This window comes from Shewanella gaetbuli, from assembly GCF_023284065.1.
Classification (GTDB): domain Bacteria; phylum Pseudomonadota; class Gammaproteobacteria; order Enterobacterales; family Shewanellaceae; genus Shewanella; species Shewanella gaetbuli.
Genome location: NZ_JAKIKP010000006.1, coordinates 57,672 through 173,014, shown reverse-complemented (window position 1 = coordinate 173,014; position 115,343 = coordinate 57,672). Strand labels below are relative to the sequence as shown.

The window sequence follows — 115,343 nt, the reverse complement described above, 5'->3', positions numbered from 1 at the left end:
GTTACATTATTGATATCTTCACGCGCAACAAAACGAATATAACAGCCATGAAGCTAGAAAACTTAAATATTATCATTGCCGATGATCACCCATTGTTTCGAAATGCGTTAAGACAAGCATTAACCCCGACGTTTGCCAATACGCAATGGCATGAAGCCGACAGTGCTGAAGCACTTCAAAAACTAATGGATGACTCCAGTGTTGAGTTTGATCTGATATTACTTGACCTACAAATGCCTGGCTCTCATGGCTACTCAACCTTAATTCACTTGCGAAGTCATTATGCTGAAATACCCGTGGTGGTTATTTCAGCCCACGAAGACATCAATACAATCAGCAGAGCCATTCATTATGGCAGTAGCGGCTTTATTCCCAAGTCTTCTTCAATGGAAACCCTTGCTGAAGCATTGAATGCAGTTTTATACGGTGATATTTGGTTACCTCAAGGCACTCAAGTTGTGCCAGTACCAGAAGACACAACTGATCAAATGGCCAGCCGTTTATCTGATCTCACCCCACAACAATATAAAGTGTTGCAAATGTTTGCCGAAGGTTTGCTAAATAAGCAAATCGCTTATGATTTTGGTGTTTCAGAAGCAACGATTAAAGCCCATGCCACCGCGATTTTCCGCAAACTGGGGGTCAGAAATCGTACTCAAGCAGTTATTGCATTACAACAACTTGAAATGGAAAAGGTTGATTTGTCTTGAACCCGATAGCCAATTTGCCTTTTTCACAAGCATGTGAAAACAATAAACAGCCAATTCTAAATATTTTGCAAGCACAACTCAGCCACTGCCAATCGTTATTAGAGATAGGTAGTGGCACAGGACAGCACTGCTGTTTTTTTGCTCAAAAATTACCACATATTTATTGGCAAGCGACCGAGCAAATACATCATCTAAAAGATCTAAATCAAAGAATCAGCCACGCAAATCTTGCCAATCTCCCTATGGCAATACCTCTTGATATTGCACAACAATGGCCTGAGCATCAGTTTGATGCAGTTTTTACTGCAAATACCCTTCATATTATTAGTGAAACGCTAGTTTGCCAATTTTTTGAAGCACTAACACAGGTCTGTAAATCTGAGAGCCAATTGTTTATTTATGGGCCATTTAAATACCAGGGCCAATTTACCTCAGATAGTAATGCTGATTTTAATTTATGGTTACAATCACGTGATCCTCAAAGTGCAATAAGAGACGTTGAATGGATTTGCCAATTAGCATTAAATCAAGGTTTTGAGCTTATTAAAGATCACTCCATGCCGGCCAACAATCAGTTATTACATTTTATTAAACGCTAACTCAATATAGCGTAAGACACATTCATCACTGATACAATTTTTGAACCCAAGGAACAGTATTATGGCTTCAGTTACCACCCAAAAACATACCAATGGACTCGAGTTCGTTGAAGTGAAAACAGACTTGTGTGAAGCTCGAATTTTTATGCAAGGTGCTCAAATAGATCAGTTTATTCCAACGGGTAAACCGCCACTATTATGGGTTTCTTCTGCAGATGATTACCAAATCGGTAATGGTATTAGAGGGGGTATCCCAGTTTGCTGGCCTTGGTTTGGCATGAGTGAAGTTGAAGGTTTTCCTCAACATGGCTTTGCAAGAACCCGAATTTGGAATTTAGATTCCGTAAACATTGATGACCAAATTGTAAACCTGGTATTTAGCTTAGATATTGATGAACAAGATAGACAATACTGGCCTCATGATACTTCAGTGAAAGTGTTATTCACATTAAGCGAAACGTTAACTGTTAGTATTCAAAACACCAATAATGCCGATTACCAAATCAATTTAACGCAAGCTTTGCATACTTACTTCCCTATCACCGACATTCATCAACTTTCAGCCTCGGGTTTTACTGGGTCTAAATACATTGAATTTGGAGAAGGTCCTTATAAACAGCCTTCAGACACGGTCAATTTTAATAAAGAAACCGACCGAGTATATACCCAGTTAGCTGATGTGCAGCATTTGCACACCCCAAATGGCACCATTGAAGTCAGCCGAGAAAACAGTCAATCAGCGGTACTTTGGAACCCATGGATTGAAAAATCAGCAAGATTGTCGAGATTTAATGCTGACGATTACCTAACCATGGTGTGTTTAGAAGCCGCCAATGTGTTAGAAGATAACGTATCATTAGCCCCAGGTGAAACCCACACCCTCACAACGCATATTCGTTGGATTTAACGTCCAACGTAAGATATCGCAGCTATTTCACCCCTGCATTACTTTTTAAGCCAGAGTTTGTTACGCTGGCTTTTTTGTTAAAGTATAAAATGAAATGATTAACGGTTTTATCACCTTAAAACGAATACTTGTGGCTTTGGTATTCATTGTGGTTAGCACAATGGTATATCTCAATCATAATATCAAACCTATCAGCATTAAGGTGCTCAACCATATACTGTCTGACTACCGTATTACTGTGATTAATTTAGACTCCCAATGGGTTTCCATCAATCAGCTAAAAATCCCGCGGCTTATTCTTCAAATCGAAGACAGTTATGTGGCCGTTCAAGGATTTGAACTCACCTTAACCGACACCCTAGCAGTATTGCAAAAACAAAGCCTTTACACTGAAGATATCGTCAAACTGCAATCTAAAGAAGTATATATTGATTTAGGAGCAAGCTTTTTTGACCGCCAACAATCTTCGCAGAGCTCAGCTCGCTGGCAAGATATATTCAAACGTATTCCACAAGTTAAGTTAGAAAAAATACAAATTCGTTTACCCGCTCAAGCCGATACTCGCGCTGCTATGCGCCCTAGCTTATTAATTGACAGCTTTAGCATTAGTGAACAAGGAGAAGTCTCTTCAAAGTGGCTTTTCAATCAAAATGAATTATTCTCATTAACCGCTCAGATAACAGAGCAGCAACTCTCGCTTGAGACTGAATTAGACTTAACGCAGAGTATTAAAGGGCTTAATGCTCTTAGCAACTACTTAACGGACTCTGTTAGCACGTTAAATCAACTTAACAAGCCACTAAATGACTCTAGTGTGTTAGTTGAGTTACAGCAACAATTAGCTCAGACCATCACCACAGTCAATGACCTGCCTGTTAACATCAAAGGCCAATGGCACTCAAGCACCACAATAAACTTATTAAGCACTGAACTATATTCAAATAATCACTTCAAAAACTTCAGTCTTTTATGGCCAGAATTACCTGATATACCAATAGTATTGCCAGAGAGTTTTCAGATTGTTCTAGAGATAAAGCAGCACAAGATGCCCGTTTCGCTCAGTGGTGAAACAGCAACACGTTATGGGGCAAAAATTACAATTGATGAGCTTCAACAGCAAATAAGTATCAATAAAGCGCAACTGCAGCAGTTAACACAGCGATATTTATCCAAAGAGCAATCATTTAAAGTAAAAAAGTTGGTTACTGAGTTAACACCACCCTCGCATAATGTGACTCAAAGTGAGTTGGCCAAAATTTTAGACTTTACGTTGGTTTTACCGCAAAAATCGACCATATGGTATGAGATATCAAATGATGATAATGCCGCACCTGCGGCACTATTCACCCCACAAGTCATCGTTAAAGTTGCTGGGTTAAACCTTGAGCATAAAATTGTATTTGCAGACTTAAAAGCCAATCTTAGTGGTGAAATAAGATTTGATCATGTGAGTAAACTTAACGCGCAAAATCAACTCGACCTGTTACCTTTAATTCAATTTATTGAAGCCCCAAACCAAACTAGGCTAAATCGATTACAGTTGGAGCAATTCAACCTTGGTTTATCGACTCACTTTGAGCGTAGATATTTAGCAGAACACAACCAATTCGAACACCAGCTGACGATTAACCCAGGCAGCACCCTCACCATTATCGATTTACAGCTATCTCAATCGTATTTAGCTAACGCTAACCAAGAAGTACAACAGCAATTCAACGCTAAGGAAATAACTTTTTCTTTTGACCAACGCAGTAAAGTCAGCTTCACCAATACTGGTTTTAATACTCTTATCAGTCCATTTAATGTCGATTTTCGTCAAATTGAAGCCATTAACACCGTGAAATCTTCACAGCTTAAAGCGACTCAACAAACATTACGGATTGATCACTTACAGCATGCTTGGCAATCAGCCATTTCATTAGATTCTAGTACCCTTAATAAAATAGTCGATAGCGGGTTAATTACTGACGTTAGCGCCCAGATAGTGTCTCAAGCTAAAGACATTAAACTCACTAAAACCCAAAATAATTACCGCAAACAAACTCTGTTAAATTTGAATGATATTGTGTTAGAACAATCGGTAACCGCGACCAACGGCGTTATTCACTCAACTGATCAATGGCAAGTCAATAATATTGAGGCTAGCAGCCAGCACTTTATACAACCTTCAAGTAAAAGTGTCGCTGGACAATGGAAAATGAGTACCGATATCAGCTCCTTTTTACCCACATTAGCCAAAAACCAATCTGTACCACCTGAACTCATTATTGACGGTCACCTGGCCATTGAGTCTAGTTTTTCATTTTCAGAAGTTAACGGAAATCAGCAATTTGAACTGATTGCACAGCCTCAAATAACGCACGTTCAGCTTGAATTTAATGATAGTTTTATCCAAAACGCCCAGCTGCAAACTCAATGTAAATTCAATTGGAACCATCACCATAGCAAGACTTTATCAATCAGTAAGCTGGAATGCCCTGAAACGTTAATCAACATAGCTAAAGGCCGCGCCGGATTATTATTTAATGATTTAACCATTACATCAGATATCAAATTAGGCATGGATGACTCTAAACCATTGAATAGTTGGTTACAGAAACTGACTGGATTAAGTGACTCAGACGTGAAAATGACCTTACAGGGTGAAACTCTTGATGGACAGTTTTTAATCCCTGAATTTGTATTAAAACTGCATGAGAAATCACATGGGTATTTGTTATTACAAAAGCTCAGCGTAGCTGAATTACTCGCGCAATTACCGCCTTTAGGTGTATACGCCAATGGCTTGTTTGATGGGGTATTACCGGTAGAGTTTATTGATAAACAATTTACTATATCAGGTGGACAATTAGCGGCAAGAGCCCCAGGCGGTAAAATCAATGTACCCAATAACGAAGCCATAGAGCAACTTAAACAAACTCAACCATATCTTGAATTAGTTTTTGATGCTTTAGCACCGTTAAACTACCAACAGTTATCAGGAAACCTTGATATGCAAGCTAATGGAGATGCCCAAATTGATATTACGATTAAAGGTAAAAGCCCTAATGTCGAAAGACCCATTGAGCTGCATTACCAGCATCAAGAGAATTTAATTCAGTTATACCGCAGCACACAAATCGGCAATCAGTTACAATCAAACATTGAGCAATCAGTGCAATAAGGAATCATTGTGAAGCATTTTTCATTCAGCTCTAGCGCATTATTGATGTTATTTTCACAGCTCGTTATTGGCTGTACACCCACGGTAAAAATTGAGCCACCTGATGACCCTATTGTAATTAACTTAAATGTCAAAATTGAACATGATATAAACATCAAAGTAGATGAACCGCTTGATAAAGACCAAGTGTTTAAAAAAGCAGAGCAACCAATAAAATAACTAAAAATTACACTAACTCACCTTAAACAAAAAGCCCTATTTGAAAGTAAACAGATAGGGCTTTAACTGATAAGGCTTTAAATTAACCTAAGCTGCGGATGACAACTTAAACAGGATTGATAATATCAATAAAATGGTGCTCAATGCCAAATTTTTCGGCTAAGTGATCACCTAAAGCTTGTACGCCATATCGTTCAGTTGCATGATGCCCTGCAGCAAAGTAATGAATCCCCTGCTCCATTGCACTGTGGAATGTGCGCTCAGACACTTCGCCACTAATAAATGCATCCACCCCCATTTGCACAGCATAATCAATATAATCTTGTGCTCCGCCAGTACACCAAGCCACAGTGTGAATCGGCTTAGTGCTGTCACCAATATGCAAAGGCTCCCGACCTAATGCGGTAGCAATATTATTGGTAAACTCGCCAGCGTCTACGGGGTTAGGGAGATGACCATGCCAGAGTAAATCTTGTGCGACTTCTTCATAAATACACGGATTTAATATACCCAGTTGCGCCGCCAACTGGACGTTATTTCCCACACCGTGATGCGCATCTAAAGGTAAGTGATAGCCAAATAAGCTAATATCATTATCCATTAACGCTTTGATACGCTTATATTTCATACCCGTTAACACTTCAGGTTCATTTTTCCAAAAAAAGCCATGATGAACAATAATTGCATCGGCTTGTAACGCAATAGCTTGGTCAATAAGGGGCTGACAAGCCGTAACACCTGTCACAATAGTCTTGATGTTATTTTTACCCTGAACTTGTAATCCATTAGGGGCGTAATCTTTAAATTTTGTGACATTTAAAAACTCAGTTAAATATTGCGCCAGCGTCTGTTGTTCAACAATGTTAGTTCCATTATGGTTCATATATCTAGCCACTTTTTTGATTCATTATTAACACTGTAGTCTACAATAATTTGCATAAAAGCTTTACCTCAAGAGTAAGGTAATTGTTTTTTTATCTATCATTTAGTTAATATATTGAACGCTTGAACCAGTAAAAAACCGCTAAATTGGACATTTATGCTTGTTACCCGATAAAATTAGCGTCGACCAGAAAAAGAGTCTTGATAAAAATAGGTTAAATTATGACAGCACTATCAAAGGAAGCAGTTATCAGCACACTGCAAGCCGCATTAGAAAAGCAATCAGGTAAAGCAGTAACAATTGAACAATCTGGAAGTTGGTACAAAATTGATGGCGGCAAGTCTGTTCGCTTTAGTGAACTAGAATCAATGCTTGCTTCACTAACTGGTTCAGACGAACAAGCTAAACCTGCTAAAACCAGTGCAAAGCCCGCTAAAAAAACTGCCACTAAACAACCAACAAAGGCAGCAGTTAAAAAAACTGAAAGCGCAGCCAATGGCGGTTTAACACCTAAGCAACTATGGCGAGCAAAATTAGAAAAAGCTGCGGGTAAACAAACACTGCCTCGTGGTTTTTAATACGTTAAAAGTAAACCGTTTTAAAAACTAAGCTAACAATCAACAACGTAAGTTAGCTTACAAAAACCATTAATGGGTCCGGTATGCTGCAAACGCAGTATCACCGGGCTTATTTTCTGTCCTCAGCAAATTCCACAAAATAGCAAAAATCGTATTCACATTTGACTCTAATACAGAATCACATTTCAACATAACTCTATCCCCTCATCAAACTTAAGCTGGCAACTCACCCTGTCGCCATAAAGTAACTATCTACATCACAGCCACTTGAAAATGCTTATAAAACTCACATAAAGGCTGAATTGTCATAAAAATGTTAAATAATGAGAATTTTTTTACGCAGAACATAAAAATAGTGTCTACACTAAAATGCATGAAGGGAATCTAGCTTAATTATTAGTGGGGGCAGACTTGAATATAAAGGGATTTTTTTCAAAACCTATTTATCAATTATCATTTGGCTTAATAGTATCTCTATTAATTGGCCTATTGCTATTTCAATTTTTACCCAAAGAAGTTGTGTTAATTATCGTCATCGCTGCTTGTTATTTATCAGGCTACACAGCATTAAAAACGCATTCGGTAATGGACAGCACAGATACCCAAGATTTCAACCAAGATAACTCAGCAACCCCAGCTCACCCTCAGTTTGCAGATATTCAGTCTGTACAGAATCAATTGCTTCAGAGTTTTGTATCCACTTTATTTGAGTGTAAACAAAATATAGAAGAAGCGAATTCAGTGAAGTCTGATGCAATTAGCACATTATCTGAATCATTTACTCAACAAAAAGAGCTAGCTGAATTACAGCAAGAACGAGTTACTCACCTTTTAGCTGCAGATGACGAAGAGTCTTGGCTTGCTTGCGTTGCTAAAGAAACCAGCTTGACGCTAGAACAGATTGTTGCAACAACGGCTCACATGTCTGAGGAATCAATGGATATCCTCGAAAAAGTGGAAAAAATAAATAGCTCTGTACCGGATGTGCTTAAAGCGATGAAAGATATTGATCAAATTGCATCTCAAACGAACTTATTAGCGTTAAATGCCGCCATTGAAGCCGCCAGAGCAGGTGAAGCAGGACGTGGCTTTGCTGTTGTTGCTGATGAAGTTCGATCTCTTTCTACACGTTCTTCAGGCTTTAGCCATCAAATTCAAGCAAAGCTGCAAAATATGGCACAGCAAATTGAATCGTTAACTCAAGATATCAGTCAAGTTGCTTCTCAGGATGTGACTTATGTGTCTGAAGCTAAAAAGAACGTGCAGGACTCTATTCAAAAACTTATGTCAAATGCCACGGATAACAAAGAACATACCGCAGCGCTTGAGGAACATAACAGGACCTTACAACAGTCATTGTTTGATGCGATGCGTGGTTTGCAGTTTGGCGATATAACATCGCAAAGTTTAATTTATACCAATACCAAAATTGAAAAAATAAGCCAGTTGTTGGAAGAGTTAATGGAACCGCAAGCTATAGTCAATAAAGAAAAATTACAACAACTTATCAATGAACTTAGCACGTTTAATGAAGCTGGTCATAACCCCGTATCCGCTACATCGATGCAAAGTGGCGATATCGATTTATTTTAGGGGTAAACAATAGTTTTAAGCTGAATAAATAAAAAGTATCTACAGTTTTTATCGCGCGATTTAGGCAAATTAAGGAGACTTAAAAGTATGACCAAACACGAAAACTTAACTTAAAAAACACATCCCAAAACAATTTAAAATAACCTTCTTTAAAGCCTTAAATAAGCAGTACTAATGGAATGAATAAACTATGAGTGAACATATTTTGGTTGTCGATGATTCAGCATCAATCCGTCAGATGGTAGAAGTAACACTAAAATCAGCTAATTACCAAGTGACTTTAGCATCAGACGGTCAGGAGGCATTTGACTTATGTAAAAGCAAAAGTTTTGATTTCGTATTAACGGATCAAAATATGCCACGAATGGACGGGCTAACGTTAATTAAATCATTGCGTGGGTTAGCTACCTATAGAACGAAACCCATAGTGGTGTTAACCACTGAAGCAACTGATGAAATGAAAGCTCGCGGAAAAGCTGCTGGGGCAACTGGTTGGATGATTAAACCCTTTGACCCAGCCAAACTACTGCAAGTCGCCTCAAAAGTATTGGGTTAATTTATCTAATTAAGAGTTGGTATTATTATGTCAATGGATATGACCCAATTTCATGGTGTCTTTATTGAAGAAAGCCAAGAACATCTTGATGAGATGGAGCATTTGTTACTCGCACTTGACCCAAAATCGCCAGATATTGAAGAATTGAATAGTATTTTTCGTGCTGCTCATTCAATAAAAGGCGGCAGTGGCATGTTTAGTTTTGATGCGCTTATTACTGTTACCCATGTTATGGAGAGCATTTTTGACAAAGCGCGCCAAGGTAATTTTAAATTATCCGCTCAGCTTATTGATGAGTTATTAATTGCCGTTGATGTACTGCGTAAATTATTAAAAAGCTATGCTGAAAATAGCGAAATAGACTGGGCGTTAGTGAATAGTACCACTGCCTCTTTAGAAGCTATTTTAGATCCCAACAGCCAATCTAAACCTCAAGAAGTTGATGATGACTTCGGATTTTTTGAACCCCTTACCTCTTCAGAGCCCCAACCATTAACCCACTCGTTAGCCAAAGACCAAGACATAGCAGAAGAGGACGATACATTTGGGTTGTTTGAACCCGATGTTGATACAAGTGACGCTAATTGTGAAGTCAGTACTGAGGGCGAAAATGTTCCTGTCAGCGATATAGATTTTGGATTTTTTGATGACACTGACGACTCCCCTGCAGATTCAAATACACCTGGGTCCGCAGCTTTAATGAATGTGAGTCCATCTGAAACCGTTCCCCCTTCGTCTTCTTCAAGACCTAATTTTGAAACAGAAGCTCATTCTGAAACAAGAACTAAGCAAAAAACTGACAGTAAGCCAAAACCTAAAGCTCAAACTAAATCTGAAAGCAAAAACAAAAATGAAGCAGCTGAAAGTAGTAGCATTAGAGTGGATATTGCCAAAATAGATAGTTTAGTGAATTTAGTTGGCGAACTCGTCATTACCCAATCAATGTTAAACCTCATCGGCGATGAGATTACAGGATTGGCAAACGAGAAACTACACACCGCTTTAGCAGAGCTTGAACGCAATACTAGAGAGCTTCAAGAAGGCATCATGTCCATTAGAATGTTGCCAATGTCTTTTGTATTCAACCGCTTCCCACGAGTAGTTAGAGATTTATCGAAAAGATTAGATAAAAAAATTGAATTATCCATCGTTGGCGGGCAAACCGAAATCGACAAAGGGTTAATTGAATTATTAGTTGATCCCCTCACCCACTTAGTTCGCAACAGTTTAGATCACGGTATTGAATTACCCGAAATCAGATTGGCAAACGGTAAGCCTGAAACCGGCATATTAACGCTTAAAGCAGAACAAAAGGGAGGCAATATCATCATCTCAGTATTAGATGATGGTGCGGGGCTAAATCGTGAACGTATTCTCGCTAAAGCCTATGAAAATAACCTTGATGTTCCTGAAAACCCAACCGATCAGCAAGTTTGGCAATTAATCATGTCCCCTGGTTTTTCAACCGCTGAACAAATCACAGATGTCTCTGGGCGCGGCGTAGGCATGGATGTGGTTAAACGCAATATTGAATCTATGGGCGGTCGCTTAGAAATCTTCTCAGCAAAAGGCGCTGGCTCCTGTTTCCAAATCCGCTTACCCCTCACATTGGCCATTCTTGATGGAATGTCGATTGCGGTTGGTGACCAAATATTTATTGTGCCATTAGTGAATGTTATCGAATCTGTTCAACCACAAAGCGCTCAATTGAAATTAATCGGTAATGAACAAGTTTTAGATTTAAGGGATGCCTACTGGCCCATCGTCAGCTTATATCAAGTCATGGATTTAGAACCTAAATCGATGCAAATAACCGACGGAATTTTAGTATTAGTTGAAACCAACAATACCCGCTTTGCATTACTGGTAGATGAGTTAATCGGACAGCAACAAGCGGTAATAAAAAGTTTAGAGCAACATTATCGCCGAGTTCAAGGCGTTGCTGGTGCAACTATTATGGGGGATGGCAGTGTCGCATTGATTTTAGATGCTGAATCATTGGCTTTGAAAATTAATGAATCTTTAAAGCAAAGGATTGAATATGAGAAATGAACAAACACAAGAGGTAGATAATCAAGACACCACAACACATGAATACCTAACCTTTATCTTAGGGGATGAGCATTATGGTTTAGATATTATGAATGTGTGTGAAATTAGAGGATATGAACCAGTAACTAAAATTGCCAATGCGCCTTCTTTTATCAAAGGGGTTTTAAACTTGCGCGGTGATATTGTTCCTATTGTTGATTTAAGACTTAAATTCGATGTAGGTCAGGCAACCTATAACGAATTTACTATTGTCATAATGCTCCATATTAATGATCGAATTGTTGGCATTGTAGTTGACGCGGTATCTGATGTTATAAACATGCAGACGTCAGATATTAAACCCCCACCAGAATTTGGTGTCGCTTTTGATAGTCAATACTTATTTGGTTTAGCACCCGTTAATGAGCAAATGATTATTTTACTTAACATTGAGAAATTAATTTCCAGCCAAGAGCTGGGGTTATTTGATTCTACTACATTGCAATCGGAGTCATAAATATGGGTATCGGATCTTGGTTTGGAAATAAAGGACAGCAACAACAATCTTTAACTCGTGCAAGCTTGGTTCTAGACAATAGCAGTACCTGCTTTATGATTGCTGACCCACAACGTGTCATCGTTTATGCAAATAAAGCCGTGCTTAATTTATTAACGGCGGCGCAAGAAGATATTCGCAAAGAATTACCGCAGTTTTCGGTTTCTTCTTTAATTGGCAGTAATATTGATGTTTTTCATAAGCAACCTCAGCATCAAAAAAATATCCTCTCGCAATTATCTCAAAGTCATACCGCTGAAATTAATGTCGGTGTCCGCTGCTTTAGATTAGTGCTTAACCCATTGCGAGATGAACAAGGGGTCTCATTAGGCACATCAGTTGAATGGCATGATATTACTCAACAGAAAAAGCACGAGTTACTGTCTTTAAGAGTCACATCAGCTTTAGAATCCACCTCATCAAATGTGATGGTTGCCGATACTGACCGCAACATTATATATATGAATCAAGCGGTTCAAGATATGCTTAGAGAAGCTGAAAGCGATCTCAGAAAAGCCCTTCCCCACTTTTCTGTAGATACTGTTATCGGCAGTAATATGGATATATTCCATAAAGACCCTTCCCACCAGCACAAATTATTAGCGGCATTAGAACAAACTTATGTGGGTAATATTGTGGTTGCGGGACGAAGCTTTAGATTAATTGCTAACCCTATTTTTGACAAAGATCGCAATCGATTAGGCTCAGTAGTTGAATGGGTTGACCGCACCAAAGAAGTGGCAGCAGAGCATGAATTAAGCCGGATTTTGGGCGCATTAGAAACAACCACAACCAATATTATGATTGCCGATGTTGACCGTAACATTACTTATATGAATAAGTCAGTGGAAAACATGCTACGCATCGCTGAATCTGATTTAAGAAAAGTACTACCCCACTTCTCGGTTGATAAAGTGGTGGGCAGTAATATGGATATTTTCCATCAAAATCCATCCCATCAAATGCACCTTCTTGAGAAACTAACCAAAGCCTATACCGCCAATATTATTGTCGGTAATCGCCATTTCCGTTTGGTCGCTAACCCTATTTTCGCCAAAGATGGCACTCGATTAGGCTCGGTTGTAGAGTGGTTAGACCGTACTCAAGAAGTGTTGATTGAATCTGAGTTTAATTCAGTGGTTGACGCTGCCGCCGCTGGCGATTTCACCAGCTTGATTTCGACCGAGGGCAAAAATGGTTTCTTCTTGAAATTATCAGAAGGGTTAAACTCCTTATTACGTATCACTGAAAGTGGCCTTAGCGACATTAACCGTGTGCTCAAGGCTATTTCAGAAGGTGACTTAACAGAACGTGTTACCGCAGACTATCAAGGCTCGTTTGAATTACTTAAAAATGGCTGTAATCAAACTGCGTTAAACCTATCACAAATGCTGGGAGAAATCCGCCAAGCAGCCGATACGATTAAAACAGCATCGACCGAAATATCACAAGGTAATACTGACTTATCAAGCCGTACAGAACAGCAAGCCTCAAGCCTTGAAGAAACCGCTTCAAGCATGGAAGAACTGACCGGCACCGTTCGTCAAAATGCAGATAATGCCAAGCAAGCCAATACGCTTTCAGCCAAAGCTTCTGAAGTGGCAATCAATGGCGGTCAGTTAATTGATCAAGTGGTTGATACCATGGCGTCAATTAATGAGTCATCACAAAAAATCTCAGACATTATTGGTGTCATTGATGGCATTGCATTCCAAACTAATATTCTGGCTTTAAATGCTGCAGTTGAAGCGGCTCGAGCTGGCGAGCAAGGCCGTGGCTTTGCGGTAGTGGCATCAGAAGTGAGAACACTAGCACAACGCTCTGCAAACGCTGCTAAAGATATCAAAGCATTGATATCTGACTCGGTTGGCAAAATTAATAACGGCAACGAGTTAGTAGGAAAATCAGGTGATACGATGAAAGAAATCGTCACTTCGATTAAACGGGTCAATGACATTATGGCTGAAATTGCCGCCGCGTCGAGTGAGCAAGCATCAAGCCTTGATGAAGTAGGCAAAGCCGTAACTCAAATGGATGAAATGACCCAACAAAATGCCGCTTTAGTTGAAGAAGCCGCAGCAGCAGCGGAAAGCTTACTATCGCAAGCCGGTCAAATGGCGACTAATGTTGCGCAGTTTAAATTGGACGATACTCACCAACATATTCAGCAAGCGGCGTTACAACATACCCCAACTCAAGCCCACAGAATATCCCACACCCCGGCCACACCGCCCAAAAGGAATGGCATCAAACCATCGAAACCACAAGATGACGAATGGGAGAGCTTTTAATCGCATAAGAATTGACTAACCTATGACACAGACCTTCACCTGATGGGTGAAGGTCTAACAGGGAAAAGCTAAGGAATATAATGATAAGTACGGATGACTTAAATAATAGAGAATTTAGCTTTGAACGAACCGACTTTGATTCTGTAAGAACACGATTATATCAATTAACAGGTATTCGTTTAGCTGATAGCAAAGACTCTATGGTTTATAGCCGTTTAGCAAGAAGGGTTAGAGCCTTGAGATTGCAAAGCTTTGCTGAATATCTGTCTCATCTTCAAACTCATCCTGATGAAGAACAGCACTTCATTAATGCACTCACAACCAACCTAACGTCGTTTTTTCGTGAACCGCATCATTTTGACATACTCAAAAAATACTTATTAGCTCACCCTCAAACAAAAACAATTTGGTGTACCGCGAGCAGTACTGGCGAAGAACCCTACTCTATTGCCATGGTGGTGGCAGAAACCTATGGTAGGTTTGACGTACCCATAAAAATTATTGCCTCTGATATTGATAGTCAGGTATTACAAAAAGCCCAAGCAGGCATTTACGCCATTGAAAAAATAAATTCTTTAGCTGAACAGCGTAAAAAACAATTTTTTTATAAAGGAAAAGGATCAGCAACTGGGCTGGTTAAAGTTGTACCAGAACTCCAGAAAATGGTTGAGTTTAGACAAATTAATCTGCTTAACGCTCAATGGCCACTGAGGGGGCCCATTGACATTATTTTTTGTCGAAATGTGATGATTTATTTTGACAAAGAGACTCAATTAACATTACTCGAAAGGATGGTTAAACTGCTGCCAGCAAAAGGGCTATACATCGCAGGCCATTCAGAAACCTTTAATCATGCTAGCCACCTGGTTAAGCCCGCGGGTCATACGACTTATTATCCAAATCATTCAGTGAGGTAAGCTTGTTTAACTTTGAGGTTAATAATTCCCACCTTGCTCCTAATCGATATTACGATAGGTACTTTGATTGTGAAGCCGTGAAAATATTGCCTGGCGAGTATTTTGCAACAACACAAAATACTCTCATTGTGACGGTTCTGGGCTCTTGTGTATCAGTGTGTTTGCGCGATCCTGTTCTCGGTATCGCCGGAATGAATCATTTTTTACTGCCAAGTGATAACTGTCATCAAGGTGGTGAAACTTCAGCGTCAGCACGTTACGGTGTTTATGCGATGGAAATACTAATTAACCACTTACTCAAACTTGGTGCTAACAAGAGCAGACTTGAGGCCAAGGTATTTGGCGGCGGTAACGTACTCGAAGGCTTTACCACCGTAAATGTAGGTGAACGAAATGCTGAGTTTGTCCAAGAGTATCTCACAATGGAACGTATCCCAATTATCGCAGCTGACCTACTGGATATTTATCCCCGTAAAGTCTATTTTTTCCCCGAAACTGGGAAAGTTCTGGTGAAGAAAATTAAGAAAATTAATAACACCACCATTTTCGACCGCGAAAGTGAGTATAAATTGAAGTTACGTTCACAAGATAATAGTGGTGATGTGGAGTTGTTTAATGAATAAACAAATAAAAGTATTAGTGGTTGATGATTCAGCTCTTATTCGCAGTTTATTAAGCGAAATCATCCGATCAGTGCCCGATTTTACCTTAGTGGGTTCTGCCCCCGATGCATTTGTGGCAAAAGATATGGTTAAGGCCTATAGCCCTGATGTGATTACCTTAGATGTTGAAATGCCGAAAGTAGATGGATTAACTTTTCTAGACCGTTTGATGAAAGCTAAACCTACGCCAGTGCTGATGGTTTCTAGCCTGACAGAAATAGGCGCTGACGTCACACTTAAAGCCTTAGAGATAGGTGCAGTTGATTTTTTCCCAAAACCTAAAATCGATATAACCAATTGCATAGAGACTTATCGCTCAGAGATCATTAGCAAGATACGAACGGTCTCTCAAGCTAAGGTTAGGTCTAAAAACACTACCATCAATGCTCCGCGCTCGGTCATTAAATTTAAAACTACAGAAAAAATAGTCGCGATAGGAGCCTCAACCGGTGGAACCGTCGCGCTGAAGACTGTACTGTCACAAATGCCCATTGATAGTCCTGCTATTGTGATGACTCAACATATGCCTCCCGGCTTTACTAAAACTTTTGCCAAAAATTTAGACAGCATTAGCGCTATAAAGGTAAAAGAAGCTGAAGATGGTGAGCGACTAATACCTGGCTGTGCTTATTTAGCGCCCGGTGATCACCATTTAGAAGTGGTACGTTGTGGCGCTGACTATCGCATCAAACTATCAACGGAAGAGCGTGTCAGTGGTCACCGACCATCTGTAGATGTTATGTTCCACTCTTTGGCTCAAATCGGTGGTAGTAATGTAATAGGCGTAATTTTAACTGGCATGGGTAAAGATGGTGCCGCAGGGATGTTGGAGTTACTGCATGCTGATGGCATCACCATCGCGCAAGATGAAGCCAGTTCGGTCATTTTTGGCATGCCCAAAGCGGCAATTGATTTAGGCGCTGCACAAATGGTGTTGGATGTGCAAGATATCCCTCATAAAATAGTTGAAGTTATCAACACGTTAGGAAAGGAATATAGGATTTAGTTCAATTTCAATGCTGTTTGATTCTGACCCTTCGTCAGTGACAATTATCTGTGTTTCAATACAGATAATTGCCAAAAAAAACTGACAGAGAACCATGTAAATGGGCTGTCAGTTGATTTTTAACATCATTTCTTAACAGGTTAGCTATTTATAATGGCAGCTTATTTCAATGACACGTCCACTAAATAATGTCCTTGCAACCAATTACGGCCAATCAGTAATTTATGACCCATTTTACTGCGGTCTTTTAAATTGACATCAACAAAAAACTCTTCTCCTGGTTCACCTACGGCCAGTCTTACCAAATAACGCACTTCAGAGCCTTGAGCATTGCGAATTAACGAGGTATCACGAATTTTAGTGCGCACATCAACTTTGTCACCTTTTTCGTTCATAGTCGTAAAAGTTAGCATTTTGCCGACATTATTCTCTTTATCTTGTTTATCTTCATTCTCAATGCGCATATTAACGGCATGTAGTGAGTTTTCTACCGCCCCAGTATCAATACGAGTGCTAAATAACAGGCCTGTTTCAACAATGCTAATTTTAGCTGTCGGGCCAATGGTTTTCTTTTCTGACACATCGACAATATAATCATGCTTTAAAAAATTACGGCCAATCAGAAGCTTGTAGTCCATGTGTGAACGGTTACGTAAATTCACTTCTACTTCTTTCAAACCATCAGCAAAACCAATTTCAAGTTTAACAATGTAACGAGTTTCAATGCCTTGAGAGTTTCTTACTGTTGAGGTACTGACAATTTTTGACTGTAAACGCTGCTTCTCACCTCGTTCATTTTCGGTGGTAAACTCAATCATTTTGCCGATGTTGTGCTGCATTTTTTCAGACTCACCGCCAATAATCTTCAAATCATAGGCGTGTAATGAGGACTTAGCTGCACCAGTATCAATTCGCGCTTCATACATCAAACCTGATTTAGAAACAGTCATGACTTCAACTTGCTTTAAAATTTGTTTATCTTCGGCGTGCGCTGTCGATATGCTTAAACATAAAACAACAGCGAAAATAATGCTTCTAAACATATTGGGGTCCTAAAGTGAAAATGAATTTAATAAATTATCGCAACATTGAATCAATTTCTTGATCAAACAGGTTTTTAATTAACCCTGAAAACTCGGTGATAAATACATCTTGCTCTGGTGTTGCTTTTTGATTGCCAACACTCGCTAGAATTTCTTCTAAATCATAAACAATGGCGTCAATCTCACGAATGATCATATTACGCTGGGCAAAAGATAATTGTGGGTTTTGACTACACACCATCATAATTTGAGCAGACAATTGCTCTTCAAATAAAGCGAGAACGGTTTCAGCATCCGACGCACTGGTATCAGGCGTTTCAAACAACCCAAGATGCTCAGTGAGATATTGGATTAAGTGCATGTAACCGTCTTTATCAGTAACCATTATTACTCCAGATTTTCGTCTTGAAGCCGTTTAGATAATTAAGGGAGGCAAATAATATTTGTCTCCCTATGTAAACTGGCAGCCGTTTAAGACAATATTCACACCAATATTACTGGTGTAAGCCTACCACAAATGATACTGGCACGGCTAAGCTAATACTTGATAAACCTGCAATAGCTCGCAATTTTTCCACCCCTGCCACTAGGCCAAAATCTTGTGCTTGAACAACCACTGGCGCAAGGCTGGTCACCATAAATTTTTTGTCAGAAAGCTTAGCAACAAGCACTTTAAATACTTTCTTTTGTTGCTGCCCGTGTAAATCTATTGTGGCTTCAATGTCAGCGACCGTAGTTGAGCCAACCGCTAAATCGTTAACCAGTTTTGGTGGCACACTGGCACTTAGCGTTAACGTTGGATACTGGGCAACTTCAAATAATAACCCTTGCATTCTTTCATCACGAATACTAATACCGGTATCAACACTGGCTAGATCAATTGTTAAGCTAAACTTTCCTTGCTCATCTAGGGTTCCTGAAACTTGTTTAAACTTATGAACCTCAGCAATATCACCTTTTTTGGTTGATATAAAACTCACTGAAGATAAATCATTATCTACCTGCCAATTGGCCGCAAATACCGGATGAGCTAGCACGCTTAATATTGATACGATTAACCATTTCTTCATGTTAAAAATCCTTTTATCAGTTGCTATAAACTTAAAGTTTATTCAATTTTAATGAATTAGAGAGTTACACCCTATTATAGTTCACTGTTGTCGAACCAACCATTTATCTAAAGACTGTGCAAAAGCATGTTTGTCAGCCTGAGAAAAGCTATTGGGTCCTTGAGTGTGAACCCCGCTACTTCGCATTTCTTCCATAAAGTCACGCATCGTTAAGGTCTGTTTGATATTTTCAGGGGTATAAACTTTCCCTCGAGGGTTAATGGCTAGCGCGCCTTTATCAATGGCATCTGATGCCAACGGAATATCAGCGGTGATCACTAAGTCACCTGCGTTTAGCTGTTCAACAATGTAGTTATCAGCTTCATCAAACCCTGAGCTTACCCTGATCATTTTTATAAATGGCGAAATAGGAATTTTAACCATTTGATTCGCCACTAATACCACATTAATTGATTTTCGCTCAGCGGCACGAAACAACATGTCTTTTACTGGGTTTGGACAAGCGTCTGCATCCACCCAAATTTTTGCTTGCATAATAACCTCTGATTTTATGGCGCTAATCGATCAATCTGCCATGTTGCATGGTCATCTTTAGTATATAAAAATCTGTCGTGTAGTCGATGTTCGCCACCCTGCCAAAATTCAATACTGTCGGCTTTCACCAAATAGCCACCCCAGAATTTAGGCAATGGCACATCGCCTTGGGCAAACTTAGCTTTCATTTCGGCAAACTTACCTTCTAACGCTTGGCGGGCTGATATTTTACTCGATTGCTTTGATACCCAAGCGGCTATTTGGCTTTCTTTAGGGCGACTCATAAAGTATTTGGCCACTTCCACCATAGATAAGGGTTCTGCAATACCGGTAACCGCAACTTGACGCTCCAGTGAATGCCAAGGGAATAATAGGTTAATACGCTTGTTTTGGCTTAAATGTGTGGCTTTTCGACTCTCTAGATTAGTAAAGAAAACAAAGCCGTTATCGTCAAATTTCTTAAGTAACACAATTCTTTGAAATGGCTGACCATTTTCATCAACCGTCGCGACACACATTGCAGTTGGATCAGTTAACTTTGCCTCTTTAGCTTGGGTTAACCACAGCTCGAACAACGACATTGGGTTAGCTGGTAAGTCGGCTCTGCGTAATCCACCTTGAGTATACTCTCGACGAATGTCACTTAAATCACTCATATCATTCCTTAATAAAAAGCCAACATAACGTTGGCTTTTAACTTATATAACGCGCTTATTATTTTTTAACTAAGCCTTTGCCTTCAGTCCAGGCATGTAGCATTTCTAAGCCCAGTGTTGCCCCAGCTAGTGCGGTGATATCTGCATGGTCATAAGATGGGGCCACTTCAACCACATCCATCCCAACAATATTCATACCACGTAAACCACGAATAATTTTCATGGCTTTGTCACTCGTTAACCCACCACAAACCGGTGTACCGGTACCTGGTGCAAATGCTGGATCTAGGCAGTCAATGTCAAAAGTAACATATAACGGTAAATCACCCACTCTTTTACGAATTTTCGCCACTATTTGATCAGCAGTTAACTCATTGGCCATAGCCGCATCAACCACCTCAAAGCCATGACCTTCTTTAGTGTACTCAGTACGAATACCCACTTGAATAGAATGGTCTACATCAATTAAGCCTTCTTTAGGGGCATGATAAAACATTGTGCCGTGGTCATACTTACTACCTTGGCTGTAGGTATCTGTATGTGCATCAAAATGGAGTAGCGCCATTTTGCCAAATTTTTTGTGGTGCGCGCGTAATAACGGCAAAGTAACAAAATGATCGCCACCAAAACTTAACAGAGCTTTGTCAGTTTCTAGCACTTTTGTAGCGAATGCTTCTGTGCGAGAAGTAAAATCTTCTTGGTCACCACAGTTAAACACTAAGTCACCTGCATCAACAATATTAATACTGTTGCTAAGGCTGAAATCCCATGGCCAACGTGTTTCTTCCCACGCTAGATTAACCGAGGCACGACGAATGGCATCAGGCCCCATACGTCCACCTGAACGCCCTGTTGTTGCCATATCAAAAGGCAAACCAATGACAACCACATCTGCATCAGATTCTAGTGGTTTAAAATTTAATGGCTGGCGGCAATAGCCAAATGCATTTGAATATAAAGAGTAATCAGGTTTTTCAGCGAAAGTAGTCATAGACTCTCCAAAGTTGGCAAATGCCAGTTTACATAAATTCAGGGGTCAGCACTTCTGAGCAAATCTGCTGATAGTGGCTGAACTGTATATTATAGCCTTGCTTTAGCGAATAAAAGCAATGACCTAAGCAAATATTTTCAGGAATTTCACCTGTTTGAATATCACTGTTAAATGCTTTAATGTCCCAGCTTTGAGGCTGTAATAACGCTAATAGCTTAGCGGTAATATTAATAGGTTGTAGATGGAGATCCACATTAGTCTCAATACTGACATAGGAGCTTTTTTCTTGCGGCGTAATGTGAATGGTAAAATATTCATCGCCTTTTATGCCATTCACGGAATATCCGCAGGGGTTAAACAAATGGGCATCTAATTGAAAACCGTTAAAAAGCTTATCTAACTGTAAAAGTTGAGCAATTTTTTCAATAGATTGATCTGCCGTTGTTAAATATTGCGCAATAGGGCCACTAATGTGGTACATCAGTAATTCATAACGATTATCTTGATAAGGTAAAGCAACAGAAGAATGGCTGGTAAAAATATAGTGATGGTGAGTGTCTAAATGACCTATTCGACATGCCGATCCCGGTACTTTTTGCCGTAACACCTGGATATCTTGTTCAAAGGTACTGTTTTGTAAATGAGCTAAATATTCATTTTTGCGTTGGTAAGTCACGCCTAAAATATTGGGGCTCCCTACTGTATCAATCAATGCACAAATTGAATCTATTAATGTGGATAAACCGCAAGTTAATATGACGACTTTATGCTGCCAAACAAATAAACTAGACTCGCTCAGTAAGTAAGCGGTGCAATGTTCATTGTCAATTGACGATAGAATATCTGCTTTAGCTAAGCCAACAATGTTTTCCCAAAAACTGACAGGCAGTTCAAGTAATGAGCCGAATGAGGGGTCAATAATTATTTCAGCTTTTTTTTCAGAACCTTCAAAGAACATATTGTAATGTGCTGCTCAAATAGTGGGAAAATTTAAGGCTTAGAAGTTATATCAACCTAATTGATATCTCTCTAAGCCTTAATTTTAGTTAATATCGATAAAGCCTGGTGACAAACCAGCTTAAAAGTCTTCTAGATAAGTGTAACCGTCAAGACCAACTTGTAATTCTTCTAGAATACTTTCACGCTCTGATTCAACAATATGCTGCTCTACTAACTCTTCAAATGTGCGCATAAATGCGTTGGCATCTAAGTTAACATATCGAAGCACATCGGCAACCGTATCACCTTGTAATACAGAATCTATATTGGTTAAACCTTCTTCATCAATACGAATAACCGCAGAGTTAGTATCGCCAAATAAGTTATGCATATCACCTAGAATTTCTTGATATGCCCCCACCATAAAGAAACCAATTAAGTATGGGCTTGCTGCGCTCCACGCTGGCACCGGTAAAGTCGTTTCAATACCTTGTCCATCTACATATTGGTCAACAATACCGTCTGAGTCACAGGTAATATCAAGCATTACCGCACGACGCTCAGGCGCTTTATCTAATCCAGATAGAGGCAACACAGGGAAAACCTGATCAATACCCCATGCGTCCGGCAAAGATTGGAATAATGAGAAGTTGACAAAGAACTTGTCTGCTAACTTTTCATTTAATTCATCAATAACAGGACGATGGTAACGGTTATTGTTGCTGAGTAAGCCTTTAACTTCATGACAAACCCGCAAATGGGTTTGTTCTGCCCAAGCGCGATGTGCAAGACTAAATTGCCCTACTGCAAACAAAGAGTGCGCTTCGGCAATATCACTTTGAGTGTCATGATAAATTTCAATAATTGCACGTTGATCTTGGCCACTTTTAATTTCTTCTAAAGAGCTCCACATATTATGTAAAAGCTGCGGTGCTTCATCTTCAGGTGGCGTTAACTCTTCTGGCATGTAGGCTTCAGTACCAATAACATCTGTAATTAATACAGCATGATGTGCAGTTAAATGACGTCCTGACTCAGAAATAATACGCGGCATAGGCTGGCCGTATTCATTACATAAGTCGGTCAATACATTGACAATGTTATTGGCATATTCATTAAGACCATAATTCATTGAGTTATTGCTTTGGCTGCGTGTGCCATCGTAGTCAACTGCTAGGCCACCACCTACGTCAAAACAGTTAATTTTGGCGCCTAACTCACGTAATTCACAATAAAAACGCCCTGCCTCACCCACACCTTGGCGAATATCGCGAATGTTGGCAATTTGTGAGCCTAAATGGAAATGCAATAGTTGTAACGACTCCAACATATTGGCCTGTTTTAACTGTTCAAGCACTTTTAATACTTGCGCAGCAGACAAACCAAACTTTGACTTTTCGCCACCACTCGCTTGCCACTTACCTTTACCCTGAAACGCTAGGCGAACACGTAAGCCTAAACGTGGTGTCACACCAAGCTTTTCAGCTTCTTCTAACACCATTTTAAGTTCAGACATTTTCTCTAAAACGATATACACTTTATGGCCAAGCTTTTCGCCAATCAGTGCTAAACGAATATATTCTTTATCTTTATAGCCATTACAGACAATCACAGAGCTGGCTTTTTGCGCCATAGCCAAAACCGCCATAAGTTCTGGTTTACTGCCCGCTTCTAAGCCAAGTTGCGGCACTTCTTTAGACGTTTGACTGGCTAAAATTTCTTCAACAACTGTTTGCTGTTGGTTTACTTTAATCGGGTAAACTAATAAATAGTCATTTTCATAGTCATACTTCTGAATGGCGTTATTGAACGCCTCACACAAACTTTCAACTCTGTGATGTAAAATCTGTGGAAAACGCACCAATACAGGTAACGATACACCCGTATTAACCATACTTTTGGCTAATTCATTCAATGCTATTCTATGATCAGGACGATAAGGATTAGGTGATACTGTCACCTCACCATCTTCACGAATACCATAAAACCCTTGACTCCAGTGAGTGACGTTATAGGTTGAGCGTGCATCTTCAATAGACCAATCAGACATAATTTTTTTCCGTATTTTTCTTATTGATGATGAAATAGGACTTCAATAAGACTTGTTAATAAAATCATCTTAATGCACAACCGCAGTCAAATGCACTAAAAGATGGGCACATATGCCTTGTTTCAAAAACAATGTTCAACCATTTTAGTTGAACAAATGCATTATACGTACTTTATCTGTAAATCAGCTTACCCTTAGAATTAGTTGAAATACAGTCACTATAAAAACTAAGTTTAACCACTTAAAATTTGAATATTTATAACTCAAAAACGCATAAAAACTTAGTTGAATGTTATTTGGCCAGAAAGAGTTATTTCTCAGTGTGTTAACGCTATTTTATGACCTTTAAAAAACGGCGCAATTAAACCTCGCATTGCACGCTAATGCAAGTAAAAAACATCAAAAAAGATGACATAATTTATAATCGCTCTGTTGGTTATTTGTCCCTGCTTATTGCGCCATATAATATCGAAATATGGTTAAAGCGTGTATACTGAACCCATTATGAATATCGATGATATTCGTCCTTATATTGTTCTAATTAATTGAGACACACATGATTCAAATCGGTAACCGCTATTCACTCGAAATTGTTAAAGAAGTCAGCTTTGGAGTTTACGTTAACGCTCAAGAACTTGGCCAAGTGTTAGTGCCGACAAAGTTGGCACCTAAAAATGCTCAAGTAGGCGATGTAATTGAAGTATTTTTATATATAGACTCAGATGACAAAGTGATTGGCACGACCCAGAAGCCTTATGCTCAAGTGGGTGAGTTCGCTTACCTTAAAGTTGCTGCTGTTAGCCAATACGGAGCTTTTTTAGATTGGGGATTAGATAAAGATTTGTTTCTACCCTTTGGTGAGCAACACAAAGAGGTTGAAGTCGGACGCTCTTATCTTGTTTATGTACATATCAACAAAGCAGATGAACGCATTGTTGCCTCATCAAAAGTGGATAAGTTTTTAGATAAAGCACCCGCTAATTATGTAGTGGGCCAAGAAGTTAATTTAATCATTGGCGGCACAACAGACTTAGGTTACAAGGCAATTGTTAATAACCAGCACTGGGGAGTCATTTATGAAAATGAAGTCTTTCAAAAATTACGTTTCGGTCAAAAGCTAACGGGATTTGTCAAAACGGTTCGAAGTGATGGCAAAATCGATTTAGTGTTACAACAAGGTTCTAAAAAAGAACTAGATAAATATTCAAGCTTAATTATGGATAAATTAGCCAAAGCTGATGGTTTTTTACCATTACATGATAAAACAGATGCTGACATCATCTATGCTCAGCTTGGCATGAGTAAAAAAGCCTTTAAGAAGTCAATTGGCGGCTTGTTTAAAGGCGGACAAATTACCATTAGTAAAGATGGTATTCGTCTAGTGTAAGCTCTTTTTATCGTAGTCACAGATTGACAAGGCACCTAATTAAGGTGCCTTTTTATTACCTGTTATTTAACGCGGGGCGTCAATAATTAAAAGGATTGTATGAAATTCATTCCATAAAGCACTCTAACGCTTTGGAAGATTGCAAAAACAACGCGGTTGGGTATATAACAACTACATCGTTTTAGTATTAAGGAACCTATAATGGAATTAAATGCATTAGAAGCTAGGGTTATTGGATGTTTAATGGAAAAGGAAGTTACCACCCCAGAGCAATACCCTTTATCTCTTAATTCTTTAACATTAGCCTGTAACCAAAAAAGTAGCCGAGATCCGGTTATGTCACTGACTGAATCTGAAGTGCAAGTTGTCATCGACGGCTTAAATAAAAAGCGCTTAATAAGTGAGCAATCAGGTTTTGGTAGCCGAGTAGTCAAATATAAACATCGATTTTGCAATACAGAATTTAGCGACCTAAAACTCAGCCCCGCTGAATACGCGCTGATATGTGTTCTACTACTTCGTGGTCCACAAACCCCTGGAGAGCTAAAAACGCGGACTAATCGGTTACATGAATTTAGGGATTCTGCACAAGTTGAAGCCTTATTACTCAGCCTAGCTAAACAAGAAAAGCCTTTTATTGCGCAATTAGCTCGAGAACCCGGTAAACGTGACTGCCGCTACATTGAGTTATTTTGTTTATCAACGGAACAATTTCAAGCCAATGCTGTCGAAAACCTTTCAATACCAGCTCAGACACAACAGCCCATTGCTGATAATGATAAGGTTACGTTATTAGAAGAAAAAGTGGCCAAACTTGAGGCTCGACTAGCCGCATTAGAAGAACTAATGTCTTAATGATGTCATTAAGACATTAACAAGGAACAATATGAATACTTCAGTAAACCAAATGCCATCAGCGCTAATACAAACATGGCAGCTAGGTAAATTTGAGCTTAGTAAACGGTTCAATAGTCGAAGTGGCTTAATTGCGTTAATCGCATTTGTATTAGTATGGAGCATTATCCTAATCTATCCGATTAAAGAAGCTTCAAATATTATAATGCATCCAAGCTTTAAAGACTTTATCGCATCAGTGTTTGGCCCATCGACATTAGATCAATTGTTTAAGTGGCAAGTTGCAGAATTCGCCATGTTTTGGGTTGCGGCTTTATATCTTTTTCCCCTATTCAGTATATTTATCTCAGCAGATCAATTTAGTTCAGACAAGCATAGAGGCACTTTACGCTTTATTAGTTTAAGAGTCAGTCGTAATAGTTTGTTTTTCGGTCGTTTTCTTGGCCAAGTTTTTATTCAATCTTTATTGGTGCTGATTACTATTTTAGCCACAATAATGTTAGTTATGAGCCGAGATACCAGTTTGTTATTACCTTCGCTCAGTAGTGGGTTAGTGGTGTTTATCCAACTGGTGATTATCGTGCTGCCTTACATCGCCACCATGTCTGTGCTATCTATTTTTGCCAATTCAGCCAGACAAGCCAGTATTTATGCCATCATATTGTGGGTTGTCGTTTCAATTATCATCTCCATCATGAATGTTCAGTTTCCAGGCTTTGAAATGGTTGGCTACCTATTACCGGGCTCTCAATTATCAAATATGGTCAATACTCATGGCCTAACCGCTTTTGCTTATGTGCCAATACCCTTAATACAAACCGTTATTATCCTTTCAATTGGTCGCATTATTATGCAAAGGACAGCGCTATGAATTTGATTGAATGTACTCAACTTAGCAAAAACTACAGCGGCAAAAATGTCCTTAATCAGGTTAACATTTCTTTAAAAGCGGGGGCTCCAATAGCCTTGGTAGGTCCTAATGGTGCAGGAAAAACAACTTTATTCAGTATTATTTGTGGATATATATCAGCCTCATCAGGCAGCGTTAAAATATTAGGTGAGTCGCCAAATAGTGCTAAGTTAAGAGGACGATTATCGGCGTTACCTCAAGATGCTCAATTAGACCCTGATATCACCATCATTAGCCAATTAATGCTATTCGCTCAGCTGCAAGGTTTATCAAAAGCAGCTGCAAAGCATGAAGCGATGCGAGTGCTAGAGTTAGTGGATTTAGCGCAAGTCGTCCATGAAAAACCTAAAAGTTTAAGTCACGGAATGGGTAAACGGGTGTCGATTGCTCAAGCACTGATTGGCACACCTGACGTGGTATTATTAGATGAACCCACTGCGGGGCTTGATCCTGCTAACGCCAAAAAAGTGAGAGAGATTGTTCGTCAACAATCAGCCAGTAGCACTTTTATCATCAGCTCACATAATTTGGACGAACTTGAAAAACTATGTGATCAGGTTATATATCTTGAAAATGGTAGCCTTAAACAGTCCCTTTCAATACAGTCAAAACAAAATGTTGAATATTTAACCCTCGTTATGACAGAAACCGACATGCAAGCTTTAACCAATGAAGTTTCATCATTTGAAGGGGTTATTAATGTTACCACCAGTACCGATAAACAAATGATTATTGAGTACAGCCACCAACACGGGTTTCAACTTGAAACACAGCTATTAACGTTATTTGCACAGCACCAATGGCAATATAAATCTATCCTCAAAGGTCGAACCTTAGAAGATACTTTGTTTTCATAAAAAAGATTTAAAAGAGCTATAGAGTATTAACGCATTCAATATACCAATCACGATATGTAAGTGATCATAATTAGCGTAGGAAAAATACTTGAGAACAAGGCAGATTTTTTCGATAAGTAGTTATTCTACAATCAAAAAATCTAACGCTGTTATCGAGCATTTTAACGAGCTAGGTTGAGCAATTATTTATCACGATTGGTATTATAAGCAACACATCTTGCCCTATTAAATAGAATAATGAGTGCGTTACATCATGGTCAAACAAAAGATTGTGATTGATACGCTTGGTGGTTTAGTGCTGACAATACTGTTAGGGAGGCTGATACTCCCCTAGCAGGAAACATCAATTCAATATTTATAGCTGCAGATATAAAGTAAAGTTTTCCTGCAATTGGTCAATGTAAATCAAATCATATCGGTGTGAAAATTAGACAAAAAAAAGCTGCGGCATTTGCCACAGCTTTATAATCCTATTGGTTATTCACTAAAGTGAATATTAACCAACTACTGAAACGTTCTCAGCTTGAGGACCTTTTTGACCTTGAGTTACGGTGAAAGAAACTTTTTGACCTTCGTCTAAAGTTTTGAAACCGTCAGAGTTGATTGCACGGAAGTGAACAAATACGTCTGGACCAGACTCTTGCTCGATGAATCCGAAACCTTTGTCAGAGTTGAACCACTTAACTACACCAGTTACTTGAGACATGATATAAATCCTGTATATATATAAATAAAGCCAAAACGGCGGTAAAGCTGGAAAATGCCGGTATTACTTATGTTAACAGGACGAAACTGGTCGTATTGAAACACAAAAAATAAGCCCAACCTTCAAGCTTTGAAGACTATAACCCATTCTCAGGATATGTCAACAAACATCATGGCAAGGTTCATAATTATTTCATATTTATCAATATCAGGTTTATCTAGAGCCATCAATAAGTTATTGGTGTAATTACTCAATTATTTGGCCTATTATTTACGCCTATGCAGTTCAATTTTAAAGTCTAACTCGCAATTTAGTCCTTCCTCTGCCATCAACTGTTTTTGTGTTGCAGATAATTTCCAAGCATACGGTGTCATATTCAGCAGGTGCTCAATATCATTTTTATCTTTTAACTCAAGAAGATATTCTAATTTATGCTGTGAAACATACTCAAACCCTGCTAACTCTGAAGGCTCGTCAGGGTGTAACCTTGGGTGTTGGTAAATTTTTTGCTTAATGGCAAAGTGATGTTTAGGCCCGGGAGAAACAGTGATTAACATTCCACCAGACTTTATCACTCGCTGTAACTCTTCAACTTTAGACGGTGCATATATGCGTATCGCTAGATCAAAGCTATTGTCAGCAAATGGCATTTCAAACACACTCGCGACACAAAATTGCATATGAGGATAACGTTTGGCCGCGTATTTAATCGCGGTTTTAGAAATATCTAACCCCCACAATTGGCAAGGCTTTTCAGGTTGATTTATTTGCTCAAATAGTCGATGACTATAGTAGCCCTCTCCACATCCAATATCTAAAATGTTGCTGACATTTTGTTGGTACTGGTTCGCGAGCTCGTTCACCTTATCACTTAATTTTTGATAATAACCTTTATTCAGGAACTCACGCCTAGCTAGCATCATTTCTTTATTGTCACCCGGATCTTTAGACTTTTTCTTCTGCACCGGTAACAAATTCACATAGCCTTCTTTGGCTGCATCAAACTGATGATTATTTACACAAGACCATGATTTTGACTGTTGCTTTTCCAACGGTTGCTGACAAATTGGACAAATATAGGACATGAATGCTTCTTATTAAATAAAATTAGATGAAAGTAAAAATTAAAGCTCATCACTGAGAAGTTGATTAACCAACTCAGTTACATCAGAGGGCGCCAAAACATTGTAGCATGCCAATTTTTGCTCAAGCTTTTCAATATCCATAGTGGGCTCATTGGAAGCGTTAGATAAATTTGGTCGCTCTAAAGATTGATGATAACTGCGTAATAGCCATTGATGCTTATTTTGCAGTAAATGGTCCAGTTTTAATAGTTCTGTTGAAACACCAGGGTGAATCTTTCCTGACTCACCACGCATATACTCACGTATATCTCGCCTAACCTGTTCTATTTCGCTTATTTGAATGGCGAGCATGGCTGAAGATTGTTCAAAAGCAGATGTGTGACCTAAAATACTTTTAGCAATCACTAACACTTCTGGCTCACTCAATAAACGTAAATCAAGCTCTAAAGGAATGAGCTCATGACGTTTGCTAGCATCACAACTTAAAAAGACTTGTTTGTCGGCTTGTACCAAAATATCGATCCCTTGCCTCAATTGTTCGATACACAATCGAGGGGCAACCGCCATTCGAGAATATAAACGCACCCCCTGCCCTTCCGTGCGACATACATCATAGTGTTCTGCCAGCACAATTGTCTGCTCATACTCAATATCAATAAAAGGTTGTTGGCGGATAAGCAGTGTCGTTGTCGAACCTTCAATTTGGCTGATCAACAGTTCAAATAATGGATTACTCAAACAAGCCAGTATGAGTAAGTCATCGACATTTTCCGCAAGACGAACTTTCATTAAAGTCGGTTTCGATATTTGTATCACCTGAGGATGATTGAAAATGTGCTGATGCATTAAGGCAAGTCCTTTAACCAAATACTTTATAACAGTATGAATTGAAATATTGTTTTTTCCAACTTTTATTAATAATAATTATTTAAAAAATTAATAAAATAAAATATTGATTATTGAGCTAGTTTTGCGATTAGCTCAATCGAATTATAAGCGTTGCTTTGAAATAACAAACTCCATAGTGTTGATAAAAAAATAATCAACTTCAGAGTTAAATATGAAAATTCATTATATTATTGGCCACATATTAACACTCGCGCTTATTGTCTGCGCATCTATTTCAGAACTATCAGCGCAAAAGTTAGATAACAAACAAATAACGTCAACAATAAAACTAACAAAAGAACAAATTAAATCCATTCAGAAAATAGCTTTAGAATACTTTCAACCATTACCCAATAATATGCCAGGCAGTCAAAATGACACTGACAATAAAATTACCTTGGGTAAAAAACTTTATTTTGAAACAGCGCTTTCACTCAATAACAGCCAATCATGTAATAGCTGTCATAATATTTTAAATAATGGTTCCGGTGCCGATGGTTTAGTGGTTTCTGTAGGTGCTCTAGGCCATAAAGGCACTAGAAATAGCCCCACAACTTGGAACGCAGGTTTTCAATTTACTCAATTTTGGGATGGCAAAGTTAACACATTAGCTGAACAAGCAAAATTTCCTATTCTGAATCAAATTGAAATGGCGATGCCTTCAACAGAAGAAGTTATTTCAAGGCTAAAAGAAAAAGGCTACCCCGCATTATTTCAACAAGCTTACCCAGATGTTGCTAACCCGCTCTCCTTGGGCAACGTTACTGATTCACTGGCGGCGTTTCAAAGAACCTTAATCACTGAAGATAGGTTAGATCGATTCCTAAATGGCAATCTACTGGCGCTCACTGACCAAGAAATAAAAGGCCTAGAATCGTTCATTATTGTGGGTTGTGCCGGCTGTCATAATGGCCCTTTATTAGGAGGACATATGTATTCTCGTATGGGAGTCGTCAACCCTTATCCCAATAAAAATGACAAAGGCAGAGCCAATATTTCTAAAAATCCAGCAGATAATTTTGTATTTAAAGTACCAACTTTGCGAAATGTTTCTAAAACAGCACCCTATTTTCATGATGGAGCCGTTGACAATTTAACACAAGCGGTTAAAGACACAGCATTTCATCAATTAGGCAAGAGTTTATCGGAGGAGGAAACTAATAGTATCACCCAATTTTTAACCAGCATGGAAAATACCAAAACAAGTATAAAGCAATAATTAACCATCAAATAATTTTACACCCATTAATTAAAATTTTTATTTTATTTTTATAAGGCGGATATATGTTTAAAAAAACTATATTATCGATTTTTATCACCACCAGCTTAATTACATCAATATCTATTAATGCAAACGAACAGCCAAAGTCTAATCAATTTTGGTGGCCAGAACATCTAGATTTATCGCCATTAAGAGATCACAGTATTGAATCAAATCCACTTAATCCCGAGTTTGATTATGCTGCTGAGTTCGAAAAACTCGATTTAAACATGCTAAAAACTGATATCAGCACATTATTAACAGATTCACAAGATTGGTGGCCCGCAGACTACGGCCATTATGGGCCATTTTTCATCCGACTTGCATGGCATGCAGCAGGAACATACAGAGTAGCCGATGGCAGAGGCGGTGCAGGTGGTGGCCAACAGCGATTTAATCCACTGAACAGTTGGCCTGACAATGTCAGTTTAGACAAAGCCAGAAGACTACTGTGGCCGATTAAACAAAAATATGGCAAAAGCATTTCTTGGGCTGATCTCATTGCATTAACAGGTAATGTTGCACTTGAGTCTATGGGCTTCAAAACCTATGGCTATGCCGGTGGAAGACAAGACGACTGGGAACCTGATTTAGTCTACTGGGGGCCTGAAAGCCAATTCTTAACCGATGAACGACGTGACAAAAAAGGAAAGTTAAAAGGCCCATTAGCCGCAGTTGAAATGGGCTTGATTTACGTCAACCCAGAAGGACCTCATGGCAACCCTGACCCGCTATTAGCAGCCAAAGATATTAGAATGTCCTTTGGCCGCATGGCAATGAATGATGAAGAAATTGTCGCACTTATTGCCGGAGGTCACACCTTTGGCAAAGCTCATGGAGCGGGTAAACCTAGTGAATGTGTTGGCGCAGCGCCCGCAGAAGCAGGGCTAGAAGAACAAGGTTTAGGCTGGAAAAACACTTGTGGAACAGGTAAAGGGGCTGACACGATAACAAGTGGTCTAGAAGGTGCTTGGACTATCACCCCAACTCAATGGACAAGCAACTATTTAGATAACTTATTTAATTTCACTTGGGTAAAAACCAAAAGCCCAGCAGGTGCAACACAATGGATACCTGACACCAAAGCGGCTTCAAAGCTTGTTCCGGATGCCCATGACCCTTTAAAGCGCCATGCCCCTATCATGTTCACTACAGACATTGCGTTAAAAAAAGATCCTGTATTTAAAAAAATTGCTGAAAGCTTCAGAAAAGACCCGAGTAAATATGAAATGGCTTTCGCTAAAGCTTGGTTCAAACTGAATCATCGAGACTTAGGCCCAAGATCACGTTATCTCGGCGCGGAAGTCCCTAAAGAATTGCTGACTTGGCAAGACCCTATACCGGAAATAAACCATGCCTTAGTGAATGACCAACAAATAACAGCATTAAAATCACAAATATTAAAATCGGGTTTAACCCCACAGCAGCTTATTTTAACCGCGTGGTCATCCGCTGCAACTTATCGAAACACCGATATGAGAGGCGGAGCTAATGGTGCACGAATTAGGTTATCCCCTCAAAAGGACTGGCGGGTCAATAATCCTAAACAACTTAATAAAATACTTAAAAAGCTTCAAAAAATTACCGATGATTTTAATTCCTCACCTGTAAAAAGTAAGATTTCTGTTGCTGACACGATTGTTTTAGCCGGTTATGCCGCGATTGAACAAGCCGCTCTTAAAGCCGGGTACAACAAGTCAATTAAATTTTACCCAGGGAGAATGGATGCATCTCAAGCAATGACAGACGTTCGCTCATTTGCAGTCTTAGAACCTAAAGCTGATGCCTTTATTAATTATTATTCAAATGATAATCAAAAATCTCCCGCGGAAATGCTGGTTGAAAAAGCAGACTTACTTGGCCTAACTGTACCAGAAACCGTGGTGTTGATTGGTGGGATGCGAGCACTTAACGCCAATTACGATCATTCAGCTAATGGCATTTTAACCACACAGCCAGGTAAGCTTACCAATGACTTTTTTGTCAACCTGTTAAGCATGTCTACCAAGTGGCGAAAATCAAGCCAAAACAGTGGACTATACCAAGGGTTCGACCGTAAAACTAACCAACTAACGTGGACTGCTACACCTGTTGACTTAGTGCTAGGCTCTAATACTGAGTTCAGAGCAGTCAGTGAATTTTATGCTTTTGCAGATTCAAGTGAAACATTTATTGATGACTTCATTAATACATGGCAAAAAGTCATGCTAAATGACAGATTTGATATTAAACGATAAGCCCAATATCATTATGTAAACCTAACCAATCCTTAAACATTTAGCTTGGTTAGGTTGTCAGTAACTAAAATCACTTCTTCGTTAAGCCAAACACAAATCCTCACTATGCCCCCCGCTTTCGGGCCAAAGATTGAACGACTGACATGGATAAACATCCTAAAATATTCATGTCATGGTATAGTGCTCTAACAATAATTTTTAATGACTCAATCATTGTGATATCAACCTTCTACAGGTTTGTTCCATTTTGGCTTTCTTGTTATCACTAAACTAGATAATAGTGTTAATCACAGATAATCACACTGACGAGCAGATAGACTAAACATACAACGTCAGTTGGCAAATAACCCACGTTTGTTAGCGGCGTTAGAGAAAAATTAATGAGTAAAAGTAACCCACAAGCCACCATTTTCTGGCACGACTATGAAACATTTGGTGCATCACCAGCCAAAGATCGCCCGTGTCAGTTTGCCGGTATTCGTACTGATTTGGACTTAAATATTATTGGCGAACCAGAAACATTCTATTGTCAAGTGGCTCCTGATTACCTGCCGTCACCTGAGGCTATTCTGATTACTGGTATTACTCCTCAACTTGCTAATAGCAAAGGTATGCCTGAATCTGAATTCATGTTGAAAATTAATCAACTATTCAGTGAGCCTAATACCTGCGTAGCCGGTTACAACTCATTAAGGTTTGATGATGAAGTCAGTCGTTATGGCTTTTACCGCAATTTCATTGACCCTTACGCCCGCGAATGGCAACAAGGTAATTCACGTTGGGATATTATTGATTTAGTACGAGCATGTTATGCATTTCGTCCTGATGGCATCAATTGGCCACTGAAAGAAGATGGCTCACCAAGTTTTAAGCTCGAACATCTGACGGTTGAAAATGGGTTAAGCCATGAAAAAGCCCATGATGCAATGAGCGATGTGTACGCCACCATTGCCATGGCGAAGTTAATTAAAGAAAAGCAGCCAAAACTGTATGATTACTATTTTAAGTTACGCCGGAAACAAGCAGTAAACGACCAAGTCGATGTACTTAAAATGTTACCTTTAGTCCATGTCAGTTCCAAAATTAGCGCAACAAATGGCTGTACAACGTTAATTGCACCGGTTGCATTTCATCCTACCAATAAAAACGCGGTAATTTGTGTCAATTTAGCAATGGATATTTCACCATTACTAACCTTGTCTGCAGAAGAAATTCACCAACGCATGTATACCCCTAAAAGCCAACTTTCTGCTAATGAACTCCCAATTCCGTTAAAACAAATTCATGTCAATAAATGCCCATTTATAGGTTCAGCCAAGTTATTATCTGATGAAGTGGCACAGCGATTAAACTTTGATAAAGAGTTCGCTCGTCAGCAATACAAACAGTTGAAGCAAGCAGCAGATATTCGGGAAAAATTAAATGCTGTATTTGAAATAGAGTCAGATAGAGAACCTATAACAGACCCTGACATGATGCTCTATAGTGGTGGTTTTTTCAGCCATGCGGATAAATCAAAAATAGATATAATTCGCCATACTCAACCGCAAAACTTAGCCGCGCTGGATTTACAGTTTGATGATCCTCGTATAAAGACTATGCTATTTCGATACAGAGCGAGAAACTACCCACATACTTTAAGCCATCAAGAAAGCATTAATTGGCGAGAATTTTGCCAACAACGGCTGATGGATGAAGATTATGTGATACGTCTTCAAAACTTAGTGGAAGAAACCAGCGAAAATGAACATAAACAAAAGCTATTAAAAGCCCTATACCAATATTTACAATCTCTATAACTTGATCAAACACCGATCAACTATATGCTTTTAAAGGACAAGGGACATGCAAAATCGATTTATAGACTGTATTAACCAACTGCCAAAACCCTTAGTGGATGAATTGATTCCATTACTGGGTGATGAGTTTTCTGGCCATATTACGGCTAAACAACTGTCAAGATTAATTAAAGCTAGCCAACTTGATGAGCAAGCCTTACTTTTAGCTTTATTACCCGTTGCTGCGGCTTTCTCAAGCCCTGGTATAAGCCAGTTTTTTGTCGGTGCAATAGCAAAAGCCAGTAGTGGTGACATTTATATGGGGGCTAACCTCGAGCTACCTGGAGAAGCGCTTTTTCACAGTGTTCATGCTGAACAAAGTGCCATTAGTCATGCATGGCTTTGTGGTGAAACACGCATTTTAGATATTGTAGTTAACTTTAGTCCATGCGGCCATTGCCGTCAGTTTATCAATGAATTAGTTGACGGTAGCCACATCAAGATCCATTTACCCGGCCAAGAATCAGCACCTCTTAGCCATTATCTCCCCTATGCCTTTGGACCAAAAGATTTAAATGTCACCGAGCCACTGTTGAGTAAAAATGACATCGAATTTGCTATTGAATCTAATGACCCTCTGATAATTGAAGCATTAAATCAAACAGGATTAAGTTATGCGCCTTACACGGCATGTCATGCAGCTGTAGTATTAGAAACTTATGATGGTGCAACGTTTAGTGGCCGCTATGCTGAAAATGCCGCATTCAACCCGTCAATGCAACCCATGCAAATGGCGTTATCAAACTTAATAAGACACAATAAAAGTTACAGTGACATAAAACGTGCGGTATTAGTTGAGTCTTCTAAAGGCCAAATTAGCTTAGTAGGCGCGGCTATGGACGCATTACACTCGGTAGCCGCAATTGAGCTGGAACATATCGTTGTTGAACCAAGCTTATAAACAGTTTTATTCCGCTGGGATACATTATGAATAACAAAGGACTGAATTCAGTCCTTTGTTAATTTATGAGCCTCTCTAAATCACGCTTGTTACGGAAATCGCTTAGTCTCGATTTCTTTCTAACCGAGCTAACAAACTTGAAGTATCCCAACGATTACCTTTCATTGCCTGTACATCTGCATAAAACTGATCAACTAATGCTGTAACAGGTAAAGTAGAACCGTTTTTACGAGCTTCATCTAACGCAATACCTAAATCTTTACGCATCCAGTCAATAGCAAAGCCAAAGTTGTATTCACCTTGCCACATGGTTTGATAACGATTTTCCATTTGCCAACTTTGAGCGGCGCCTTTACTGATGACTTCAACAACCTTAAGACCATCCAATCCAGCACTTTTCGCAAAATGTAGACCTTCAGCTAACCCCTGTACCACCCCTGCAATACATATTTGGTTAACCATTTTGGTTAATTGACCAGCACCCACTGGGCCTAATAATTCGGCACAACGACTGTATGCATCAATTACAGGTTTCACTTTTTCAAATGTTGTTTGCTCTCCGCCCATCATCACCGTAAGCACGCCATTTTCAGCACCAGCTTGGCCACCTGAAATCGGTGCGTCCATAAATGCGATACCTTGTGCAGAAAGCGCTTCATTGATTTCGCGTGCGACATCAGCTGAGGCTGTTGTATGGTCAACTAAAATACTGCCTGCTGACATTCCTTTAGCCGCACCTTGATCGCCTAACACAACTTGTCTAAGGTCGTCGTCATTACCCACGCAGGTGAAAACAATATCTTGGCCTTTTGCTGCTAATTCAGGGGTTTGGGCACTTTTGCCTTGATACTGCTCTACCCATTGTTGCGCTTTAGCTTGAGTGCGGTTATACACGGTGACTTGATGCCCATGTTTAACTAAATGACCGGCCATTGGAAAGCCCATCACCCCTAAACCCAAAAATGCCACTTTAGCCATACTACTCCCCTATCAATCTGGTTTGATTTGTTATTTTAATTTTTATTCGTGCTAACTTATTCAACAATCGGTTTAACATGTGCTTCCATTTCTGCACCAATACGTTTACGCATATCCATTAAGCGCAATGCTGAATCTCTTAACCTAATATCATCTTCTGTTTGTGGAATCCATTCTGGAACAGATGTCGGTTTCCCCTCATCATCCACCGCAACCATAATCACAATACAATGGGTGGTTAAATGACGTTCTGGATGTTTTGGATCACCGGCTTTAACATCAATCGCAACGTGCATTGAAGATGTCCCGGTATAAATAATTTTACCGGTTACTTCAACAATATTACCCACATGAATCGGCTTAACAAATCGAATACCACCGGCATAAGCAGTAATACAATATTTACCACTCCAACCAGCCGCTGCAGCATAAGCTGCTAAATCGATCCATTTCATTACCGCACCACCGTGCACTTTACCGCCAAAATTTACATCTGCAGGTTCTGCTAAAAACCGTAAAGTGAGCTCTCTGTCTATGCCAGCCATAATAAATCCTTAATCCATGAAATTAATTTCAGTTTACGCTAAAAAAGCTGATGGATGATAATGATAATTCATCATGATAACGTATTTATAAGTACTATTTAATCATGTGTATTCATTCATAATCTAACGGGATAAATTGGCTGATAAATAGCTTATCGAATAGAACGCAGCCAATAAAAAGGGAAGATAAATTATCTTCCCTTAATGCTACTCTTACCCTAACAACACGCTACAGTTTTTTAAATAATAATGAACCGTTAGTACCACCAAAACCAAATGAATTACACAGAGCATAATCAAATTGATGCAGGCGAGAAGTGTGTGGTACAAAATCTAAATCACAACCTTCATCTGGGTTATCTAAATTAATCGTTGGAGGAACGTGCTGATCTTTTAACGCCAACAACGTAATGATGGCCTCAACAGAACCTGCTGCACCTAAAAGATGTCCGGTCATTGATTTAGTTGAGCTCACTAATAAGTTATAAGCATGTTCACCAAATACAGATTTAACCGCGGCAGCTTCGGCTTTATCGCCAGCAGGAGTTGATGTGCCATGAGCATTAATATAACCCACGCTTTCTTTGGCGATACCGGCATCATTAATTGCATTTTCCATTGCTGCAGCGGCACCTGCACCGTCAGCTGGAGGCGATGTCATATGAAAAGCATCACCGCTCATGCCAAAACCCACTAATTCGCCATAAATTTTAGCGCCACGGGCTTTAGCATGCTCGTATTCTTCCATTACCATCACGCCAGCACCGTCGCCTATTACAAAGCCGTCACGGTCTTTATCCCATGGACGACTAGCTGCGGTTGGGTCGTCATTACGCGTCGACAAAGCTTTTGCTGAACCAAAGCCAGCAACGGCTAGCGGACAAGTTACATCTTCAGCACCACCGGCAATCATGACATCTGCATCGCCATAAGCAATAGTACGTGCTGCAAAACCAATATTGTGTACACCTGTGGTACAAGCGGTGGTTACCGCAAAGTTTGGCCCTGTCATACCATACATAATCGACAAGTGACCTGAAATCATATTAATAATAGTGCTAGGAACAAAAAATGGTGACACTTTACGAGGGCCGCCATTCATTAATGCTGTGTGGTTTTGTTCAATTAGGGGCATACCGCCCATTCCTGCACCAACCGCAGTACCTACTCGCTCTGGACGCTCTTGAGACATGTCTAAACCAGCGTCATTAATGGCTTGAATACCTGCAGCCATACCATACTGGATGAACAAATCCATTTTTCGCGCATCTTTTTTGGTGAGATATTGTTCAACATCAAAATCTTTAACTGAACCGCTGAAGCGAGTGCCGTATTCTGATGCATCAAACTTTGTGATTGGGGCAATACCCGTTTGTCCCGCTAATAATGCTTTCCATGATGATTCAACATCATTGCCTACAGGGGTAACTAAACCAATACCTGTAATAACAACACGACGTTTAGACATGATTTTCACCTTAGTTATACTATGCCTGAGGTCTAGCAACGGCGATTAACCGATAGGGGAATGTTGAAGACTGGTTAATCAACTAGATGAGGCGTTGACTCGATATTTATTGTACGTTGTCAGAAACAAAAACAGGCGACAATAAATGCCGCCTGTTTCTGTGAATTCTGGATTACTGATTCTTAGAAACGTAATCGATCGCTGCTTGAACAGTAGTGATCTTTTCAGCTTCTTCATCAGGGATCTCGGTATCAAACTCTTCTTCAAGAGCCATAACCAATTCAACGGTGTCTAGAGAATCGGCACCTAAATCGTCTACAAAAGAAGCAGCTGGTTTAACGTCTTCTTCTTTAACGCCTAGTTGCTCAATGATGATTTTCTTTACACGTTCTTCGATGTTGCTCATTAGTTCTCTTTCCTATTCAAATTACGCACTTGCGTAAGATTGCGAGTAGTTTATTCGATTTAGATAACATTGCAAGCTTAGATTCTGTGGTCTAACCACAAATTGATAAAATTACACTGTTTCAAAATCTGACTTAATTGAAGGTAGTTTCCTACCTATCGCCCTTAAACCATGTACATACCGCCATTCACATGCAATGTCTCGCCTGTGATGTAAGCGGCTGAATCTGAGGCCAAAAACAATACTGCGTTGGCAATTTCTTGCGCTTGTCCTAATCGTTCCATAGGAACTTGTGACATAATAGCTTGTTGTTGCTCTGGTGTCAGCTCATCTGTCATATCTGTTTGTATAAAACCTGGTGAAATTGCATTCACAGTGATTTGACGAGATGCGACTTCTCTTGCTAATGACTTAGTAAAGCCAATTAAACCCGCTTTTGCAGCTGAATAATTAACTTGACCAGCATTACCCATCGTACCGACAACAGAACCAATACTAATAATACGTCCGTGACGCTTTTTCATCATAGAACGCATCACTGGCTTAGACAATTTAAACAGTGAAGTCAGATTGGTGTCAATAATATCTTGCCACTCATCATCTTTCATTCGCATCATTAAATTATCACGAGTAATACCTGCATTATTCACGAGAATATCAACATCGCCAGCTTTTTCTTTAATTTGGGAATATAAATTCGCCACTGATTCACTATCTGTGACATTCAGCACAAGACCATAGCCTTTATCACCCAAATACTCTTGAATTGCTGCCGCGCCCTTCTCACTGGTTGCTGTACCAATAACAACGGCACCTGCTTTCACTAATGTTTCAGCAATTGCACGGCCAATACCACGGCTCGCACCAGTAACAAGCGCAACTTTTCCTTCTAAATTAAAGCTTATGCTCATTTTTATTTCCTTACTCAGTTAATGCAGCAAATGACGCAACATCATTGACTGCTTTAGCAGAAACAGATTTATTAATACGTTTTGTTAACCCGGTTAATACTTTACCAGGCCCTATTTCAACTAAGTGGTTTATGCCTTGTTCAGCCATCAATGTCACAGTTTCGCTCCAGCGAACAGGACAATATAATTGACGAACTAAAGCATCTTTAATGTCAGCAGCGTCTGTAGGCATTGCTACATCAACATTGTTGATAACATTAATTGTTGGTGCGTTAAAGGTCATCTCACTTAACGCTTGCGATAGTTTATCTGCAGCGGGTTTCATTAATGCACAATGTGAAGGTACGCTAACAGGTAATGCCACTGCCATCTTTGCACCCGCTTCTTTACATGCAGCTGCAGCACGCTCAACAGCATTCTTTTCACCCGCAATAACAACTTGTCCAGGGCTATTAAAGTTTACAGGGCTAACTACATCACCTTGTGCTGCACTTTCACATGCTTTTGCTATAGATTCATCGTCTAAACCAATAATGGCAAACATTGCACCTGTACCTGCTGGTACTGCTTGTTGCATTAATTGACCGCGAAGTTCAACTAATTTAACTGCATCCTTAAATGCAATTACGCCAGCACACACTAAAGCCGAATACTCGCCTAAGCTGTGACCCGCTAATAAAGTTGGCATTGCCTGACCAGACTGTTGGTAAGCACGCCAAATGGCAACACTTGCCGTTAATAAGGCGGGTTGAGTCTTATCGGTTTGGTTTAATGTTTCAACCGGACCCTCTTGAACCAAATCCCATAAGTCGTACCCAAGAACTTCACTTGCCTCAGCAAATGTTTGGGTAACAATTGGATGTTCTTGCGCTAAGTCAGCTAACATCCCTACCGCTTGTGAACCTTGACCTGGAAATACAAAAGCCACATTTTCCATTGTTATATACCTGTATTAAATATAAATAAAATTTAGAAGCGAACTAAGGCACTGCCCCAAGCAAAACCTGCTCCAAAGGCTTCTAAAAGTAATAATTGACCGCGTTGAATTCGGCCATCACGAACCGCTTCATCCAATGCAATTGGCACTGATGCCGCTGACGTATTGCCATGTTTAGCTAAGGTTAATACCACTTTATCTAAACTCATGCCGAGCTTTTTGGCTGTAGCATTAATAATTCTGAAGTTTGCCTGATGTGGGACAAGCCAGTCAATTTCAGACTTCTCAACATTATTAATACGTAATGTTTCAGTGACTACATTAGACAATTGTGTCACAGCAACTTTAAATACATCGTTGCCTTTCATGGTCATGTAACCCACGGCTTCAGATGACTCGTTTGCTCTAGGTGGGAATGAACATTTTAATAAGTCAGCTTGGCTGCCATCGGCATAAATATGGGTATTAATAATACCGGGTGTATCACTTGCGCCAATAACGGCAGCACCCGCACCATCACCAAATAAAATCACCGTGGTGCGATCATCTGGCTCACATAACCGCGATAAAACGTCAGCCCCAATAACCAATACTTTTTTTGCTGCACCGGTTTTAACAAATTGATCCGCAACAGACAGTGCATAAACAAAGCCTGAACATGCTGCAGCAATATCAAATGCAGGAATTTGTTTTATCCCTAACATGGCTTGAATTTCACATGCTGCAGCTGGAAACGCATTAGGAGCACTGGTGGTGCCGCAAACAATCATATCAAGATCGGATGCTTCTATTCCGGCCATTTCAATTGCTTTAAGTGCAGCCTGATAGCCCATGGTAGAAACCGATTCATCTGTTGCCGCAATTCGGCGCTCTGATATACCTGTCCGTTCAACAATCCATTGGTCACTGGTTTCGACCATTTTTTCTAAATCTTGATTGCTGCGTACTTGCACAGGCAGATAACTACCTGTTCCGAGAATTTTTGTATGCATATAATTAGGATCAGCTATTGATGTCTAAAAGAATCGACTCTAAACGATCATTGATCATTTCAGGAAGACGACGTTTCGCTTCAGTTGCTGCTAAGTTTATTGCTTGAAGATAGGCAGCTTCATCAGCGTTTCCATGACTCTTTACTACTATTCCGCGCAATCCTATCAGACTTGCACCATTATAGTGGTCGGGGTTCATCTTGCTGAGTACTGCTTGTATACGTGGAGAGATAAGTTTGGAGAGAAAACGCACAAAAAAACCACTGTTTAAACCGCGTTTTAACTGATGTACCAATAGTTTGGCAATGCCTTCAGAGGTTTTTAAGGTAATATTGCCGACAAAGCCATCACAAACAATAACATCAACATTACCGGTATAAATTTCGTCACCCTCGACAAAACCAATATAATTAAGTTGTTCGGTATGCTGTAAAATTTGCCCAGCTTGTTGGACTTGGTCATTACCCTTTATTTCTTCAATGCCCACATTCAATAAAGCCACTTTAGGAGTAGGATTTTTATTGATCGCTTCACAAAGCACTGAACCCATAACAGCAAATTGAAATAAGGTTTCAGAGTCACAAGCAACATTAGCTCCCAGGTCTAATAAATAAACCGGCTTACCACTAACGGTCGGTAAGCAAGAAACCAATGCAGGTCTGTCGATGCCAGGTAAGGTTTTAAGTAACACTTTAGACATGGCCATTAAGGCCCCGGTGTTACCCGCACTAATACAGGCAGCAGCTTTGCCATCGCGAACTTGTTCTAATGCTAAACGCATAGAACTATTTTTACGGGTTCTTAATGCATGTACGGGTCTATCGCCCATAGTCACAATTTCAGTCGTATGAATACGCTCGATACGATTTAAAACTGTTGAGTCAGCATGAGAAATTAAGGGATCTATATCAGCTTGATTGCCAATAAGAATAATCTTGAGAGAAGGATTAGATTTCAATGCCTGCAAGGCTGCAGGCACTGTGACGAGGGGACCATGATCGCCCCCCATCGCATCTAACGCGAGCGTCAGACTCGTCATTAGGTCGTCAACTAATTACTTGTTGATAACCTTTTTGCCACGGTAAAAACCATCAGCAGTCACGTTGTGACGTAGATGTAATTCACCGCTAGTAGCATCTACAGATAATTGAGCAGTGCTCAATGAATCATGTGAACGACGCATACCACGCTTTGAACGAGATTTTTTATTCTGTTGTACAGCCATTTGACTTGTCTCCTACGATTACTTGCTCTTCAGTTTTTCTAACACTGCAAACGGATTTGGACGCTCCTCATGAGCGGGGTCGATCTCGCCTACAACTATGTCTTTTGATCCCAAGTTGCAGTCTTTATCTGCGTGCATAGGGATAATCGGCATAGCGACTATCAATTCATCTTCAATCAATTGATGCAGACGTACTTCACCAATTTCATTACACTCAATTGGATCATACGCATCCGGGAGCTCATCGATTTCTGCCTCAGTCCTACAAGGGCTAAAACAAAAGTCGACCGTAACCTCAGTAGCAAATTGTGTCATGCAACGTTGACATAGCAGAGTGAGCTCCGTCACAGCCTTCCCGCGAAGGTAGACTATCCCCTGTAAGTCGACACCACATTCCAACGACACAACTACGTCGGAACAGTCGCCGGCACATAACTCATTTAATCGCTTATTTTGAACACCAGGAATGAAGCCTTCATAACGAAGACCGCTACTTGCTGCTCTGATAGGATCAATTGAAACCGGTATCTTTACTGTTTGCATAAGGCGCGCATATTATAGTTTGAAAACGCGATAGTCAAAGAAAATTTCTGCAAATTGCACTAAAGCCACTTATTAGTGTGTTTTAGCTCTCATTAACCATTCACGTCGAATTTGAATGATGGCAAATTTTACCCAAGCCCCCCATTAGACACAAGCTTTTACAGGCTAAAATTACTTCATTTAAACCAATAATGGTAAACTGATAACAAGTTTGTCTAATTATGATCCTAAATATGCCTGTAAAATTAGTTTTAGCTTCAACCTCCGTTTATCGCCAAGCCTTATTACAAAAGTTGAATTTGCCTTTTTCAACCGTCAGTCCTGATATTGATGAAACCCCTTTGGCTAACGAAGATGCAGTAGATTTAGTTGCCCGTTTAGCAGAACAAAAAGCCAAAACTGGCGGCCAACTTATTTCAGCAGATAGCCCTGACGAAAAATTACTGATTATTGGTTCAGATCAAGTGGCGGTAATTGATGAGCAAATTGTTGGCAAGCCGCATACGATTGAAAACGCCATAAAGCAATTAACCAACGCTTCAGGTAAATCAATCACTTTTTATACCGGATTAAGTGTTTATTGCCCACAAACACAAAAAGTCTCTACCTGTGTAGAGCCGTTTAACGTTCATTTTAAAAACTTAACCACAGAGCAAATCAAAGCCTATGTGCTTGCAGAACAACCATTATATTGTGCAGGTAGTTTTAAAAGTGAAGGGCTTGGTATTGCATTATTTGAAAAGCTTGAAGGAGATGACCCTAATACATTAATTGGTTTACCTTTGATAAAACTAATCAATTTACTAGGGCAACATGGCTTGTGCGTATTAAGTGCACAAAATGACTTTCTGATTAAAGATGAAACAGTAACTCGCTAACCTCATCAACAATTGCCAGCGGCTTAGCCTCATGGAGTTGTTCAACTAAATTAGCCCCATAACTCACACCAATGCCGGCTACTCCGGCATTATTCGCCATATTTAAATCATGAACCGAATCACCAATCATTACCGCGCGATCAACCGGAACATTAAATTGTTCTAATAAAGAGTTAATCATTAGTGGATGTGGCTTGCTTTCTGTTTCATCAGCACATCGGGTTGCAGCAAAGTAATGGCCCATCCCACTGGCATTAAGCACTCTTTCTAAACCATGTCGAGCCTTACCTGTTGCAATGGCCAAGGTATAACCGTTATCTTTTAACTGTTGAAGTAATGTCTCCGCACCATCGAATAACGGGCTTACAGTATTGGCAGATAAATAATGAAACCGATATCGCTCAACAACCTTTTCATGTAACTGTGTATCTGAACCAAATAAAATATGCATTATTTTTGGCAAAGATAAGCCAATTAAATCTCTTATGGCCCGCTCAGACGGTATATTAAGTGCTAAATCTCTAGCCGCTGATTGCATGCAAGCAACAATAGACCCAATTGAGTCCATTAAAGTGCCGTCCCAATCAAAAATAACTAAATCATATTTATTCTGCAAAGACATGTTTTAGTCCTTTAGGCTTTTTTCAATTTATCCAAAGTCTGTTGAAGTACGTCATCTAATGGCGCACTCACTTGCATAGTGGTGTCAGACTCTGGATGAGTGAACTTCAACTCCGCTGCGTGTAAAAATAATCTATTTAAGCCAATAGCACGCATACTATTGTCAAATTGTTGCTCACTGTATTTATCATCACACGCAATGGCATGTCCTGCATATTGACAATGAACCCGAATTTGATGAGTTCTACCCGTTACTGGACTTGCTTTTACCAGTGTACAGCCCTGATATCGTTGTACAATACGATAACGTGTCTCAGACTCTTTACCTTCAGTATTCACTCTGACAATACGCTCACCAGATTTTAAAGTAATTTTTAATAATGGGGCTTTAACTACTTTAACTTTGGCCTGCCATTCACCACGCACTAAGGCTAAATAGTCTTTTTGCATGGTTTTGCGACGCAACTGATCATGTAGGTGTTTTAACGCACTGCGCTTTTTGGCCACCAACAACACACCGGAAGTATCTTTATCTAAACGGTGTACCAACTCTAAAAATTTTTGTTGCGGGCGCAATGAGCGCAGGCCTTCAATCACCCCATAATCAACACCACTACCACCATGCACCGCAATACCCGCAGGTTTATTAAGTACAATTAGATGTTTATCTTCATGAATAATGCGGTCTTCTAGTTGTGACACGCGAGACAAATTAGCTGAAGGCGCAGTACGATGATCTTTTTCTGCCATACGAACAGGTGGAATCCTGACCACATCATCCATTTGTAATTTGTATTCAGGCTTAATGCGTTTTTTATTTACTCTAACTTCGCCTTTGCGCACAATTCGGTAAATCATGCTTTTAGGAACGCCTTTAAGTTTGGTGAGTAAAAAATTATCGATACGTTGTTCAACATTATCTTCGTCAATAGTAACGAGTTGAACTTGGGAAGTGGTTTCAGTTTTCATGATGCGCCAAATTGTGAGACAAATTGTATCTCGTTTAAATAAAACAGGGCTATCTTACAGCAAGTCATAGAATTTTGAAAAACTAATCACCCTCAGCCAATGAAACTTTATCGGCTTTTGATTGCTCAGATGCATTAATGTTGTTATATTTGCGCATTGGAAAAGGACAATCGGTGGATAAAGTGTTCACAACCTGCTCCATAAATGAAATTCAGTGCGTATTACACTTGACCTTTATCGATAGCAAGTCATTGATTTGCAAATTATAAATAATTCGAAACATTACAATGTATGACTTTATAATTAAATCGTAAGCGTCTTAAATAATCATGTAAGAACCACCCAATTTCATCGCCAAATTCGAACAATTTTTTAGCTTGTTATCAAACAACTCATTCGATTTAGGCATTACCGGATAAAATAAAATATTTATGGGGTTGGTTGCTCTGCAACGGATTCCTTGTTTTTGTAAACATTAGAAAATAAGCCATAAATTAGGTCGCGACACGTAGAGAAACGTCTAACAGAAGTTCTGCGCGCCTAACATGCCTGTACCAAGCCGTGAGGCTGCTATTGTATTCGCAGGCCCGTAATGCAAACGAATGTGTGTTTGATGACCATTTATAGAAGAATAATGTCATCATGAAACGTATGTTAATCAATGCAACTCAATCGGAAGAGTTGCGCGTTGCCCTAGTCGATGGGCAACAACTGTATGATCTGGATATTGAAAGCCCAGGTCACGAACAAAAAAAATCAAATATTTATAAAGGCAAAATTACCCGCGTAGAACCTTCATTAGAAGCTGCATTTGTTGATTATGGTGCAGAACGTCACGGTTTCCTTCCCCTTAAAGAAATTGCTCGCGAATACTTCCCTAAAGGCTATTCATTCCAAGGCCGCCCAAACATTAAAGAAGTGGTGTCAGAAGGACAAGAAGTTATTGTTCAAATTGACAAGGAAGAGCGTGGCAACAAAGGAGCTGCATTAACCACCTTTATCAGTCTTGCTGGTTCATATTTAGTGCTTATGCCAAATAATCCTCGTGCTGGCGGTATTTCTCGCCGTATTGAAGGTGATGAACGTACTGAATTGAAAGCGGCAATGTCAGAACTTGAAGTGCCGAATGGCATGGGATTAATTGTTCGTACTGCCGGTGTAGGTAAAGAAGCGGCTGAGCTTAAGTGGGACTTAAAGGTATTACAACACCATTGGGACGCCATTCAAGAAGCGGCACAAAGCAAGCCTGCTCCATTCTTAATTCATCAAGAAAGTAACGTTATTGTTCGCGCAATTCGTGACTATTTACGCCGTGATGTGGGTGAAATTTTAATTGACCATCCACGTATTTATGAAGATGCCAAACAGCATATTGGTCTAGTGCGTCCAGACTTTGTTGAACGTGTGAAAATGTACAAGTCTGAAGTACCTTTATTCACTCATTACCAGATTGAGTCACAAATTGAGTCGGCATTCCAGCGTGAAGTGCGCTTACCTTCAGGTGGTTCAATTGTTATCGACCCTACTGAAGCATTAACCTCAATTGATATTAACTCTGCCAGAGCAACAAAAGGCGGAGACATCGAAGAAACAGCCTTAAACACCAACCTAGAAGCCGCCGACGAAATTGCCCGCCAATTGCGTTTACGTGACTTAGGTGGCCTAGTCGTCATCGATTTTATTGACATGACGCCTGTACGTCATCAACGTGAAGTTGAAAACCGTATGCGTGATGCTGTTCACCACGACCGTGCACGTGTTCAATTAGGCCGTATTTCTCGTTTTGGCTTAATGGAAATGTCGCGTCAGCGCCTACGCCCTTCTTTAGAAGAGTCAGCAGCACACTTATGCCCTCGTTGTCATGGACAAGGTACTATTCGTAGTACTGAATCTTTAGCCTTATCTATTTTGCGTTTAATGGAAGAAGAAGCCATTAAAGAAAATACCACGCAAATTGAGGCCATTGTTCCTGTTGATGTTGCTGCATTCTTATTGAATGAAAAACGTAAAGCGATTCGCATTACAGAAGAACGCCATGATGTTGAAGTTTATGTGATCCCAGATTCACATATGCAAACACCTGATTACCGTGTTGTTCGTCGTAAAAATGACGACGAAGTTACTGAGTCAAGCTACAAACGTGTTGAAACTCCTGATGCTGAATTATACGAGCCACGTAAACTAGAACGTTCAGCAACACCAGAGCCTGCACTTAAAGGCTTTGCTGCACCGAAAAAAGCTCCTGAACCAACTAAAGTGGTTAACACCCCGGCGAAAGCGAAAACGGAAGCTAAACCAGGACTATTCAGCCGCATTGCAGCAGCAATTAGTGCTATGTTTAGCAGTGACGAAGAGCAAAAGCCAGCCGCTCCTCAGAAGAAGCCTGCGGACCAAGAGAAGTCTAACCAGCGTCGTCCTCGTCGTAACGACAACCGCAATGACAATCGTCGTAAGCGTGGTGAAAAAGACAATGCCCAGGCTGAAAACCGTAATTCTAAAGGGCGTAATAAACGTACTCGTGATCAACAAGACACGAATACGCCAACCAAAAATGACCCAGCGGCTAAGTCACAACGTGATGAAAAGAACACTACGCCAGACAAAACTGCTGAACGTCCGCCAAAACAAGAAGCGGCTCGCGAGCGTCGTCAACGTCGTAATATGCGTCGCAAAGTGCGCATTGAAAATGAGCAAAAACAAGACGAAGCAGCATTAGCTAATGCTTCTGAGACTAAAGCTGTTGCTCCTGTTGAAACAAAAGCGAAAGATGACAACAAGCCAGCGAAGCCAGTGCGCAAACGTCAACCTCGTAAAACTAAACCGGTTGAAAACAACGCTGAAGCTGCAAACGAAAATAAAGCAGTACAGTCGTCAGAAGTAAAAGCACCGAAAGCTGATACTAAACCGGCAGCTGAAGAAGTGGCAGTAAAAGTAACTGAAGTGACTAAGCAAGCTGATGTTGAAAATGATGCAACAAATAATGTTGAAGCTTCAACTGACACAACAACACAAAGTGCAAGCACTGAAAAGCCTGCTACAGAAGTTGAATCAACATCTGACAATGACAACCAAAGTGACACTGACAAAGCGGAAGCTAAAGATGGCCAACGTCGTAGCCGTAGAAGCCCTCGTCATTTACGTGCCGCTGGTCAACGTCGTCGTCGTGATGAAGACACTACTGAATCAGCTCCGGTGTTTACCCCTGTTGATGAGTTAGAGCGTCAGTTATCGGCTGAGTTAGCCCAAGCTAAGCAAGCTAAAAATACCGATGACTTAGATACTGCAGAAGCAGCCAAAACAGTTGAAGCTCCTGCTATTGAAGCTGAAACAGCTGAAAAGCCTGCTGCAGAAAAAACAGCACACGTTGAGCCTGTAGCCGTAGAAGCTGAAGTTGAAGTTAAAGTTAAAGCTGAAGTTAAAGCTGAAGTTGAAGCTGAAGTTGAAGCTGAAGTTGAAGCTAAACAGCCTGAAGCAGCGCAAGCCCCTGAAACTCCTGCGGTTGAAACTCCTGCTGTTGAAGTAACAGAAACAGCTAAAACAGTTGAAGTTGAAGTTGAAGTTGCTAAAACAACAGAAGCCCCAGTAGAGCCTCAAAAAGTTGAGCAACCAGAAGTAGAGCTACAGCAAGCAGAGCCAGAAGTGGTTGCTGAAATCGTAGAAGCCCCAGCTAAGGTAGAGCCAGAAGCAGCAGAAGAAACGGTTGCTACAGATGAAGTTGCACTGGAAACTCCCGTCACTCAAGTGGCAAAGGTGAGCCCAAGCACGGCTAATGCTCCAATGGCTAAACCAGCACCGATTGTTCGTAAAACTGCTGTTGCTCCAGTTGACACAGAAGTGAGCTCTGTTGAAGATAAAACCGAACAGAAGGTTAAAGTGGTCGCGACTGCATCAACAAGCCGTTTTGGTTCTATGGTCAGCTCGACAACAACTAAACCTACTGTTGAAGTTCGAGCTCAACAAACTGTTCCACAAGGCAAAACATATAGCAGTGCCGAAACGCAAACTGCACCTAAGTCGAGCTTTGTAAACAGTACATCATCTGGGATAACAAAACCTCTATAATAAGTTCTGCTATCACGCTGACTAAAAACCATGCCTCAGGGCATGGTTTTTTTATTTGCAAAGTAGACTGCTGTTTAATGCGCTCTAATTTAATGTGATTTTTGTTACCTAGGTCATATTTTGGTTTAGAAGTGGTATGAATTTTGTTAATATCACTCCCCTAAATCATCCACAAAAATTATCTTAATCGAGGCTAAATGTTCGATATTATTCGTCATAAAACTGCCAGTAGTAAGGCAGATATTTTATCAGGCTTAACCGTCGCTCTCGCACTCATCCCCGAAGCGGTTGCATTTGCTTTTGTTGCACATGTTGAACCTATGGTTGGGTTATATGCCGCATTTATTATGGGCTTAATTACTGCCGTTATCGGTGGCCGCCCAGGTATGATATCGGGCGCAACCGGTGCTATGGCTGTTGTCATGGTTTCGTTAGTGGTCGAACACGGCGTGCAATATTTATTTGCCGCGGTGGTGCTAGCAGGTGCGATTCAAATATTAGCTGGGGTATTTAAATTAGGAAAATTCATTCGAATTGTTCCGTATCCTGTGATGATTGGTTTCGTAAATGGTTTGGCTATTGTGATCTTTTTAGCGCAACTTGGACAGTTTAAAGTCAAAGATGCTGCAGGCAATATGGTTTGGATGGCTCAAGAGCCCATGATGATCATGTTGGGATTAGTGCTGTTAACCATGGCCATTATTCATTTTTTACCTAAAATCACTACCGCCGTCCCTTCTTCATTAGTGGCCATTCTAACTGTGACCGCATTGGTTGTTGGGCTAGATATGGATACGCGCAATGTTTTAGATTTTCTTAAAACCATGAGTGGCAATGAAGCTGCTACCATTGCGGGTAGCTTACCAACGTTTTCAATTCCAAGTGTGCCATTCAACTTTGAAACCTTATATATCATTCTCCCTTATGCCTGTATTTTGGCGGCTGTAGGATTAATTGAGTCATTGTTAACCCTAACGGTTATTGATGAAATGACCAATACTCGTGGCCGAGGTAATAAAGAATGTGTTGGTCAAGGTGTGGGCAATATCACCAGTGGTTTCTTCGGTGCTATGGGTGGTTGTGCCATGATTGGTCAATCTATGATTAATATCAATTCGGGTGGTCGTGGGCGTCTTTCTGGTATTACTGCTGCATTAGCATTACTGGCATTTATTCTATTTGGTGCTGCCTTTATTGAAATTATTCCACTAGCGGCGTTAGTCGGGGTAATGTTTATTGTGGTTTTAGGTACGTTTGAGTGGGCCAGCTTTAAAGTGATGCGTAAAGTCCCTAAGCATGATGCCTTTGTTATTGTACTGGTTACCACAGTGACGGTATTTACTGACTTAGCCTTTGCAGTATTTGTTGGGGTAATAGTATCGGCACTTGTGTTTGCTTGGGAGCATGCAAAACACATCAATGTTGAGATTTCAACCGACGAAAATGGCTGGAAGGTTTATCGTTTAAATGGGCCATTATTTTTTGGTTCAGCAGCGCACTTTTTAGAGTTATTTGACGCTCAGAACGATGGCGAAGATGTTATTGTAGATTTCCAGAACTCTCGCGTAGCGGATCACTCAGCACTAGATGCCATTGATACCCTAGCCGAGCGTTATACTAATGCAGGCAAGCGTTTACACTTACGTCATTTAAGCCAAGACTGTAAAGATTTACTGGCTAAAGCAGGTGATCTTGTTGAGGTTAACTTTATTGAAGACCCTCACTATAAGGTTGCCGATGACAAGTTAGATTCATAAAAATCTAACTCACCACCTTCAATAAAAAGGCCTCTGTTCTGCAGAGGCCTTTTTTATCATTTGCGGTTACTTAAGTTTATCTACAAATTGTGTTTTAAATTTTTCAAACTTAGGTTTTACGACCATTTGGCAATAAGGTTGCTCTCCGTGTTTAGCAAAATAGTCATCGTGATAACTTTCTGCTTCATAGAAAGTTTGAAACGCAGTAATTTCTGTCACAATCGGCTCAGGCCAAACATGAGCCTCATGCAACTTATTAATCATCTTATTTGCCTCAATCACTTGTTGATCGGTATGAGCAAAAATAACTGAACGATACTGAGGTCCAATATCATTGCCTTGTCTATTTAATGTGGTGGGATTATGGCTATTAAAAAAGACTTCAAGAATTTCACTAAAGCTGATCTCATCTTCATCGTATTCAATATGCACGACTTCTGCATGCCCTGTTCTGCCTGAACATACCGCATCATAATTTGCATGCCTAGCTTCGCCACCGCTATAGCCAGATTTCACTTTGTGTACGCCTTTAAGTGAATTAAAAATAGCTTCAACGCACCAAAAACACCCTGCGCCTAATGTGGCAAGTTGAAATTTTTCAACGGGGTCAGCGAGGTCTTTGTCATCATTCGCCTTAAAGGTTAATGATACCGAATTGACGCAATGGCGAATATTCTTATCTGTCAGAAGTTCACCCTCAAATACATGACCTAAATGACCGCCACACTGGTGGCAAGTAATTTCTGTTCGTTGTCCATCCGCATCTAATGTACGATCCACCGCGCCGGGAATTTCATCGTCAAAAGCAGGCCATCCGCAATGAGCGTTGAATTTGTGTTCACTCTTATACAATGGCGCTAAGCATTTTTTGCACAGGTACAAGCCTTGAGCATCATGATCAACATATTCACCAGAAAAAGGTCTTTCGGTTCCTTTTTGTTCAATCACATATTTTTCAAAGTCTGTTAATTGGGTCATTTTGGTATCCAAAGGTGGTATCTCGGTAAACAGTAATCATTCTACGATATATTGCTACAAATCGTTCAAAATATTAGACCGTTAATTCGATCAAAAAATTGCAGCCAGTTGTGACAAACGTTACCATTTAGCTGGGTCAAATAATGACATAACACCAAAAATAAGAAAATATAATGAAACTAGAAACCATCGATTATCAAGCACCCGACAGTGCAAAGCGTTTTGTGGAGTCACTTCATGAAACGGGCTTTGGCGTGTTATCAAACCATCCTATCCAACAGCAGCTTGTAGAAAAGATTTACCAGCAGTGGTACGACTTTTTTAATAGCGAGCAAAAACATGAATACCTTTATAAACCTGAAACCCAAGACGGCTTTTTCCCTGCGTCGGTCTCTGAAACGGCAAAAGGCCATACGGTCAAAGATATCAAAGAGTATTATCATGTTTATCCGTGGGGACGGATTCCTGAACAACTTAAGCAAGATATTCTTGCCTATTACCAGCAGGCTAATACGTTAGCGGCTGAGTTGTTAGCTTGGATTGAACAATACTCCCCTGAAGACGTTGCGCAAAAATATTCAATTGCTTTATCAAAGATGATTGAGAATAGCCAAAAGACCTTGCTTAGAATTCTGCATTACCCACCACTAAAGGGCGATGAAGAGTTAGGCGCAATACGTGCTGCAGCCCATGAAGATATTAATTTAATTACGATTTTACCTGCAGCTAATGAACCCGGTTTACAAGTTAAAACCAAACAAGGTGACTGGATTGATGTCCCAAGTGATTTTGGTAACTTGATTATTAATATTGGTGATATGTTGCAAGAAGCCTCTGACGGGTATTTTCCTTCAACTTCACACCGAGTCATCAATCCTCAGGGGACAGATAAAACAAAATCGCGTATTTCGCTGCCACTGTTTTTGCACCCTAACCCTGAAGTGGTGTTGTCTGAACGACACACTGCAGACAGTTATTTAATGGAAAGGTTAAGAGAATTAGGAGTGATTGATTAGCCGAATTGGTATTCAATGGCGATTATTGCAAAAATTTAGCTGTAGAAAATTAGCCGTTATTGAGTGACTAATTTAGTCATAGTCACAAATACATCTCAGAGAAAGCGCCACAAGGCGCTTTTTTTATGTTTTTCATTTAGGTTCAAGGTACAATATGCGCCTAGATTTCAAGAGTAAAAGGCAACAACATGGCAATTCAATGGTATCCCGGACATATGCACAAAGCACGCAAAGAGATCGAAGAGGTCATGCCTCAGGTCGACTTGGTTATAGAAGTGCTTGACGCGCGTATCCCTTATAGCAGTGAAAACCCAATGGTCGCGCAATTACGTGGCGATAAACCTTGTATCAAACTCTTGAACAAATCAGATTTAGCCGACCCAAAAGTCACTGAACAATGGATTGAATATCTTGAATTAGAGCAAGGTGTAAAAGCATCGGCAATTACGACCTTACAACCCGCTATGGTAAAAATGATCCCCGATCTTTGCCGTAAACTTGTGCCTCATCGTGACAAAGTTGAAAAAGATATCCGCACCATGATTATGGGGATACCTAATGTGGGTAAATCAACCATTATTAATACCTTAGCAGGTAGAACTCTAGCTAAAACCGGTAACGAGCCTGCAGTGACTAAAAGCCAGCAACGCATTAATTTGCGAAATGGCATCGTGTTATCTGACACCCCCGGTATTTTGTGGCCTAAAGTAGATAACGAGTCCAGCAGTTACCGTCTTGCGGTAACCGGTGCCATTAAAGATACTGCAATGGAATATGAAGACGTTGCCATGTTTGCAGCAGAGTACTTTTTACAGGCTTATCCTGAACTGATTTGCGAGCGCTATAAAATTGACCACTTACCTAATTCTGACTTTGAATTATTAGAAGAAATCGGTCGTAGGCGAGGTGCGTTAAGACCCGGCGGCCGAATTGATTTGCACAAGGCATCTGAACTGCTGCTGCATGAATTTAGATCTGGAAAAATTGGCCTATTAAGCTTAGAAACACCGGCAATGGCAGAAGTGGAAAAAGTGGAAGTGGCGCGTATATTGGAACAAAAAGAAGCCGAAAAACAAGCCAAACTTGAGCAAAATAAACTTAAGCGCGCAGGTAAACGTCATCAGGGCTAAACGAGTACAAATACAGTTAACAGCCCATGCTGTGCTGCTATTGACTCTTATTCAGTAACTTCATGGAAGTTATGTGTGGTAACACAAGAGCATTAAGCTAGCACACAATCACTGAGCCGAAAAATTATCTAACGGCTCAGTGGTTATCTCAATCTGTTCTATTGTCATTTAACAATTCTAACTCGCATCGGCCAAGTTTTTGGCTAACGCGGTCAAGCTATTTTCAAGCAAGTCAATCACCTCTTCAAAGCCTCTAGCACCTCCATAATATGGGTCAGGCACTTCTTCTACGCCGGTATCACCAAACTCAAGAATCATTTTTAATTTGTGCTGATGATGTTGTGGACAACGGGCTTTTAAATCACTCATATTAGCTTTGTCTGCTGCTAAGATGAGGTCAAAGTTGTCAAAGTCAGCATCGGTCACTTGTCTGGCAGTAATACCTGAAAAGTCAATTCCCCTTGCCTCACCCGCTTGACGACTTCTGGCATCAGGTAAGTTCCCTTGGTGGTAAGCAATAGTCCCCGCTGAATCAATATTAACTCTAAGCTTATATTGCTGTGCTTTTTGCCTAAATACCGCTTCAGCGGTTGGAGAGCGGCATATATTGCCCATACAAACAAATAAAACTGATTTAATATGTTGCATATTTTCCATATAGCCTAAAAGAAATAGAATATTTAGTTACTTTACTACAGTTTAAGTTTCAATATCTATTGTGAACTATATATACATAACTTAAATAGCTTACTGTTTAGTGCAATCTATAAACCGACGAAAAGTAATATAAACCGCCTAAAACTATTGGTAGTTTTTTCTTAATCGTAAAAAGCTGGCAAATCTGGGGATACCGTTTTTGGTAAACCCTAAATACTGATAGGTCACTACACTGCCAATTGGCGGAGGGTTCTGCCTTTCTTTGTCTGTAAAGCCAGTGCCAATCTCAAAAACTTTTTCATTGGGCATTTTTACTTTTAACGCCCCCATCATCCCCTTATATTTTCCCTTTCCTTCGCTATAACCAATAACAACAGCCTCAGCATCGTGTTTTTTCTTCAGCTTTAATATGTGATTGACTCGGCCCACTTGGTAAAGTGCATTTTTATGATGCAGCATTAACCCTTCACCGCCTAAGGCGACAACGTCGTCAAGCAACTGGTATAGCGCCTCAACGTTTTTGACCGTTTGTTGCTCAATAACCTCAAGGTAAACCGATTGGCTGGCAACGGTATTTAACTGCTGCAAACGTACACTAAATGGCTCTTTGGATGTTGGTAAATCAAACAGCATAAACTTAACTTTTCGCCAATCATTTTCATTCGGTTTATGTTGACGGACTAAACCAGAAACCCATTCAAATTGCCCTCTATCAATCCATAGCTCACCCTCTATCGGCATAGATGGAAAATCTTTGCTAAACCATGCTGGAGCGCGAATTACTATTCCGCTGCGAGTAAAAAGTTGAGTCCCATTCCAATAACCTCTCACACCATCATATTTTTCACTGACTAAATATTCAGCTAAATTAATATTTCCAGAGTAATGTTTAGCAAGTTGTATAGGCGGTTTATCGTTAGTCGCATGTAGCGGTTTAGATGAAAAAGCTGAGCCTAAAAATATGACTAAAGTCACGCCTAAAAGTATAACGTGTGGTGCTAGTGATTGATTTTTCATGAGCATTCCTTTGCTAGTTGGCATACATGTTAGTTAACAACTCCCACTATCAATGGCATAATTTGAAAATTCGGTCTATTACAAAATTGTGAGCGTAAATGAAGCCTCAGAATAATCATGGAATCAAGCGCGTAATACGTGCGACGGGTTTCTCTATCAAAGGACTTAAAGCGGCTTTTAGAGATGAAGCAGCATTCCGACAAGAGCTTGCTCTTGCCGTTATTATGTTGCCAATTGCAATACTAGTGAATGTTACTGTGGTCGAAAAACTACTGCTGGTTTTGAGTGTTTTTCTGGTATTAATTGTTGAATTATTAAACTCAGCGATTGAAGCTGTGGTTGACCGGTTTGGCGGTGAAATTCATCCATTGAGCGGTCAAGCTAAAGATATTGCTTCAGCAGCGGTATTGTTAAGTCTGCTATTTTGCGCCATTTGCTGGATTGCGATACTAGGGCCGCTATTAATATAACTTGCCCCTGATGCAAAAAAACGCTTCGATATTGGCTGAATAGCAATTCTATTTGCTAGCAGCCATCGTTGACTCACCCTGCAACAATGTAATCGCTTGCTCCACTTTAGCCATTCTTTCATTACCAGACCAAAATGCGGCGTAAACATGTCTATCAATCGTCTTTGCCCCAGCAACATAAAATAATTGGCCTGCCTCAATATAATGTTCAATTAATGGTTTAGGTAAAAATGCACAGCCACCATTATTTAAAATAAAGTCTAAACCAATTCTTGCCGAGCTAGTATGCAACACCGGAGTCGGCAACATCGCAAATTCTTGAGCATGGGTGATATTAAATGCCGTCCCCCAATCCACCTTGATATAGTTAACGTTATTGATATCAGACAAATCAATATCCGCCTGATGGCTAACCAAACACAAACTCACATCCAACAATTTTGTTACTGCAACTTCTTCAAGTTGTGGCGGGTCAAAGGTCACGGCTATATCTATGCTTCTTTCTAATAACTGACGGATCATTAACTGAGGCGAAATAATTTCAGTGCGTAAAGCGACACCGGACAGCCCTAAGTGAAGGGGTTGAAAAAAACGTTGTAAATAGGTATCCCAAATATTATGTGCCGCACCAATGGTTAATTGCGACGAGTGATTGTCGTTAATACTCACATCTTGCTTGGCCCTTTCCCATGCCATTAATACCGCATCAGCATGACCAATCATTCGCTCGCCAGCTGGCGTAGGCTGAATATTGTTTCTAAGCCGTTCAAATAATTCGACACCCAAAATCATTTCAAGTTGCTTAATTCGAAAGCTAACCGCACTTCTGGTCAGGAATAAGTTTTCTGCTGCTTTACCAAAGTGGCGCGTTTTCGAGACTTCTAAAAATGTTTTTAATAAATCCGTATCCATAAAAATTCTTCACCATAATGGTCAAAATATTTTGATTTCAAAAAACTAACTCTTAGCCAATACTCCAAATTTGAAATCTTCAATCACTTAATCTTATAGGTAAAGACTATGTCACAGCAATCATATAACAATGCCGCTGTTACTCTAAATGCTATTTCTAGTGGCGCAGCAAGTTTTGTCAGCACTAAGCGTTTTTTTGATGATGTTAATTTCCCTAAAGGCTTTAAACGGTGTGGGGATTTCACAAATAAAGAAGCTGAGCTGCTAGAACAACACGGGCATGCATTAAAAGCACTAATGGAAGGCACTCAGTTACCGGGTACACCTGATGAAGATCAGTTTGTCAAAGTATCACAAGGAGCACTGGCGCCAAGCACTACGCTAGAGCTACTTTGGGCAAAATACACCAAACTGGCAAAAGGTAAGCCATTTTATGCCGTTGTTGGCACGATACATACTCACAATAAGTCCGCTAGCGCGGCCATTGAAACAGACATTGATTTTGACGACATCGATGACGGTGAGGATATTGATGATAACGATGACAACGATGACAACGCAAAAGATTAATCGTTAAATACATTCCAATGGGACTATTTATGCTTAGGGTAAAAAGAGGCAAATAGTCCCACCTTACTCCTTTATCGCTTTCGCTCCGGTTAATAATATCACTTGTGGTTCTCTCTCCGCTTTCAATTACATTTTGGTTTAATCACACCAATAATCCCCCCTTTAAATCATCAGGTCGATGAATTTGATTAAGAAAAACCTTGATTTAGAACAAACAATAGCTACACAAATATTTACATTTAATCACAAAATGATAACATGACAGCGCTGGCATCGAGAGCTTGAAGTATCACTCCTTTTCGAGCATTCGAACGCTGCAACTTAATTCACTCATCTTTGCTGTATAACAATAATAAGCGCGGAGTCAGTATGTTCAAAAACCTGATGTCTTTTACTTTGCTACTGCTACCCTCGATAGCATTAGCGAATGTAGACAGCAGCATGGCACAAAGTTCCCTTGAGCAGTCTGTTACAAATGATAACCATGTGATGAGTGAGTTTTCATTCAATGTCGGTGGGTTTTACGCTAACTCTGATTCCTATATGGTGGTCACCAACCCTAAAAGTGGCGGTACATTTCCATTAGATTTTGAAGATGACCTTAATCTGAAAGAACAACAATTTTTACCTTTCTTCGAATTCACCTACTCATTTAATCAAAAACATAATGTGTATTTAGATTGGAAGTCACTGCATCGCACAGCACGCTCTCCTGCATTAGAAAAAGAATTTCAAATAACCATAGATGACACCGTTTATGATGTTCAAGCAGGTATTTCACTGCAATCGACGCTTGATATTGATATTTTACGCTTAGGTTATGGTTACGATTTTGCTGAAGGCAGTAATTACATTTTTGGTGTCTCTGTGGGTCTGCATACCATGTTTATTAAAACGGCATTTGAAGGTGATATTGGTATTTGCGTTCCCAATACAGAACTGGCAGCTTATTGCGATAAGACCATTACTAGCCCTAGGCTGGTTGATAATAGTGTTACAGCTCCCCTACCTGACATAGGGTTATACGGTACATATGAATTTTTAACTGATTGGGTATTTAAAGCCCACGCACAATATTTTGCGGTACAGTATGACAATGTTAAAGGTTCTTTGATTGATATTCGTGCGGTTGTTGAGGCTAAAATCAATGATAGCTGGTCCCTCACAGCAGGGTTTAATTACTATAAAGTCGATGTTGACTACGAGCAAACTCTTTCTGTTTTAGAACAAGATGTGAATATCGCTGATTATAATATTAATTATAGCTTCACAGGTCCCATGATTTCTGTCATGTATTCATTCTAAGTTAATAAACACCTATTTTTGGTAATGTTTTTTTATGGTGTAGATATTTTTCTGCTATATTTTTCAGAGTTACCTGTCTTTTATGGTCATTAGACCCTTCATCATTAGAGAGAACAGATGTCGAATTCGCTTATCAAAATTGCAGCTGCGAACCTCAAAAAAGCTGTACCATTAATGCTTAAACATCAAATTCCAACAACCCCAACCAATTATGCTCTTTGGTACGCTTATGTCGGTGAGCAAAATCCACAACTCAACGCCGAACTAGATGCAGCCATTGCCCAAAATCAAACCTGTTCTCCAGTCACCAGTGAAATACTGTACCGCAAACATGTTGCTGATCCCGTTGAGCTTAACGTAAGAGAATTAAAGCAGAATTTAGATGCCATGGTATGTGAGTTGTCGCAATCATTAAAAGACACCAATGCCGACACCAGTTCTTTTCAAGCACAAATTGATAAAGATTTTTCGCAGTTAACTGACATTGAAACAAAAGGATTTTCTTTAGAGCAAGTCATTGGCGTTGTTCGCAGTATTGTTAAAGAGTCAGAGAATATTCGCTCAAGCACGGTTAATTTCTCTAACCAGTTACAAAAAGCACAGTCTGAAATTGATGCCTTAAAAAACCAACTTGCCGCTTCTGAAAAAGACGTGTTATATGACGCCCTAACTAATGTATTTAACCGTCGGGCATTTGATGCAGACATTCAAGCGCAAATATCGCTTGAGCCAGAAGGGTGTTGTTTAATAATACTCGATATCGATCACTTTAAAGCGTTTAACGATAATTTTGGCCATCAATTAGGTGATTTAGTTCTAAAAACCGTCGCTAAACGTGTACAACAAGCCTGCCGAGATGGCAATAAACTCTACCGAATTGGCGGTGAAGAATTTGCGATTATTATTCCGTCAAGCCAAATTCGAGTCGCCAGACAACTTGCAGAAACCCTTCGCAGAGCGATTGAAAAACTTACAGTAAAAGACAGACGTAGTGATAAAGTGATTGACTCAATTACGGCATCATTTGGGGTGGCACAATGGCAACCCAAACAAGATTTCGCTGCGTTAATTGAAAACTCTGACCATCAACTTTATGAAGCTAAAAGACTGGGGCGTAACCGTGTTATGCCTATTTCAAATTAATGAACTGTTGCAAACAGATTGTAAGCATAAATAGTTACTGGTGGACGTGACTCACCATATAATGATTTATATTAAAAAACACCGAATAACCAGGTTATTCGGTGTTTGTAATAGTGGGTTAAATCATATTGGCTGTACTGGTTGCTTTCGCTTCAACAATATAGCGCTGGCTTGCATTCGCAGAAAGTTGTTCGAATGGATAACAGGTAATCAAGGTTAATCTGCTGTCATCAGAGGCGGCCATTTCTTCAATTTGATTTTCATTAACGACACGCAACTCAGTGACTTGATACTGACTATACACACCCTGAGTATTTTGAATTTCAATAACATCACCCACTTGCAAGTATTTAAGCTTCAAAAAATGACTATCTCTATGGCCGGCAATAACTGTATTACCTTGCTCACCAGCCCCCGCCCCGCCTAAATATAGCCCGGGACCAAAGGCCAATGTCCTGCCAGATAATCCAGCTAACACAAAAACATCGTCCTCTATCATTTGTTCATTTTGAGAAATAAAACGCATTTTAGCAACGGGATGAGTATCCGCCCATGACCAAGGTTTATGCGGTTGATGATCAACAAGTGTTTTCTCAAATGCTCTTTCAATTAAGTATTGTGCAAAGTGTGCTTTCGCTTGCATATATCCTCCTTTGAAAACCATCGCGAATGCCATTAAAAGCAATAACGCTAGCACCCAATATTGAAATTTTTGCTTGCCACTGGTTTTATTTTTGAAATGGCTCAACAACATAATTTATCCTTAAATATTAAATTGGCGCTGCCCTGGTAAAACCCCTTTAAACCATAACCAATACAATAAACAGAAAATTAATAAACTCCCGCCTGATAACAACCACAATCGGCTTGCTGTCGCTGTTTGTGGAAGTTTGTTAAAAGCCGAGTTCATTCTCCAACCTGCAGGCATTAGCCTTGCAACATTTTCTGATAAGGCTGTGGCGTTAATGTTTGCAGGCGTCACATCAACAGCAATTAGGCTGGTTTGACTGCTCACCAAATGATAATCAAGGGCAATTTTTTCAACCTGAGCCGCTGTTTTCTGTTTATTCATTGGCGTTTGGTAAAGCTCTAACTCGGTAATTTTTGCATTAGCCCACACAAGATCTAACCCTTGTGAAGACGTCCTCGATGAGAAATCTACTGTTTTTTGCCAGTATTGTCCTTGGATCTTTCCTGAAATCACAACCGCGGGCATTGATGGCTTATCGGTTTTAAAACTGATAACAACCGGCGTATGCTGATAAACATCTTTAATAGCGGATGGCCAATAATCGACCATAGTTCCATCTGCAAATTCAATTTGAACATCAGTTAACACTGGCTGAGATATTTTATCGAGCAGTTGAGTCATTTTCTCGACTACGTCTGAAACTTGACCAATATAGGTATAAGTCCCCTTACCCATTTCAGCCGCTCTTCGCATAAAGTGGCTATTGGGTGCAGAGCCTATACCTACTGTAAATAAGCGTGAATCATTTAATTGAAATGATATTTGCTCAAACAATTGAGCCTCATTTGATACTGAACCATCAGTAATAAATAATACCTGACGTAACCACTCAGTTGAACGATTAACATCAACACTCTCAGACAACGCAGCATTCAACGCTGGAGCAATCTCAGTACCGTTATCAGCCTCTAACGACTGAATAAAACGCTTTGCATGTGAAATATTTCTTGCGCTAGCGGGAACGGAATATTCAAATAACTGATTAACATAAGAGTCAAAGGCAATAATATTAAATTTATCAGCAACGTCTAATCCATTTAGCGCGACCTCTAATGCCTTTTTAGCCTGTACAATTGAGTCACCCATCATCGAACCTGAAGTATCAATAACCATCACCAACTCACGGTTAACTTTATGGGTAGATTTAATGGATTGATTTGGCGGCATTAGCATCGCCATAGCATAGCTAGACTCTACTTTTGAATCGTATAGATTACTTTGGTCACCATTGATAGCCAAAGGATGACTACGCTGACTAACTTTATCTTGATGGGTTTTACCTTGCTGATAAAAACCACTTGCGGCCACCTCATCACCCGAATGAGTCTGCCAAGACAACACAAAGTCACGATTCAGTGGCACGTTCCCCTGCACGCTGACATAAGATTTACGGCCATCGTTAACCTCTGTAACGGGGTGATAATGGCTAACAACATTGGTGACCTCAAAACCAGCATCAATCTCAACGTCCATTTGTACATGATGGCTGTTGTTATCCGCTAATTTAGCCGTAGCAGATTCGGCTAAAATAGGTGACTCTACCTGAGTTGATGGATGATAAGGCCCTTGGTGAGTTTTTGGGCGATAACGGGGGGCAACAGTAAGTGGAAAACGTAAACTAAATTGGCCGTCTTTATAGGATATTGTTTGTAGATAACTCATTTCTACAACCACTTTTTGTCGCGGAGCAATATTAGCTAATTCAGTGGTAAAAATATTTGTTTGTTGTTGGCTGACTAAGCTAGCTTGTTTACCCTGCTTTTTAGCTTGTTCAAACTGTTTTTTAGCCTGCTGTTTAGGAGAAATTTTCCCTTCAATAACCCGCTGACCAATGCGCAGACGCATATCATCAACGGCTGCATTTTCGGGTAACGGAAAAACATATTTGGCATTTACCCAGTTGTCTTCAGTATTGGTAAATTCCTGTTTAACTGTGACACGATTAATTAAACCTGACACTTTCATATTCACTTGGGTGTCTAACGCCAGCATTTGTTTAAGTTGGCCATTCACTTCATAACTCACCACGCCCTGAGTTATTTGATTTTCAGTCACTGAATCGGCGGCAATTGGTGGGGTATGTTCAATAGCAAAGGCATCATTTAAGTACGTTGCTAATAACCAACAACAAAGTGTTACGCTGGCCATAGACAACAATCGACAATTAATAGACATAAGATCTCCTAAAGGCATGCTTAACATGCCTTTAATACCGATAAAATAAGGTTAGTTGGCAGCTAGCTGGGCGCTTTCAGAAATTAACTTTAAGGTGACACGACGGTCAAAAAAGTCATTTTCAAAGTTTTGTTCTTCATGTAATGGCGCTGAAGCTCCGAATGCCTCACCGTGTAATCGAGATTCATCTACCCCTTGTGACGCTAAATAGTTAGTCACTTCTATTAACCTTTGCTCTGACAACGCTTGATTAAACACATCGTTACCGCGACGATCCGCATAGCCCATTAAATTTAAATTGAGCTCAGGCATAGCAGCCATCATATAAACCACATTGTCTAACTGCTGCTTGAAGATAGGCTCAATTTGACTACTGCCTGTTTTAAATTGCACATTCATGCCAACACTGAGTTCAGTTAAGGTTTTATCTTGATGTGATTGCAGTTTGGCGACTTCTGTTTGCAACTCTTGTAGCCTATGCTGTTGTTGCGCGTACTCAGATAACTTCTCCTCACGTTGCTGAAGCGTTGTCTGCTGTTCCGCTAATAAGGCTTGCTGGGCTTTAATTTCTGATTCATCACCCACCGATTTACCAATAAATGTTCCTGTTACCGCGCCAATAAAAGCACCAATGGGCCCACCAACAACAGCGCCTAAAACGATTCCTGAACTTAACCCAACTAATTCTTCTGTGTGCTCACGTTCTTGTTTAGCATTCACTGTATCGGCATAACTCATTTGGTTAACGAATAATGAAGAGATAACGGTAAGTGCAATAATTGGCTTTTTCATAATGTCATTCCTTGTAGGTTTCAAAATAATGAGTCACTGACTCGATGACGTTATTAAACAACAAGGAAATGGCTTTTTAAGGGTGTAAAAATGGCAATTTAGGGGTCAATTGTGGCAACAAAATGGCAATTGCTTTGACAGGCTTTAAAGCAAGATAAATTACTGTATAGTCTGCTTTGTAAATGTAAAACAGCTCAGGGGATTTAATGAAACGCATTGCCATTGTTGAAGACGAAGCCGCTATTCGTGACAATTATAAAGAAGTATTGCAACAGCAAGGTTACCATGTTCAAGCGTACTCTAATCGCCCCACCGCAATGCTGGCATTTAATGATCGTCTTCCCGATTTAGCGGTTATCGACATCGGTTTAGAAGATGAAATTGATGGTGGTTTTACGCTATGCCAATCTTTAAGAGCCATGTCGAGTAGTTTACCGATAATCTTTTTAACCGCGCGCGATAGTGATTTTGATACCGTGTGCGGGCTTCGCTTAGGTGCAGACGATTACTTAACCAAAGATGTGAGTTTTCCTCACTTACTGGCGCGTATTGCCGCCTTGTTTCGCCGTTCTGAACTAATAGGCTCAAGTAGTGTAAATGACAATCTTATGATCCGTGATCATTTGAGTATCGACGGTAATAGAATGCAAGTGCTGTGGAAACAAGCCCCTATTGAGCTTACGGTTACCGAGTTTTGGATGGTGCATGCACTGGCCAAACACCCCGGTCATGTGCGTAGTCGGCAAGATTTAATGCAAGAAGCAAAAATCTATGTGGATGACAGTACGATTACGTCACATGTAAAACGCATTCGCAAAAAGTTTATCGCAATGGACGCCGACTTCAACTGCATCGATACCGTATATGGCATGGGTTATCGTTGGGATAGTATGTAAGGACGTCACATGTATTTGCCTTTAGGCCTTAGAGCTAAAGTTATTTTCTTGTCGTTATTCTTACTCTGCCTACCTTGGCTTGGATATGAATATGTATGGGAAATGGAAAAATACCTTCGTTACGGCCAAGAAAAAACCCTAGAAGGCACGACTCAAGCACTGGCGACCGCATTGCATGAACGGCCTAAACTATTTGATAATCAAGCCAGTTTTTTAACTCAAGTCAAAAAAGGGCGAGATTTATATGCCTATCCATTACAAGGGCCGATTCAACTAGACGGCAAGTTGCAAGACTGGCAACAATATCGCCACCGAGTTTTACATTACGGTGAAGATCATGTTATTTATCAAAGTGATGAACAACAGGTTAAGCTTAACTTTAATCATATGGTGGGAAAATATGGCGGTTATCTGTATGGCTTTTTTGAGGTAAACGACCCAGCGGTTGTGTTTAGAGGTAAAAATAGCTTAAGGGTAGATAGAAATGATCATTTAGTTATTGCCACTCTCACCCCCAATAATCAATTTACTCGTTATGTCGTATCGAATACCCAAAGTGGCTGGTTAAGTGCCTATAAACTGCCAGATGATCCCAGCCAATCAATGCCGGTGATACCTGAAAATCGAATTCAAGGACAACTGCAACAAACCCCCAATGGCTATAACATTGAATTTAGAATTCCATTAGAAATGGTCGGCAGTAAACTTGGTTTTGCAATTCATAACGTCAATGACGCTACAGCACGGCAGTTAGTGAATATTGTAGGCACTTCAGCTACAGACTCTATTGCCTCATTAGGCACCGTTTTAGTTCCCTCCCCTGAAATTGAAAGTATTATTAAAGGCATGGGACATAATAGCTCTAGAATTTGGGTGGTAGATAACCATGGTCGAGTACTGGCTAAATCTGGCGATATTCGAACCTCCAGTAAAGCGTGGAATGCTGAAATAGACGATGCTCCAGCAGACAATATATGGACGCAATTTCATAAAAATTACTTGCTGCCTTTGTATTACAAAATCCTCACTCGCCCCCCTCAAGACTTCATTGACTCATTACAAGACTCAACAGAGTTGAGTGGTAGCCACGTAGAAAAAGCACTTAATGGTCAACAAGGTTCAACATGGCGGTTAACCCCAGATAATAAAGCTGTCGTTTTAGCTGCAGCCAGTCCAATCTGGATTGACGATAAAGTCATGGGGGTGGTTATTGCCGAAGAAACCACTCACGGCATTCGTAGCTTACGTAACCGAGCACTGGAAAAACTGTTTAATGTTATTCTGACCATTATGAGTATGGGCACATTAGCGCTGTTCATTTTTGCTTCAAGTATTTCAAGCCGCATAAGACGTTTAAGAGACCAAGCTGAGCTTGCCATTGATAGCCAAGGTAGAGTCAGACAACAAATAACGGCTTCAAAAAATCGTGATGAAATTGGCGATTTATCTAGAAGTTTTGCAAACATTGTCAGTCGCTTAAGCCAATATACTCATTATTTAGAAAACATGTCTTCTCGGTTATCCCATGAATTACGCACTCCCGTGGCGGTAGTGCGTAGCTCGTTAGAACATTTAAATAGCCAAACTCTCGACCCCAATAGCCAAAAATATGTCCAACGAGCTCAAGACGGAGTCAATCGACTGCATATCATTTTAAATAACCTGAGTGAGGCAACGCGTTTAGAAGCCAGTTTATTACAAGCGGAACGAATGCGTTTTCCATTAAGAAAAGTCATCAGCGGCTGTATGCAAGGTTATCAAATGACCTATACCACACAGAGCTTTAAAGTACATATTGAAGACAAAGACATGCTTTGTAACGGTGTGCCTGAATACATTGCTCAGCTAATGGATAAGTTAATTAATAATGCCATTGAATTTAGCCAGCCCGAGACGCCGGTTACTGTAAGCCTGACTCAATATCAAAAACAAGCGGTGCTTAAAGTGACCAATATTGGTAGCAGCTTACCTGATGATATGAGTGAACAAATTTTTGAGTCCATGGTGTCCATTAGGCCACAAAGTGCCACTACTAAACCCCATTTAGGGTTAGGACTATACATCGCTAGACTAGTAACGGATTTTCACAAGGGAACAATCAAAGCAAATAACGTGGTTATAAATGATGAAGTAAACAACACGAAAGTGAATGGTGTTGAAATATGTTTAACATTACCAATAACCGATACAGAATAACCCTTTCATTTGGCCGTATAGATGTTAGGATGGCTAAAAGCAAATTTTGGGAATGGATATGAGTAAAAATAGTCAGCAATCAACTCAAATAGTTAGCCTTGGTAGAGATAAAAAATACACCAAAGGCATTATTAATCCGCCGGTGTTTCGCGCATCGACTGTGGTATTTGACACCATGGATGACATGCGTTTTGCCATAAAAAATAAAACTAACGGTGAATTATTTTACGGTAGACGTGGTACGCCAACTCACTTCTCTTTTCAAGAAGCCATAGCCGAATTAGAAGGCGGCGCTGGCACGGCCTTGTATCCATCAGGCGCGGGCGCCATAAGTAGTGCATTGTTGTCGTTTTTAAAAAGCGGTGACCACTTATTAATGGTGGACAGCGCCTACGAGCCGACTCGTGATTTATGCGACAAAATGCTGGCTGGTTTTGGTATTGAAACCACTTACTACGACCCAATGATTGGTGAAGGGATACGCGATCTTATAAAACCCAACACTAAAGTGTTGTTTTTAGAGTCACCCGGTTCAATCACCATGGAAGTACAAGACGTACCGACCCTAAGCAAAATTGCCCACGAGCACAATATTATTGTGATGCTAGATAATACTTGGGCATCACCTATTAACTCTCGTCCGTTTGAGATGGGTGTCGATATTTCAATTCAAGCGGCAACAAAATATATTGTTGGCCATTCCGATGTCATGATGGGCACAGCCACCGCAACTGAAGCACACTGGCCAACATTAAGAGAAAACAGCTACCTAATGGGCCAAACCACTTCACCTGATGATGTATTTCTTGCTGCAAGAGGATTACGTACATTAGGGGTTAGAATGGCTCAGCATCATAAGAATGGTTTAGAAATTGCCAACTGGCTTAAAAACCGCCCTGAAGTAGACCATGTTCGCCATCCTGCATTTGAAACCTGTCCGGGGCATGAGTTTTTTAAACGTGACTTTACCAGCGCAAATGGACTATTTTCGTTTGTATTAAAACAAGGCAATTTAAAAAGTGTTACCGCCTTTGTTGAAAACATGCAGCACTTTAAAATGGGATTCTCGTGGGGCGGTTACGAAAGCTTAATTCTAGGGGTGTTTGGGATTGATAAAATCCGCACAGCAACCCAGTGGGACTCATCTAAACCGCTGATTAGGTTACATATTGGCTTAGAAGATACTCAAGACTTAATTGCTGATCTTGAGCAAGCGTTCGAACGATATAACGCGGTAAAATAACCCCCATAAAAACACAATACAAAAACGGCTGAATATTCAGCCGTTTTTTAGTTTACTGATTAATTGTCTAGCGTCTTAAGTGAATCCCACGCTTCAGTACCATACAAAGGCACAGTGGAAAGCGCATGTTTATGACTACCATTAGTTTCTTTGGTGGAATAAGACAAATAAAGTAAAGTTTGATTTTCTTTATCCAGAATTCGTCGAACCTTTAAGCTTTTAAATAAAATGCTTAAAGACTCTTTAAATACAATTTCGCCCCCCTTACTGGTATCGATATCAGCAAGATCATTAGCGGTAATCGGCCCTGTTTGACGGCAGCTGATGCTCATATCGGAAGGATCGGCAAAGTCTAAATCCGCTTTAATGCGACTGATATGACAAGTTACCCCAGGTATTTTAGGGTCGTGTTTAGCATCAATAACGACATCTTTAGTGGTAAACAACCCTAAACTCACCTTACCCACATCATCACTACAGCTTGCAAGTAAGCTGCTAAGCATCGCCACTGCAATTAATTGTTTATTGATTTTCATAAATTACCCTTTAAATGCCTGTTGTGCAGTCCGTGTTAACCCTGCCGTTACTGAACCAAAATGGTCCCCAACTACCACCGAGGCTTGAGGATACACTTTAGCAATTTGATTGTATATTGCAGGGCTTCTGGCTGTTCCACCGGTAATATACACAATGTCTGGAGTGGTTACTTGTTCAGATTGCGCCTGTGGGCTAGTCATTGCTTGTTGCATTAACTGACTCACTTTATCTAAAGAAGATTCAATGGCTTGTTCAAATTGCGGTTCAGTTACTTCAATCGTTAAACCCGCTTCAATAAAATCAATAGCAGCCTTGTGTGATGGTGCATCAGATAACGCCATTTTGGTTAATTCAGCTTGGCGTACTACCTGAAAACTCATTTGGTTAGCATGGAGAACTTGTAAACGTTTAATCAACTCAGGCTGTTTAGCATCTTTGATCAGCGCATCAATGAGTTTTTTGGTAGACAATTGGTAGAAATCACGTTGGGCACTAATGTCGTTAACCGCAACGGCATTCCAAAAAATATTTGATGGCATAGGTTTACCATCAAGCATATGACTTTGACTACCGAAGCTTGGCATAAAGCCGTGCATTGCCAGGGCAATATCTAAATCATTACCGCCAACACGCTGCCCGGTATGGCCGTAAAAATCTTGGCTGCGGTCTTGTTTGGTTTGTAAACTCGGACCCATTTTGACTAAAGAGCAATCGGTAGTACCGCCGCCCACGTCTACAACAAGTACGTTGGCATTTTCAGTTAAGGTTGCCTCAAAATCCATTCCCGCCGCAATGGGCTCAAATAAGAACTTCACCTCATCAAAACCGGCTCGTTTAGCCGCAACAGATAAAATAGCTTCCGCTTGTTGGTTACTTTGCTCACCACCAATGCCTTGAAAGTTTACCGGACGGCCGATCATTGCATGGGTCGCGGGCGATAAGCCTTTTTGTTGAAGTTGTGTATCCACAATTACTTTCACATGCTGCATCATCAAGGTGACAATATCTTCAAACAGTGCAACCTGTTCAGCACGCAGTCCTGATGCGCCTAAAAAAGATTTTGGCGAACGGACATAAAAACCTTCCTCGGGCATATCGAGGTAGGCTTCTATGGCCTTTTCTCCCACAAAAACCGCTTGTTCTGTGGCCGTTAAATCTAACTCATGGCGTACTTGAATTGCGCGAGCAAGCTGGGAACTTCTGAGTTTGGCATAATCGGCTTTAAGTGATTGAGGTAAACCAAAATAAACAGCTTGAGCGATGAGGTCACGATCATAAGCATATAAGGTTGACGGTAAATAATTTGAGTTTTTGCCTAACGCGAGCTGAACCACCTCACCTTCTAGCCATACACCAACAGCACAATTTGCACTGCCATAATCAAAACCGACAATCATTTTCTTTACCCAATAAAAAACTAAACGAGTAGATTAACATACTCAATCATTGAAAAGGTATATTGACTCCACTGGTTGAGCAGATTTGATACACAACTCATGCAAATACACATAAAAAACGCCATCAATAATGATGGCGTTTTTGTGCTAATACATTTTAACTACTTTTTAGCTTTTTTCTTGGTGCTTTTTGTGGACTCGCTTACCCACTTACCACCAATAAATTTAGCCGACCAACCCGTCGCTTTACCGTCAACCTCACTAGCAACATATTGCTCTTTGGTTTTACGGCTGAATTTAACGGACGTTTTATTGCCGTTATCATCGACCACGGGAGCGTCAGCTAAAAATGCGTATTTATCCCATAGCAAGTCACGGTATTTAACCAGTTCTTCCACCAGTGGCGCCCGCGTTTCACGAGACTTAGGGAATGTACTTGCCGCGAGGAAGATACCTGCTGCGCCATCTCGCAACACAAAATGCGCGTCTGACTTAGTACATTTTAAATCTGGTAAAAAGATAGGATCTTCTTTTGGTGGTGCCGCTTCGCCATTTTTAAGTAACTTGCGGGTATTTTTACATTCACTGTTAGTACAGCCAAAGTATTTACCAAAGCGGCCATTCTTAAGTTCCATATCATTGCCGCACTTATCGCACTCAATGATTGGGCCTTCATAGCCTTTGATCTTAAATTGACCTTTTTCAATCTCATAACCATCACAGCTAGGGTTATTACCACATACGTGTAATTTACGAGATTCGTCAATCAAATAACTATCCATTGCAGTGCCACATTTACCACAACGGTGTTTAGCACGCAGCGCGTCTGTTTCACCGTCTTCTGTGTCACTAATAGCTTCATCACCAGGTGTTAGGTTTACCGTGGTTTTACAACGCTCTTTTGGAGGCAATGCATACCCACTACACCCTAAGAACACCCCTGTAGTACCGGTTCTAATACCCATTTTACGTTGACACGTTGGGCATTCAATATCGGTTAACACTGGGTCGTTTGAGCGCATTCCGCCTTCATCTGGCGCAAGTTCAGCTAATAACAACTGTTTGGTGAAGTCACCGTAAAATCCATCAAGGACTTTTTTCCAATCTAGTTTGCCATGAGCAACATCATCTAATGTTTGCTCCATACTCGCGGTGAAGTCGTAGCTCATTAACTCTTTAAAGCTTTCAACTAAACGCTCACTGACAATTTCACCCATTTTTTCAGCGAAGAATCGACGATTATCAACGCGAACGTAACCACGGTCTTGAATGGTTGAAATAATCGTTGCATAAGTAGACGGTCTACCAATGCCTCTTTTCTCTAATTCTTTAACCAACGACGCTTCACTGTATCGCGCAGGTGGCTTGGTGAAGTGCTGTTTAGGCGTCAACTCAGCTAAGGTTAACTTGTCACCAATTTGTACCACAGGCAAAGTGCTGTCATCGTCATTTTTCTTGCTCATTGGTGGTTGCACACGAGTCCAACCATCAAAACGCAAGGTGCGACCACTGGCTTTTAACTCATACTCACCTGCGGTAACCGTTAAACGAGTGGCATCATATTTTGCAGGAGTCATCTGACACGCCACAAATTGACGCCAAATTAATTCATACAAACGCTGAGCGTCACGCTCCATATCCGTTAATGTGGCTGATTGCACAGCAACATTTGATGGTCGAATAGCTTCATGCGCTTCTTGTGCACCCTGCTTGCTACCATAACGGATAGGGTCAGCTGGAAGATACTTATCGCCAAACTCTTTACCAATCATGTCACGCACGGTGTCTAACGCTTCTTGACTCAAGTTAGTCGAGTCGGTACGCATATAAGTAATATGACCCGCTTCATACAGACGCTGAGCCATCATCATGGTTTTCTTTACGCCAAAGCCCAAACGGGTGCTCGCAGCCTGCTGGAGCGTAGAAGTGATAAACGGCGCAGAAGGTTTGCTCGATGTAGCTTTATCTTCACGGTTTGACACCGTAAACGTTGCCGACTGAAGCGCATCAACAGCGACCTGAGCTTGAGCTTCATTAATGGGTTCAAATGCTGATGATTGATATTTCATCACCTGCATTTTGAGCTTTTCAGCTTTACTGGTATTTAAATCAGCATGAATATCCCAGAACTCTTCAGGCACAAAGGCTTTAATTTCGCCTTCACGCTCAACCACTAATCGGGTTGCAACTGATTGAACTCGTCCCGCAGACAGTCCTCGAGCTACTTTTTTCCACAATAATGGCGACACCATAAAACCAACCACTCGGTCGAGGAAACGACGAGCTTGCTGCGCATTAACCATATTGGTATCTAGCGTTGCAGGTTTGCTGAAAGCGTCTTGAATCGCTGACTTAGTAATCTCATTAAATACCACTCGTTGATACCGTGAAGCATCACCACCGATAATTTCCTGCAAATGCCAGGCGATAGCTTCTCCTTCACGGTCCAAATCGGTTGCGAGATAGATTTGGTCAGCAGATTCAGCGAGTGTTTTTAATTCTTTAACGACCTTTTCTTTGCCAGGTAGAATGGCATATTTAGCGGCCCAACCTTTTTCAGGGTTAATCCCCATTCGGGAAACTAAGGCTTGTTTGTCTCTAGCTTGCTTATATTTAGCTTTTGCTTCAGGTGACATCTTACGGACTTCGGCAGCAGGTTTTGCTGGCACAGTGCCGTCAGAAGTAGAGGAAGTCGGGAGGTCACGGATGTGACCAACACTCGACTTAACGATAAATTCTTTACCAAGATATTTATTAATTGTCTTGGCTTTGGCCGGCGATTCGACAATAACTAGCGATTTACCCATAGTTTGATTTGCGCCAAATAGTCTCAAAAAGTAACAAAATTGATTCCATATATAGAGTGTTGCGGCCAGACTTTCAAGTAAATCTAGTTTTTATGTGCGTTAGTGAGCGATTTTTTAACCAAAATAAATAAATGTAAAAAATAATATGCATTCTTTAACAATATTCTCCTTAATTATCCATAAGTGACCAGAACCGCTAGGCATCGGGCTTACAGCGTGACCATGAGTATCCATCATTATTAAATAAAATGACCCCACAGTGACCCCAAGGGCAAAAAATGGGTTTCAAAACGGTCACAGGATGGACCCAAGAAAATTATCACTTTTAGATTAAAACTTGACCAACGAAAAAGGACGCTCAATGCGTCCTTTTATTTTTTATTAGGGTTTATTTTTAACCTAAAGCTTCTCGAACAGTCTGAACAATTTTATCGTCCAGTTTATTATCCGTCCTTTTTACGAAAGCTTCGAGTAGTGAAAGAATGACTTCTTTAACTACTTTCTCGGTCACTAATTTCAGTAGTAGTGTTTTTAGAATTTTTACGAGTACCGTTCCCATCGTACACCTCTTTTAGTTTTTGGATGTGCTGGATTAACCCCATCACATCACCGTCTGAAAAACCTGCGGCCTGCGCTATTTGGTCAATCGCACTTCGCATACCATTTGCGGTATCTTGTGCGTCAAGTAATCGGGCTTTAAGTAAAGTAATCTCGTCCATCGTTACCTCTTTGAAATTAGTTAGTCGTTACGATTGGTATTGCCTTGGTTTGGGTTCGAACAATACGTGCTGAGTCCACAATGGCCTCGACCGTTGTTTCAGCCACAGCTTCAAAATTCCCCGTACCATCATCACGAAAGAACAGGTTTGAGGAGTGAATGCGAATGCTTGGGTCTGGTGAATCCGTTTCGAAATTGACTAGCACCGTTGCTAGGTCAACGTTCAACTGATCTTGTAGCTGGGCAAATTCATCTAATGTCATAGCGCACCTATATAAGTTGATACTGGTCAAATATTATTAGTAATACTACTATTTAAAGGCGAAAAAGTCACGTTTACGGGTCACTTGGGGAGGCTACCACATAGTAAAGTTTAATCCCTGTCGCCTTACCTTGCCGCCCCATAAGCCAACTTCCAAGGTCGTTGATTCGTTGCACACCGTTAAGCTGTTCCGAAAAATGGAAGTATTTTTGATTACTTACACGGATTGCGTGGCTTACATAAACATCCCAAGATGTGCTGAACTCTTGAAATTGAACCTCTAAATAGGCTTTGTATCCTATGGGGAGATACCCACCATACACATCTACAAAAAAGCCAGATGGCCTGTTGTAGTAATCAGCGTTCAAGTAACAGGCATCGACAACCATTCCACCAAGCGTAGGTGGGCTTAATTGCCCACCATTTTGGCGAAAGTACCCTACTCCTTTATATGGGTATTGCCCTATCGGGTCGAAATAGTAAGGTATTAGCGTATGAGTTGTACTGCTAACCCCCGCCCAATCTCCTGAGTTATACATACCGCTTGGATAGCCAGCTAAATTTCTCACATCTGCATCGTTTGAATTGAAAGGTTGGATTGAACCTCTAGCCTCCTTGATAACATCAGCAGAGCTAAAATTAGTTAGTGGTATCGCCATATAGCCCTCCTTTTATTAGTCCCATCAATGAAGCCATTTGCCTTTTAAGTTCGCTGATTTCTTTATCGTGCTCGCGTTTCAATTGTTTGATTGCCCCAGCAAGTAACGCCTGAACCTCAAAACCACCGCCTTTTAATCGTTTCAGCCCATCACTACCAACACTGACAAAGCCCTCTAGCTCTTTCTCAACATCCTGTGCAATGAACCCGTACTCTCTTTTATAGGTTTTGTGGCTGTTGTTGGCATTGTCATATGTGTCAACCAGCTTGTCATAGCTACCAGTGCGCAATCGGCATACTGAGGCCAATGGGTCTTTAAACTCTTTAATATTGCGTTTTATGCGTTCATCTGAGGTATAGGCAAAGTAACAATGCCCATCGAGGTACAAGTTGCCGTTGCTGGGGTTAAACGTGATGCCTTTACTACTTGAGTTGTAGATATTGCCTCCACTTGCGAACAGCACTGGAAACTGCGAACTGGAAGAAGTGGAATTGATTTTGACCTTGTTGGCAGTGGCGCTTATCCCTAAATACTTGCTAGAAAGTGCCGTTCCACCCTCATAGACAACACCACTTGTCCAAATGTTGTCGCCCATAGCACATTTAGGTGTCCCGTTGGCACACCACACCATTTGGTGACCGCCTGCCATTGTGCCACCAGTAGTATTGTTAGTGTGTTTGTATGCAAGGCCATATAGGTTGCCAAAGGTCGCGCCACTATCATCAACCATGTAGGCCGTACCCATTGACCAGATATGGCCAACCTTATATGAGTCGTAAATACCGTACATGCCAGAACGTCTAGCACTACTACTCACTGGGGCAATTCGACCCGTTGTATCAAACATCAACCTACTATTGCATAAGTAGCCATGCTTGATTTTGGTAAACCCATCACTAGGTCTTACTGTCAGCCCTTGGTTTCCCGATGCGAAAAGCGTGTCGCCTGAGTGCCAGACAAGACCGTAAAACCCTGTTGAAGTTGAAGTGTTCACGTCAACCGTATCTGCCCAACTAGCGGTTGAAGCGTTGCCTGATAGTGAACCTGAGAAAGTTGGGGCACTCACTACACCGCTTGTTGAAATCGAAACGGTCTTTCTCGACCCCCAAGTCTGAGCATTAGTATAAAAATATATTGCACCATCAGACCCTAAGTGCAAGTCCTCCCCAGTGTTCCCCGAAGCTACAGCATTTGCCGCTGTTGACTCCCCCGAACCAATAACAACATTGCCTCCTGAGCCGATGATTAGGTTTGTTCCGTTAACCCCACCGTCTAATGCTGAAATAGAAGCCCCTGCATGTGACCCTTTTTTGAAAAGTAACGCCCCCGTCATCGTCCCACCGCTAAGTGGGACATAGCTATGGGTATGATTCCCTGCTGCGTAGTTAGTTGAGCCAGTGCCGATATTATTGTTCTTCGAGCTATATAAGACCCTCCAACTAGGGCTATAGCTACTGCCGTTATTGATGTAGACCCAATCGCGATGTGAATTAGCACCGCCTGATCCTGTCGTGGGGCAAGCAACCTTAATGGTGCAACCACTTCTACTTGTACCGATAACCTCAATAACGCTACCCGCAGTACCTATCTTACCAATACCTGTATCTACAACCACTTGATTTGCATATGACCACGCCCCTCGGCATACCCATATTTGTGTGGAGAATGCCCCTTTTGCCTCTAGCAAATCTAAAAATTCATCTGTGTCAATTGTCTGGTTTGACCCAAAATATAATTGCCCTGCGTCTTTTGGGACTTTCATCTCTTGATGTGACCATGACACGTTGGCAGAGCCATTTACTGACTTGCCAGATGAACCAATAGTTAACGTTCTTGGGCTTGTCCACGTATCTGCGTTAGGGTGATAGCCAGCATGAAATACCGTATTGCCGTTGTATATCAATCCCGTGTTTGAGCGCGTACCTGATGTGCTGACTAGCCTCAACTCATTTGAGCTAGTTGATGAAGCATTTGAGCCAGCCCGTAAATACAACGACTCCGAAGTGCCAGAACCATCATGGTCAGCGTGGATCAAAATATTCGCTGCACCTAAAAGTTCCGTTCGGGTTGACACTCCATTCACTGTACCCGTTACATAAGGTTTGTAGTTGTATGTTGAGGAGTAGCCAATATACTTTGTCGAGGCTAGAGAAATATTTCCCGTCATAGTCCCACCGCCAAGTGGCAAGTAGCTATGAGTATGATTACCTGCTGCGTAATTGGTGCTGCCCGTGCCGATATTACGGTTATTAGCTGAGTAAACTCGGCTGCCAGCGTCATAGACTTTACCCTGTGAGTCGGCAATCAGGTAGCCAAAGTTACCCATATAAAGATTGCCCAATACCACCGATGCACCAGAGCCAACGCCACCATCGTTTACTGTGAAATACTTGTCCCCTGCATATGCAAGGCTTTCTACAAGGACACCACCTGTACTGCTAACCGTTTCTGTGACAGTAGCACTAATATTACCGCCACTAATGATGTTGCCATTATCATCCGCAGCCCAAGAACCACTGACATTTGATATTTCAAACCAATACTCGTACTCATAACCCGCAGTTGGCGCGGGGCATAACACGTTGTTATCTATATCAATGCCTGAGTGGTGTTCTTCGGGTTCACCTGGGGCGGTGACGTTAGTTGCCCAGCCTGTATATGTACTTGAATCAATTGTTTCTGTTGAACCTCCCGCACGTTTCCGCTTCAAGGTGACTGTACATTTAGGGGCTGAGGTGTGGCTATTAGCCCCTTTATGCCCTCTAACGCCTCCTGAAACACTTAGGCTAATTGTCGTGTTAGCTCCACCAGAAAGAATGGGTTCATCGTAGTTAGCAGGTGTTCCGTCTAACTTAGCCATGTAGTACGTACCCGCCACAGCCGATGATGACTTACTGCGCGAGCCGCCAGTTAACGTAGCATCTGGGTCTGTAAGTACAATTCGGTCACGGTACTCAGGCGATAAATCTTTCCATTGGATCTGACCAGCCTTACCAAGATTCAACGCGCCCTCGATAAAGGTATTACCTAAGTGCGCTCGTTTAGAATTGGGGTCATCTACATTCTCGACATTAATGATCGTGCTTGCCTCAATAAGCGACACACGGGCATGGTCAATCCATACCTTATTGTCACGAATGCTGAAAGGCATAATATCTGTTGAGCCGTTGGTGAAACCGATTTGGTCAGCATTGAACAGAATTGCCGTCCCATCAGGGTTCGAAGTTAAACCGAAACCTGCCACCTTACCATCAGCCTGAATTTTCAACGAGTAAAATGCCTCATTCTCATTGGCGCTCATTCGCTGCTCAACTGCACTTACACTGTCCTTAGTCGCATAGGCCGTTAGCTCGGTACGCTGCGCATAATCAGCATTGGCAAGTTCAGTGGTGGTCACATAACTGCTCAAGGTTGTATCTAAGTCAGTTTCCAATACATATGCTGTTAAGTCAGTACGTGTAGCATAATCCGCATTGGCAAGCTCAGAGCTAGTGACATAACTACCTAAAGTAGTATCGAGGTCTACTTGCTTAACATAGGCTGTTAAATCACTTCGTTTCGCATAATCAGCACTGGCAAGCTCAGAACTGGTTACATAGCTACTTAGCGTTGTATCTAGGTCAGTTTCCAACACATATGCTGTTAAGTCAGTACGTGTAGCGTAGTCTGCGTTCGCAAGCTCGGTTGATGTGACATAGCTACCCAGCGTAGTATCGAGGTCTACTTGCTTAACATAGGCGGTTAACTCATTTCGCGTTGCATAGTCTGCCGCAGCCAATTCAGTTTGGGATACATATGAACCCTCAATATCTCCCACCTGACTGCTTAATGAATCTAGCTGTTGTTCAATAGAGCCTATTTGAGAACCAACCTCAGTGTAATTGTTCTCTAAGTCACCAATGCGTAGCTCCCAGCCTCCGTCAAAGGGCGCATCAATCTTACTGCTTAATGCTTGCTCAAGTGCTTCTTGGGTGATCCAACCTTTTCTCAAGTCGAGCGATTCAGTGGTTTTAGTTGTGTGTCCCGCAGAGTCAGACAGTGGTGACTTTTCACCTTTGGCGTTTACATGGCGCAGCCAGTAGATGTAATTTGTGTTTTGTTGCACGGTAACATCTAAAAACGTGCCTGATACCTGACCAATTGCAAAAGATTCGCTGAACCCGACTAAATTCTCTCCATCCCATGTCGTGCGGTAGATTTGGGTGTACCAATAGCCCTTAAAATCTGGCCTTTCCCAGCCAATTACAACCGCAGAATCTGAAGCAGAAAGCACTACCCCGACAGGGGCTGTTGGCGTTTCGACCTCTACATCGGGTGCGTCTGGATTTTGCCCATTGCCTGCCACCAAGTTTCTAATCGTACCTGCGGCCTGAATGCCACCAATATCCCTAAAAGTCACTGCGGCATCTAATGGGTTGCCTTTGCCCTGACCTCCCATCACTCGCGTATTTTCACTTAACGCAAGTAACAGATTGCGCATTTCAGGTGAAGCATCCTTTGGGATTGGTGGAAGTGCTCTTTTGGCTCTATTTCCTGTCAATGCCATTAAATAAACTCCTGTGCGGTCTGTCCCACTTGAATATCTTGTATTTCAACACTCGCAGAAGCGTGAACTTCTACCCACCAACGTTTACTACGGTTTTGGAACGGTAAGTAGAAGAAGTCTGCGCTTTGAACTGTTTTGGTGTAGCTGTCTTCTGTCCCGTCTAACTTCTCGCATTTCACTGTTACATTGACGGGATAAGCGTTGGCTCTTACCTTTGCCACACTGAAACAAATAGGCGTGTTGAACGTGTACTCTTTTGAATGCCATTCAATCGGGTATGAACGGTCAAGGTCTGCATCAAACAACATCACCTCAGTGCCGCCCTGCTCAACAAAGGCTAAATCTGCAGAATCGGTCAGTTGGCAAGTAGCCTGTGGGTTCAAGTCCACCTCACGTAACCCGTCCGTTGGGTTTGCAGGGTCGAATACATATGTTTTTTGTGCCGATGGTGAATGGATAAACACAAAGCCCTCGTAGTGGCTCAGTGTCATTGTGCTTGGGTCTAGTGCTGCCCACTGTTTTTCCGTCATGTAATCTCGGCTGACGTTACGTGTTAAATAGCCCTCAATCTCAAACAGGCCATTGGTTGAGACAAAGTAAACTCGGTCAAATACCTCTGTAACTCCCGCCTGACTAACACACGCTACTGGCTCGGCCAGTTTTGTAGGTGACATTGCCGATGGTGCTGCACCAGACAACACGTAAGGGTGCGAATCAGTCAAAACGACTAAATTAGCCCCTGACACCATAATGGTGACAACCTGCTCACTGAATACTTGATAATAAGCGGTCGGCCACGCATGAAAGGCTGCGGGTTCTGAGAAACACACCAAACGGTCATTGTGGCCTGCCAGAAAATCCCCAATGGAAACCACTTTACGAAGTGCCCCATTTGGGAATGTGGCTACGTCATCATCAGGTGGCGGTGTCCAATCGTAGGTAGTGGGGCTTTCATCCAGTAGCATTGACGGTACAGTGTCTTTAAACACTGGGTTGTCTACATTGTTATCTACCGTACCCGCGAACTGGTACAAGCCAGAACCTGCACCGTTGAAATTGCCTCGGTACACATACCACTTGGCCACTGTCCCGCGACCTGCATCACTGGCAATTCCGTGTAGGGGAACGTCTGGCATTTTCAAGTCTACGTACCAAACACGTTCACCCTCATATTCTTTAAACACCACACTATCTGAGGCCGATGACGGGGCTGAGGCTCGGCCAAATGCGTCTACAAACACCACAATGTAGTTAGTCTCGTAGGCATCAAACTCACTTTCCTCTGTTCCATCACTAGGCGCGTCATGTGTGCCTGAACCCTCAATTGTTGGCGCATCAGGCGTATAAACACCTAATCGGTGTGTGACATTCGGGAACGGGGCAACGCCACTTTCTGCGATAGTGTTGAACGTCATCTGCGGGTAGGTATCAGGGTCAGCAATAACAACGTAGTCCCACGGATCATTCGCAAGCGGCACACGGACAGCACTTACATTCTCCTTATCCCATGAGAACCATTTCGTGTTGTATTTAAATAGCGACTTGACCTTATCGTTGTGCAAACCGCCACCTGCTGCGGCCTTTGGCATTTGCCAGCTTTCTAAAATATCTCTACCCGACCGTGTATTGACGCTTGTTACTGCGTAGCCATCATTGAGTTGTATCGGGTCAAACTTGGGCGCAATGCCCTTAAACTCAGATAGTGTGATTTTCATTAGCGGTAAGTCCAGCTCATGAACGACTCGCGGAAGTCGATATGGATAAAACTATTGGCAAAGCCAAACCCTTTAGCACCGTGCTTTAGCGCAATCTCGACTAATCGAATACGAGACGCGCCCCAAGGAATGCGCACATCAAAGGCAACACCTTTATTGTGGTAGCCTGCACGGGGTTTCTTAGCCTCTGCTGGGTGCGCTCGGCAACGGAATGCACTAGACAACGGCATTGGCTCACCAAACTCCTCACGGATTGCTTGTAACTTAGTAAGTGCTTCATCGTCACAGTGGTTGGGCAATGCGCCATTGCATACCGAGCATTTACAGCGCAATTCTTCTTTAGGAAAGTTTTTACGGAATGGTTCAGTCATATTAACGGCCTAACAATTGGTTATACTGTTAGGCCATTATAACAGTGTTGCTAATATTTTAAATTAGTATTCGTCCTCTTTAATCCAACCTGACCACGTTTTGTTGATGGGTTTACGTAGCCAAGGTGTCTGGTTTATTGGGCCAAGGATTCTTGACGGGTTGCGAGTCATCACATCACCCGATAAGAGTTCCGTGGCAAAGGTTACAGTTGGCCCAGCAGCCGACACAGCGAAATTACGGCCATATCCATGCTGCTCCCAAGCGTTAGATGCGTTTTGTAGGATACCTAAACCACCTGTTGCTTGTGCGATTCCAACTAAATGATCACCTAGGTCACGCTCTCGCTGACGGGCGAACGACTTAGGTAATACTGGGATAATCTCTGCGGGGTATTTCCAAAGCTCCCTCAAGAACTCAGATACCGCAGCCAATGGCAACATCACCGCAGCCGATACAGCTAATGGCATTACTACGTCCATTGCTCCCCGTCCATCAGCCTTTCGCTTACGCATCTCGCCAAATACACTTCGGTGGAAATTATCCCAGTAGGCGTAATAGAACTTTTTCAGGCTCGAAAGGATACTGAATCTGGGGTCTGACATCCAAAGAGGCATTTGCCCCGCATGTGGGTTTGATACGGACTCGTCTACGAATAAACGAATTGCGGTAGCAACCTTAGCCCCCGCTTTGCTATCCAGCTTAGGAACACCACCATTTACAGCCGTGTCTTTCAAGTATTGCGTAACGTCTTTATGCGTTAAACGTAACTCTTTAAGTAGCCGAACGCTGGTGTCGTTGCCCTCTGCTGCAAGTCTCGCATGTTGCTCAATAAACTTTATGCCCCACTGGGTAGCAAGTGAACGGGTCATTCGAGTTATGAACTCTTGGCCATTATACTTAAACACGGCCTGAGTCACTTTAGCCCCTGTTTTACCAATAGTAAGCAGGCCATTGTCATAGGTCGCCATCAAAGTTTCACGCATCATTGACGGGGTAACTGTACCGAATAGCTCTGCCAAGTCATCACGTTCTCTGCGGGTTGTTCCTCGCAAGTGACTGATAATATCTTTACCTAGCCCTTTAACGTCACCACGAGTACGCCCCGCAGCAACACCGATTTCAGGGATACTAGCTATACCACTGAACCACAACACCGTAGCGGCAGTTAATGTAAACGACACTGAATTTAGGCGATTTATCCAAGGATGTGTGTCTGCCGAAAACTGTCCTGTTGCACCGGCAACTAAACGTCTGAACTCCCCAAGGTACTCAGGGGGAACTTGCTGTTTATAGTATTCATACAGAGCGTTTTCGTTAAACTCGCCTTTCTTGTTCTTTGCACCGAAGATTTTAGACCACGTAGCGAACGCAGAACCCGAAGCAATGAAACGTGCCATTGCTGACTCTGAATCAAGGTCAATGAATCCCGCTCTTTGTAAATCTTTCACAGCAGGGCGTAGAATATCCATAAATCCTTGGCCGCCCACTACACTTGGGTTTTCTGGCCTAATTGCAAACTCAGCAACACCTTTTGCGTCCATTAGCCTGTGAACAAGATCATCTACTGTGAAATTTTTTGTGAACTTGATATTGGCGCGGTTTAGGATTTCTTTGAAACCTTCAATGTCACTGTTTAACTTAGCCGTGTCGATTACAACAGGTAAGCCTTTCATCTTGTAGTTAGGGTTAGCTTTGCTAATTTCAGCCGTAAACTCACTAACCAGCTTATGTGCCCTTTTCCCTAGCTCAGTTTTCGGGCTACCTGTTTGAGCATCGAGCCAAGCGGCTTTAATATCCTTGGCTGTTTGCCCTCTCATAGCCGCAGCCCACTTAGATTCAAACGATTCTCGCATAAAACGGCTATCACGCTCGAAATTAGGCAAGCCCGAATCCTCCCCTGTACGGGCAAAGAGCATATCGGCCATATTTGGGTGAATCCGTTCTAAACGAGTGCGTAACGTGTGGGTCAGCTTCCATAACCCTTTGACCACTTTATGCGGGGTAACTTCTTTACGTAGCCTACGCATCAAGCGTACCTTATCCCCCTGTGATAAAGGCTTTTTGTCCTTGCCTTTGATTTCACGGTCTTGCCCTTTTTTATTTAAGGTGGGCGCGGGGTTATTCGCATCCACATTATCTGCTTTAGCCAAGTGCTTGCGGGTAACTTCTACAACCTTTTTGAATAACTGAGCCTCATTACTCATACTCTCCAAAGGCTTACCGTTCTTGACTCTCCAATACTCTGCCTCAGCATCAGATTGAAGCTCTCGTTCAAAGTCTTGGTGGTAAACATCCTCACCTTGGATATTACCCTTGGGTTTGGACGTTTGATGGTCAAAATGGTCGGAGTCATCACGACTTGCCATTGCCTCACGGTATTCATCAATTAACACCTGCACCTCAAGGCTTTTATCTGTGTCGTATCCCTCGACCTCACCCTCTAATAAGGCTAACTGCTCCTCTATATCGGCTTTACGTTTTCTGTCCTTGTCATTCTCGACAACTAAGCCCTTTAACTCAGCAGTCAACGAATCTCGCATAGCCTCAATCGTGCCTCGATTAGAAGCAATCTGGCTTCGGTATCGGGACACAGTAACGAGGTTTGTATAATTTTGGACAGATGCCAATGTCAGGGGTTTAGAGACCTTTTCACCATCAACCTTTTTGCTGCCGTGCGTATGCCATATTTTAAGGTTGGCGGGTACTTGGGATAGCTTGTAATGGCCAACTGACGAATCACCAGAATCTATACCAGCATTATGTAGCGCACTTAAACCATCCAAGAATGCAGTATAAATATCCACTCGCGTGTTATTTATGTCGCTGTTGCCTGTCTCAATGTCATGTCGCTTACGGCCTTGGGTAACAAGTCCTGCCTTAACAATCTCATCAGCCAAAATAGTATGGCGAACCTTGCGCCCATCTGGGGTTATTTGGGTAACGAATACTCGGCCAACATCACTGAGTTTGGGGTCTTTACCTCGCAACCTAGATAGTGAGCGGGAGATCATGCTTTCCGTCATGCTATAAGGATTGGTGGTATCTTCTTTGGTGTTAGTTAGTGCGCTATCACCAATAATCCCACGTTTACGTAAGAACTGCTCAACATCATCAAAACTCACCTTTTTGTCGGCAAACTCACGGGTAAATGCAGAAGTGATCATGTCTGAAAGCTCTTTAACCGCTTTTTTACTTAACCTCTTAGCCTCATTAAACCCTCTTACACCTTTAGCCGTTGCAGTAGGCGCTTGCTGCATATTACCGCCAAGCACTTCTACATTAGTGGCTCGGTTTTTCGGGTCAGACTCGACCAGCCCTAAAATATCCAATTCCTGTTCAGTTTGACGGGTTAAGTGGCGTTCCAACTCCGCAAATGCCTCTTTAGACACATCGGGTAGTAATTCACTTAAATCATCAATCACACCTCTAGCATGAGCTTGACGCTGTTCCATTGCAGCCCGAACCTCACGGGTCGAGGTTAACTGTCCCTCGTCATAAAGCGCATCAACGCTGTTTTCTTGGGTTGATTCAGCATCAAACTCTTGGGCGATCTCGACTACCGAATCTTGACCTGGCATGTCATCATGATACTCACCGTCCATGTAATCTGAGACAAAGGTTTTTCGGCCTTTCTTCTCAGCTTTTCGCAACTCAGAAAGCGTTTGTTCAACGCGAACAATGTTCTGGGCGACCTCATGGATAGTCATACCTTTAATATGGGTCTGGCCTTTCTTGAGCGCGTTATTCACCAAGTTTCGCGCACCCTTGGTTGACTCCTCTAGGCGAGCAATATCAGCAAGTAACGCTTCACCCTCATTGGATTTCTCCCATGCCTCCCCCGCTTTTTCTTCCAACGCTTTTCGTGACGCTTTAGCTTCTGTCACTTTCTGCGTATTGGCTACGGTAGGCTTAGGTGTAGGTGTATCGGTTACTCGGTCAACAAGTGCTTTACGTAGTGATAGTACATCTTTAGCGTAACTAGACGTTTCTTTCACCCCGTAATGCTTCATAAGGTTACTTAACTGTGGTGTTCGCTCACCATTTGCAGCCTTAATAATGTCCTCAGCAACAGCCAAATTCGCCTTAGCCCTTGCCGTAGCCATATTCTTCTCAGCCTTTGGCGCAGGCTTTGTTTTGGTTTCCTTTGTCTGTGTTTCTATGGCCTTGTTATCGGCAGGGTTAACACGCTTCACTTGGGCTTTAGGTTCTGGGGCTGTGGGGTTAGCACCTTTTGCCACTGATTCAATCGTATTAGCCCCTCGGTATACTTCTGACGGGTCAATGTTAGCTCTGGCCTCATTAGCTGCCCCTAGGTCACGCATCTGTTCATCTGCGGCCTCTAAGACTGAAAACCACCGTAATTGAACTGGTGCATCAGGATTAGTCTTAACACCATAGTCTTGTTCAAGCTGCTTTAGCTTGGCACTTGCTTCTCTACTTTTGGTGTCGATAGCAACGTCATTCACTATGTCATTGAACGCCTGTGCCAAGGTCGGGTCTTGGACGTTAGCTGCACGTTGGCGCATGTTCTCCAATGTGGCCTGCGCCATAGCGTTAACCTCACCGTACTTAGCGTTAAGTGCTTTACGCTCATGCTGCTTGGCCTTGTCTGCGACCTCTGCATTCTCAGCCACATGGTTCTTATCAAAGGTTGAAGTATCGGCTGCTGGTTCAGCTTTTGGGTTCAATACGTTGTAGTAGCCCTGCATCCAATCAGGTGTTACCTCAGTGTCACTAAGAATGTCAGCGCGTTTTATATAGGCATCTTTGAACACACCTAAAACGTCCCGAATCTGAGTACCCATTTTGTTTGGATCATCGGTTTTACTCAATACAGCCTTAGCTAGACGCTTGGTTAACTCTGCGGCCTTTGCTGGTTCGTCCTGTGTAAGAGAGGCTAAACGTTTTACTGTTTTAGGCTCAAGCTCACTGCTTTCTACCGAACTTGGGTCATCACTCATTAACACATCAAGGGTAGCTCTGGCTCGGTTGTGTAAACGGTCGTGACGTTCTTTTAAACGTTCTTCTTCGTTAAGTAATGGGACACTTTGCTCATTAACACCTGAATCGAGTACAAATTCTCTTACCTCGTCCATTGTCACCGAACCTGCATCAATGCGCTTTTTGAGTTCATCTACAGGTATTAAGTTGTCACCGTCCATGAATTTGCTGTTGCGTAGCTCGCGTTCTTCTCGGCCTGAAATACCGTCCTCGCTCGTAATGACTTCTGCACCATCATCAAGTTGCAATTCGCTATACATGCGGTTGAACGCTTCTGCCTCGGCACGTAAATCTGCATTTTGGTTCTTGGCCTCTGCATCAGCTAATCGTCTGGCCTCGCTATACTCGCGCATTACGGATACACCGCTAGCGATACCCGATGCGCCACCTGCGGCAATACCACCACCGAGTACAGCGCGGATTGTGTCATCAACATAATTGGTCGTTATGTCATCCCAATCTTTGTTTAGCTCATTAGCATAAATAACATCGTCAATAACCATTTGGGCAAGTGACGCTGCGCCCTCTGCACCACCACCTTTAATGCTTGTTGTTGCAGCATTGGTAGCCCAACCTTTCATACCCTTGGTGACTGACTCAATAACATCATCACCAAGCCCTGCAGTACGCGCAATATCTCCGAACACCGCAGCATATGGCGCAAGGTTAAGCACACCACCTACAACACCTGATAATGTTGATGCCAAACCATGCTCACCGTCTGACTCTGCATCTAAACGATTTTCCATTGCCCCTGCGGACTGAGCCATACCCGATACAACAGGGCCAGCCATCAGACTTCGCTTAATCGCTTTTCCTTTTGCAGCACTAATAGCTTTTTGTTTTATTGATTGGGTAACAACTGTGGTGGCTGCGTGACGAGCGGCAACTACCGATAAACCACCGCCAAGCGTGGCAAGAGTGATTAAACCGTCAGCCACTAATGACGGTGCCATTTCGCCTAGCGTTTCGACAATGTAGGTCGCGGCATCATCGACACTTTTAATGTGCTCATAGCTCTCAACTTCTCTTGGGGAAAAACTAGCTTCAAGTTGGTTCTTGGTTCGAGATTCATGGCCAAATTGCGCCAAGTCTTCGTTACCCGTTAATTCACCTAGGTAGTTGAACAGGCCACCGAATGACGCTTGCATTTCATCAACGCCCCGTGACCATGATTTTTCGAGTATATTTCTGCGGTCTTTGGGCTGCATTTGCCCGAACGCAACGTTTTCAAAATTACGTTCAGTAGGGGCAACATGTTGAGCAGCCTCGTTTACAATCTCATTATGGGTAGGGTTGCGGCCTAATGCGGTACGTGAAATACCATCATAGAACGCTTGTGCTGATTTTTCGTCTTTGGTTGGTAAAGCGATACCTGCTCGAACAAGATCATGTCCTAGATTCTCACCATTTTCACCGCTTAATGTGGCCAGTTCGCGGCCATAGTAGCCCTGCTCTCCGCTACGCTGCACATTAGCACCATTATCTAACAACGCTTGTGTTGTTTGTTGGCCTAATTGAGCATTTGGGCTTTCATCAAAACGGTTTTTGTGGGCTTTTTCACCCGTATTAAAACCTGTGAACCTAATATGCTCCTCGCCTTGTCCAGTATTGTAGTAACCTGAATCACCGTCAACCAAGGTAAACTCTGGCTCTTGTTGGGTTGGCTCTGCTGGTTGCTGCGAGGCTTTCTTCTCGGCACGTAGCCTTGCGTGTTCAGCTTCTTTGGCGTAGAAATCTAAATATTCCTGACTCATAAATAAAAATCCATATTAGCAGTAGAACTAATATGGATTATAGCATTAAGACTAATATTGTGTTTAGAGCTTATTTAAAGCTACCCACTAAGCCCATTCCTCGCATTAAATTTAGCCACTTCTTCCGCAATATCAGCCTCGGTTAGTTCCCCATTGGTGTTCGGATAGACCACATGTTGTAGGTACTGGTCGAACGCATAGGAATAACTCTCGGCTGTTAGTGGCACAACGCCTTGAGGAGTCGATAAGTACGCATTTTCGGGCGCACTCTGTACGGTTTGTGTAATGTGTGACGCGACAAGTGGCTTGTGCTGGGTTTCCACATCGACAAGATATGTGACTAATGGGAAGTTACCCCGTCCTGCCTCCATATCACGCCCTTTTAGGCCAGTAGCAATATTCAGTGCAGCCAAGTTCCCCATACTGGTTGCGTCACGCTGGCTAAAGAAGCTCGTAGTAAACAGTGCGGGTAACTCACTTTCAACCGCAGCCGCTAAACGCTCTTTGGTATCATCACGGAAATTGTACTGCTTAATTGAGCCTACCACAGTGCTATTAATGGTCTTGAGGATAGTGCGGCCATCAGATGATTTGAGTAAGTCAGCGTATTTCACTGAATCGCTCGCCTCACCCTCTTTGTTTCCCGTCATCTTGGCATTGTGCTCTTTAACTTTCATCCGAATCTCAAGCTCACCATTACGCATCTGCCTCTCAATTCTTTTAAGCTGGGCTGCGTCCACCTGCATAGCTAATGCGTCTTTTTCAACTTGTGCCGCACTTCGGGTAAAGTCACCAGTTGCCGTGTAATTTAGGAACGCTTGCTCGTCAATCTCATTCGCTAGGTACAGTTTAGAGGCTGCTTGATGCCTGCGTTTTTCAGACTGTATCTGTGCGAGTTCTTCCTCAATTTTGGCTCGTTTAGCCTCTGGGCTTTGCGCTGCATCGTCTTTGCTATCACCTAGGCTAAAAGGCAACTTAACTTTGAGGTTAACACCTTGCTCCGTCACTTGACGCTTGAAGTCCACCACATCGTCAGGCGTTGCTTTAGGTGACACGGCAACATCACCGTTTTTCTTTGGCTGCACACGGCTATTCTTCAATGACTTAGGTTCTAGTTTGGCCGACACCTCGTTAGTCATTTCTTTAATATCATCATTGGTGTGTATGAAACCTTGGTTACGTAGGTTAACTGCCTGTTCTTCTGGCGTAGCGATACGCGCCTCATTGGTTTCAGGGTCTTGCGTGATACCTGCACGAACATACGCATTAGCCATTTCAGGCGGCATGTTTTGCTGCTCGGCCTGTGCTGTTAAGCGGTCAACATGGTCTAGTGTTTGGCGCGCCATGTGCTTAGGAATGCGTAATGCTTTGCTAGGGTCATGTTCAGTCGGGTTTACATTATTAAAGCCAACTCGTGTTCCATCGGTACGCACACCCTCAACTGTATAGCTGTCGCCTCTATCAACTAACCCAAAATCTGCCACTTGGCCTGTTTGACCGCCACCTGCAAATGCAGCTAAACGTCCTTTAAGCTCTTGTTCCCGCTCACCAAGTAGGTTCAACGAGTCTTGGGTAAAATGCTCTTGTGCTGCTTGTTTCTTGGCACGTTCATCAGCCAAACGCTGACGTTCTTGGGCTTCAACATTCCTATCGTATGCCCACTGTTGGACACCCGTTTCAAATGACTTTTCCCATTGTCTATCAGCTTGGTTCGCTCGACTAATACGATAGGCATGTTCACGGTCACGGTTCATCTGGTCGATGCGCATTTGATCACGAACAATCTGCTCTCTGCGGTACGACTGAATTAAATCAACTAACGGGCTAGATGCACCATTTCTATAAGACATTATTAACCTCCAATCGCACCGCCAGCCATGCCGCCTAATGATGCGCCAAGTTGCGCACCCATTGGGCCACCATAAATACCACCGACTACACCGCCAGCAATTGACATAACTTGAGACAACATCCCGCCCTTAGCTTTGGCTGCGGCTGCGTCACGTTCAGCCTTGGCCTTAGCTGCGGCACTCACACCAGAAACACCCGTAGTCTGCAATGATTCAGCGATAGACATTAGGTTTGTACGAGTCGCTGTATTGTGTTCTTGCTGGGCAATACTCGCTGCCCGTTTAATGCCGCCCTCAGTGATTTTTAGGTCATTGTTCAAGCGGTGTTCCAGTGCTTTACGTTGGCTAGGTAGTAAGTTGGTGTTGTTCATTGAAAGGGAACGCTCAGTACGGTTACGCACTCGATCACCAATCGCCTCGGCCTGAATGTCACCCAGTTTGATAATGTCATTTGATTCGGCTTCTTCGGCAAGTGCATCAATCAACGGCTTTTGGTACTGGTTATAATCGGTAAGCTGTGAACGATACATTTCTTGGAGAAGCTTTTCAGGGTCTTTGGTCGAAGTAAGTGCGCTTGACCGTGAGTAAGAACTTCTTGAGAAAGGCACAACTGTTCCACCAGTTGAGATTTTACTAACTCCTGTGCCACCTCTGTAATCTTCTGCTAGGGCTAAGTTCTGCATCATTAACCTCCAATGCCTACGATTTGTTTACGCTTGCGTCTTTTGCCGCCACGACTGTTGGGTTTGTGGGCATACTGATCCATTCTTTCGTACTCCTCGTCCAACTCCTCATTGTCCCAACGGTCAGCCAGCCCCATACCTGCACCAATAGCTACTGCATCCAAGGCCATTTGGTTACGGCTTGTTTGCTGGTCAAACTTATTCATGCTCTTGGCATGGTCAATAGAGGACGCTGCGTTTAGTGTGTTCACCAGATTTGCCCCTGAACGTGTAGCACTTGAAGCACCTGAACCTCTGCGCTGCGCATCGGTAGCACCGCCACGGATTGCACCACCAATACCAGAAGTACCACCTGATACTGCAGAATCTGCAATTGCCGTTGCCGTTCTAGGTTTTTCTTGACGACTCTTTTTGATCTCGTTCTCAAGATTCTCGCTAGCTGACTCTCGGCCTGCGGTCTTACGGACAACATCTTTTACATAGTCCTTGCCCACACGACTTTTGATTGCCGTTCCCTCTTTGAACATCTGAGCAGACACTTGGGTCTTAATCTTCTCGCTCTCAGGGGTTTTTGGTTCATCAGGACCCATACTCATGGCTACAACTCCAATGTAAACTTAAACTCACCGTCCCAGACAAAGCCCAGTTTTGGCAGGATTACCCACCATGCTTTGCGGGGCGAACCAACCTCAACACGTTTAAAACCAAGCCCTTTAGCGTGTTCAGTTGCATTCGATATGATTTGCTCAATGGGGAAATCACAAACACCAGAAAAAGCAGCCATCGAAATCACAAAATAGGTGTCACCTAATGGGGTAAAAATGGCGAATCCCTGTTTCCCGTAGATAACAAGGAATGCCTCACCTGTGTCTACCATTTCCCTAAGCTTGTCAGGGGCAACCCCTTTATGGCGCTTGTGCAAGCGTTCTAGCCAAGGCTGAACAAGAGGCCATAAATGTTCAACATCGTCTTCGTGGACAATTAAGACCTCATGCTCACCTACCATGCGAACCCCTTGTTAAAGCGAACATTACGCTTTGGTCGGCTTCGGTTACGTGACATTTCACGCTTGGCCTTGGCGATACCCAATAAGAACTGGCGCTCATGCTCGGCTGCGGCTGACTTATTTGTCCACACCCTATCAGGGGCTTTTAGCAAGCCCGCTAATGCTCCATGACGGATATACTCAAACCAACGGTCGCAAACGGCATCATCAACCTCTCCAATATTACGGGTTGGTTGGACAACGACCTCAACCTCCAATACTCCGTTAGGTGGTATGGCACTGAGCAAAATAACATTACCGTCAATAGCAAACTCAGTAGGACAGCCTTGAGTGCGTGGGTTAAGTCGCTCAGGTAAAGTTGAGGTAAGTTTATGCCTATCACCTGTGCTATAGGTGATATAAGCGTGACGGCTAGCATAAGCATAAGTATTAGCTGGTAGGTTTCCCAAGATAAACTCATACTCGTCCCCTGTTAAAGTAAACGTTTCGCGGTGTCGCCATGCCTCGGATTGGCGAAAGAACTCTTGTATTGCCATTCTCACCTGACGGGCAATCGTACCCGCCATAGGTTCTGGAACGTCTAAAGAGATACTTTCAACCCATTCTTGGACTAATGCCATGATTACACTCCTGGGCCAATCGGATCACGCGCTGGTGCTGTTCGTCCCTCCATCGTATTAATCGTTGTGCCAACCTGTGCATCAAACAATTGCAAGTAGTGAATGGCACGTTGCTGGGCATCTGCCGATTCCGTTAACTTGCTGAATGCTCGATGTAGTACGTAGTTAGCAATAACCGATGAATACATATCAGGTAACGGGCACATATCCGTTAGCTGCGTGACCTTATCAGGCACAGTGGCGACTACAATACTCAAACCAGAATTAGCCGAACCTGACGATGGCGGGTAAACATAGAACACTCTTGGGTCGGTCAAACTGGCAGCGTAGCGCATCACTACATCAGTCCTTTCCGACATCATCCAATCAGGTTCTTCATTATCCAATGTGCTGCGCTCGACTCTACGAACAATGCGACCCTCATTGCCATCTGACGAGTTACAAACCGCCTCTAGCAGTAATGAAGTACCTTGCGGCACAGTTTGTTTAGCTCCCTGTTGTAATGGGGAAACTTCAACGGTTTTTGAGGACGATTCAGGCTGTAGGCGTGAAATTTCCTCACATGCTTCGTTAAACCAATTGATTAGCTCCGCATCACGCCACTGGACACCACCCTCGTCAATGTCGCGTAACAAGAGCCGAACACGCTTGGTTAGAATGTCATCAACTGTTAATGCCATGTTCGGCTACTCCTGTTACTCTGCGGCTTTCGCAAGCACTTCTTCTTGTGCGGCTTCGGTCGAGGCTTTCTTTAGTGCGTCCGAGCGAGCTTTTTTAGCTGCCTTGTCCTTTTCAGCTTTAGCTTTTTTGGCTGCATCTGCGGCCTTTTTTGCCTCAGCTTCACGCGCTTCTACCATTTCGACTTCATCCAATGGCACTAAACCACTTTCAATGGCGAATACTTCCAAATGCTCTGGCAGTTCGCGTTCTTCACCCGACTTAAAGCACAGTGCATGACCCTCTGCGTTACAGGCTTTAATGGTTTTGGTTCGATAGTTCTTGAATTTCATTGTTTTGCTCTCACTTAAAAGACACTAACTACGGTGTCACCGTCCTTGGCAACTCCCCCGAATACCTAACTAGGCTTACTGCTTGATAGCCATATCCACACGGATTACACCGTAATCCTGTTTCACTGTGCCATCAGCAGTGGCCTTAGCATCCTTGAACTGCAATTTCTTCATACCAAAGATTTTGCCGTAAGAGATACCGTAACGGTTGCCGTAGTCGAAGTGGTCACGCTCGTCCCATTCAGCGTTGTCTAGGTCAACAAAACCTACCGCTTGCGCACCACACAATAAGCCCATACAGCCATCAACATCACCAACCGCACCCCACTTAGAGCCAGCAGCAGCCCCCAATGTTGTTGGTACATGACGGAACTCGTGAATGATTAAGCCATCAATCACGTAAGAGTCACCGCCTGTCCACAGCATGTTTTTATCGCCACGAACGCCAGCATGACGAGCGTTGTTGATAAAGTCAGGGTCAAGCTTTAGCTCGGCCATTGCTGCGGGGTTAAGGAATAAATGGAACACTTCAGAGCCACCATCACCGCGAATACCACGTAGGTAGCGTTGTTTGGCTAACGCACCTAAACGCACGATATGTTGGTACTTCAAGGTGTCATTGGTGGTAATGGCTGTGGTGTCTGAGTCCACAATAGAACCGTCAGCTTGCACCATCACATGACGCTCAGTAGTTGGCGCAAGTGCATGGTTAAAGGTTAGGTCTGATAGGTTATCGTTATTCTGGCCTTGGCTTTGGCGAGTGCCACCATCATTGCGTTTAGCAAAGGTCACACCTGCTAGGGTAAGGAAGAATAGCTGATCCATACGGTCAGATAACCAATAAGCTAACTGATCACGTACAGTCTCACGGAAGTTAACAACCGTTTTTTGGTCGGTTAATTTACCAGTGTTAGTGAAACCTTGACGTAGTTGGTCGATGATGACCTTATCTTGGTGGGCAGTTAGCGTTGCCTCGTTACCCGTCAAGTCGTTATCACCAACGATACCGTCTTGGTTGCTATCTGGCACTAAGGTTACAACAGCTTCATTACCACGAGCACTTTTAGTTAACTCGGTAATGCGCTGAATCATGGCATTTGGGCCTTTACCAATAAACTTAGAGGCAAACATTTTTTCACGCGCTTGGTGCATGACCTCGCGTGTCCAAACCTTTTTAGCATCGGTATCTAAGGCAGCAAAATTAGTCTTGTTCGGCATTTGACTTCTCCGTCTAACCCTGTCGTTACAGCAAAACGACTAGGGATTAATGAATCCTGATAAGTCGTCCCGTAACGTGGGTCTTTCGGTGTGTCACCCATTGCCGATGGGAGGGCGGGAGTAGTTTTACAAGTTACCACTTGGATAATTAAATTTTAGTGACACTGTTAATTTATGTCAACAGTGTCACTAATAAATTAACTTATAAGTAATCGCCTCGCGCTCTGCGTCTTGCCTCGTCAGACAATCTTGCAAAGTCAGGGTCGCTCAAGTTAGCAATTCGGCTGCGGTCATTAGATGCTGGTGACTTGCTGCCACCGCCTAAACGTCCCCGCTCTTTTTTAGAAAGCTCAGTCTTACGGTCGAGTGCATCTATTCTTGATGGGGCTTTAGGTTTCTTAACCTCAGCTTTACGGTCAACAAGCTCATTGTCGATTGCCACTAGGCGAACAGCTTTGCGCAATGCCTCTGCTGGACTCATGCCACGGTCAATGTAGAGGTTACGGGTTTCAACCACTTCCTCAATTAACCCCTCGTCTGCCATATCGCTTTCATGGTCAAGCTCTGGGTAACGCTCGGCCAACTCAGAAGCGGTTTTTGATAACTCATTAACCGTTTCTTTATGTTGGATCTCCCCAAGGGCTTCTTGCCGGGCTTTCTCTGCCGCAGCTTCACTAACTGTTGAGGCAACATTAGTCATCATTTCGGTAAACAACTCAAAAGCTTCTTCTGAGTTACCATCAATCATGGCCTCTTGCATCTTATGGAAGCCATCTTTCGAGATTTTATCTTTGAGTGCCACAGGTTCAGGCTCTGGCTCACTTTTACCTTTTTGCGATTGGGGGCTTTGCTCTTTGCCCTGCTCTAATTCTCGGAGTCTAGCTTCAAGCTCTCTGCGCTTGCGGATCTCTTTATTGAGGCGAGAGCGCGGGACTTTACCAGACGATTGAGCCTTTTTCTTCGGCTTCTCATCTTCGTCCTGTTCCTCGTCAAGTTCCTCGTCAGCATCAGATTCATCCTCAGATTCTTCGGGTTCTTCCTCGTTTTCCTCGGTTTCTTCTTCGGATTCATCATCAGACTCCTTAGCCTCAGATTCTTCCTCGGTTTCCTCAACCTCAGTTTCTTCTTCGGGTTCATCCAAAATCACATCACCTCGTTCCTCTGGTGTTGCTTGGACAAATTCATCGTCCACATCACCACCAAACAGGTTGGTTGTTGGTTTTGGGTCAGTGTCAAAAATGTCATCTTGCTTAGTAGCCATTTTATCTTCCTATGTTAGCGTTTCGGGGTTTCACTTTTGGGGGTCTTTTTATCCGCAAATGACAAATCCATAGACTTCATTGCCACTTGGGACGCAATACGTTTATCAGTAAGGTTATTTTGGTTACTGTGACTTCTTGCGGCCAAAGCAATACGTAGGGACAACTCTTGCTCTTTCTGCTTACGGGCTTCAGAAAGTTTGAACATTTCCATTTGTGCCTCGTTGTAACCCTCAAGCGAATCAGCACGAGCCATTTTCTCTTTGGCCGTAGCCAAGGCCACTTGAATCTCTGCATCAATGGTTTCGATTTCTTTTTGGAGTAGACGAACTTGATGTTCAGCCTGCATTTGCTGTAACGCTGCCTCCTCCTCGGAAAGCTCACCAAACCCTTGGCTGTTTTTAAGGAACTCAGCAATTTCACTACGTTTAGTTAAATTACTGTATTGAACAAGCACATAGTCAGGGATAGCTATACCAAGCTCTCGCATACGTAGTGCTTCCTCAAACTCCTTGTCATAAAGCGTTCCATCAGCAGGTCGGTAATCAACCGCCACTGAATACTTGCCAAGCGTTACGTCATAAAGAATCTCACCATCTTCTGACGGTACATTGATGCCATATTGCTGCTCCTCGTCCTCGCCAATGATGCTGTCATCGGTCATGGAGAAATAACGCTCCTCGACATAAAAATCTTGGACTAGCTCAAGCACTTTGCGGAGTACATTTAGCCTCGCTCTGCGCAAGTTACTTAGCACCACTGAGATTTGTACCTGACCACGAACAATCGACTTCTCTTGGGCTAGACCCGATTGGTCTGCTCGACTTGCGCCAAGCATTGAGGCATTAACTGCTGACACCTCACGAATGGTCGATGATGCCTTTTGGCTAATTCGGTCAATGCCCGTGGGGATCTGATTTGGCGTGATTTTCTCAGGTCGGCTAGCACCTTTGGCGTGAACCAAAACAAGGCCAGTTTCTGCCCCGCGCTCCTCAAGCTCGTCCTCGTCCATGTTGGTGAGACTCCCCTCCTCAACAACCCAGCCTGAGTTAGCGGTGGTATTAACGATGTGTAGCTCCTGCGAGCTAGTCTTGTTGAGTAGGTTTTGTGGATCAATCAAATTGTCCACGACACCAAATGGTCGGCCTCTACGGAAATATGGGAAGAATGGCACAATGGTGAAACTGCGGTACAACGACCAATCATCATGAAGTAGCACTCGGTCAACAGACGTAGTGATTCGCACTCTGCGCATCTTACGTTTCGCAACCATAGCATTGTAAAGTGGTGCGTTTTGCTTCGCTTCTTCCTCTGAGGTGGTCATTGGGATTGGGCGAACATCACCAGTAACAACGTCTACATAACAAAGCTGCTCACACAGTTTATAGTGCTGGCGTTCGATAACGCGCACTCGTCTTAACTTGCCTCGTTCTTCTGGGTCTGTGGTCTGGGCTTCCTCACCACCAAAGGTTTCAGCGAAGTAATCAAAGTTTTCTACGTCATGGTAGCTCTGCCCCTCTGACATTGAGCGTATACGTTCAGCAGCTTTAAAGCCGTACTCAACCTCAATATCCTCAACAGTCATCCAACGGCTAATGAATACCTCATTCCATGTGGTCGGGTCCATTTCTTTAGCTTCTTTATCAATGACAACCTCAAGTGGGTTCTCCAAAGAAATAGCCACCTCACCGAAAGCGTTATTGGCGAAACTTAGACGAATATCAAAGAAGCCTCGGCCTCCAATAATGCCATCACTGAATACTCGCTCCTCGGTATCGTCATAGTCGTTGTCATTCAATATGCAACGAGTAATCTTGTTCAAACGAAATGCGGTATCCTCATGCCCTTTACTGGTTGCACGGAATATTGGCTCAACCTTACGGTCTAACTGCTCACCAATGATGGCATTCACAGTTGATAAAATCAGGTTAAGTGTCAGTGCTGGGCGACCCTCAGCCTCTAATGTCGCTTTGTCTTCAGCTTTCCATTGCTCACCTGCGTAGAATTTATCATTACGCTGTGCGCGCTCAACATAAGAGGTATGTTCACCTTTGTACGCATCAGCAAAACGAGCGTAGTTATCCAACGCAATACTGTCAGCGTCTTTGAGTTCACGATGTTTCTTGTCTTTACCCATCAAAAAGCCCACAAATTGATAAGTGTTACTTATATTGTATAATAACAGTAATACTAATACTTTTGAAACAGTGATACAACATGGCCGCTAAAGATGAACAACCAATTCAGTTACAAGGGTTCTTCAACCAAATCCTGCAAGGCGTGATCATTGCATCACTCGTATGGGTTGGTGGGAAGATAGACAGAAGTAGTGACGGGCTTACCGCAGCACGAATTGAACTGACCCACGTAAAAGAAACACTCAAGACTCTTGCCGAAGATAGGGACAACATTGTCGCTGGTATGAAAGGTATATCACTCAACGAAGAACGCTTACGTCAGAATGATATGCGCATACAAGAAATGACTAGCAGGGTTTATGCCTTAGAAAAAATAGTCATGGAACTATCAAAAAATCACTAATATGCCCTCGCATGGCCTCAAGGTCTTGGCACTAAAATGCAGTAGTGTTACGTTAGCCATTCACTTAGCTGACATAAAAACAAGGTCGTTATGCGTCCAAAAACACCACTGAACAACGAAATGCAAAAACTGCTCCGAGTCCGTGATGAAAAATTCCAGCACTTAACTTACAATGACCTGCAAGAGAAATACATCCTCGCTTTGAGTATTAGGGTATCTGAACTCTGCTGTGATGCTGTTGCGTTAATACGAAGCAGGCGGCTTAATGCTGTTCCAACCATCTTGCGCTCTGCATTGGAGTCATTCGCTGACTTGGCGTGCTGCATAGAATATGCAGACCACCACGAAGCCATGACGAAAGATCAAAAATCAAGAGGCAAAAAGTTATTGGAGGCTTTCGAGGATAAAACTGATAAAAGGTATGCAAAAGACCCCGATCAAATGAGTGTATGGAGTCGCTTTAAGAAAGCAGGTTTAGCAGATGAGTTCAACAAGTGTTACGCATACTTGTCATTGGCTGCGCATGGTAACATAGCAAGCCTAATACAAAACTCGACTGACTATAACGTTGTGATAGGCTCTGTATATGACGAAGAAACAGCCGTAATGCATCACACACTAGCACTTAACATGGCGGCACAGGCTATAAGGATAACTTTAGAACGTTTTAACACTGGCCAAGACGTAAAAAACTACTTAGAGAGCGTAGAAAAAATGGTTGTTCAAAAAGACTCATAACAATCCACAACCCATTTATTTACGAACTCTTTTTTAGTGTGCTCAACATGGCTATCAACCGTAGTCATGGTATGTTTGTACGCCTCTAGCGTAACATCTCTAGCGACACCCTCCAAAACTTCCTCACCAAGTTCATTTATATCCCTCAAAACTTCATTAAGTGACACCCCTTCATACCTTTTATTTATGGCCATCCCTGCAAAAATCTCGACCACCGTACACACAAAATTTTCACGCTGCTCTAGTGTCAAAGGATCAGATTGTACCTTACCCGTAAACGCAAAAATCATGACCAATGCCAATAGCATTCTAACCATTTAAAATTTCTCTGAGGTGTCAATTAAATTAGGCGCGGAGAATACCACTACGGTTTAGTTATTAACCAGCCTAATGCACGTAAAAACTAGCCTAGGCAACACTCCTCTAACATATATGGATTTAGTTTTATCTGGCGTATGTATAGACGTTATCAGTCTGTTATAAAGGACAACTAAGCCGCCATGCTCGACTTGTGGCGACCTTTACCGCCACCAAATTTACGTACCTTGTCCAAGAACGACTTTTTACGTGGCGCTTTAGGTGCTCGCTTAATACCAAACATCATCAACATCTGACCAATCCATGCCAAGGCATCCACAATATCGTCATTACGGCCTAACGGGAATTTCATCAACTCATTGAACAATGCTGACATCCAAGGCGTTGACTCAATAGTAGGGAAGAACACTTTCCCCTGCTCCATACGCCCCTGAATCGGCCTCGCCCTTGTCCCTTTGTCCTTACCGCGAGTCGGCAGTTTCTGGTAACGCAAACGCACTTTACGCTCCTGCTCTGCCTTTTGGATAAACGGCTCAAGGGTAAGCTCAATCTGACCTGTCTCGATACCAAAAATCTCTGGCTTATACTTAATCTGTGTCTCAAACAGGTTGTCAATAATCGCCAACGAGTTCCAACGTCCCCGTTTCATATCCAGTACCCAAATATTCTCGTCACGGTCAACACCAACTATCACAATGACTGAAAAGTCACTCGTCTGCTTAGTCGAAATCGCCAAGTCAGCCGCAGCATAAATACGTAACTCCGACAAAGGCGGTCTGTCCTTTGGATGGTAATAACGCATCATATCCTGCGTAAAGTAATCACCGTCCTCACTCACTGGCCTCTGCTGATAAAGTGCCTCCCAATCTCGCGGGATAAGCGTTCTCTTAATACGCATTAGGGCTTCAATTGGGTAGCGGTCAGGATGTAGCGCCTCGCCTGCTCTCCTGTACTTCTCGTCCTCAATCGCTATCGCTGGGTACTCAACCAAGTCCCACTTATCAACGTCAGCCGCCAAGTCCACCCCAGCCTCTGCCGCTTCTCGCTCGGCATCTGCCAGTACCGATAGCAACCAGCCTGATAGGTCATCTTCGTGCCAACGGGTCTGAATAATCAAAATCCCGCCCCCAGGTGCAAGACGGGTATAGAATGTCGATGAATACCAATCCTTAATCTTCTGGCGGGTAGTCTCAGATTCCGCTTCCTCGCGGTTTTTCACAGGGTCATCAATAATACCAATGTGCGCACCACGACCTGTTACTGGGCCACCCACACCCGCAGCGGTAAAACCGCCACCTTTAGTCGTTGCCCATTTCTTCACTGACTTAGTAGCAGGGTCAAGCCTTGTCTTAAACGCAGCCTTGAACTTGTCCTCCTCAATCAAGTCACGGCACTTTCGGCTAAAGTCCTCTGCTAAGTCACCAGAATACGATGACACGATAATCTCATGTTCCGCATGTCGGCCTAAGTGCCAAGAAGGGAATGTTTTTGAACCAATCTCACTTTTACCGTGTCGGGGCGGCATAGTGATCATCAACCTAGGCGATTTACCCTCAACCACATCCTGCGAGAACTTTTCCAGACGCATACAAATGTCAGCATGAACCCAACCAGCCATGTAATCCCGATTATGGCGCTTAATAAATGGCAACAAACGCCTACGAACCAAGGCACGTTCGGCCAACTCCTTTTTGGCCTCCTCTTTCTTGTCGAACTCGGCCTTTTTAGCTGCACGGTTCTCACGTTTAGCCTGCTTATTCTCTTTAACAACACGGTCTTTTTCAGCCTCAATGCGCTTCACTTCCTCAGTGTTGTTCGGCTGGACAAACACACCCAAATGCTTGGCACACTCAATACACAAATCCTTGTTGTACATCATGTGATGCGGGATAGTGGCTAGGCACTCGTCACAAATAGCCTTATTCATCATCGGCCACCATGTAATCATCAGGCGACAGTGATATATCCTGCCCAGCTATACGTAACAACTCCTCGTCATCAAGAACCTCAAGCTGTCCTCGGTTGGTGATAACGACCTCTTTCTTCTCAGGTGTCGCTAACCCGTGCAATTTAACAAGTGAGTCAGTCGCCCGAATCTTATCAGCCGTAGTCTCACTGGTCGCATGTGCCTCAAGGTACATCAAGGTCGCATCGTCCTTTGTAAAATCAATTGAACCTGCACCAATCGCAATTTGCCTCTGCATTTCACGCGCATAAGCAATCGCCATATTCACGTCCTCACGCTGGGACAACATAGCAACTGCCTTAACTGGGTTCTCATAATTTGCTGAACGAGCCGCAGCAGTTGGATTTAACCCCTGCGCTCTGCGCTGAACATATATTTCTTCTTGGGAGGTAAGCTGCCCAATGCCAACGTCTGAGTATTGGGCGCTGATTGTGCTGAGATTAGTAGTCATCGTTACGCCATATAAAAACAGTGTTACTAATAATAAATAATAGTAACACTACTAATAACAGCTAATCAATCTGCGCCAAAGTCGAAAATACTGGGGAAAATTTATAAAAAAATTTTTTACGAAAAACGATTTTGAGTTTTCCAAAATCAATCGCCCAGAGGAAAGCGCCATTCGGAATAAGTTATTTATCAAAAGTCGATTTGTTCAGGAATAAGTAACGGGTGTTAAAGGTGGGGGAATAAGTGCCACTGGTTGAGATTTGAGATGTATGGGTCGTCTGGTAGGTGGGGCACTCGGTTCTTTTTCGATTCTCCGCACAGAGTTTGAATCAGAACTGATTGAACCTACTTCGGAGTCCCAAATCTTTAATCAGGGCACTTTGCCCAAAGACCTGCTCGGTCAGTAGAGCGAGGCACAGAGGGAGTAGCAGCTCCCGTCTGTGCAAGTCATTGATAAGGAAACGTTACCTATGACTAAATTAATCTTAAAACCAATCGCAAAGAAAGTAAACACCCTAGCAGCCAACAAAGCAAAACTAAAAGATATTAGCGTTATCAACCACGTAGACAACAAAAACCTATCTATTGCCAACGAGGTTTTACTTACGCTAAGTGCTAAAGACTTCGCCACAGTTATCGCAAATGACTTAGACAGATGTAACCTTGCTGGCTACTCAACATATGGCTTTATCTCAAGCCTTGGTTGGGGGCTAAAGTTCGCCCTTAGCAGCCTAACACGCACATTAACCAACGACTTCTCATTGTTCGTCTGCACTCTAGTGGACAAGCGAAACAAAGAGAATGGTACAGACATTGGTGTAAAGGCATTGGATGCCAAAGATGCCAAGGCCATTGCCGAACGTGCCACTAAGATTGCCAATACAGTTGAGGACTTGTACACGGAGTATGAGTTCCACGCAGAAGCCATTAGCAATATGTCACCAATGGGCTTCGAATTACACCCATTCATGCGCAGAATCGAGGCGAGTTACCAACTCAACAACGACCTTGATGGCGACGAACAGTGGGAAGATGAAGCGGAAGACTTCACCATTGATGGCGTAGAGGAGCAATACAGAGCCGAACGCTACCTACGTGAAATCGAGGAGATAATGGCACCAAGTCAAGGCGCACAGTGGCGCAAGGCAAATGTCACAGCAGCCCGTGACGCTGAACCCAAAGCCGTTTATGAGGCTGTAACCAAAGAGGAGTTTATCCATGACTTAGTAGGTCGTAGCATGGACGAACACCGCAAAATCGCCTCATTCGCCACTTGGAAAGCCATAGGTAGTTTAATCGAACGTTTACACCAACGTTATGGCCAACCAGTAGAGAACAAAGGCCAAGTGAAGCGTATCGCCAGCCGTGACATGCTTCTGCAAATGTTCCCTGATGGTGTACCAACCAAGAAGTTGAGCTTAATCCTTAAACTTCGCAACAAACGTTGGGCGGTTAAAACTCAAATCCAATACTTAACAGACCGTATCAACTGGTTAAGTCAACGCATCGACCAACTAGACGCTGATGCAGCACAAGAGACTATTGCCTCAGTGCAAAATGCTGACAACATCGACCGTCTGAACGAGGCAGAGATTGACCTAGCCAACGCATTAGCTCAAGAGAAAATGCTTGATACTTGGATGCCAGAGTTTGACCGCTTGTTGGCCTTGGCTGACTTGAGAGATCAAGAAACTGGCGAGAAGTTCACTCCACCAATGTTCTCTTTCTACTCAAACTTTGACGTAATCGAGTTCGTAGCTCGTCAAGTCAAAGCCAAGAAACGCCTAGAGGGGCTAAATCTTACTGAGAAAATGGCACGTACCGAGGCTGAACGGATGCTTGGCAATCCACAGGCATCAACGTTCACCACAGTGCGCCCAACGGTGGATTCTGTAACTGGTGAAATCAAAGACAAGCCTGTAAAAATCCACAGCTTGTCGTTCTTTGAGGACACCGACTACACAGAGCTAGCAAAACGCCTAGGCGACATTAGACGTAAACATGCTCAGACCGACAAAGCTCAACAAGTGCTTCGTATGCTTGCCGCTACTCACAAGCAAATGGGCATGAAGAACAAGAAAGTCACCACTGCAATGGTCGATGACTTAATGAGTTCATTTGATGATGCTCGCTTTGCACATCTGGACACATTCGAGTCTGAAAAAATCCAAATGGACGCAGCAGGTGTAAGACTTTAACCAGAAAGTCATACTCAAGGTCACTTAGGTGGCCTTTATGGATGGCTTTTCAACACTTACTAAGGAGACAAACATGAAAACATTCGACCTAAACGCGCTAGACGCAATCATGGACATTGAGCCTGCAACCGACTTTGAGAAAGAGTTTGATATTGATTTTGAAACCTCAACCTCAGACAACACACCAAAAGAGCGCATTCGTGCATACTCAAAGCGTTATTATGAATGGATTGGTACAGCCGCCAGCAAGTTACGTGATGCACTTGGCATCAAGAAACTAGAACCTGTTGGCAAGTATGATTGCTGCCCAAAATGCGAGGGTGACAAGTTCATATTCATACGCAACAAAGGTCGCCATGTGCCTTGTGCTCGTTGTAGCGGCAAAGGTTACGTCACTGAGCAAGACAAAGCCCGGCATAATGCTTACTTAACACGTAAATCTATGGGCAAACTGTCAATGACCTTTAACCATTACCTACGCCCTGCTGCCTAACACTGGCTAGGTAACACCTGCGCATATCACTTCCCTTAATGCGTGTCCCTGCCCCCTAATCTCTGCTTACAAAACCCATTCAAAAATGGGCTTTTTCCTTAGTCCAACTATGGCGCGAAATTGTGGCTGCCCTGCGGCCTGCCGTCCGTCCCCGCGCGTGAAAAGAAAAAGCAGCGCGGTGAGAACGTGAGTCCGTGAGGAGTGAGAACGTGAGAGGTGAAAGCGTGAGTGATTAATTATTAATGATTACTTGTCAATTAGTCATTAACGAGTGGCAAGTGTCGATTGGCAAGTGTCGGTTGTCGATTGGCAAGTGTTCGCTGTTGGATAGTGGGCAATTCGGGAGTTCGGGTAAGCAAGGTCATATGCAAAATAGCGTGTATCTCGTGCAAGTAAGGGAATGGGAATTGGGTTTGGGTCAGTCAGCGTGGTTGATTCGCTGGAAAGTTTGTTTGTTTACCCGCCCTCAGTTCTGCATGTACACATGTACTACGCACAGATTTATCACGGCCGCCTGACAAGAGAGTTGACGCTCGCATCGGGGAGCCTCGCTCCGCTCGGAGCGCTCCCCTGCGACCGTCAACTGTTGCGGCTGCGTGATCCCTTGCACTAGGTCCAAGTGTCCAAGCAGCCCTGACTTCGGGACACAAAAAATTTCCATCGACTCACCCCCGCAGACCGACCGCCATTTGGGGATTGCCTCTTTATTGCGCCTCCTTGTTAGGGAAGCGGTGATACAAGTTTTTTTAATAGTCTTGATTAGCCCCTGCTGGTCAACCATCAACCATCAACCATTAAGGAATAAAGATTATGGAGCTAGCCACATTCAATCACCTTTTGAATCGCGCCAACGACCACTTGAGTGTATTGGCCGAGTGCGGAGCAGATGCCGCAACCATCACTCAGCACGTAGCCTTAATCACCAGCAACCTTTGTAGCGAGTTGCACGTATCCTTGTTACCTAACACGTTAGAGGTGTAAGCCATGACCAGCATGACACGCAGCGCGTTACTTGCGCAGTTAACGAGCCACTTTGAGGATTTACCTTTATTCAGCGCTGAATGCGCATTAAGTCCGAACATTGACAAGCGTGTGTTGGGAGAGATGATCAACAATCGCACATTCACCATCAAAGAACTCACATCACAGCTCGCCCTTGTACTTGGCGTGAACGTCATCGAAGATTGCCCGAACGCAACAGGCGAAATGACACAAGAACGTGCGCGACTAGTCTCTAATTTCTACACCTATTGCGGGTTCGACCAACTGCCGCGTAACGTGGGCTAGTTGTTACGTTTTCGTTTTTTCGCGCCAATCTGAGTCGTTGTCCATGCGCACACGCCCTCTTGCAACAAGGTCTTCATTGCGTTCTGCCTTCAATGAGGGGTACAGAACTGATATTTTTTGGCCGTTATGGGTGAGCATAAACATGCCTTTAAAGTTGCCGAAACCATCCAAACTACCATACCAAATAGCTATCTCATACAGTGGAAGTGGGAATTCGCGAATGGCTTCTGCTTGACGGTAGAGTATGTTGGACTCTCTACGGAGTTTGAACCAGCAGATGCCGAATCCGATAACTGCCATGTAACCTGCGACCAGCAATGGCCCAGCCTCGGCGAGCGTTTCCCAAAAGAAGCTGCCATTCTCTCTGTCATAAATAGGTATAACGCACAGGGCAAGACAAAACCAAAACGCAATACGAAACTTGCGCGCAGACTCACTTACACTCCAAGCATCATCAAGAATCCGCCCACTCTCCACTCCTCGTTTCTCAATAAAGTTAAGTTCGTCCTCATTGAGTGGCTTAGGGAGGAAATCTTTAATGTGTTTGGACATACGAGTCTCTTAGCAAAGGTTAAGTGCCGAATATTAGCTTCGCGGATTATACACACTGGACAGAGGGCAATCCGTGACCTGCCTCCAACAATTGTTCATTAGCATGAACACTCGTCCACAAATACGTACAACGTAGCCAGAAACAAGGCCGCGAAACACGTAATACGCATTGACTAAAACCCAATGAAAAATACGCGATAATCGCTACACAGCGCTTGCTGGTGATGAGTTCTTTTGTTGGGGGGTTATGGGTAGCTGACAAGGGTTAAAGGCTGCTTAAAACGCGATACAGGAGCTTGAGCCTCTAATAAGGCTGTCCAACATTCTTGGACAGAGGGTGGACAATGCTGGACAAAGGCCAAAAATCACTTATTAATCAGCACGTTACAAGCTGGCACACTCTGGACACGCAACAACCCGAAAACACGTAAGCTATTGATTGCCATCAAGTTTTCACCCAAATAGGCCAAAATCAAATTGTTGGACAGACTAAATACTTGATACGTAATAAGTTTTTTGGCGCTGTCCAACAATCCAAGAATTTGACGCGAAATTCCAGTTATATATAGAAAAAATATTATTACGTAACACGTAGCCGATTTATTTTTTCCTCGCGTGTAACTAAAAATTCGTTAAATTGTTGGACAAAGGTGGACAGAGCGTTGTAACACGTTGAATGTAAAAGGAAAAACACTTGTCCAACAATAATTACACCTGCTTGTGGGATCATGGACAAAACACTGTTTTTTCTCTTTATATTCAATAGCTTATAGCGTGTCCAACATCGTGTCCAACAATTTTTTCGTTGTTGGACAAAAAACAAAAACTGCTCAATAAATAGCCAAAATTAACCGTTTTTTGCCCGTTGACAAAATTTTATTAGTGATTTACTGTTATCCCTGTTAAATAACTCAGGTCTTATTTTAACAGTGCGCCCTAATAGTGGTGCGCTTTTTATTTGTCTACTGATAACAGTATTACTAATAAATAACTAATAATTAATACCTGTTAACCACTGTTACAAACCGTTGGAGGATGCCCAGCATGGAGCAAGACAGACAGAGCAATGCCCCGTTACACCCAATCGTGTATGCCCTACTCGCTTGCGTAATAACTGTCCTGTATCACCAGTTCGAGGTGCGGGATGTTTACAGCCCTGAATACAGAGCGCCCCAACCAGACAAAGAAATGAGGCTAAATGATGACTATCGACCAACAAGTTATCCCCCTTTTGAAGCGTATCAGTGCCGACTTACAAGTGGTGGTGAATGCGTTATCCACGGCAACCAATACGCAGCAAGTGACCCCTGCCCTGCAGCCACCATCTGCAATGGAGATAGTGTTACCCAAGCCGTTGAACATTGAGCTACTTCGCAAGCACATCGACTTTTGCCCATTCACTAACACGTACCACTGGGCAAAAGGCATGGCGAAAGGCCGTGCATTAGGCGGCAGTAAGTACAAAAGCAAACGTGGTGAGCCGCTAGTGAAGTTCCAAGGCGAGTTCTACCCATTAGGTGTTGTGGCCTACGCCTACCAAACAGGCCAATACGCCCCTGTCGTGGGGTACAGAGATAGTGATGTGAACAACATCGAGTTAGACAACCTAGTGCCAGAGGGCATTGGGTAGGGAGAAAGAGACTATGGCAAGACTAAATAAACCATTCAAACAAAAACCTGATGCGCCTTACTACGACCGTGGTTGGTACTTATTCGAGATTGCTAAGTGCGCGTTGAATGTTAGAGGTGAGCCTTACGTCAACATGCGCTGTATCGGCTCGCACGATGGCAGACGCATTAACAGTTATTACCCTTTCAACTTTTTCATTGAGGCAGATTCACCTAAACAACGTGACCTGCACACCAACCTATTAAGTGGCCTGACTCGTGCGTTAGGTATTGACGAGCTTGTTGATACTGACCAAATCGAGCAAGGCGCTAAGGTCGCTGTGCATTTTAGCCGTGCAGGTTACAGCCCGTTGCCCCAGTTCCACAACGAGGAGCGTTTTAATGGGTTACTCGCCCCTAACAAGCGCACCGTTGACCAGAATACGACACCAGAGGTAGAGGAGCACCCTGTCCCGCCACTGGATGCGTATGAGTTTGATGTGTTCGGAGAAGAAAGTAACCCGTTCAAATCAGACCCTCTTGATTCGTTCTTTGACGAGAGCGAGTTTGACCCTAAATCTGATGCTGCCTAAGCAGCGTGTAATAAGGACAGAAAGTATGGAATTTCCAACCCAAGCGGAGCACCAAGTCCAATTTGGCAAGCTAAAAGAGCTATTTAGCGATTGCCGCTCACCAGAGAGTATTGGCTTATTACTGTCTACTGCAATATCCATTGCGCTAGTTCGCCTTGAAACGCCTTTTTTGGTGAACAATGAGAAGCCTGAGTTAAGTGACAAACAGAAACTGTTAACCATGTCTATCGTCCGTGCTTCTTACGACACAGGCATAAACTCTGCCGATGTACTACGCGAGCAGTTAGTGACAGCCATTAATGAAGATCGGGCAAATGACATTGTTGCCCAGGCATTAGCAACTGCCAGAAAACAATCGGCCTAAATCCCCTATCCCTCAACCATTAATATAAGGAAAAAAACCATGTCTGATAACAACAATAAAGAACTGAATACCGAGGTTGAGCGTTGCCAAAAGATAGCGCGAATCTTCTCTGAAGCAAAAAATGTAAAAGACATCATTGCCATGTTAACCGCAGCCTTTGTTGGGGCTACAGCCGTGCACCACTTGTCCCGCCTTGACCAAATGGAGGCGAAAATTAATATCGACCTGCTAGATGTGGTCGCTAGCGGTGACACTGACAACATAATCCGCAACATTCTTGGAGAGCACGTTTTAGAGGCTATCCAGCCAGAGCATTTCGAGTTCAGCCATCAGATAAAAGTATTCCAAGAATTTGTCAATCTTGCGTCCGATGAGTCATTCCAGCAAGAGTCTGGCGTTCGTGACGCAATGAGTAGTGAAGCTGCGCTCATGTTGAGCCGAGTCATACGAGAAAAAGTTGCTGAACACCTTATAGATGCCATTGAGTCTGGAAAACTGGACTCTGACAGAGTTAGCGCCTTTAAGCTCGACAGAGAGACAGGCGAGTTCACCCAAGTAAAAGCCAAAGAAGAACAAGCGCCCCACACAGGGACGTACCACTAGGAGTTAATCAATGCTTAAAAAGATTGGACAACTTATCTCAGACATTCAAACAAGTGCGCATCATGCTCGGCAGTTGGCGTTAATTGATGATCGCCTAACGCTACTCGAAACCGCAGTGAAACGTGCCCATGAACGATTAGACCTCACCAACCAGCGAATATGCCACATCGAGCACTACCTAGGACTGAGACACCATTCATTCGCCCCTAGCGAGGATGCGTGGGACTTCTATCAGGTGCGAAATGATGTGCAAAAAGGTAAACGTCCAGAATCAAAGTATTTCGCAGCAATGCGTAAGAAAAACGCAGCAAGTGCCGAGCATAGACACGGTACACGTAAAAGAAAACACGCCAAGGCCGCCTAGCCTTGGCATCCCTTAACCAATCAGTAGAGGTGATTTATGCACACCAAACTTATTGTAAATGTAGGTATGCCCGTAAAGGTACTCAAGAAAGCTCACACATTAGGTAGTCAGACGCAGGTGTTAGTCGGCACAGTGGTGGCCGTTACACCTTTTGACTCGCAAGAGGTTTACACCTTATCGCTAATGAACCCTAACGACTTATACAACCCAATCATACGTCTGGACATAACCGATGCAAACCGTGGTGATTACGAGATTTCAATCACCACTAAAGCAGAAGTGTATACCGTGCAGCAGTTAATTCTGAATGAGTTAAATGCGCAAAAAGACGCTGCCCAAGATGCGTTGAACAACATTACCAACCGCTTAAAGCTGATGGAAACTGACTCAACAGCCTTGTTAGACCGCATGGTGTCTGCTCCAGCACCTGCACCTTTAGCGTCGCCCGCTCCTGCACCCCAGTTCAGTGCCGCTTAACTTTAACCCCTTGTCTCAAACCTAATATGGGAAATTTGATATGAAACCGACAGTCAATTATCAAGTGCCATTGAAACTTAAAAAAGGAATGCGTTACTCCGCAGCCGTAGCAGCCGCTATTGCCGTTGGATTCTCACACGCAGCAATGGCCGAGCCACTTAACCAAGCGAAAGAAGACTTGCGCGCAGCCACGGCAGACTTAATCAATGCGCTTAACCGTGCATCGGGGGCAGAGTCGCTTAACCCTGATGCAGATTACTTTCACAACCTCATTCACCGAGCCAAGTCACTGACATTCCAAGATGGTGAGATAACCCTTGATGTGCCAGAGGACACCGTTCTGTATGTCATGGCAGGTGCGCCTTATGACGCAGCCAAGGGCAAGGTTGATGTGTCAGAGCTAACGTTGCTGGATGGGATCTCCCCACTAGCCAGCGTAGTTGCTGAGAAAGTTGCGGCATTCAAAGCTATCTATGTAGAGATAGAGGACAAGCAGGAACGTTTGTACTTCGAGCTGCAGAAAATGCCATCACTTAGCGCCATTTTGAAACGCTATCCAGATGCCATTTATTACATGCCAAAAGATATGGTCGAGCCTGCCCAGTGTGAGTCGCTCGATGCCTTGTTGAAATCAGCATAAGGGAACATTATGGACATTACTCAATATCAAGCTGTCATTGAGCAAGTAAAGCGTACTTTCAAGCTAGACGTCATCTTATTCCTCGACTTTGAAACCTTTTACCAGACACGTAAGAATGCTTCAGGTAAAGCCATGTCATTAACCAAGATGACCTATGCAGAGTATATCTTTGACCCACGTTTTCATGTCACAGGCTTAGGTGTAGCCGAAGATATGGGCGAAATCCGCTACATGCACAAGCCCGATGATGTGTCAGCGTGGGTTGATGATATTCGAGCGCGGCAAACAGCCGGTGAACGAATTGGTATTTGTGCTCACAACACCCCGTTCGATGGTGCGGTGTCGTTCTGGCATTTAGGGTTACGTTTTGATGCTTACTTTGACACCAAAGCCCTACGCACCTTACTCAAACCGACCGCTTCATCCTCGCTAAAGACCTGTGCCCTTGAACAGTGGCCAGATGACGAGTCACTGCATAAAGGTGGTGAAGAATTGGTAAGTGTTGATGGTGTGCCTTATGAGTACATCACCGCAGAGCAGCACGAGAACCTAGCGAAATACTGTAAACAGGACACCAACTTGATGCGCAGACTGTTCGCTATTTACGTCCAGCGTGTACAAGAGTTAATGGGTTCTCAATGCTTACACAATGAATTGTTTGCTATCCATATCACCGTGCGTGGTCACGTTGAGCCTCAGTTCTGTATTAATGATGACTTGCTCAATGAAGTCGTCGAAGATGAAACGGTTAACAAGAGTGAAGCCGTTGTTGAGGCCATTGAATACCTTAAAGGTGTCATTGGCGAGAAAGCGAATAACCTTGATGCTAAATCCTTTTCAAGTAACGAGCAGTACGCCACCGTATTAACGATGCTGGGTATTAAAGTACCTATGAAAATCTCACCCACTACAGCACAGCTAACCCCTGCGTTGGGTAAAGATGACCCTAAATACGTCAAGATGATGATTGAACACTCACAGCATGAAAAGGTTTACAAGGCCAGACGCTTAATCAAAAGTACCATTGCCCTATCTCGCGCCCAGCGCATGTTGGACGTTGCCGACAAGTTCCGCACAGCAGGTTTCCCCGATGCCTGTATGCCATTCTTTTTGAATTACTACGGGGCAGACCAAACGGGTCGATGGTCAGGTGGACAGAAGCTTAACCAACAGAATAACACCCGTGGTGGTAAGCACCGTTTGTCGATGGAAGCACCACCAATCCATGTTATTAGCGTGTGTGACCTATCCAACATCGAGTTACGTGTGAACTTATGGTTCAGTGGACAGACTGACTTACTCGAAGAATTTGCCTGCAATCCTGACTTTGACTTGTATTCAAGCATGGCTGCGAGCATCTTCAACAAGCCAATTAACAAAAAAGAGAACCCTGATGAGCGCCAAATGGGTAAGGCTGCATCACTTGGCCTAGGTTTCGGCATGGGTTGGTTTGGTTTCCAAGAATACTTAGCATCTGGGCCACTTGGCATGGAGCCGATGTTCGTTGACGATGCCTTTGCGAAAAAGGTTAAGAACAGCTACGAGTCTAAGCACCCTGCCATCGTTGCTATGTGGCACTACGTACAGAGCGTGGTCATCCCTACCCTAATTAATGGTGGTGAGGTGTACTTTGGCGCGAACAACTTATTCAAGGCTGAAAAGGACAAAATCACATTACCTAGTGGTCGAATCCTACATTATCCAAACGCCCGTTATGAGGTGAAAGAGGACGCAAGAGGCTTATCAACTCGTGTGCTTTTCGATTCCTCGAAACGTAACCGTTGGGGTAAGCCAGTACCAAAGAATATGTGGTTCGGGCTAATTGTTGAGAACATTGTTCAAGCGACCGCCCGTGACATTCTCCTTGACCAGAAAGTGCGTATTGAGGAAATGCTCCAACGCACCGAGCAAGGTTGGGTAATGGGTAGTGTTCACGATGAAGTGTTATCTGCAGTACGCGAATCCATTGCTGATGATGCCCATGCAAGCATTGAAGAAATCATGTCAACGCCCCCTCGCTGGGCAGTAGGTATTCCCCTAGCTAACGAAGGCGGCTGGGCTAAGGAATACTCGAAATAACTTCCCGTTAATCTTAATTATTACGTGGGTGCAATGGCGTGAACCACTCTAAAAGCTCGCCTATAGATAGCAGTAACACTAATAAAAGGTTATTAGTATGAATATGAATTTTGATGAATTAATCCAAGCGTTAATTAACCTACACAACCAAGATGCCGTTGAGTTCAACGCAGCCTGCGACACCATTGACTCATTAGAAAGCGTAGTCAAAGAACAAGGCCAAGCTCTTGAGA

104 protein-coding genes (1 of these 104 only partly in view) are annotated in these 115,343 nt (G+C 42.4%); 49 read left to right on the top strand and 55 right to left on the bottom strand.

Annotation, left to right across the window (positions count from 1 at the left end):
• Positions 1 to 47: 47 nt before the first annotated feature.
• The 5 genes from L2672_RS10165 to L2672_RS10145 all read left to right on the top strand — a co-directional run bounded on the left by L2672_RS10165 (position 48) and on the right by L2672_RS10145 (position 5,598).
• Complete coding sequence (locus tag L2672_RS10165) at positions 48 to 710, top strand: response regulator transcription factor (RefSeq protein ID WP_248995739.1); 663 nt, start codon at positions 48 to 50, stop codon at positions 708 to 710.
• Positions 707 to 1,309 carry a DUF938 domain-containing protein gene (locus tag L2672_RS10160; RefSeq protein WP_248995738.1) on the top strand — a complete coding sequence of 201 codons (603 nt, stop codon included), beginning with the start codon at positions 707 to 709 and terminating at the stop codon, positions 1,307 to 1,309. Before L2672_RS10165 ends, L2672_RS10160 begins: the two co-directional genes overlap by 4 nt.
• Before the next feature lie 61 nt (positions 1,310 to 1,370).
• A complete protein-coding gene (locus L2672_RS10155; RefSeq protein WP_248995737.1) occupies positions 1,371 to 2,216 on the top strand; it encodes a D-hexose-6-phosphate mutarotase in 846 nt (281 codons plus the stop codon).
• A gap of 94 nt (positions 2,217 to 2,310) precedes the next feature.
• Positions 2,311 to 5,379, top strand: a complete 3,069-nt coding sequence (locus L2672_RS10150) for an intermembrane phospholipid transport YdbH family protein (RefSeq protein WP_248995736.1) — start codon at positions 2,311 to 2,313, stop codon at positions 5,377 to 5,379.
• Positions 5,380 to 5,424: 45 nt separating this feature from the next.
• Positions 5,425 to 5,598 carry a YnbE family lipoprotein gene (locus L2672_RS10145; protein WP_248995796.1) on the top strand — a complete coding sequence of 58 codons (174 nt, stop codon included), beginning with the start codon at positions 5,425 to 5,427 and terminating at the stop codon, positions 5,596 to 5,598.
• 106 nt (positions 5,599 to 5,704) lie between these two features.
• Here the strand turns inward: L2672_RS10145 and L2672_RS10140 are convergent, their stop codons facing one another.
• The gene (locus L2672_RS10140; RefSeq protein WP_248995735.1) at positions 5,705 to 6,481 is read right to left on the bottom strand and encodes a Nif3-like dinuclear metal center hexameric protein; all 777 of its coding nucleotides are present in this window, start codon (positions 6,479 to 6,481) and stop codon (positions 5,705 to 5,707) included.
• Between the two features lie 221 nt (positions 6,482 to 6,702).
• Here L2672_RS10140 and L2672_RS10135 point away from each other — a divergent pair, with 221 nt between their 5' ends.
• The 9 genes from L2672_RS10135 to L2672_RS10095 all read left to right on the top strand — a co-directional run bounded on the left by L2672_RS10135 (position 6,703) and on the right by L2672_RS10095 (position 16,671).
• Positions 6,703 to 7,059 (top strand): hypothetical protein, encoded by a 357-nt coding sequence (locus L2672_RS10135; RefSeq protein ID WP_248995734.1) that lies wholly within the window; start codon positions 6,703 to 6,705, stop codon positions 7,057 to 7,059.
• Between the two features lie 411 nt (positions 7,060 to 7,470).
• Positions 7,471 to 8,652, top strand: coding sequence for a methyl-accepting chemotaxis protein (locus tag L2672_RS17320; protein WP_275975017.1), 1,182 nt, complete (start codon positions 7,471 to 7,473; stop codon positions 8,650 to 8,652).
• A 190-nt stretch (positions 8,653 to 8,842) separates the two neighbouring features.
• A complete protein-coding gene (locus L2672_RS10125; protein ID WP_248995733.1) occupies positions 8,843 to 9,208 on the top strand; it encodes a response regulator in 366 nt (121 codons plus the stop codon).
• A gap of 27 nt (positions 9,209 to 9,235) precedes the next feature.
• Positions 9,236 to 11,260: a chemotaxis protein CheA gene (locus tag L2672_RS10120; protein WP_248995732.1), complete on the top strand. Its 2,025-nt coding sequence runs from the start codon at positions 9,236 to 9,238 to the stop codon at positions 11,258 to 11,260.
• Positions 11,250 to 11,756, top strand: coding sequence for a chemotaxis protein CheW (locus L2672_RS10115; RefSeq protein ID WP_248995731.1), 507 nt, complete (start codon positions 11,250 to 11,252; stop codon positions 11,754 to 11,756). Before L2672_RS10120 ends, L2672_RS10115 begins: the two co-directional genes overlap by 11 nt.
• Positions 11,757 to 11,758: 2 nt before the next feature.
• The gene (locus L2672_RS10110; protein ID WP_248995730.1) at positions 11,759 to 14,086 is read left to right on the top strand and encodes a methyl-accepting chemotaxis protein; all 2,328 of its coding nucleotides are present in this window, start codon (positions 11,759 to 11,761) and stop codon (positions 14,084 to 14,086) included.
• Between the two features lie 80 nt (positions 14,087 to 14,166).
• Positions 14,167 to 15,003, top strand: coding sequence for a CheR family methyltransferase (locus L2672_RS10105; protein ID WP_248995729.1), 837 nt, complete (start codon positions 14,167 to 14,169; stop codon positions 15,001 to 15,003).
• A gap of 2 nt (positions 15,004 to 15,005) precedes the next feature.
• Positions 15,006 to 15,626, top strand: coding sequence for a chemoreceptor glutamine deamidase CheD (gene cheD, locus L2672_RS10100; RefSeq protein ID WP_248995728.1), 621 nt, complete (start codon positions 15,006 to 15,008; stop codon positions 15,624 to 15,626).
• Positions 15,619 to 16,671 carry a protein-glutamate methylesterase/protein-glutamine glutaminase gene (locus L2672_RS10095; RefSeq protein ID WP_248995727.1) on the top strand — a complete coding sequence of 351 codons (1,053 nt, stop codon included), beginning with the start codon at positions 15,619 to 15,621 and terminating at the stop codon, positions 16,669 to 16,671. The genes cheD and L2672_RS10095 overlap by 8 nt, the downstream gene beginning before the upstream one ends.
• A gap of 161 nt (positions 16,672 to 16,832) precedes the next feature.
• On the opposite strand, the gene L2672_RS10090 is transcribed toward L2672_RS10095, so the two are convergent.
• The 8 genes from L2672_RS10090 to speA form a co-directional block, all read right to left on the bottom strand.
• Complete coding sequence (locus L2672_RS10090; RefSeq protein WP_248995726.1) at positions 16,833 to 17,714, bottom strand: putative ATP-dependent zinc protease; 882 nt, start codon at positions 17,712 to 17,714, stop codon at positions 16,833 to 16,835.
• Between the two features lie 34 nt (positions 17,715 to 17,748).
• Positions 17,749 to 18,099 (bottom strand): DUF3802 family protein, encoded by a 351-nt coding sequence (locus tag L2672_RS10085; RefSeq protein ID WP_248995725.1) that lies wholly within the window; start codon positions 18,097 to 18,099, stop codon positions 17,749 to 17,751.
• Between the two features lie 109 nt (positions 18,100 to 18,208).
• Positions 18,209 to 18,784 (bottom strand): YceI family protein, encoded by a 576-nt coding sequence (locus L2672_RS10080; RefSeq protein WP_248995724.1) that lies wholly within the window; start codon positions 18,782 to 18,784, stop codon positions 18,209 to 18,211.
• Positions 18,785 to 18,865: 81 nt separating this feature from the next.
• Positions 18,866 to 19,318 (bottom strand): YaiI/YqxD family protein, encoded by a 453-nt coding sequence (locus tag L2672_RS10075; RefSeq protein ID WP_275975016.1) that lies wholly within the window; start codon positions 19,316 to 19,318, stop codon positions 18,866 to 18,868.
• Positions 19,319 to 19,332: 14 nt separating this feature from the next.
• Complete coding sequence (pdxH, locus tag L2672_RS10070) at positions 19,333 to 19,974, bottom strand: pyridoxamine 5'-phosphate oxidase (protein ID WP_248995723.1); 642 nt, start codon at positions 19,972 to 19,974, stop codon at positions 19,333 to 19,335.
• Between the two features lie 58 nt (positions 19,975 to 20,032).
• On the bottom strand, positions 20,033 to 20,965 hold the full coding sequence (gene speB / locus L2672_RS10065; RefSeq protein ID WP_248995722.1) for an agmatinase: 933 nt from the start codon (positions 20,963 to 20,965) through the stop codon (positions 20,033 to 20,035).
• A gap of 28 nt (positions 20,966 to 20,993) precedes the next feature.
• Positions 20,994 to 21,923, bottom strand: a complete 930-nt coding sequence (locus L2672_RS10060; protein ID WP_248995721.1) for an S-adenosylmethionine decarboxylase proenzyme — start codon at positions 21,921 to 21,923, stop codon at positions 20,994 to 20,996.
• A 120-nt stretch (positions 21,924 to 22,043) separates the two neighbouring features.
• Complete coding sequence (speA, locus tag L2672_RS10055) at positions 22,044 to 23,954, bottom strand: biosynthetic arginine decarboxylase (RefSeq protein WP_248995720.1); 1,911 nt, start codon at positions 23,952 to 23,954, stop codon at positions 22,044 to 22,046.
• Between the two features lie 556 nt (positions 23,955 to 24,510).
• Here speA and L2672_RS10050 point away from each other — a divergent pair.
• The 4 genes from L2672_RS10050 to L2672_RS10035 all read left to right on the top strand — a co-directional run bounded on the left by L2672_RS10050 (position 24,511) and on the right by L2672_RS10035 (position 27,963).
• Positions 24,511 to 25,341, top strand: a complete 831-nt coding sequence (locus L2672_RS10050) for a CvfB family protein (protein ID WP_248995719.1) — start codon at positions 24,511 to 24,513, stop codon at positions 25,339 to 25,341.
• Between the two features lie 201 nt (positions 25,342 to 25,542).
• Positions 25,543 to 26,196: a YceH family protein gene (locus L2672_RS10045; RefSeq protein ID WP_248995718.1), complete on the top strand. Its 654-nt coding sequence runs from the start codon at positions 25,543 to 25,545 to the stop codon at positions 26,194 to 26,196.
• 31 nt (positions 26,197 to 26,227) lie between these two features.
• Entirely contained in the window at positions 26,228 to 27,067 is an 840-nt protein-coding gene (locus L2672_RS10040) for an ABC transporter permease (protein WP_248995717.1), read from the top strand.
• Positions 27,064 to 27,963 (top strand): ABC transporter ATP-binding protein, encoded by a 900-nt coding sequence (locus L2672_RS10035; protein WP_248995716.1) that lies wholly within the window; start codon positions 27,064 to 27,066, stop codon positions 27,961 to 27,963. The genes L2672_RS10040 and L2672_RS10035 overlap by 4 nt, the downstream gene beginning before the upstream one ends.
• A gap of 496 nt (positions 27,964 to 28,459) precedes the next feature.
• Here the strand turns inward: L2672_RS10035 and L2672_RS10030 are convergent, their stop codons facing one another.
• From L2672_RS10030 to L2672_RS10020, 3 genes are all read right to left on the bottom strand, one after another.
• A complete protein-coding gene (locus tag L2672_RS10030; protein WP_011496716.1) occupies positions 28,460 to 28,669 on the bottom strand; it encodes a cold-shock protein in 210 nt (69 codons plus the stop codon).
• 266 nt (positions 28,670 to 28,935) lie between these two features.
• A complete protein-coding gene (gene rlmA, locus L2672_RS10025) occupies positions 28,936 to 29,754 on the bottom strand; it encodes a 23S rRNA (guanine(745)-N(1))-methyltransferase (protein ID WP_248995715.1) in 819 nt (272 codons plus the stop codon).
• Positions 29,755 to 29,793: 39 nt separating this feature from the next.
• Complete coding sequence (locus tag L2672_RS10020; RefSeq protein WP_248995714.1) at positions 29,794 to 30,600, bottom strand: hypothetical protein; 807 nt, start codon at positions 30,598 to 30,600, stop codon at positions 29,794 to 29,796.
• Positions 30,601 to 30,814: 214 nt separating this feature from the next.
• Between L2672_RS10020 and L2672_RS10015 the strand changes: the two genes are divergently transcribed.
• The 4 genes from L2672_RS10015 (at position 30,815) to cdd (ending at position 36,879) form a co-directional block, all read left to right on the top strand.
• Positions 30,815 to 31,861: a cytochrome-c peroxidase gene (locus L2672_RS10015; RefSeq protein ID WP_248995713.1), complete on the top strand. Its 1,047-nt coding sequence runs from the start codon at positions 30,815 to 30,817 to the stop codon at positions 31,859 to 31,861.
• Between the two features lie 65 nt (positions 31,862 to 31,926).
• On the top strand, positions 31,927 to 34,140 hold the full coding sequence (gene katG / locus L2672_RS10010; protein ID WP_248995712.1) for a catalase/peroxidase HPI: 2,214 nt from the start codon (positions 31,927 to 31,929) through the stop codon (positions 34,138 to 34,140).
• Between the two features lie 380 nt (positions 34,141 to 34,520).
• The gene (gene sbcB, locus L2672_RS10005; RefSeq protein WP_248995711.1) at positions 34,521 to 35,939 is read left to right on the top strand and encodes an exodeoxyribonuclease I; all 1,419 of its coding nucleotides are present in this window, start codon (positions 34,521 to 34,523) and stop codon (positions 35,937 to 35,939) included.
• A gap of 46 nt (positions 35,940 to 35,985) precedes the next feature.
• A complete protein-coding gene (cdd, locus tag L2672_RS10000; RefSeq protein ID WP_248995710.1) occupies positions 35,986 to 36,879 on the top strand; it encodes a cytidine deaminase in 894 nt (297 codons plus the stop codon).
• 102 nt (positions 36,880 to 36,981) lie between these two features.
• Here cdd and L2672_RS09995 read toward each other — a convergent pair whose 3' ends face one another.
• The 10 genes from L2672_RS09995 to yceD all read right to left on the bottom strand — a co-directional run bounded on the left by L2672_RS09995 (position 36,982) and on the right by yceD (position 44,884).
• Entirely contained in the window at positions 36,982 to 37,857 is an 876-nt protein-coding gene (locus L2672_RS09995) for an NAD(P)-dependent oxidoreductase (RefSeq protein ID WP_248995709.1), read from the bottom strand.
• Between the two features lie 56 nt (positions 37,858 to 37,913).
• On the bottom strand, positions 37,914 to 38,402 hold the full coding sequence (locus L2672_RS09990; RefSeq protein ID WP_248995708.1) for an acyl-CoA thioesterase: 489 nt from the start codon (positions 38,400 to 38,402) through the stop codon (positions 37,914 to 37,916).
• 229 nt (positions 38,403 to 38,631) lie between these two features.
• A complete protein-coding gene (gene fabF, locus L2672_RS09985) occupies positions 38,632 to 39,870 on the bottom strand; it encodes a beta-ketoacyl-ACP synthase II (protein ID WP_248995707.1) in 1,239 nt (412 codons plus the stop codon).
• Between the two features lie 172 nt (positions 39,871 to 40,042).
• On the bottom strand, positions 40,043 to 40,276 hold the full coding sequence (gene acpP / locus L2672_RS09980; RefSeq protein WP_011865403.1) for an acyl carrier protein: 234 nt from the start codon (positions 40,274 to 40,276) through the stop codon (positions 40,043 to 40,045).
• A 164-nt stretch (positions 40,277 to 40,440) separates the two neighbouring features.
• Positions 40,441 to 41,187, bottom strand: coding sequence for a 3-oxoacyl-ACP reductase FabG (fabG, locus tag L2672_RS09975; RefSeq protein ID WP_248995706.1), 747 nt, complete (start codon positions 41,185 to 41,187; stop codon positions 40,441 to 40,443).
• A 10-nt stretch (positions 41,188 to 41,197) separates the two neighbouring features.
• Positions 41,198 to 42,124: an ACP S-malonyltransferase gene (gene fabD, locus L2672_RS09970; RefSeq protein ID WP_248995705.1), complete on the bottom strand. Its 927-nt coding sequence runs from the start codon at positions 42,122 to 42,124 to the stop codon at positions 41,198 to 41,200.
• 32 nt (positions 42,125 to 42,156) lie between these two features.
• Positions 42,157 to 43,116 carry a beta-ketoacyl-ACP synthase III gene (locus L2672_RS09965; protein WP_248995704.1) on the bottom strand — a complete coding sequence of 320 codons (960 nt, stop codon included), beginning with the start codon at positions 43,114 to 43,116 and terminating at the stop codon, positions 42,157 to 42,159.
• A 10-nt stretch (positions 43,117 to 43,126) separates the two neighbouring features.
• Complete coding sequence (gene plsX, locus L2672_RS09960) at positions 43,127 to 44,155, bottom strand: phosphate acyltransferase PlsX (RefSeq protein WP_248995703.1); 1,029 nt, start codon at positions 44,153 to 44,155, stop codon at positions 43,127 to 43,129.
• 15 nt (positions 44,156 to 44,170) lie between these two features.
• Positions 44,171 to 44,341, bottom strand: a complete 171-nt coding sequence (gene rpmF, locus L2672_RS09955; protein WP_011636967.1) for a 50S ribosomal protein L32 — start codon at positions 44,339 to 44,341, stop codon at positions 44,171 to 44,173.
• Positions 44,342 to 44,359: 18 nt separating this feature from the next.
• Positions 44,360 to 44,884 (bottom strand): 23S rRNA accumulation protein YceD, encoded by a 525-nt coding sequence (gene yceD, locus L2672_RS09950; RefSeq protein ID WP_248995702.1) that lies wholly within the window; start codon positions 44,882 to 44,884, stop codon positions 44,360 to 44,362.
• Between the two features lie 233 nt (positions 44,885 to 45,117).
• On the opposite strand from yceD, the gene L2672_RS09945 reads away from it, so the two are divergent.
• The gene (locus L2672_RS09945) at positions 45,118 to 45,762 is read left to right on the top strand and encodes a Maf family protein (protein WP_248995701.1); all 645 of its coding nucleotides are present in this window, start codon (positions 45,118 to 45,120) and stop codon (positions 45,760 to 45,762) included.
• Here L2672_RS09945 and L2672_RS09940 read toward each other — a convergent pair.
• Together L2672_RS09940 and rluC are read right to left on the bottom strand one after the other, a co-directional pair.
• A complete protein-coding gene (locus L2672_RS09940; protein ID WP_248995700.1) occupies positions 45,737 to 46,384 on the bottom strand; it encodes an HAD-IIIA family hydrolase in 648 nt (215 codons plus the stop codon). The two genes, L2672_RS09945 and L2672_RS09940, sit on opposite strands and share 26 nt — an antisense overlap.
• Before the next feature lie 11 nt (positions 46,385 to 46,395).
• Positions 46,396 to 47,352 (bottom strand): 23S rRNA pseudouridine(955/2504/2580) synthase RluC, encoded by a 957-nt coding sequence (rluC, locus tag L2672_RS09935; protein ID WP_248995699.1) that lies wholly within the window; start codon positions 47,350 to 47,352, stop codon positions 46,396 to 46,398.
• Positions 47,353 to 47,994: 642 nt separating this feature from the next.
• Here rluC and rne point away from each other — a divergent pair.
• Both rne and L2672_RS09925 read left to right on the top strand, forming a co-directional pair.
• Positions 47,995 to 51,414 (top strand): ribonuclease E, encoded by a 3,420-nt coding sequence (gene rne / locus L2672_RS09930; protein WP_248995698.1) that lies wholly within the window; start codon positions 47,995 to 47,997, stop codon positions 51,412 to 51,414.
• 197 nt (positions 51,415 to 51,611) lie between these two features.
• A complete protein-coding gene (locus tag L2672_RS09925; RefSeq protein ID WP_248995697.1) occupies positions 51,612 to 53,171 on the top strand; it encodes a SulP family inorganic anion transporter in 1,560 nt (519 codons plus the stop codon).
• A gap of 66 nt (positions 53,172 to 53,237) precedes the next feature.
• Here the strand turns inward: L2672_RS09925 and L2672_RS09920 are convergent, their stop codons facing one another.
• Positions 53,238 to 54,149, bottom strand: coding sequence for a bifunctional methionine sulfoxide reductase B/A protein (locus tag L2672_RS09920; protein ID WP_248995696.1), 912 nt, complete (start codon positions 54,147 to 54,149; stop codon positions 53,238 to 53,240).
• 173 nt (positions 54,150 to 54,322) lie between these two features.
• Between L2672_RS09920 and L2672_RS09915 the strand changes: the two genes are divergently transcribed.
• Positions 54,323 to 55,165 (top strand): isopenicillin N synthase family dioxygenase, encoded by an 843-nt coding sequence (locus tag L2672_RS09915; protein WP_248995695.1) that lies wholly within the window; start codon positions 54,323 to 54,325, stop codon positions 55,163 to 55,165.
• A 188-nt stretch (positions 55,166 to 55,353) separates the two neighbouring features.
• On the top strand, positions 55,354 to 56,295 hold the full coding sequence (gene ylqF / locus L2672_RS09910) for a ribosome biogenesis GTPase YlqF (protein ID WP_248995694.1): 942 nt from the start codon (positions 55,354 to 55,356) through the stop codon (positions 56,293 to 56,295).
• Between the two features lie 177 nt (positions 56,296 to 56,472).
• Here the strand turns inward: ylqF and L2672_RS09905 are convergent, their stop codons facing one another.
• Positions 56,473 to 56,952, bottom strand: coding sequence for a low molecular weight protein-tyrosine-phosphatase (locus L2672_RS09905; protein ID WP_248995693.1), 480 nt, complete (start codon positions 56,950 to 56,952; stop codon positions 56,473 to 56,475).
• Positions 56,953 to 57,096: 144 nt separating this feature from the next.
• Positions 57,097 to 57,969, bottom strand: a complete 873-nt coding sequence (locus L2672_RS09900; RefSeq protein WP_248995692.1) for a DNA ligase — start codon at positions 57,967 to 57,969, stop codon at positions 57,097 to 57,099.
• Between the two features lie 98 nt (positions 57,970 to 58,067).
• On the opposite strand from L2672_RS09900, the gene L2672_RS09895 reads away from it, so the two are divergent.
• Complete coding sequence (locus tag L2672_RS09895) at positions 58,068 to 58,439, top strand: diacylglycerol kinase (RefSeq protein WP_248995691.1); 372 nt, start codon at positions 58,068 to 58,070, stop codon at positions 58,437 to 58,439.
• Positions 58,440 to 58,487: 48 nt separating this feature from the next.
• On the opposite strand, the gene L2672_RS09890 is transcribed toward L2672_RS09895, so the two are convergent.
• Positions 58,488 to 59,351 carry a LysR family transcriptional regulator gene (locus tag L2672_RS09890; protein ID WP_248995690.1) on the bottom strand — a complete coding sequence of 288 codons (864 nt, stop codon included), beginning with the start codon at positions 59,349 to 59,351 and terminating at the stop codon, positions 58,488 to 58,490.
• A gap of 108 nt (positions 59,352 to 59,459) precedes the next feature.
• Between L2672_RS09890 and L2672_RS09885 the strand changes: the two genes are divergently transcribed.
• The 3 genes from L2672_RS09885 to L2672_RS09875 all read left to right on the top strand — a co-directional run bounded on the left by L2672_RS09885 (position 59,460) and on the right by L2672_RS09875 (position 62,369).
• Entirely contained in the window at positions 59,460 to 59,921 is a 462-nt protein-coding gene (locus L2672_RS09885; protein ID WP_248995689.1) for a MaoP family protein, read from the top strand.
• 369 nt (positions 59,922 to 60,290) lie between these two features.
• Entirely contained in the window at positions 60,291 to 61,226 is a 936-nt protein-coding gene (locus L2672_RS09880) for a hypothetical protein (protein WP_248995688.1), read from the top strand.
• Between the two features lie 117 nt (positions 61,227 to 61,343).
• Entirely contained in the window at positions 61,344 to 62,369 is a 1,026-nt protein-coding gene (locus L2672_RS09875) for a GGDEF domain-containing protein (protein ID WP_248995687.1), read from the top strand.
• Positions 62,370 to 62,487: 118 nt separating this feature from the next.
• Here L2672_RS09875 and L2672_RS09870 read toward each other — a convergent pair whose 3' ends face one another.
• The 3 genes from L2672_RS09870 to pdsO all read right to left on the bottom strand — a co-directional run bounded on the left by L2672_RS09870 (position 62,488) and on the right by pdsO (position 66,087).
• Positions 62,488 to 63,045: a class GN sortase gene (locus L2672_RS09870; protein WP_275975018.1), complete on the bottom strand. Its 558-nt coding sequence runs from the start codon at positions 63,043 to 63,045 to the stop codon at positions 62,488 to 62,490.
• Positions 63,046 to 63,132: 87 nt separating this feature from the next.
• On the bottom strand, positions 63,133 to 65,295 hold the full coding sequence (locus L2672_RS09865) for a marine proteobacterial sortase target protein (RefSeq protein ID WP_248995685.1): 2,163 nt from the start codon (positions 65,293 to 65,295) through the stop codon (positions 63,133 to 63,135).
• Between the two features lie 51 nt (positions 65,296 to 65,346).
• Positions 65,347 to 66,087, bottom strand: a complete 741-nt coding sequence (pdsO, locus tag L2672_RS09860) for a sortase-associated OmpA-like protein PdsO (protein ID WP_248995684.1) — start codon at positions 66,085 to 66,087, stop codon at positions 65,347 to 65,349.
• Between the two features lie 206 nt (positions 66,088 to 66,293).
• Between pdsO and pdsR the strand changes: the two genes are divergently transcribed.
• From pdsR to L2672_RS09845, 3 genes are read left to right on the top strand one after another with little or no spacing between them, the layout of a single operon-like run.
• Complete coding sequence (pdsR, locus tag L2672_RS09855) at positions 66,294 to 66,983, top strand: proteobacterial dedicated sortase system response regulator (RefSeq protein ID WP_248995683.1); 690 nt, start codon at positions 66,294 to 66,296, stop codon at positions 66,981 to 66,983.
• Positions 66,984 to 66,992: 9 nt separating this feature from the next.
• Positions 66,993 to 69,179: a proteobacterial dedicated sortase system histidine kinase gene (pdsS, locus tag L2672_RS09850; RefSeq protein ID WP_248995682.1), complete on the top strand. Its 2,187-nt coding sequence runs from the start codon at positions 66,993 to 66,995 to the stop codon at positions 69,177 to 69,179.
• Between the two features lie 58 nt (positions 69,180 to 69,237).
• Positions 69,238 to 70,422 carry a cystathionine beta-lyase gene (locus L2672_RS09845; protein WP_248995681.1) on the top strand — a complete coding sequence of 395 codons (1,185 nt, stop codon included), beginning with the start codon at positions 69,238 to 69,240 and terminating at the stop codon, positions 70,420 to 70,422.
• A 59-nt stretch (positions 70,423 to 70,481) separates the two neighbouring features.
• Here the strand turns inward: L2672_RS09845 and L2672_RS09840 are convergent, their stop codons facing one another.
• From L2672_RS09840 to L2672_RS09745, 20 genes are all read right to left on the bottom strand, one after another.
• Positions 70,482 to 70,958 (bottom strand): CreA family protein, encoded by a 477-nt coding sequence (locus tag L2672_RS09840; RefSeq protein ID WP_248995680.1) that lies wholly within the window; start codon positions 70,956 to 70,958, stop codon positions 70,482 to 70,484.
• A gap of 3 nt (positions 70,959 to 70,961) precedes the next feature.
• A complete protein-coding gene (gene yegD, locus L2672_RS09835; protein ID WP_248995679.1) occupies positions 70,962 to 72,356 on the bottom strand; it encodes a molecular chaperone in 1,395 nt (464 codons plus the stop codon).
• Positions 72,357 to 72,517: 161 nt separating this feature from the next.
• Positions 72,518 to 75,163 (bottom strand): type I DNA topoisomerase, encoded by a 2,646-nt coding sequence (topA, locus tag L2672_RS09830; protein ID WP_248995678.1) that lies wholly within the window; start codon positions 75,161 to 75,163, stop codon positions 72,518 to 72,520.
• A gap of 491 nt (positions 75,164 to 75,654) precedes the next feature.
• Positions 75,655 to 75,882, bottom strand: a complete 228-nt coding sequence (locus tag L2672_RS09825) for a hypothetical protein (RefSeq protein WP_248995677.1) — start codon at positions 75,880 to 75,882, stop codon at positions 75,655 to 75,657.
• Positions 75,883 to 75,898: 16 nt separating this feature from the next.
• Positions 75,899 to 76,144 (bottom strand): hypothetical protein, encoded by a 246-nt coding sequence (locus L2672_RS09820; protein ID WP_248995676.1) that lies wholly within the window; start codon positions 76,142 to 76,144, stop codon positions 75,899 to 75,901.
• A gap of 73 nt (positions 76,145 to 76,217) precedes the next feature.
• The gene (locus L2672_RS09815) at positions 76,218 to 76,802 is read right to left on the bottom strand and encodes a hypothetical protein (protein ID WP_248995675.1); all 585 of its coding nucleotides are present in this window, start codon (positions 76,800 to 76,802) and stop codon (positions 76,218 to 76,220) included.
• Positions 76,783 to 81,348, bottom strand: coding sequence for a tail fiber domain-containing protein (locus L2672_RS09810; RefSeq protein WP_248995674.1), 4,566 nt, complete (start codon positions 81,346 to 81,348; stop codon positions 76,783 to 76,785). The genes L2672_RS09815 and L2672_RS09810 overlap by 20 nt, the downstream gene beginning before the upstream one ends.
• Positions 81,348 to 83,063 (bottom strand): hypothetical protein, encoded by a 1,716-nt coding sequence (locus L2672_RS09805; protein WP_248995673.1) that lies wholly within the window; start codon positions 83,061 to 83,063, stop codon positions 81,348 to 81,350. The genes L2672_RS09810 and L2672_RS09805 overlap by 1 nt, the downstream gene beginning before the upstream one ends.
• Positions 83,063 to 83,434 (bottom strand): D-Ala-D-Ala carboxypeptidase family metallohydrolase, encoded by a 372-nt coding sequence (locus L2672_RS09800; RefSeq protein WP_248995672.1) that lies wholly within the window; start codon positions 83,432 to 83,434, stop codon positions 83,063 to 83,065. The genes L2672_RS09805 and L2672_RS09800 overlap by 1 nt, the downstream gene beginning before the upstream one ends.
• A gap of 63 nt (positions 83,435 to 83,497) precedes the next feature.
• On the bottom strand, positions 83,498 to 90,193 hold the full coding sequence (locus tag L2672_RS09795) for a thermonuclease family protein (protein WP_248995671.1): 6,696 nt from the start codon (positions 90,191 to 90,193) through the stop codon (positions 83,498 to 83,500).
• A gap of 80 nt (positions 90,194 to 90,273) precedes the next feature.
• Complete coding sequence (locus L2672_RS09790; RefSeq protein ID WP_248995670.1) at positions 90,274 to 92,043, bottom strand: hypothetical protein; 1,770 nt, start codon at positions 92,041 to 92,043, stop codon at positions 90,274 to 90,276.
• 2 nt (positions 92,044 to 92,045) lie between these two features.
• The gene (locus L2672_RS09785; protein ID WP_248995669.1) at positions 92,046 to 92,729 is read right to left on the bottom strand and encodes a hypothetical protein; all 684 of its coding nucleotides are present in this window, start codon (positions 92,727 to 92,729) and stop codon (positions 92,046 to 92,048) included.
• Entirely contained in the window at positions 92,729 to 93,265 is a 537-nt protein-coding gene (locus L2672_RS09780) for a hypothetical protein (protein ID WP_248995668.1), read from the bottom strand. Before L2672_RS09780 ends, L2672_RS09785 begins: the two co-directional genes overlap by 1 nt.
• 59 nt (positions 93,266 to 93,324) lie before the next feature.
• Entirely contained in the window at positions 93,325 to 93,732 is a 408-nt protein-coding gene (locus tag L2672_RS09775; RefSeq protein ID WP_248995667.1) for a hypothetical protein, read from the bottom strand.
• Positions 93,726 to 94,352 carry a phage adaptor protein gene (locus tag L2672_RS09770; RefSeq protein WP_248995666.1) on the bottom strand — a complete coding sequence of 209 codons (627 nt, stop codon included), beginning with the start codon at positions 94,350 to 94,352 and terminating at the stop codon, positions 93,726 to 93,728. The genes L2672_RS09775 and L2672_RS09770 overlap by 7 nt, the downstream gene beginning before the upstream one ends.
• A gap of 2 nt (positions 94,353 to 94,354) precedes the next feature.
• Positions 94,355 to 95,032, bottom strand: coding sequence for a phage adaptor protein (locus L2672_RS09765; protein ID WP_248995665.1), 678 nt, complete (start codon positions 95,030 to 95,032; stop codon positions 94,355 to 94,357).
• Positions 95,033 to 95,047: 15 nt separating this feature from the next.
• Positions 95,048 to 95,362, bottom strand: coding sequence for a hypothetical protein (locus L2672_RS09760; protein ID WP_248995664.1), 315 nt, complete (start codon positions 95,360 to 95,362; stop codon positions 95,048 to 95,050).
• A gap of 75 nt (positions 95,363 to 95,437) precedes the next feature.
• The gene (locus L2672_RS09755; RefSeq protein ID WP_248995663.1) at positions 95,438 to 96,580 is read right to left on the bottom strand and encodes a N4-gp56 family major capsid protein; all 1,143 of its coding nucleotides are present in this window, start codon (positions 96,578 to 96,580) and stop codon (positions 95,438 to 95,440) included.
• Positions 96,581 to 96,782: 202 nt separating this feature from the next.
• Positions 96,783 to 97,841, bottom strand: coding sequence for a hypothetical protein (locus L2672_RS09750; RefSeq protein ID WP_248995662.1), 1,059 nt, complete (start codon positions 97,839 to 97,841; stop codon positions 96,783 to 96,785).
• A gap of 14 nt (positions 97,842 to 97,855) precedes the next feature.
• Positions 97,856 to 99,976, bottom strand: coding sequence for a portal protein (locus L2672_RS09745; protein WP_248995661.1), 2,121 nt, complete (start codon positions 99,974 to 99,976; stop codon positions 97,856 to 97,858).
• Between the two features lie 80 nt (positions 99,977 to 100,056).
• Here L2672_RS09745 and L2672_RS09740 point away from each other — a divergent pair, with 80 nt between their 5' ends.
• Together L2672_RS09740 and L2672_RS09735 are read left to right on the top strand one after the other, a co-directional pair.
• Complete coding sequence (locus L2672_RS09740) at positions 100,057 to 100,380, top strand: hypothetical protein (protein WP_248995660.1); 324 nt, start codon at positions 100,057 to 100,059, stop codon at positions 100,378 to 100,380.
• A gap of 90 nt (positions 100,381 to 100,470) precedes the next feature.
• Positions 100,471 to 101,118 (top strand): DUF5677 domain-containing protein, encoded by a 648-nt coding sequence (locus L2672_RS09735; RefSeq protein ID WP_248995659.1) that lies wholly within the window; start codon positions 100,471 to 100,473, stop codon positions 101,116 to 101,118.
• On the opposite strand, the gene L2672_RS09730 is transcribed toward L2672_RS09735, so the two are convergent.
• The 3 genes from L2672_RS09730 to L2672_RS09720 all read right to left on the bottom strand — a co-directional run bounded on the left by L2672_RS09730 (position 101,103) and on the right by L2672_RS09720 (position 103,853).
• The gene (locus L2672_RS09730) at positions 101,103 to 101,408 is read right to left on the bottom strand and encodes a hypothetical protein (protein ID WP_248995658.1); all 306 of its coding nucleotides are present in this window, start codon (positions 101,406 to 101,408) and stop codon (positions 101,103 to 101,105) included. The genes L2672_RS09735 and L2672_RS09730 overlap by 16 nt on opposite strands.
• Before the next feature lie 200 nt (positions 101,409 to 101,608).
• Complete coding sequence (terL, locus tag L2672_RS09725) at positions 101,609 to 103,120, bottom strand: phage terminase large subunit (protein WP_248995657.1); 1,512 nt, start codon at positions 103,118 to 103,120, stop codon at positions 101,609 to 101,611.
• 235 nt (positions 103,121 to 103,355) lie between these two features.
• Positions 103,356 to 103,853: a hypothetical protein gene (locus L2672_RS09720; protein WP_248995656.1), complete on the bottom strand. Its 498-nt coding sequence runs from the start codon at positions 103,851 to 103,853 to the stop codon at positions 103,356 to 103,358.
• A gap of 469 nt (positions 103,854 to 104,322) precedes the next feature.
• Here L2672_RS09720 and L2672_RS09715 point away from each other — a divergent pair, with 469 nt between their 5' ends.
• From L2672_RS09715 to L2672_RS09700, 4 genes are all read left to right on the top strand, one after another.
• Positions 104,323 to 106,050 (top strand): hypothetical protein, encoded by a 1,728-nt coding sequence (locus L2672_RS09715; protein ID WP_248995655.1) that lies wholly within the window; start codon positions 104,323 to 104,325, stop codon positions 106,048 to 106,050.
• 73 nt (positions 106,051 to 106,123) lie between these two features.
• A complete protein-coding gene (locus L2672_RS09710; RefSeq protein WP_248995654.1) occupies positions 106,124 to 106,543 on the top strand; it encodes a hypothetical protein in 420 nt (139 codons plus the stop codon).
• A gap of 810 nt (positions 106,544 to 107,353) precedes the next feature.
• Complete coding sequence (locus tag L2672_RS09705; RefSeq protein ID WP_248995653.1) at positions 107,354 to 107,524, top strand: hypothetical protein; 171 nt, start codon at positions 107,354 to 107,356, stop codon at positions 107,522 to 107,524.
• A gap of 3 nt (positions 107,525 to 107,527) precedes the next feature.
• Positions 107,528 to 107,830, top strand: coding sequence for a hypothetical protein (locus tag L2672_RS09700; RefSeq protein WP_248995652.1), 303 nt, complete (start codon positions 107,528 to 107,530; stop codon positions 107,828 to 107,830).
• 3 nt (positions 107,831 to 107,833) lie between these two features.
• Here the strand turns inward: L2672_RS09700 and L2672_RS09695 are convergent, their stop codons facing one another.
• Positions 107,834 to 108,382 (bottom strand): hypothetical protein, encoded by a 549-nt coding sequence (locus L2672_RS09695; RefSeq protein WP_248995651.1) that lies wholly within the window; start codon positions 108,380 to 108,382, stop codon positions 107,834 to 107,836.
• A gap of 1,198 nt (positions 108,383 to 109,580) precedes the next feature.
• Between L2672_RS09695 and L2672_RS09690 the strand changes: the two genes are divergently transcribed.
• The 9 genes from L2672_RS09690 to L2672_RS09650 form a co-directional block, all read left to right on the top strand.
• Positions 109,581 to 110,012, top strand: coding sequence for a hypothetical protein (locus tag L2672_RS09690; RefSeq protein WP_248995650.1), 432 nt, complete (start codon positions 109,581 to 109,583; stop codon positions 110,010 to 110,012).
• Between the two features lie 13 nt (positions 110,013 to 110,025).
• Positions 110,026 to 110,583 carry a hypothetical protein gene (locus L2672_RS09685; protein ID WP_248995649.1) on the top strand — a complete coding sequence of 186 codons (558 nt, stop codon included), beginning with the start codon at positions 110,026 to 110,028 and terminating at the stop codon, positions 110,581 to 110,583.
• A gap of 25 nt (positions 110,584 to 110,608) precedes the next feature.
• A complete protein-coding gene (locus tag L2672_RS09680) occupies positions 110,609 to 110,947 on the top strand; it encodes a hypothetical protein (RefSeq protein ID WP_248995648.1) in 339 nt (112 codons plus the stop codon).
• A gap of 39 nt (positions 110,948 to 110,986) precedes the next feature.
• On the top strand, positions 110,987 to 111,550 hold the full coding sequence (locus L2672_RS09675) for a hypothetical protein (RefSeq protein WP_248995647.1): 564 nt from the start codon (positions 110,987 to 110,989) through the stop codon (positions 111,548 to 111,550).
• A 10-nt stretch (positions 111,551 to 111,560) separates the two neighbouring features.
• The gene (locus L2672_RS09670; protein WP_248995646.1) at positions 111,561 to 111,914 is read left to right on the top strand and encodes a hypothetical protein; all 354 of its coding nucleotides are present in this window, start codon (positions 111,561 to 111,563) and stop codon (positions 111,912 to 111,914) included.
• Positions 111,915 to 111,950: 36 nt separating this feature from the next.
• The gene (locus L2672_RS09665) at positions 111,951 to 112,391 is read left to right on the top strand and encodes a hypothetical protein (protein ID WP_248995645.1); all 441 of its coding nucleotides are present in this window, start codon (positions 111,951 to 111,953) and stop codon (positions 112,389 to 112,391) included.
• A 40-nt stretch (positions 112,392 to 112,431) separates the two neighbouring features.
• A complete protein-coding gene (locus L2672_RS09660) occupies positions 112,432 to 113,031 on the top strand; it encodes a hypothetical protein (protein ID WP_248995644.1) in 600 nt (199 codons plus the stop codon).
• Between the two features lie 9 nt (positions 113,032 to 113,040).
• Positions 113,041 to 115,110 (top strand): DNA polymerase, encoded by a 2,070-nt coding sequence (locus tag L2672_RS09655; RefSeq protein ID WP_248995643.1) that lies wholly within the window; start codon positions 113,041 to 113,043, stop codon positions 115,108 to 115,110.
• Positions 115,111 to 115,207: 97 nt separating this feature from the next.
• Positions 115,208 to 115,343, top strand: the 5' portion of a protein-coding gene (locus tag L2672_RS09650; protein WP_248995642.1) for a coiled-coil domain-containing protein. The gene runs 563 nt beyond the window's last position; only the first 136 of its 699 coding nucleotides appear in the window; it begins with the start codon at positions 115,208 to 115,210; its stop codon lies off the right edge, out of view.

Excerpts from the sequence above, each read along its gene's own strand:
- L2672_RS10165 (WP_248995739.1), top strand. The coding sequence starts at position 48 with ATGAAGCTAGAAAACTTAAATATTATCATTGCCGATGATCACCCATTG.
- L2672_RS09750 (WP_248995662.1), bottom strand. The coding sequence starts at position 97,841 with ATGGCTACTAAGCAAGATGACATTTTTGACACTGACCCAAAACCAACA.
- L2672_RS09775 (WP_248995667.1), bottom strand. The coding sequence starts at position 93,732 with ATGGTAGGTGAGCATGAGGTCTTAATTGTCCACGAAGACGATGTTGAA.
- L2672_RS09865 (WP_248995685.1), bottom strand. The coding sequence starts at position 65,295 with ATGTCTATTAATTGTCGATTGTTGTCTATGGCCAGCGTAACACTTTGT.
- L2672_RS10080 (WP_248995724.1), bottom strand. The coding sequence starts at position 18,784 with ATGAAGAAATGGTTAATCGTATCAATATTAAGCGTGCTAGCTCATCCG.
- L2672_RS09660 (WP_248995644.1), top strand. The coding sequence starts at position 112,432 with ATGAAACCGACAGTCAATTATCAAGTGCCATTGAAACTTAAAAAAGGA.
- L2672_RS10090 (WP_248995726.1), bottom strand. The coding sequence starts at position 17,714 with ATGTTTAGAAGCATTATTTTCGCTGTTGTTTTATGTTTAAGCATATCG.
- L2672_RS10095 (WP_248995727.1), top strand. The coding sequence starts at position 15,619 with ATGAATAAACAAATAAAAGTATTAGTGGTTGATGATTCAGCTCTTATT.
- L2672_RS09685 (WP_248995649.1), top strand. The coding sequence starts at position 110,026 with ATGGCAAGACTAAATAAACCATTCAAACAAAAACCTGATGCGCCTTAC.
- pdsR (WP_248995683.1), top strand. The coding sequence starts at position 66,294 with ATGAAACGCATTGCCATTGTTGAAGACGAAGCCGCTATTCGTGACAAT.
- L2672_RS10140 (WP_248995735.1), bottom strand. The coding sequence starts at position 6,481 with ATGAACCATAATGGAACTAACATTGTTGAACAACAGACGCTGGCGCAA.
- L2672_RS10040 (WP_248995717.1), top strand. The coding sequence starts at position 26,228 with ATGAATACTTCAGTAAACCAAATGCCATCAGCGCTAATACAAACATGG.
- L2672_RS09965 (WP_248995704.1), bottom strand. The coding sequence starts at position 43,116 with ATGCATACAAAAATTCTCGGAACAGGTAGTTATCTGCCTGTGCAAGTA.
- L2672_RS09715 (WP_248995655.1), top strand. The coding sequence starts at position 104,323 with ATGACTAAATTAATCTTAAAACCAATCGCAAAGAAAGTAAACACCCTA.
- L2672_RS09695 (WP_248995651.1), bottom strand. The coding sequence starts at position 108,382 with ATGTCCAAACACATTAAAGATTTCCTCCCTAAGCCACTCAATGAGGAC.
- L2672_RS09945 (WP_248995701.1), top strand. The coding sequence starts at position 45,118 with ATGCCTGTAAAATTAGTTTTAGCTTCAACCTCCGTTTATCGCCAAGCC.
- L2672_RS09815 (WP_248995675.1), bottom strand. The coding sequence starts at position 76,802 with ATGGCGATACCACTAACTAATTTTAGCTCTGCTGATGTTATCAAGGAG.
- L2672_RS10150 (WP_248995736.1), top strand. The coding sequence starts at position 2,311 with ATGATTAACGGTTTTATCACCTTAAAACGAATACTTGTGGCTTTGGTA.
- L2672_RS09765 (WP_248995665.1), bottom strand. The coding sequence starts at position 95,032 with ATGGCATTAACAGTTGATGACATTCTAACCAAGCGTGTTCGGCTCTTG.
- rlmA (WP_248995715.1), bottom strand. The coding sequence starts at position 29,754 with ATGTCCTATATTTGTCCAATTTGTCAGCAACCGTTGGAAAAGCAACAG.
- L2672_RS09880 (WP_248995688.1), top strand. The coding sequence starts at position 60,291 with ATGTTCAAAAACCTGATGTCTTTTACTTTGCTACTGCTACCCTCGATA.
- pdxH (WP_248995723.1), bottom strand. The coding sequence starts at position 19,974 with ATGAGTGATTTAAGTGACATTCGTCGAGAGTATACTCAAGGTGGATTA.
- fabG (WP_248995706.1), bottom strand. The coding sequence starts at position 41,187 with ATGAGCATAAGCTTTAATTTAGAAGGAAAAGTTGCGCTTGTTACTGGT.
- L2672_RS09770 (WP_248995666.1), bottom strand. The coding sequence starts at position 94,352 with ATGGCATTAGTCCAAGAATGGGTTGAAAGTATCTCTTTAGACGTTCCA.
- L2672_RS09995 (WP_248995709.1), bottom strand. The coding sequence starts at position 37,857 with ATGGCTAAAGTGGCATTTTTGGGTTTAGGGGTGATGGGCTTTCCAATG.
- L2672_RS09785 (WP_248995669.1), bottom strand. The coding sequence starts at position 92,729 with ATGATGCAGAACTTAGCCCTAGCAGAAGATTACAGAGGTGGCACAGGA.
- pdsS (WP_248995682.1), top strand. The coding sequence starts at position 66,993 with ATGTATTTGCCTTTAGGCCTTAGAGCTAAAGTTATTTTCTTGTCGTTA.
- L2672_RS09730 (WP_248995658.1), bottom strand. The coding sequence starts at position 101,408 with ATGATTTTTGCGTTTACGGGTAAGGTACAATCTGATCCTTTGACACTA.
- sbcB (WP_248995711.1), top strand. The coding sequence starts at position 34,521 with ATGAGTAAAAGTAACCCACAAGCCACCATTTTCTGGCACGACTATGAA.
- L2672_RS10145 (WP_248995796.1), top strand. The coding sequence starts at position 5,425 with ATGTTATTTTCACAGCTCGTTATTGGCTGTACACCCACGGTAAAAATT.
- L2672_RS09895 (WP_248995691.1), top strand. The coding sequence starts at position 58,068 with ATGAAGCCTCAGAATAATCATGGAATCAAGCGCGTAATACGTGCGACG.
- L2672_RS09805 (WP_248995673.1), bottom strand. The coding sequence starts at position 83,063 with ATGAAAATCACACTATCTGAGTTTAAGGGCATTGCGCCCAAGTTTGAC.
- L2672_RS09700 (WP_248995652.1), top strand. The coding sequence starts at position 107,528 with ATGACCAGCATGACACGCAGCGCGTTACTTGCGCAGTTAACGAGCCAC.
- L2672_RS09735 (WP_248995659.1), top strand. The coding sequence starts at position 100,471 with ATGCGTCCAAAAACACCACTGAACAACGAAATGCAAAAACTGCTCCGA.
- L2672_RS10105 (WP_248995729.1), top strand. The coding sequence starts at position 14,167 with ATGATAAGTACGGATGACTTAAATAATAGAGAATTTAGCTTTGAACGA.
- L2672_RS10085 (WP_248995725.1), bottom strand. The coding sequence starts at position 18,099 with ATGGTTACTGATAAAGACGGTTACATGCACTTAATCCAATATCTCACT.
- L2672_RS09755 (WP_248995663.1), bottom strand. The coding sequence starts at position 96,580 with ATGCCGAACAAGACTAATTTTGCTGCCTTAGATACCGATGCTAAAAAG.
- L2672_RS09800 (WP_248995672.1), bottom strand. The coding sequence starts at position 83,434 with ATGACTGAACCATTCCGTAAAAACTTTCCTAAAGAAGAATTGCGCTGT.
- L2672_RS09840 (WP_248995680.1), bottom strand. The coding sequence starts at position 70,958 with ATGAAAATCAATAAACAATTAATTGCAGTGGCGATGCTTAGCAGCTTA.
- L2672_RS10060 (WP_248995721.1), bottom strand. The coding sequence starts at position 21,923 with ATGTTCTTTGAAGGTTCTGAAAAAAAAGCTGAAATAATTATTGACCCC.
- yceD (WP_248995702.1), bottom strand. The coding sequence starts at position 44,884 with ATGCAAACAGTAAAGATACCGGTTTCAATTGATCCTATCAGAGCAGCA.
- L2672_RS09870 (WP_275975018.1), bottom strand. The coding sequence starts at position 63,045 with ATGGCATTCGCGATGGTTTTCAAAGGAGGATATATGCAAGCGAAAGCA.
- L2672_RS09990 (WP_248995708.1), bottom strand. The coding sequence starts at position 38,402 with ATGGCTGGCATAGACAGAGAGCTCACTTTACGGTTTTTAGCAGAACCT.
- L2672_RS09690 (WP_248995650.1), top strand. The coding sequence starts at position 109,581 with ATGATGACTATCGACCAACAAGTTATCCCCCTTTTGAAGCGTATCAGT.
- L2672_RS10115 (WP_248995731.1), top strand. The coding sequence starts at position 11,250 with ATGAGAAATGAACAAACACAAGAGGTAGATAATCAAGACACCACAACA.
- yegD (WP_248995679.1), bottom strand. The coding sequence starts at position 72,356 with ATGATTGTCGGTTTTGATTATGGCAGTGCAAATTGTGCTGTTGGTGTA.
- speB (WP_248995722.1), bottom strand. The coding sequence starts at position 20,965 with ATGACTACTTTCGCTGAAAAACCTGATTACTCTTTATATTCAAATGCA.
- L2672_RS09890 (WP_248995690.1), bottom strand. The coding sequence starts at position 59,351 with ATGGATACGGATTTATTAAAAACATTTTTAGAAGTCTCGAAAACGCGC.
- plsX (WP_248995703.1), bottom strand. The coding sequence starts at position 44,155 with ATGACGAGTCTGACGCTCGCGTTAGATGCGATGGGGGGCGATCATGGT.
- L2672_RS10020 (WP_248995714.1), bottom strand. The coding sequence starts at position 30,600 with ATGCATCAGCACATTTTCAATCATCCTCAGGTGATACAAATATCGAAA.
- L2672_RS09710 (WP_248995654.1), top strand. The coding sequence starts at position 106,124 with ATGAAAACATTCGACCTAAACGCGCTAGACGCAATCATGGACATTGAG.
- L2672_RS09705 (WP_248995653.1), top strand. The coding sequence starts at position 107,354 with ATGGAGCTAGCCACATTCAATCACCTTTTGAATCGCGCCAACGACCAC.
- L2672_RS09820 (WP_248995676.1), bottom strand. The coding sequence starts at position 76,144 with ATGACATTAGATGAATTTGCCCAGCTACAAGATCAGTTGAACGTTGAC.
- fabF (WP_248995707.1), bottom strand. The coding sequence starts at position 39,870 with ATGTCTAAACGTCGTGTTGTTATTACAGGTATTGGTTTAGTTACCCCT.
- cdd (WP_248995710.1), top strand. The coding sequence starts at position 35,986 with ATGCAAAATCGATTTATAGACTGTATTAACCAACTGCCAAAACCCTTA.
- L2672_RS09760 (WP_248995664.1), bottom strand. The coding sequence starts at position 95,362 with ATGAAATTCAAGAACTATCGAACCAAAACCATTAAAGCCTGTAACGCA.
- L2672_RS09825 (WP_248995677.1), bottom strand. The coding sequence starts at position 75,882 with ATGGACGAGATTACTTTACTTAAAGCCCGATTACTTGACGCACAAGAT.
- L2672_RS10135 (WP_248995734.1), top strand. The coding sequence starts at position 6,703 with ATGACAGCACTATCAAAGGAAGCAGTTATCAGCACACTGCAAGCCGCA.
- L2672_RS09745 (WP_248995661.1), bottom strand. The coding sequence starts at position 99,976 with ATGGGTAAAGACAAGAAACATCGTGAACTCAAAGACGCTGACAGTATT.
- rne (WP_248995698.1), top strand. The coding sequence starts at position 47,995 with ATGAAACGTATGTTAATCAATGCAACTCAATCGGAAGAGTTGCGCGTT.
- katG (WP_248995712.1), top strand. The coding sequence starts at position 31,927 with ATGTTTAAAAAAACTATATTATCGATTTTTATCACCACCAGCTTAATT.
- L2672_RS09905 (WP_248995693.1), bottom strand. The coding sequence starts at position 56,952 with ATGGAAAATATGCAACATATTAAATCAGTTTTATTTGTTTGTATGGGC.
- L2672_RS09920 (WP_248995696.1), bottom strand. The coding sequence starts at position 54,149 with ATGACCCAATTAACAGACTTTGAAAAATATGTGATTGAACAAAAAGGA.
- pdsO (WP_248995684.1), bottom strand. The coding sequence starts at position 66,087 with ATGAAAAAGCCAATTATTGCACTTACCGTTATCTCTTCATTATTCGTT.
- L2672_RS10050 (WP_248995719.1), top strand. The coding sequence starts at position 24,511 with ATGATTCAAATCGGTAACCGCTATTCACTCGAAATTGTTAAAGAAGTC.
- rluC (WP_248995699.1), bottom strand. The coding sequence starts at position 47,352 with ATGAAAACTGAAACCACTTCCCAAGTTCAACTCGTTACTATTGACGAA.
- L2672_RS09740 (WP_248995660.1), top strand. The coding sequence starts at position 100,057 with ATGGCCGCTAAAGATGAACAACCAATTCAGTTACAAGGGTTCTTCAAC.
- L2672_RS10035 (WP_248995716.1), top strand. The coding sequence starts at position 27,064 with ATGAATTTGATTGAATGTACTCAACTTAGCAAAAACTACAGCGGCAAA.
- fabD (WP_248995705.1), bottom strand. The coding sequence starts at position 42,124 with ATGGAAAATGTGGCTTTTGTATTTCCAGGTCAAGGTTCACAAGCGGTA.
- speA (WP_248995720.1), bottom strand. The coding sequence starts at position 23,954 with ATGTCTGATTGGTCTATTGAAGATGCACGCTCAACCTATAACGTCACT.
- L2672_RS10015 (WP_248995713.1), top strand. The coding sequence starts at position 30,815 with ATGAAAATTCATTATATTATTGGCCACATATTAACACTCGCGCTTATT.
- L2672_RS09845 (WP_248995681.1), top strand. The coding sequence starts at position 69,238 with ATGAGTAAAAATAGTCAGCAATCAACTCAAATAGTTAGCCTTGGTAGA.
- topA (WP_248995678.1), bottom strand. The coding sequence starts at position 75,163 with ATGGGTAAATCGCTAGTTATTGTCGAATCGCCGGCCAAAGCCAAGACA.
- L2672_RS09655 (WP_248995643.1), top strand. The coding sequence starts at position 113,041 with ATGGACATTACTCAATATCAAGCTGTCATTGAGCAAGTAAAGCGTACT.
- L2672_RS10075 (WP_275975016.1), bottom strand. The coding sequence starts at position 19,318 with ATGCAAGCAAAAATTTGGGTGGATGCAGACGCTTGTCCAAACCCAGTA.
- acpP (WP_011865403.1), bottom strand. The coding sequence starts at position 40,276 with ATGAGCAACATCGAAGAACGTGTAAAGAAAATCATCATTGAGCAACTA.
- L2672_RS10125 (WP_248995733.1), top strand. The coding sequence starts at position 8,843 with ATGAGTGAACATATTTTGGTTGTCGATGATTCAGCATCAATCCGTCAG.
- L2672_RS09885 (WP_248995689.1), top strand. The coding sequence starts at position 59,460 with ATGTCACAGCAATCATATAACAATGCCGCTGTTACTCTAAATGCTATT.
- L2672_RS09720 (WP_248995656.1), bottom strand. The coding sequence starts at position 103,853 with ATGACTACTAATCTCAGCACAATCAGCGCCCAATACTCAGACGTTGGC.
- L2672_RS09790 (WP_248995670.1), bottom strand. The coding sequence starts at position 92,043 with ATGTCTTATAGAAATGGTGCATCTAGCCCGTTAGTTGATTTAATTCAG.
- L2672_RS09665 (WP_248995645.1), top strand. The coding sequence starts at position 111,951 with ATGCACACCAAACTTATTGTAAATGTAGGTATGCCCGTAAAGGTACTC.
- L2672_RS10110 (WP_248995730.1), top strand. The coding sequence starts at position 11,759 with ATGGGTATCGGATCTTGGTTTGGAAATAAAGGACAGCAACAACAATCT.
- L2672_RS09900 (WP_248995692.1), bottom strand. The coding sequence starts at position 57,969 with ATGAAAAATCAATCACTAGCACCACACGTTATACTTTTAGGCGTGACT.
- L2672_RS09810 (WP_248995674.1), bottom strand. The coding sequence starts at position 81,348 with ATGGCATTGACAGGAAATAGAGCCAAAAGAGCACTTCCACCAATCCCA.
- L2672_RS09795 (WP_248995671.1), bottom strand. The coding sequence starts at position 90,193 with ATGAGTCAGGAATATTTAGATTTCTACGCCAAAGAAGCTGAACACGCA.
- L2672_RS09915 (WP_248995695.1), top strand. The coding sequence starts at position 54,323 with ATGAAACTAGAAACCATCGATTATCAAGCACCCGACAGTGCAAAGCGT.
- L2672_RS09675 (WP_248995647.1), top strand. The coding sequence starts at position 110,987 with ATGTCTGATAACAACAATAAAGAACTGAATACCGAGGTTGAGCGTTGC.
- L2672_RS09940 (WP_248995700.1), bottom strand. The coding sequence starts at position 46,384 with ATGTCTTTGCAGAATAAATATGATTTAGTTATTTTTGATTGGGACGGC.
- ylqF (WP_248995694.1), top strand. The coding sequence starts at position 55,354 with ATGGCAATTCAATGGTATCCCGGACATATGCACAAAGCACGCAAAGAG.
- L2672_RS09925 (WP_248995697.1), top strand. The coding sequence starts at position 51,612 with ATGTTCGATATTATTCGTCATAAAACTGCCAGTAGTAAGGCAGATATT.
- L2672_RS10120 (WP_248995732.1), top strand. The coding sequence starts at position 9,236 with ATGTCAATGGATATGACCCAATTTCATGGTGTCTTTATTGAAGAAAGC.
- L2672_RS10045 (WP_248995718.1), top strand. The coding sequence starts at position 25,543 with ATGGAATTAAATGCATTAGAAGCTAGGGTTATTGGATGTTTAATGGAA.
- L2672_RS09670 (WP_248995646.1), top strand. The coding sequence starts at position 111,561 with ATGCTTAAAAAGATTGGACAACTTATCTCAGACATTCAAACAAGTGCG.
- L2672_RS10155 (WP_248995737.1), top strand. The coding sequence starts at position 1,371 with ATGGCTTCAGTTACCACCCAAAAACATACCAATGGACTCGAGTTCGTT.
- L2672_RS09875 (WP_248995687.1), top strand. The coding sequence starts at position 61,344 with ATGTCGAATTCGCTTATCAAAATTGCAGCTGCGAACCTCAAAAAAGCT.
- L2672_RS09680 (WP_248995648.1), top strand. The coding sequence starts at position 110,609 with ATGGAATTTCCAACCCAAGCGGAGCACCAAGTCCAATTTGGCAAGCTA.
- L2672_RS10030 (WP_011496716.1), bottom strand. The coding sequence starts at position 28,669 with ATGTCTCAAGTAACTGGTGTAGTTAAGTGGTTCAACTCTGACAAAGGT.
- rpmF (WP_011636967.1), bottom strand. The coding sequence starts at position 44,341 with ATGGCTGTACAACAGAATAAAAAATCTCGTTCAAAGCGTGGTATGCGT.